This is a genomic window from Myroides sp. A21, assembly GCF_000807225.1.
Lineage (GTDB): Bacteria > Bacteroidota > Bacteroidia > Flavobacteriales > Flavobacteriaceae > Flavobacterium > Flavobacterium odoratimimum.
Genome location: NZ_CP010327.1, coordinates 2,379,629 through 2,494,971 on the forward strand (window position 1 = coordinate 2,379,629; position 115,343 = coordinate 2,494,971).

Sequence of the window (115,343 nt, forward strand, 5' to 3'; positions counted from 1 at the left end):
TTACATCTACTCCTAAAAGCTCTACTCTCTCTTTGATTTCATCAGAAGCTCTATTAGTATATGTTATAGCTATTACAAATTGTTTTTTAGAGGTCAATCTACTTAATTCATAGGCTATTTTATACGTTAGGGTTCTAGTTTTACCACTACCAGGACATGCAATAAGCATTACACTATCCTTTTCAAGGATAGCGTTTTCTTGTTCTTTATTAATACTATTTTCTCTCCAAAAAAACATAATTATTTCAATTTATCAAGAATTGCTAATATTTGGTCTTCCTCTTTGGTAATTAACTCTAATTGAGATTTTAGTTCTATCAAAGTAGCTTTTTTTTCCTTGTATTTTTCAAGTATTTCTTTACAAGTTTTAAAATCATATTTTGGATATTCTTTTAGATATTCTTTCATCCTATACTGGACTATATCTAATATAGTATGAGAAGTAAACTTTTCTTTTGCAAAGAAAACTGCGTGAACTATATACTCAGGTAATATTGTTCTATAAAAAATATGGTCTCCTAACATTATAGCGAACCAACCTTTACCTTCTTGCTTAGCCATTGTTAGTATACGTTTTCCATAGCTTGATACCTCTTCACTTTCAAGTTCTTTTTTAGATATTTCTGCAGTATCTTTATCTTTATATACTTGCTCAAGAGTCTGTATTACTTCCCAACTATTTCCAGCTTTTATAAAATCAACTTCAAATGTATGATCTGAATAGAATACTTCAATCCATTGATTATCTTTTGTGAAATCAGTTAATTTTAGTTTTCTTTCAGCTCCTTTTTTTTCGGAATTTGCAACTTTATTTTTGTATTTTTTAATAGTAGAACTATCATCATCATGAATAGTAGTATCACATATCGCAGAATCTAAATCTGTAAGAATGGCGCATTTTCTTCTTATTCGCTCATCATGAAACAATTGCGCTACGTTTTCAAAACCTGTACTACGAATATTTATTAAACTAATACCTAATTCATCAAGACTAAGCCCTAAAGTTTTTTTAATCATTATAGGAATTAGAATTTCTTCAGCATCTCCCTCAACTAGAATTACACCTTTTGCAAAAAGGAGGTTAGTTCTTACAGCATCTAAATAACGTTGTATTTGATTTATATTTTCTTTTTCTAGCCCTTTTGAGGGCTGATATACTTCTGCAAAATTTTGTTTTTTCGCAAGTATATTTATTTTTTCAACATTACTTACTTCTGAAATTTGTGTTGAGTGAGTTGAATATATGATTTGTGTATCGCTATAGTTTAACTTATCAAAGAGAGTTTTTTGAATATGATTGTGGATATGTGCTTCTGGTTCTTCAATGATTAAAAAGTTTGCGAAAGAATCTTTAGATTTTCGATACTTAAACTCTAAGAGTTTTAAGGTTAAAAAAATTAGATTAGCACCTCCTAGACTTAATTCATTTATTCCTCCTTCATATTCCTCTTCAGGTTCTCCAATGAATAATTTTAAGGATTGTAACAATTTCTCTGCTTCACTCGGTACACTAGATTTTATAGATAAGGATGAAGGGGAGTAGGTAAGACCTACAGCATCTTGAATTGTTGATTTAATATCATTTCTAATGTTCTGTATATCTGGAAGCGTTTCAATGTTTTGGTTAAGACTGTTCACTAAATCAGAGATGGGCTGATAATCTCCTTCTTTTATTTCTCCACTTTTATTCTTTAAAAGCGTAAGTAAAGGATTTGTTCTATTATTATGGAAATCACTTACAACATCTCTTAAAGCTTGAATAAATGTGAATGAGATTTCTTTAGCAACAGACATTTGATGTGGAATTTTAGCTCCAAATCTTGAACTATCTATACTTGATGGAAAAATAACATTCTCAAAATCACCAACAAGTTCTTTGTATACTTCAGGATCACTAAAATCAACCGAACTTTTTCCTGAAAAGAAAGTTTCATAATGATCTTGAATTGTTATATGTTCAAGTAGAGATTGTAACCCATGAACATCTCCTGGGTGTAACTCAGACATCTTGTGTCTTATGTCAGCTTTTGGTCGAAAAAATAAATTGTATGTTGCTTTTTCTACAAAATTTTCTTCAGCAATACCAGCTTGATGAATAAATAAAGATTGAATGGTTTCATCATCATTAAGTTCATCAAATTCAATACTAATTATAATCCAATGACCTTTCCAGTTATTTTTTCCCAAGGATCTATTAAAGTCACCTTCACTTAGTTTATAAGCATATGGCAAAGAAGTATCTTCTAAAAGCAATCGGATTGCTTTAAATAAATTAGTCTTTCCAGAGCCATTTTCTCCAATAATAGTGTTTATTCCTTTTTTAAAATGAAAATTAGCATTAGCAAAATTTCTATAGTTGACTAGTGTTACTTTTGATATATACATCTATAAATATATTACGTTGTTTGTTTAAAGATAGTGAGAACTATCTTGTAAAAGAAGTAATAAACTGTAGTTAAAAAAAAGAATTGTTAAACAATTTTGGGCAAAGAATGAAGTCGTAAAAAGTGAGAATTAGAAGCGTAGAATTAAAATGAAACCTGAAGTTATAATTGATGATGTTGGCTATTATATTGTTAGAAATTGGGGCGTAAATGCAACAAAAGTTTTTATAGATAGATATTAAGTAAATTTCCAGATGTTAGGTTTAAAGAGGGGGTGATAAGTAAGATAAAAAGTTAAAAGCTAAGTAAAAGGAGTTAAAGTCATAGAGTTTAACTCCTTAAAACACTATTAGAACCTATGTAAATTATCCTATTAATGTATTGATAATGTAATTTATAGTATCGTTATTCTGTTTTATCTGTTCTAAAGTTCTATCTTTTTCTTTATAAGCTATCGCTGAAAAAGGGGTATCAATTATATCTGCGTTACACCATAGTGTATCGTTAGTATAATGAACATAATTACCAGCTCCAAAACCACTTCGTACAGCAAACCCACAAATTGAATTACTAAGAGAAAATTCTTCTGTGTTAACCAATCTATTACGATCTTTATCTATATAGGCAGAAACTCCTGTATCGTTTGCGTCATAAAAAGATAATATTGTGTTTTTTTCATTAGCATAAAATACTTTTAGAGTTAACCATGCCTTGATAAATTTATCAACTGTGAAAATTTCTAGGTTAAAAATATCATCCTCTTTGATTCTGTTTTTGATAAAAGTAATACAAGAAGTTAATAAATCAGTGTTTTTTAATAATTTTAAAAATTCAATTTTCGAAAAATGCTCCCTATTTAAGTTGGAAAATAGTACACCTTCAAACTCCCCTCTAGTAGTTTTATAGATATGTCCAACTTTGTTACACTCTATAAATAATCTAAAGAGCCTAAACATATTAGCTAAAGGAATATTTTGGACTGCATTTTCACAGTTACTAATTAATCCTATTATAGATTGATAGTTATTGAATTCTCTTTTTAAGTTTTCAAAATCAATTGGCATATCAGAGTTAATTATTGGAATAACTGTATTGTCCATATTTACAGCATGTACTTTGAATAAAAATGACAAATCTCCCATAAATGACTCATGATCTTCCCAATGTTCAATATTTACTCTATGTGTATATAGTTTAAGTTTAATTTTTTCTTCCTCGTTAAACCAGATATTTAGATTTATATTTTGGATTAAAGTGATAGGAGTAATAGTAATATCAAATTGTAAAAGCTGTTCAATATTATTTGAACCTTCAATCATTTGTAATATATAGCGCCAGTCAACATAATTATTATTTCGGTCATTCCATTTAAAATCAAAATAATTTTTACGCAATCTTCTTAAAAAAAGATAAGTCTCTTCTTTTGCATCTTGAAACTTTGAAATAAAGGATAACAAAGGGAGTAATATATTATGTTGTTTTTCACTACTAAGATTTCTTAGATTAATTATGTCTTTGACTTCTTCATTATCATTTATAAATTGAAATTGTGTTTGAAATTTTTTATCTGTAAGATATTTAATTAGTTGGTTTAAAGCATTGAATAAACTTTGTATTTCTAATAAATACTGTTCATTTTTTTTCTCTTTCAGTCTTTGTTTTGCTTGTTTTATAAGGTTGATCTCATCTTGCTGACCAATAATTTGAAAACACCAAGTTAAGAAATCATTTACACCATTATCAGCAATGTTCTCATTGATGTTTCTGTTTTTCCAAAAATAGTTTTCCCTGTTTTCCCATTGTTTAGAGAAATCTATATTTTGAATATTGGCTAGTAATATTGGTTTAATGTTTTCTGATACAGTTAGATTTTTACCTGTTGTATTTATTATAACAAAACGTTCTTCACCATGTTTTTTACTTTGAACATCATAGTATTGGATTTTAAGTTTATCTAATACAAAAGATGAGAAACCCTCAACTTGTAGAGCGTCTTTTTTCTTTTCAATTGCACTTAAAGTTAATAACATACTTATAACTGAAGGGTCTTGATCATATTCATTAAAATACCATAATTGATTTTTAATAGTATAAGCAATTAGAGTCTCTTCATTGTTAATTAATTCTTCTTGTTTTGCATTACTGTATTTATCGTTTAATAGGTTTTTTTTTTCTAAGCAAAAATCTAAAATTAAATCTTTTAAAAAGAACACGGTACTTTCTCTAACGGCATATTGTAAATGAGGCTCTTCATAGTCAGTGATTAAACAATGTTTAATTTTTTGTTTTTGTTCTTCGTTGTTTTCAATTCTATAAAGCATTCCAAGTAAAAGGTACAAAGAGGTTAATCTTTGTTGACCATCTGTCAAATAAATATGATTAAGAGGTTGTTGATAAACATCTATTTTTCCAAGTAATACATCTGAGTATCGATTGTTATTAAATTCATCAATTAACGTATCTAAAAAACCACTTATAATATCTGTTTTATTTTCTCCATGAGTTTTGTCACCCCAACAATAATCTCTTTGAAAGTCTGGAATAATAATTTTGCGGTAAGGATTTGAAAACAGTTGTGAAAGAGAGTATTCCTGAGTATTAATTAAGTTCATAATAGTTGTTTAGTTGTTTAATAATTGATTGTTTATTCTCAGTAATATTATTTTCAGTCCATTGAGAATTTGCAAAAACTGAAACTGTATGTAATAGATGCCTACTTTTAAACTTCTCAGAAGTATTAAAATAGGACATCTTTTTTTCAAGGAATGTTTTAGGGCCAAATGATGAATTGTCATCTCCATATAGTAAAACTAAATTTCCTATACAATGTATGCTAGCTTGGTTGTAAGCTTCTTGTTCAAAGTTAAGGTCACTTGCTTTTGACTTAGGATAAATATGTTCTAAGGAACGATTGTTCCAAATTGAAAAATCAAATTTCCTTTTTAGTTTAGTATCTTCAAGAATATTCATTAATAGTAAGAAACGAAAAGCTATTTCTTTTCTATTGTCATTAAATGCTTCATTATCTGGAGTACTATAAACATATTTCTCATCTATAAGATTTATGCTCTCTTGGGCTTTTATTTTTTTAATAGCAATCATTTCTTCTAATCTATTGCTGTTCTCTATTTTCTCAGTATTATTATTTATAATTTCTAAATGAGTTGCTCTTACCAATGACCATTTGGCGTAATCTTCTAAAGATAATTTTTTATCAATTGAAGGGTTTAAAAAGTAATGTAAAGCATCTTCCTTTGAGTTACTTGTTTTTAGTATAATGCCTAAAAAATTATGAGATTCAAAATTGTGGTAAAGATCTTCGAAAGTTTTTTGCAACTTTCTTAAACCATCAAAATGTTTTTTAGCATCCAATGAGTTAGATATAAATTGATGTTTGAAACTATCAAAAGTTAGGTCTTTGATAGTTTCTTTTGTATTGTAATTAATCTTTGCATATGTAATTAGCAAGTAATACATCGGATGACGATTTCCAGTATTAAAATAAGTTTTAACATCAGAACGATTCCACCAGTATAACCACTTATCCCAGTTTCGCGCTAATGTCCCTCTATCTTCATTGATTTTCCATTCTAATCCTAATTGTTCTTCTGTACTTAATTGAGTTTGAATTTCTATTCTTGATGATTTGATTAATAATTCTGATTTGATTAGCTCTTCGTCTCTCATTAAGGCTTTTAACCCATTTAAGGAAATAAAAGTATTGATTGCTTTTTCTTTTGGAATAGGGTTATATAGTAGAAAGACGTGTTGTTTAACAAATTTTAAAAACTCTTGTTTATCGGTATTATTCTCTTTTAGTTTTACTTTAATCAATTCTAAAGCTTTATTAAAGTAGAATATATCTTGTGTATCAATATTTTGAAATTCTTCATTATTATGGATAATAAGATTATTTAACCATTTATGAGAATCCTCTCGTATATCATATTTAAGTTTGTTTGTTATTAATTCAAACTCTTCAAGTACAGCAAACAATAAATATAAGGAGGTTGTTCTTTGTTGTCCATCTACTAAGATTATATTACCATTTTCTTCAACTACTGTCACAGCCTCTATAAAATATTCCTTCAAATTACTTGCATTGATTAAACTATCAATAAAAAATTCTAAGGAACTTGTATTATTAGTTTCTACTGACCACTTATAACCTCTTTGGTATTCAGGTATTACAAATAATCCTTTTTTGAAATAGGTTTCTATATTTATTTTTTCACTCATAATAAATCTCTTTTTTAATGTTTCAATAAGAATCTTTTACATCCTTATGAGTTGTACTTCAGTTTTAATTGATTGGCTAATGTTTGAATATTTTCTTTTCTTTTTAATGGCTCTATCCAATGTTTAGGAATACTCTCAAATCCATATAAAATACCTGCCAAGGCTCCTGTAATTGCTCCATTTGTATCAGTGTCTTTACCTAAAGACATAACTTTTAAAATAGCTTCTTCATAATTATTTGTAGTAAGTAAAGTTTGAAGAGCAATTTCTAAGCTTCCCACTACAAATCCTCTATTATTAAATTCACTTGGGTCAATTTCCTTAAAATTAGGAGAGAAGATACGCTTAAAGTATTCATTTTCCTGATAGATAGAAGCTAAGTCTTGTATAAGATTTTCATATGCCAGATGTGCATCTTTGGTTAAAACAAGATGTTTGGCATAGATAAGATAGATATAACAGCTATCTATAGCTATTTTATGTGCATGAGTTAAACTACTAAAGTTACTAATATAGCTGTAAGGATCTGTAATACTCTTATCATATAAGAGTGGAAAGAGCAGAGGAGATATACGCATTAAAGACCCATTTCCATTGTCGCGTTCTGTACTTAGTCCTGCTGTTCTCCAATTACAGTCATTTGCGTAATTTTCAATAGCAAATAAAGTGGTTCTTCCAATATCAAAAGTATCTCCATCGGCAGTCCAATAACCTTCTTTCATCCAGTCTTTGAAACGCTCTAAAAGATTATCTAAATTAGTCTCTTTATTAGCTAGGTATTCAGCTGTACAAAAAGTAAGAGAAGAATCATCACTAAAGGTTCCAATAGGTTTATGCCAAGAGCCGAATCCTGTTAATCTATTTGGCTCATTCTTATAATTAGTTCTAACAGATTCTATATCTATTTCATTTGGAAACTTAAATTCGATAGGAACTCCTAAAGCATCAGCTACTGCTACACCGAATAGGATATCTTGTGCTAAGTTGGACATTTTATACTTGTTTTTAAAAGATTGCTTCTCAAAATTAAATCATATAAATGGCAACCCAAACTCTTAAGATAAGATTCTTTGTTTTAATTGTAAAGCTTTCTTATTAAAGGTAATAATCAAAATACTTAGTAACAGAAACAATTTTAGCACTAAGAGATGCTATTGAATTACTAAGTGGGAAGTGGAAATTTTGCATTCTTCATAATATTCATACAAATGAAGTAATGCGGTTTAAGGATTTGCAAGAACACGCTAAGGGAATTTCTCCTAAGGTATTGTCTAAAGAACTGCAGGAATTGGAAGATAATTTATTAATTACTAGAACAGTTAATTCCACTAAACCAATTACCGTATCTTATCGCTTAACAGAACATGCTCTTGAGAGTTATCCTGTTTTAGAATCTTTAATTGAGTTTGGTATAAAGCATAGAAACTTAATTAAAGGTAAATAGAATCTTAACTACACTCCGGACAAATACCAGATACTGTAAAATTGACAGCTCTCATTTTATAGTTTTTTGGCAAGGTAAACAAAGGTTCTATATCAATCATACAAGTGGTAGTTTGACAGCGTTCACAAGTAAAGTGAATGTGATTATGATTGTGTTTTTCTAAGGAACAATTATGGCAAATAGCATATTTGATTGTACCTTCTACTGTGGCTATTTTATGTATAACTCCTTCTTCAATTAAGCGATCAAGTACTCTGTAGATCGTTACTCTATCACAGATTCCATTTAAAGTAGTAAGTATCTCTGCATGGGATAAGGCTACTTCTGAGTTTTCAATTAGTTTTACTATTTCAGTTTTAGCTTGTGTATTTCTAGTTTGTTTCATGATGTTAAATAATAATGCAACATTGTTGCAATTACAAATTTAATCATTATTATTGCAACTAAGTTGCATTAAATAAAAACTAGATTATGACTTATAAAAATCAATATGACGTAATTATTGTAGGGGGAAGTTATTCAGGACTTTCTGCTGCTATGGCATTAGGACGTTTATTAAAATCCGTTTTAATTATTGATAGTGGTTTACCTTGTAATAGACAAACACCACATTCCCATAACTTTCTTACCCAAGATGGACAAACGCCTCTTGCAATAGCTAATAAAGCAAAAGAACAGGTTTTAGCCTATCAAACTGTATCTTTCTACCAAGGATTAGCAGTATCAGGTAAAAAGACCTTAAACGGTTTTGAAATCACCACAGATTTAAATGATACTTTTAGCGGTAAGAAATTAATTTTTGCTACAGGTATAAAAGATATTATGCCAGATATTAAAGAAATAGAAGCTTGTTGGGGAATATCAGTGATTCACTGCCCTTTTTGTCATGGCTATGAATTTAAGGATAAGAAAACAGCTATTTTAGCAGATTCTGATAAGGCTGTTCATATGGCTTCTTTAGTTGGTAATTTAACAAAGGATATTACTGTATTAACTAACGCTTCAGCCGATTTTACTATAGAACAGCGAGAGAAGTTAGCGAAAAATCACATTGCAATTATTGAGACTCCAATTACAGCAATTAAGCACCAAAATGGTTACCTTGAATCAATAGTATTTAAAGATAATTCTAAATTAGAAGTTCAAGCGATGTATGCGGCTGTAGCATTTGAGCAACATTGTCCAATTCCAAAAGACTTAGGTTGCGAACTAACAGAAACTGGTTATATCAAGGTTGATGCTTTTCAAAAAACAAGTATTGATGGGGTATATGCCTGTGGCGATAATACCAGCATGTTTAGATCTGTATCAGCTGCTGTAGCTAGTGGCTCTATGGCAGGGGCAATGGTGGTTAAAGAGCTAACTGAAGAACTATTCTAAAACATAAAAACCGCAACAGTTACGTTGCGGTTTTATCTTCCTATAAATAAAAAAGCTTTTAAAAGAATCGTTTTTGCATAGTATCCATTACTTTTTCAATTCCTTCTTCTTGAAGCCATTGGTATTCTTGAGTGGATAAATCTCCTGCTGTATAATGAAGCTGATCTTTATCTTGTATAACTGTCTGATATATCACAGTAGCAATATCTTCTGGTAGATCACGCTTAGCACTTGAATCTTGCTTCATTGCTGTTAAGTACTGATTAAATATGATATCATAATCTGGGTGCGAAGCGATTTGAGCATTGCTTCCAAAACTAGTTTGCATATAGGCTGGAAGTATTGTTTTAATTTTAATTCCAAATTGACTTAACTCATAACGCATCCCTTCTGTCCAGTTTTGCAAAGCTGATTTTGTAGCTGCGTAGACAGAAACAAAAGGATAGGGGATATTGGCTGTTGAAGAGGTAACAGTTAAAATAGTTCCTTGTTTACGAGCTCTGAAATAGGGTAAAAAGGCTTTTGTTACCAGTAGAGTACCAAGGAAATTAGTATTAATCTGTTGAGACAACTGATCATCTGTTATTGCTTCAAAAGGACCGATTAATCCATAAGCAGCGTTGTTAAGTAGTACATCTATTGGGGCTATTTCCTCCGCTTTTTTAGCTGCTTCCAAAATTTGAGAAGGGTTGGTAAGGTCTAACTTTAAAAGATAAACATTGGATAGTTGATTTAGCTCTGTCTCTTTTTCAGGTTGACGCATAGAGGCAATAACTCTCCAACCTTTACTTGCAAATAGTTTTGCTGTTTGTTTTCCTAAACCAGAGGAAGCACCTGTTATAAAAATAGTTTGTGTCATTTTTTAAGTTGTTTTTAAATTACTCTACAAAGATTAAGAGATAAAAAAACAACAGATTTACCATATGGTAAAAAGAAGAAAAGCTATATGTTTTTTCGAATTCTACTTAAAGATTGCTGTGTAATACCAAGGTATGAAGCAATGTAAGATAGAGGTATTCGATTAACAAGAGTTGGATACTTCTGTAAAAACTCTAAATATCTAGTAGTAGCATCTTGAGCAATCAGTGGACTTACTCGCTGAAGTTTTACCAAAAGTGCTTGTCTATTTATTTCTTGAACTACTTGCTCAAGCGTTGGAATTTCTAAAAGAATTTCTTTCCAATCACAATTTGAAAATACAACAAGTTTACAAAAGGTCACTGCTTGTATATATTCAGTAGAGATGTTTTCTTTTAAGTTTGAAATTAAATGATTCTCTTCTAAGAAGATTTTAGTGATTTCTTTTTCTTGATCATTGTAATAGTAAATTCTAAAGATACCTTCTAAAACAAAACCAACTTGTTTTAAAACTTTATCAGATTCAATAAAATGATCCTCTTTCTCTAATTGAACTTCCAAAGCCTTACTAGAAATAAAGCTTAATTGAGATTCACTAAAATCTCCAAATTGACTTAAAAAGTTGATGAATTCTTCCATTAAAGTAAAGTTACTATTTCTTGCTAGATGATTTGTATGCTATATAAAAAATCACTCCAATAAACTATAAATAATGATTATTGGAGTGAAGGAGGGATCTACTGTTTGAACAGAGTAGTTGCTTTTATGGGGATTAAAGAATTTGATGCTTAACATCTATGGCAATCTTACCATAAAAATCTTTATCTGCGGATCTTGTTTCAAGTAGATCATGTGCTTTGTCCATATCTTCTAAAGAGAATACTTTAGTTACAATTGGTTTTAGTTTTCCTTGTTCTACAAGTTTAGTAAGTTCATCTAATTTATTTCTATTTTGTCTTGTAAAGACAAAGTGATAGGTCGCATTTTTACCCCAAGCTTCAATAAGGTTTTGAGGCTGGGTGATATCAACAAGTGTAACTACTTGGCCAAGTTGACTTAGAACTTTTCCACTATCAGTAAGTGTTGTTCCTCCAATGGTATCAATAATTACATCTACTCCTTGATTGTTCGTTAGTTCATTGATACGATCAATATAATTTTCCTTGGTATAGTCAATCACATAATCAGCTCCTAGTTTAATTAGAAAGTCATGATGTACATCTCTAGCTGTTGTAAAGACAGTTGCTCCCATAGCTTTAGCTATTTGAATAGTTGGTATTCCAACTCCACCAGCACCTCCATGAATTAAAATGGTCTGATTGATTTTAAGTTGGGCTCTTGTTACTAACATTTCCCAAGCTGTACCAGCGGCTAAAGGAAGGGTAGCAGCCTCTAAATGACTAATGTTTTTAGGTTTTAAGGCAATAATAGATTCAGATGCACAGTGATATTGTGCATAGCTTCCAGGTTCATTAAAAATCTCAGGTGAGTAATATACTTCATCTCCAACTTTAAAATTTTCAACTCCTTGTCCGAGTTCTACAATTACCCCTGAGACATCATGCCCTGTGATAACAGGTAGGGATAACTCATTTTTATAATCTCCACGACGGATCTGATAATCTAATGGATTAATTGATGTTGCAAGTACTTTTACGAGTACTTCTTTAAATTTAGGTTTTGCAATAGGTACTTCTTTTATTATAAAGTTAGTAACTGGTCCAAATTCTTCTAATATGGCTGCTTTCATTGTGTATTTTTTTTATGATTATAAATTAATTTGATAGTGTATTTAAAAACTCAAGTATTTCTGCTGCAATTTCATCTACATGAGTCTCTAAAGCAAAGTGACCTGTGTCATAGAATTTTAAAGTAGCATTTGGTAAGTCCTTTTTGTAAGCTTTAGCTCCTTCAGGTAAGAAATAAGGATCCTTATCTCCCCAAACAAGTAAAGTCTTTGGTTGATAGGTTCTAAAGTACTCTTGGAACTTAGGATAAAGGGCTACGTTTGTTTTATAGTCTTTAACAAGGTCTAATTGAATTTCTATATTCCCAAGTCTATCTAAGAACTTTTGATCCAAAGTGTAGGCTTCAGGGGCAATTAAAGAAGGATCTTTAACTCCTTGGTGGTACTGAAACCAAATAGCTTCTTTGGCAACAAAACCATGTAGTGCTTTTCGGTTTGCATCTGAAGAGTCTTGCCAATAACGTTGTATTGGATCCCATTCTGTACTTAGCCCTTCCTTGTAAGCATTTCCATTTTGAGAGATAAGTGCAGTTATTTTCTCTGGATTATTTACAGCTAATCTAAACCCAACAGGAGCTCCGTAGTCAAATACATATAGAGCAAATTGTTTTAGTTGTACTTGCTCAATAAAAGATTGCATGACTTGAGCTAAGTGATCAAAAGTGTAGTTAAACGTCTTGTGATCTGGAGCATCAGAAAATCCAAAACCAGGTAAGTCAGGTGCTATAATGTGATACTGTTTACTTAGAATAGGAATTAAATTTCTAAACATATGGGAAGATGTAGGATATCCATGTAAGAGTAGAAGGGTAGGTTTGTTTGGGTCTCCTGCTTCTCTATAAAAGATATTTAATCCATCAACTTTAATAAAGCGATAGTGAATTGAATGGTTTTTCATGATTTGATTCTTTGAAATTAAATTTGATTGTGCATAAGCATTTGAAATACTAGTCAGACTAAAGGTTAATAGCGTAGCAACTAGTAGTTTTGTTATTGATTTTTTCATCTTGTTATTTTGTTTGTCAAAAATATATCGGATATTTGATTGCTAAAAACGATTAATTATGATTTAATAAATCATAAAAAGTGATTTTAAAATGAATACAAACGATTTAAAAATATTTGAGGCAGTAGCCCAGAGTGGTAGCTTTACCAAAGCTGCTGATCTAATGTTTACTGTTCAATCTAATGTTACAGCTAGAATTAAAAGCTTAGAAGAGGAGTTTGACACCAAACTCTTTTTAAGAACATCTCGCAAGGTTGATCTAACAGAAGAAGGAAAGATATTAATGCATTATGCCAAGCAAATTCAGCATTTAGTTCAAGAGGCTAAAAATGAAATAAAAAGCAGTGATATTGTAACAGGACATTTAGCTATTGGGTGTATGGAAACCACAATGGCATTAAAAGCTCCTGAGATATTACTTTCTTTTGCACAGAAGTATCCCAATATTGAATTAGAGTTTAAATCAGAAGACAGAGATGTACTTATTTCTGATGTTTTAAACTATAAGCTCGACGCTGCTTTTGTTTCTGCTCCCCTTAATACAAATGGGTTAAAGCAAATAAAGATTAAAGAAGAACAGCTTGTTATTTTAGCTTCATCAAAACAACCAAGTTTAAACAAACTAGTTACACAAGAGCCATTAAAGAGCATTGTATTTGACAATGGTTGTATTTTCAGAGAGCGTTTAGAGTCGTGGTTTACTCACAAAGGAGTACATAATTATAAGAGCATTGAGCTTAACTCTATAGAGGGGATTATAAACTTTGTAGAAGCAGGACTTGGTATTAGTCTGCTACCTGAAGAGATTATATCACAGTACTATCAAAACAGAAAAATATGCACCTATCCTCTTAGTAAGCAATTAGGAACGATGACCACTTTACTTGTCTATAGAAAAGACAAAGCTCCTTCAAAAGCGCTTCAAAGTTTTATTGATATGTATTTGTAAAGTTTGATATAACTAAGATAATAGTATAAAAACAAGGATGTGATAATCACATTTTTAAAAGGTGTTTAAAACAAATCTTAAACACCTTTTAAATTATTCATTATCTAGTTGTATATCCTCCATTGGCAAAAATGGTTTGCCCTGTGATCCACCAACCATCAGTAACTAAAAATTCAACAAGAGGAGCAATGTCTTCTATTTTGGTTAATCCACCTAAAGCAGATGCCGATTTGTGATAAGCAACAGCATCTTCTGTTTCTTGACCATAAAAAAATGGAGTGTCCATAGGACCAGGAGCTACACCTGTTACAGAAATTCCTCTTGATCCAAATTCTTTTGAAGCCATTCTAGTAAAATGCTCAACAGGTGCTTTGGCTCCAGCATAAGTAGAGTACAAGCCTGTATAAGCGGCTAGTAGAGAGGTAACTATTGAACAGATTTTACCATTGTCATTTAAATGCTTTCCAGCTTCTTGTATGAAAAAGTAGGCTACTTTGGAATTGATATCAAACATGCTATCGTATTCTTTTTCCGTTGTTTCTAAAAATGATTTTTTAAGTACCATCCCAACTGTATTTATTGCAATATCAATACCTCCGAAACGATTTTTAGTTTCTTGAAAAAAAGTAGCTATGTTTTCTACTTTAGTTAAATCAGCTTGGAATAAAAAAGCTTCACCTCCAAGCTTATGAATATCCGAAAGTGTCTTTTCGGCTTCTATTTTACTGCTATCACTATTGTAATGAATCGCTATTTTAGCACCTTTTGATGCGAAATTTCTACTTAGTAAACCACCAAGATTTTTAGCTCCACCTGTAATTAATACTACTTTTCCTTTTAGATTATTATTTGTCATTGTTGTTTGATTTTAAATGTTTTACAATTGATTCTGTAAATATGATATGAATTAAAAACAATAACATGGTGAACTTTTCGGGAATTGTATTTTTATGTATTTTCTTTTCTATAGTTTCCTGGTGTTAATCCTGTAAAATTTTTGAAAAATTTTGAAAAATTAGAAGGGTCATAGGTTAGAATTCGAGCAATTTCTGCGATGGAATAGTCTGTATTTACAATCATCTCTTTGGCTTTATCAATAATCTTTAAATCATAAAAATGACAAGGATGATTGCCTGTTTCTTTTTGTATGGTATCGGTTAAATGTGTATGTGATATAGCTAAATCATCTGCAATTTGATTGATTTCTTTAAAACTGAAAGCAATACCTGCAACAACTTCATTAATATGTTTATCTAAATAATCAAAATAGATCTGTTTGATTTCATCTCCTCGTTTAGAAATTTCGGTATTAATTTTAGTCATGTGTTATTAAACTTATAAAATATAAAGTTACTATGTTTTTTAATTGGTCATGATAAAATAAACATCTTTATTGATATGTATCAACTAGATTTAACACTATAAAAAAACAGATGCTATAAAGTCATAGCATCTGTTTATAAAACCTATTTTACAACTGTAGCCTCGAGTTCTACAGTTAGACTTTCAAAGAGTCCTTTTACCTCAAGTACTGTTGTTGCTTGCTGAATTTTGTGTTTAACAAGCCACTCTTGTAAAATGGGAAAATGCTGCATTAGTTCAGAGGTAGAAGTTGTATAGATATTTAATCTAACAATACCCTCAAGGGAGTAATTAGCTGTTTTAATTACCTTTTCTAAGTTTTCAATACAAAGTAAAAGCTGCGTTTTCATATCAGCGTTACTTGAGATTCCATTTTGATCAATAGCTACCTGACCAGAACAGTAAAGTGTACTTTGAGCATTTTTTACTTCTATTGCTTGAGCGTAATTACGCTCGAATTGCCATTGCCAAGGATTAATAGTTGTTTTTATCATCTTGTATTCTTATTTAGTTACAGAGCAAATTTGCTATTAAACCTTAGAAGAAGATGTTGATGTATATCACAAATTTAAAGTGAGCTAAATCACTTTAGATCCAATCGACTTAGTGTTTCTCTTGAAACTCCAAGATAGGCTGCTAAAAGAGATTTTGGAACACGTTGCATAATACCAGGAAAGCGTTCTTGAAGTTCAAAGAACCGCTTTGTAGTATTGTTTTTCATCATGGATAAAATACGCTGTTGCGCAGCAATAAAACCTTTGTGCGTTTTATCTAAAAAGAATTCATTTATCACAGGAAGTTCTTTTCTTAGTTTATTATAACCTTCTAAATCCAAAGCATAGACTTGCGTATCTTCAATACATTCTAAACTCATGCTTGCTAGAGATTGGCTGTAGAATGCTTTTAGATCTGTTTCCCACCAACCTTCCATTGCAAAGTCAATGATATGCTCTTTGGCATTATCATCAGTATAAACAAGCTTTAATAGACCTTTATCTATAAAGAATAAATAGGGCACAGGCTCTCCTTCTTGAATTAAAAACTGATGTTTCTTATATTTTTTAAAAATAAAACAAGACAAGATAAAGTCAAAATCACCGTCTGTTACTAGTACTACTTGTTCTATTTGTGTTTTAAGAAGGTTGGTCATATAATTTGCTTCAGTTTGAGAGTGATTTTTTTAAAGTTACAAAGTAAAGATACATAAGTATATCACTATAGTTATTCTAAATGTTTACTAATTAAATCAGCAGTTTGTTTGGGATGAGAAATAGGTCCTCCATGACCTGCACCTTGAATAGTCTGTAGCTCTATTGAATTAACTTTCTGTTTTATTGTTTTTGCAACAGCTGGATACACTAAAATGGAATCACTTCCTGTAATTAAAGTGATTTTACCTTTAAATTGATTAAGGTTCCCGGGTTTAATATTTAAACGCTCAGGGTCATTTGCTTGATCAAGCCAAGTAGCATAACTAGCTGTCATGGTATTTCTGGCTCTTTGATCAAAAACAGAATACCAACTACCTTTTCCAAAGGCTACTTTTTCAATAAAATTAAAGGTTCCCTGTTCAATGTGTCCTTGTTCAAGTAAATTTTTACTTTTTTGCATTTCGGTCTGTATTTCTGAAAGCATGTCTTTATACTCAGACCTTCCTTTTAATATTCCAAAAATTGGTGGTTCATATAGGACAATACTCTCAACTCTATCAGGATGATTGTTGGCTAATTCAATAGTTATATTTGCTCCATAAGAGTGTCCAATAAAGTGAGCTTTTTTAATCTCTAGAGCATCAAGTAAGGATAAAGCATCTTGAACATCTATTGATATTGTACCTTGCTCTTTATCAGCAGAAGAAGCACTATGTCCTCTTCTATCATATAAAATTATAGGGTTAGAAGCTGTTTTGTTTATCTCTTCGGCCACAGGTAACCAAGAATTATGATCATCCCATGATCCGTGTATAAAAACTATAGGGATACCTTGGCCTTTTTTATAGCGTATCGCTAAGTTGACATCACTAGTTTTAATTTGGTATAGTGGAGTATTTTCAATTGCAAAATATTCTGTACTTGTTTGAGCGAATAATTCAAATGAAAATAGTTGAATTAGAAAAAAGAGTAGAACTCCAATGTTTTTATAAGAAGAATATCTCATGACTTTATATTATGATTTATTAAGACTAAATTTAAATAAAATAAATAAAGATAAAAAAAACGAATTATAACTTATTATAATCCGTTTTTTTACCTAACTAATTTATATAGTTTTTATGTATAATTCCTGTAATTCATCAGGTGTAAAATCTTTAGAATCTAATTGTTGTATCAGTTTTCCTTGCTTCATGATACCTATTTTTGTAGAGACTTTAGTAGCATTGAAAATATCATGGGTGGCCATAAAAATGGTTTTTCCTTCACGGCCAAGTTTACAGATAAGTTCATTAAATTCATTTGTAGCAATTGGATCAAGTCCGCTTGTTGGTTCATCTAAAAACAGCACTTTAGCGTTTTTAGCAACTGCAATGGCAATTCCTACTTTCTGTCTCATTCCTTTTGAGTATCCTTTAAGTTTTCTATGATGTGCAGATTCTTGTAGTCCCGTTAGTATTAAAAAATCGATGAGTTCTTTCTGAGAGTAAGAAAAACCAGCAATTTTACTAAAGAAATCTAAATTCTCAATTCCAGTTAGTTCGGGGTATAACATAACTGTTTCGGGTATATAAGCAATGTCTTTTTTTATTAATTGTGGATTCTCTATAACAGATATCCCATTTATAAAAGCTTCTCCAGATGTTGGTTTTATAAAACCTAAAAATATATTAATAGTTGTGCTTTTTCCTGCTCCATTTTGACCAAGTAAAGCATAGACTTCACCTTTTTTGAGTTCTATATTCAAGCTATGTAATGCTATGTTATTGTCATATTTTTTATGTAGGTTGGTTGCTTTTAACATAATTTTTTTAGTTTTTTATGTGAGATAATCAGTAAAATAGTAATGATAAGAAGTAGGGGCAATACTAGCTGGATAATTGAAACGTTTGATTGTGCTTTGAATTTTTCTAGTTTGTGATTGTTCCAATTCTCTACAGTACTGTTTTGATTAGAGAAAATTAAGGGATAAAAATGCAAACGTTTCTGGCGATGGAAATCCTTTAGTTTGTTTTCATAAGCAAGTATATTGTTTTGATCAGATAAGGCTAGTTCACTTGAAAGTGTTAGGGCGTGTATACTTGGAATAAAATAACCTATTAGTTTAGCAGCATTATTTCTTGCCTTTATTTTGCTCTGATAAGCAATAGAAGATTTCATTGATTCTACATCCGCTAGATGTTGCATTGCATAATACCATTTCCAATTGAAATCATTATTAAAAATGGTATCATTAGTTTTAAATTGAGGATATATATTATGAAATTTATCTATTGTTTTTTTTTGAGGTTCGTCCCATTTATTGTGATAACCATCTCTTTGTTCTATAACAGTTTGTAATGCTTCTTTGATAGGATACATTTTTTGAATTAGAACAAAGCTCACCATCGGAACAATAAAGTTCATTGCTATCCAAATAAGAATTAGAGCAAGCGCATTGTACGAAGTACTCTTATTGTTAGCTACTATAAAACGGCATAATGCAAACCAAAATATAATGTATAAAAAGCCAAGTAAAATAAGTAAGTTAAAAGCTTTGTCAAATGGAATTTGAATCCAAAATTTAGCAATTAGTAGCAATAGAAAATAGAGAGAACTAATAGATAGGAATCTTATTATTAGCTTAGTATCTATTATTCTTTTTATATTTCCACTTTGTAAAGACAATAGTTTCAATGTACCACTTTCCTTTTCTTGTGATAGAATATTGAAATTAATAGCAATTATAATAAGTGGAAAAAGGAAGATAAGTACAAAGCTAAAATCGAAATTTCCAGCTAGTGCGCTTGTAGGGTTATAGAAATCGGTATTGTATTTCTGCTCTTCTAAATTTCGGATAGTTACTCCTTTTACACTTGGTGTAAAATCTCTCATACCAATATTAAGTGCTGTTAATTTACTAGGTTCGTTAAATAAATGGAATTTTATATAGTAAAGAGTAGATCCAATATGTGTTTCGTGCGCTGTGTTTTTTTGAATGCTTTGCTCTTGATATTCAGTAGCATCTTGTATTAATTGATTGTTTTTTTCAAGGAATGTAACTCCAGTATGTATGGATAATATTCCAAGAAAAAATAGTAGTATTAGTGAAAAAACATACACTTTATTTTGAAAAAATTGTTTATATAAGTACTTATTCATCTTAATTGAATTTGAGTTTTTTGATACTTAGGAGTATGATTAAAAGACTTATTGCAAACCAAAAGACTAGGGAAAAACAAGTGGTTAATTGAGTTTGTAAACTAGTTAATAGTCCTGTATATTGATATTTAAAGTCAGGAAGGTTCTTCCAGTTTTCTTGACTAATAATTTCGTTTTTAGATTTGTCATTACTGATGTGTTCTATTTGTAAGTCATTCATATATTGAGCTAGTTTGTAGCGGTATTCTTCTGCTTGGTTTTGAAACATCTTATAAGCATAATAATCTGTTGCACAAACTGTGGTTGAAAAGCTTTTAATGGCTGTCATTGGATTAAAATAACTAGAGTATTGGGTGATTTGGTATTGCTTTTCAAAAGTATCTTCTAGTTCTTTCATTTTTGCATTGTAAATACCCGTACTGATTTTTTCGCCTTGTTTCATTATAAAACCTCCATAGTTAAAGGGAAGTTTATTTACATTGTCAACATTGTAATGATTTAATAAAGAGTCTTTGATGTGAGAAAAGTAAGGGTCATTGGGATTGTGACTATCACCAACTTTTAGAATCTCTTTTTCAAGTTTGGATTCAAAGGCAATCCTTGATTCAATTGGATAACTAATTTGAGCGGTATATTGTACTGCTTTAGGTAGAATAATTGACATCAAAAGCCAGATGGTAATTAGGTTAATCAATGCTATGGATGAGTTTTTACTTAGTGTCGAGATTCCTACAACAATTGAACTTAGCAAAAAGTAAAATAAAGCATAAGAAAATAGAATCAGTAAACTTCGAAACAGAATATCAGAAAAAGTACTTAAATAACTGTAGCTTATCAGTCCAATTAGTATTGGAAATATAGGTATAGAAAGTAGAAGAGCGTAATGCCACAATCCCTTTACTTTACCGAAAATAATAGCCTTTTTTGAGGCTCCTTGAATACTTAACAATTTTAACGTATTGTCCTCTTTTTCTTTGGTAATTAGATTAAAACCAACAAAGAAAATAATAAGAGGGAGCAAGACTTGTAAGATAAAAGCAGGGGTAAATACGCCAAACCGTACAAGAACCCCTGAGCTATTAGCTTCTGAAATGTTTGCCGTATTTTGCTTATGAGCTTCTAAGAATATTATATTTCCTAGATAGTCGTCTAACCCTTTGTCCAATATACTCATTGGATGAGCAAGCCTAAAAACAAGGTAGCCGTAATGTGCCATTCTATGGGGGTGTTTATCAGGTCTATTTTCCCATTTTTCCCTTACTTCAACACGATGAGCTTCAACAGAGGTAGCATGGGTAGTAAATTGAGTGTAATTGATAAAACAACTTAGGATAGATATTAGCCAAACTCCTAAGAGAATAAAGAGATTTTGTTTTTTGCGTATAATATCTCTAAAGGTTTTTTTAGTGATTAGTTCAGTCATTAAAAAAGTAGTTTATGAATTTTCATTTTTGTTGATAAGCTCTTTACGATTGTTTTTATAAAGCTTATACACACAAAACTAATTGATAGAATTAGAATTATAATCACCATAATCGCAAGTATTACTCGTCTCGTCTTTATTATTTCGCATCTCGTCAGTGTAGATTTTTTATTCAGATATAGTTTTGTCCCGATCTAAAATCAATCGTGCAAATGAAATTAATTAGCTATATAAACAAAATGAAATTTAAGCAGTTTAGTTTTTTAATAATACTGATAGGTATTTCATATACAAATTCTATTTATGCTCAAAATACTAAGACCTATAAACTCAAGGCCAGAGTATTGCAAGAAGGTAAAAATCAAAAAGAAGCTTTAGCTCAAGCTTATGTATATACGTTACCTAGTCGTGTTGAAACTTTTTCAAATAACAAGGGAGAATTTTCTTTAGAATTACCTAAGGGAAAACATCAAGTTATGATCTCTTATGTTGGAAAGGTAAGTTTAGATACATTGATTGATGTTACTAGTGATATTGAATTTGAGTGGGTACTAAAAGATGATAATTTTCGCTTAGAGGAAATTCATGTTGTTTCAAATATTCAAAAGCAAGATCACTCTACTAAGATAAACAGAGCAAGTTTAGATCATCTGCAATCATTAAGCTTAAATGATGCGATGAGTTTACTTCCAGGAGGGATCACTTCAAATCCAAACTTAAAAAGCAATAGAAGTATATCGATAAGAAATATCGGTAGTACAACGCATTCTATGAATTCTTTTGGGACTAGTATTATCCAAGATGGAATGCCTATTTCTAATAATGCTAATATGCAAATGATGAATCCTGCTGTAGATGGTAATCTCTCCTCTTTAGGTGGAGGAGCTAGTATTTTAGGAGGTATAGATACTAGAAATGTTCCTACAGATGCAATAGAATCTATTGAGATAATTAAAGGTGTAGCTTCAGCTCAGTATGGAGATCTTACCTCAGGTGCTGTTCTTTTCTCTACAAAGAAAGGAATTACACCTTGGATGTTTTCAGCTAAGACAAACCCTAATGTTTATCAGTTTTCTGTGTTAAAAGGTGAAAAACTATCAGATAAATTAGGAGTTCTAACTACAAATTTTGACTATGCCAAGAGCATAAAGAGTCCAATACAATCTTATTTAACTTATGAAAGATTTCAGTTTAGAACTCAATATGAACAGTCCTTTTTAGATGATCGATTAAAGACTAATTGGATGGTACAACTTACCTCATCAAAGGATCATCAATATAGAAATTATGATGAGTTAATAACCCAAAGACAAAGTAAAGGGAGTAGTCTTGCTTGGGTTTTTAATATAAGCGGTACTTATTACTTTAATTCAGATATTTTTAAAAACATCAAATATGTCTTGGGATATAGTCAAACGGTAAAAAAGAGCTTTTATGGGCAACAATATACTTCAGCCACAGCTCCTTATTCTATGACTATGTATGACGGTAGTATTATGTCTAATAGGAATAAAGATATTTATGATATTGATGGTAATTTAATAGTTGGTTCTAATAAGTATCAAACCGAGGAAGATTATTATGCCATGATGTTACCGAGTACTTATAATGCATTTTATAATATAGATGGTAAAGAGATTAATCTTTTTGGTAAGTTAACAAGTTCACTTCAGAAAACCACAGGCATATTTACTCATAATGTGCTGTTAGGGATTGATTATAAGAAAGATGGTAATAAAGGAAAAGGAAAAACTTTTTTACCAACTGCGCCACCTTATAGAGATTTATCTGCTTTTAATGCTAGTTTTCGACCAAGATCTTATGATGATATTCCGTTTTTAAATCAGTTTTCTTTTTTTGCTGAAGATCAAATAGAGTTTGAAGTGTTTAATCGCAATGTTCTTATAAACGCAGGGCTTCGCTATGATAAGTATTCTACATTAAAAGAGCAGTGGTCTCCAAGATTTAATTTAGCATTTGATTTGATTCCTAATAACTTGTTGATTCGTTTTAGTCATGGAGTAGGTGTTAAATCTCCAGGATTACAGTTTTTGTATCCTGAAAGAGCATATTTTGAATATATAAATATAAATGAACTAGGAATAAATAATGTTCCTGAAGATCAACAACTTTTTATAACGACAACAAGAGTATTTAATACTACCAATAAAGATTTAAAAGTAGCTCGAAATACAAAATCGGAGTTTACATTTGATTTTCAACTTAATAAGAAAAGGTTAGTTGTTACTTTATTTAAAGAACATTTGAAAAATGGATACTCAATGGGGTACTTACCTTCGTCTTTTAAACCAGTTGATTTTTTACAGTATAAAAGAAATGATCAAGGGATTTATTTAGATTCAAGCAATCCTGTACTGGCTTCATTTTATCAGCCTACAAATAATCTAGAATATAAGTCAAAAGGAGTAGAGTTTGATTTTGATCTTGGAAAATGGAACCAGATAAGAACTTCATTTTATTTAAATGGAAGTTTTTTAGAATCCCAAACTTATAGTAATAATTATTCTTTTTTTGATGGATATAGTTCTACAGGACCTAAGGAAAGAACCCATGTTGGAGTTTATCAAAAAGGTTCCAGGGTTGTAAATAACCAACGTTTTTCTACTAGTTTAAGGCTAGTACATCATATTCCTCAAATTGGCTTTGTTATGACCTTTACAACAGAGGCTATTTGGAAAGAGTCTGATTGGTATAGTTTTAAAGATTATGACAAGCCTATAAAATACATTTCTAAGATAGATGGACAGATGTATGATTTAGCATCTAACCCATTACCTGAAGAAGAGTATAAACTTCTTGTAAGACCACTAGATGAAAAGATGCATTTAAAGGAAAGTTATAATCCCATGTTCATGTTCAATTTGAACCTAACTAAAGAAGTGGGGAAAACTACAAGGGTTTCGTTTTATGTAAATAATATGTTTAGATCATATCCATTACATGATGCTGTAAGAACTCCCGGAGTGAAAGTGGTTAGAGGAAATCAATTTTTCTTTGGTCTGGAGTTAACAAAACTATTTTAAAAATAAGTAAAGATGAAAAGAATAATATCACTATGTATAATTGCCTTTTTGAGTAGTTGTACATCATTTGACGATGCATTAAAAACAGATACTGTATCGTCATTGGAATTTAAAATTGAGGCGAGTTCTTTAGTCACTGAAATAGAAGATATCACAGGATTAGAAGTCAACTTAGAAAACTATAAAGAAAACAAAATATACAAAGGAAAGTTACAAGGTAGTCAAATCGTATTTAATCAAATAATTCCTGGACTTTATAATTTAAATATTTCTGGAAGATTATTAAGTAATAGTGGAGAGCAATTTTTAATGAGAGGTGCTAAAAATAATTTTCCAATTGTAAAATCTGATTATTTAAAAATGGATGTTGATGGAATTCGAATAAGTCCACTAGTTTTTAAAGAAATATTTTATGCAGGTACAGCTCCCTTTTATTTTAGAAATCAATTTTATGAAATTTACAATAACTCTGATCAGGTAATTTATTTAGATCATGTTTATTTTGCTACAATAGCTCCTACAAAAGCAACTACTCAAAAGCCCATTTGGCCAGCAGAGGATCAAGACAAGTTTGTTTATACTGATAGAATTTGGAAATTTCCTGGATCAGGTGCAGACTATCCATTACTTCCTGGGGAAAGTTGTGTTATTTCTCAATTTGCAGCTAACCATAAGTTAGAAAGATATAATCCAAATTCTCCTTTAGATGCTACTATTTCTGAGTTTGAATTTAATATGGATAATCCAAATTTTCCAGATCAACCAGCTATTGATATGGAACATTTCTATTATAATGGAAAAGCTGTTAAAGGTAGTGCCCCTCAATATTTGACATCTGTTTTTGGTGGAGCTTTTGTTTTGTTTTCTGTACCTACAGATAAAACATATGATCCTATAAATAATCTACAATTGCAGGCAAAAGATGTTTCGTCTTCTTTGAATACCATTTATGCAAAAATTCCAACTAGCTATGTGCTAGATGCTGTAGAGGCAGGAGATAATGAAAATATGATTGTAGGTAAGAGAATGCCTTCGGTATTAGATGCAGGAATGACTTATGTGGGAGCAACCTATAACTCTAAAAGTGTTGTACGTAAGAAAATTAGTGAGAATGCAGATGGTACACCTATACTTCAAGATTTAAATAATAGCTCAGAAGATTTTATTCATGGAGAGATTCCAGTTTTTCGTCGTTATGGAGCTAAAATGCCAAAATGGAATCACACATTAAAATAATATGAAGAATATAGTAAAACAGTTAGTATATAGTTGTATTATGATACTGCCAAGCGTTTTATTAGCGCAGGATAGACAAGAAATACAACCTTCTTTAAATCAGATTAAAATATTCGAGTCTTTGTTTGTTAGTCAAATGCATTCTTCTCTTTTGGATAAACAAGAGTTTAAAGTGTATAACGATTTGAATTTTTTATTTGATTCTCAAAAGGGAGATTTCTCTAGAAAACAACAAGGTAGTCAAACAACTCTTTATGGAGTTAGCTCTCAAGGAACTAAAAAATGGGATAAAATTTACTTAAAAGGTAATTTTAATTACAATAGGATTAAACAAGAAAATGTAAAGTTTAATGCCTCAATTTTGGATCCATTTAGAGGGATGCCATTTATTGTTGCAGACACCAACTCTAGTAGATGGAATAAGCAACAAATAGATTTTAATGCCCAAGGTATATTGAAAGTTTCAAATAAAATGAGTTTAGGTCTTTTTACAGGATTTGAGGTTTATAGTGGGGCAAAACAAAGAGATATAAGATCTGAGAATTATCGATATAAATTACAGATTAATCCTTCTTTGTCATATCATCTAACTAATAATAGTTCTATTAGTGCAGAGTTGAACTATGTTTCTTTTAAAGAGGAGTCTTCCAATTCTAATACTAATACTTATGTCGATCAGCCATATTATGAATTATATGGATTGGGACATCATATAAAAGCAATAGGTTCAGGTAGAACGACTAATTATTTTGGTAACACTTTAGGTACAGGAATAAACTATCTATATAAACAAAAAGGGTATTGGTTATTATTTTATGGTAAAACTGATCTGCAAGTTGAAGATGTTGAAATCAGCTTTTCTATCCCTAAAAAGGATGGAACGGTTAAATCAAGAGAAAATAAATTAGGGGTTTTTTGGGGAAATACTATGGATAGATATCAATCTAAGGTTCAATTAGAGTATAGTAATACTAACAGGAAAGCAATTGAATATATTAGTTTATATGATTCTAATATAGATAATTTGGGATGGGATGTAAAAGGACAATTTGTTTTCTCAAGTTATAAAATGGATAGGATTGATTTAGGAGTAGATTATTTAACCAAAGAAAGTACAACAGGAGATTTTATCAATTGGTTTACAATTAAACTGTCCTATTTGAATCAAAAAGATAAGTATTTAGCAACTGGTTCAAAATTCTATAACAGTTCTGGGGTGGGAGAATTTAAATATCAAAGAAACTTAAGTGTCTTAAGGAAAAAGGGAGAATTAATAGCAAGTATGGGGCTTAAATATAAACATAGTTTTAGCTCTGATTATAAGTATAATGGAGGATATCCAAGTAGTTTAGTTGTTACAGAACTAATGCAAAATGAATTACAATATATAGATAGTAGCTATTGGAGAATCGCTCCAGAGATTATTTATTCTTTAAAACTGGATAAGAATACTAGTTCTATTTTTTATCTAAAAGCTTCATATAATTATTTAAAAACAAATAATAAGAAACTTAATACATATTCAGGTTTACAATTCAATGTCGGGTTTACTTTTTAAAATAGAAGATTATGAAAAAAAATATATTATTATTTATAGGATGCTTTTTTGCTTTTTATAGTTGCAAATCTACTAGTAATCTACAAAGTAGTCATTTAAATATATTTAATAAGCAAGAGAAAGAGATTTTAGAGTATATCATTGAAAAAGGACTTCAAAGAGAGGCAATTTACACTATCTATTCTCCAATTAAACCGATGAGTACAATAGGTGATTATAGAGTTGACTATAAGTTAGAGTATTCTGACTCAAAATTTAAGGCACAAATAGATACCATTAATTTACTGGAATCCATTGTTGAAAATTCAAAATTTAAAACTATAGAGTTTCAGATTTATCCTTTTAATAGTACATGGGATAGTATACGAACTTACCATTTTTGTGTATTAAGAAAGGACTTGGTTTCCAAATTATTGGAAGATAAGAAAGATTTTTTCTCCAGTCTTTCAATTAATCAGGATACTGACTATAAAACTATGTTAATCAAAATTGAAAATGCTAATATGCCTGATCGATATAGGGCTTTAGGTTATTTATTTGGTTATCCAGATTATGCGGTAGATTTTTTTGTAGAAGCTTCTGTTAAAGGAAAGGAAAGTGGAGAACTTGTACCTAGGCAGTTTTTTCAAATACCGACACTGAAATCAAAAACAGGACATTTTGTTTATGCTCTACCATTGGATTATAAGATTGGACAAGCTGATAGTCTACTTTACAAAAAGGCTGAGGAAACCTTAGAAAAATTTAAAAGAGAAAGAGCTAAACAAAGTTTTAAGAAGGGCATAGAATTAATAAAAGAGCTGGATGGTGAATGAAAAAAACAGAATAAGTCTTTTTACTGGGGTTCTGATTGTTATAGCTAATATGATTGGCATTAGTGCGTTTTCAAATCTTGGTATCCAATTAATGTATCAAACAAGTTATATAGAAGTTATATTGGTTTGGATTTTAGGAGCATTAATTGCCTTATGTGGAGCACTTAGTTATGCAGAAGTAGCTTGTATTTACCCTGAAAATGGTGGAGAGTATAGCTTTCTATCGAAAATGTATAATCCAACAATAGGTTTTTTAGCAGGCTGGATATCTATTACGGTAGGATTTCCTGTATCTATTGCTTTAAGTGCAAAAGTTTATGCTTCTTATTTTTTTGCTGATGCAGATCAAATGTTTATAGCTAGTGGTATTGTTATCGCGACTACTATTTTACACTTTCTAGGATACAATAGTAGTATGGCTTTTCAGAAGATTGTTACTTTAACTATTGTAATTGTTTTTATAGTACTTATCACTTTCGGACTAATTAGTCCGAGTAAGAGTGCTTTGTACGATAATTATTCAACCATTAATTATGCACAAGACAATTTAAAAGTTATTAAAAATTTTGTAATAGCTTTAATTTTTATATCGTATTCATATACTGGATGGAACTCTGTTACATATATGGTGGCAGATTTTAAAAAACCAAGCAGGACAATACCTAGAATTTTATTTATAGGGACCTTATTTGTAGGGATATGTTATGTATTGCTTCAAGTTGTATTATTAAAACATTTAAAATATGATGAATTAAAAGGGAGTCTAAATGTTGTAATGACTTTTGTAAACAAATTAAGTGATGGCCAGTATACAGTTGTGATAAAAGGCTTTATAACTCTACTTTTTATATCTAGTATAAGTATAATGACTTGGGTAGGGAGTAAAGTTTTATATCAGATGACAATTAAAAGTAATACTTTTTCATTTTTACGAAGTTCTTTTTATGCTTATCAGAATATAAAGATATTGTGTTTCCAAGGATGTATAGTTTTACTTATACTTATAAGTGGAAGTTTTGAACAAATTTTAGTGTATTGTGGTTTCTTATTAAGTATGTGTAGTTTATTAGTTGTGCTTGGACTTGTAAGGATTAAGAACAAAACAAAGGATTCGATTATTTTAAAAAGACCATTATCTTTGTTAGCACAATATGTATTTATAGTTTTTACTTTTATACTTATTATACAGTCGCTGTGGTCTTATCCTTTGGAGAGTTTAATAGGTTGTTTAAACGTATTATTTGGTTTTATTGTCTTTAAAATGAAAGAAGAAAAATCTTTATATCATAGTTAGGATCTATTTCCTAATTGCGTCATTTACTATTCCGTTTTGCGTCTTAGATTAATAAATTCTAATGCATATATTTGTAATTGAAGAATTATTACTTATTCTTTATCAAGTATAACAATGCAGAAGTATAAAAAGTATTTTGTCATTTTTTTTGTGACTATTTTCAGTCTACTGAAATTAGTTAATCTGCATTGTTATACCCATAAGGTAGATCATATTGATGGTAAACCTTGTCATGTATGTGAACTGGTTTTACTAGACAATAATACTCCATTACTATTAAGTGAAGAAGTTTTATTTGTTGTATTACTGATATCTATCATTAATTACAGAAAACCTATTTATTACTCTTTAACTATAGTACATAAAAATATAGTTAAATATTTCTTTTCCCGTCCACCTCCTATATTAAATAACTGATTGTTAGTTGTTATAAACAACTTTAGTAATATTAATTATTTAATTGATTTAAGACATTAGTATGTCTTATTTTACATTTATTATGGTAGAAATAAAAGTTGATAGGAGTGAACTATTGTTTGCTTCTGGTGCTGATATTGTACCTGAATCTGTACTAAATGAGAATATAATTTCCAAGAAAAATTTTACATTGGATTCTTTTTCAACGGAATCAATAACTATTGTAAGAGGTGAGATAGATGAAAATTATCTTCTTTTTCTCAATGAAAAACTCACAGAATCAGGTACTGTTGTTTTACATTTTCAGATTGAAGGGGAATTGTTTAATAATAAAGAAGTTTTTGAATATAATTGTGGTAAGGTTGAGCAACTAATTATTAGGTATCCTAGTTCTCCTGTTATCCATAGTTTTAGAGTAAAGGGAGCATTTTTTCGTATTTATATAAAAAGTAGTTTAGTAGATAAGTACTTACAACAATTTGAAACCTCTAACTTTGAAGAGAATCAGTCTTACACCTTTACAAATATTCATCCAATGCCTATAACAATATGCATGGATTTATTGTTGCAAAAATTGATTAATAATAAAAAAGAAGGTGTCTTAAGAGCTATTTATTTTGATAGTATGATTCTCGAACTAATGCTTTTACAATTAGAACAAATACAACAGCACCACTGCTCTTTACAATGTACTCAAAAGAAGCTCCAACTCGATAAGATGTACAAGGCGAAGGAGATACTTCTTCAAAATTATAAAAAACCACCAACATTAAAACAGTTAGCCATTGCACTTGGTACTAATGATTGTACTTTGAAAATTGAATTTAAAAAAGCTTTTGGAGTATCAGCTTATGCTTTTTTATCTGATTATAAAATGGGAATTGCTAAAGACTACCTCTTAGAGGATAGGTTATCTATTGCAGAGATTAGTGAAAATCTAGGGTATAAGAATGCAACACATTTTACAGCAGCATTTAAAAAATATCACGAGATAACTCCTAGTGGATTTAAAGCCCAATATGGAAAGTAATCTTAATTAATAAACGAGAAACTAATATAAGTTTTACTTATTTCGTCTTTCTTATTTCGTATATAGTCACCATTATTTTTAGAAAGGATACTACTTTTATCACCAATAATTGTTAATGCTAAGATTAAATATATGATAGTCATAGTTTGATTTTTTTCATAAATAACATCTTCCTGTTGTCATATTTCTAGTAAAAGTATTAAGGGCTATTTCATATGTGTTTATACAGCACGTGGTAGTTAATATTAAGCTTATTAATTGGTTTGTAAATGGCTGAAAGTTATATCTGGCTTTCAGTCATTTATTTAATGTGTAAAAGTAGATCAATTGAATATGATATAAATAGAAATTTATAACTGTGCTTTAATCTTTCATGGGTCTGTTTTGGGCTAATTCATGCGAAGCTATATATTTTAGTAATTTTTAATTGTATTTATCAGGTATAACAATGCAGAAATATAATAATTCAAGTTTTAGTTTTATGAAACTAATTAATCTGCATTGATATACTGATAATTTCTAATTACTTACACTGTAAGTGGTTAATTAAGTGGTTTAGTTTGAAAATTTAAATAAGAAAAAAATGAGAAAAAAGTTACCAGTAACTGTGTTAAGCGGTTTTCTTGGAGCAGGTAAAACAACATTACTCAATCATATTTTACACAACAAACAGGGATTAAAAGTTGCTGTTATTGTCAATGATATGAGTGAAGTTAATATTGATGCTCGCTTGGTTGATAATCAAAATATTTTATCAAGGACAGATGAAAAGCTTGTTGAGCTAAGCAATGGTTGTATATGCTGCACACTTAGAGAGGATTTAATTGAAGAGGTTGAAAAGCTAGCCAAAGAAAATAGATTTGATTATTTACTTATTGAAAGTACAGGTATTAGTGAACCAATTCCCGTGGCTCAAACTTTTTCTTTTGTAGATCAAGAATCAGGTATTGACCTTTCTGAGTTTAGTTATATAGATACAATGGTTACTGTGGTTGATTCTTATAATTTCTTTAAAGATTTTAGTACAATTGATCTTTTAAAAGATAGAGAACTTACAGATATAAAAGAAGATTATAGAACAGTTGTAAATCTTCTAACAGACCAAATAGAGTTCGCGGATGTAATTGTCTTAAATAAAACAGATTTAGTAGAAGAGAATAGTTTAAATTTTCTTCAAACTGTTCTGCATACTTTGAATCCAGAAGCGAAGATTATAAAGTCAGAATTCGGAAAAGTAAATCCAGATGAGGTGTTAAACACGAAATTATTTGATTTTGAGCAAGCTCAATTATCTAAAGGTTGGCAATTAGAATTAGAAAAAGATACTCATACTCCAGAAACAGAAGAGTATGGGATTAGTTCCTTTGTGTTTAAAGATCCAAGACCTTTTCATCCTGAGCGATTATGGGGATATTTAAATGAGAACTATCCGACTAATCTAATACGTGCTAAGGGGCTTTTTTGGATTGCAAGTAGGCCTAATCAAGCACTTAATTTTTCACAAGCAGGAGGTTCTTCTAGGTTAGAAATGGCTGGAGTTTGGTGGTGTAGTATTCCCTTTAATCAAAGAATAGAAAACCCTGATTTTGTATATAACCAAGATTTAATAGAATCTCATTGGCACCCAGTATGGGCGGATCGATTAAATGAATTGGTTTTTATAGGACACCATATAAATAAGCAAGAAATTATTACAGAGCTTCAAAGGTGTTTATTGCAAGAGGATGAGCAAGTTTTATTTAAAGAAAACATTGCCTTTAGTGATCCATTTCCTCAATATATATAATGATAAAAGTAAGTATGATTTAACCTAATAATTAGACATTATGAAAAAAGAAAAAATTAGTAAGATTATTTGTCTTGTTTGCATAATATTAGCTGTTTTATTTTTTAGTTGTAGTAATGATGATAATTATCAAGAATTAAAAAAGCCAACAATTGAAAATCTTGAAATAGGATATGCCAATAATAAAAAGGCCATAAGGGGTAGAGATTTCCATTTTAATGTAGATGTTGTGGCAGCAAGTAAAATAGGTTTAATCAAAGTAGCTATTCTTCCTAAAAAGGAGCAAACCTATTCAAGTAAATGGCAGTTAGAACTTGTTTGGGATGAGTTTAAAGATCATCGAAATACTAATATACATAAGCATTTTACAATTCCAGAGAATGCTCCTGAAGGTCTTTATGATTTTGTATTTACTGTGCATGATCAAAATGGTTCAGTTTTCGAATTAAAAGAGGATTTTACGATTATAGATGCAAATAGTACAGCTGTGGATCCTATTGTGGATAGAGATATGATATTTAGAAATGATACCATGATTTATTATATGGGTACTTATAATGAAAATCCATTAAAATTTAAAAAAGGTGATGTGTTTATAGGACGTACTCAAATTAAACAAATTCAAGGAGATGGTATATTGTATACAGCACTTGTTAAAGAAAAACTAAACCATTTTCCTGAGACAGTAGCACAATTAGATTTTAGCAAAGCCATTATTATCTCAAAGGTAGAACACAAAGGTTTAGGACCAGCTTCCAAGATTTCAACCCTTCAAAATATAAATGGATCTTGGTCGGGAGATAATATTGTCATAGGAGCTGAAAAAGATAATCAGGGCAATAGTATACATAATGCTAAATCTTGGGAGTCGGGTAAATATAATCTAGTTATTTTATATTATAACTCTACCTATAAAACGAGTGTTTTCAAATCTATACCAGTTTCATTGGAGCTTTAGAACCTTATTTTAAAAAATAAAAACTTGTATATAATATCATTGTTAAAAGAATTTAGAAAGGTTCTTCACAGATGAATCATGTTTTAAGTCATAATAAGTAATCTAAACATATAAATAAGAGGGGGACCTTGTTGTCCCCCTTATGATTGAAGTATTAGTAATTTTTATCCATATGATCTTCTAACACTTCTTTTAATTTATCTAAATAACAAGTTTTGGATTTAGCTCTTGTTTTCATACGGTGAAAAGCATGATGTATATCTAAGAGTTTTATACCAAATAACTCTTGAAATAACATTGCTATTTTTCGTATTTCTCCTTTACCATTATTAATAGACCCTGATAGATAAAGTGCGTAGATAAGTTCTATAAGCGCATTTTGAGATTCTGACCACACTAAGTTAGATGATATTATCTTATTAGTACTAATATCATATTCTTGTATTTTTTGATGAAGGTAGTTTTGAAGTAAATCATGAGCTATTATACGAGCTATTTTATAGTCATAATAGGTGGAGAAAAGAGCATCTATTTCAAAGATAAAGCTATTTATCCCTATGAGTAAATCTGTTTTACCCAAAGTAAAATATTCTATGTCTTTGTCTGAACGATTCGCATTATAGTATTTATAAAATTCATTGTGAGCAAAATACTTCTTATACTCCAGGTTTAATTCTTGTAGATGTTTATGATAGTATTTATTCTTAATAACAATATCTATTGGGCAGCTTATTTCTATTGAATAGATCTTATTATAAAAGATTAGTTTGCCTAGGACTTGAGGCTTAATTACTTTAAAAAAATCAATCTCGTCTTTTTGATTTTTGAATCCCACTTGAAGTATTTCTTGCTTTAGGTTTATAAGTAAGAGCCTTAAAAATTGAATCATTTCATAAGTCTTTGAAATAGAAGCTGAATCAATTAAGTTTAGTTCAATTTCCTTTGATTCGATTTGTTTTAATACGCTTTTGTGCTGTGTGTTTAGTGTCATAATTAATGAGTATTGGTTAATTATGCACCGAGTTAAAAACCTATAGTATTAGCCCTTTTAAAATAAAATAAATCAAAACTAGAAGTCAATACGTGAAAACACTGTAAAAAATGCGGAAAACACGTATTGTAAATTGTTTGAAAATTATAAATATTTATGTATTAATTTTTAAATTACTAATTGTAAATCGTCAGCAAAAAGTGGACAATTAATGTACTGAAAATAAGATAGTGTTTTCTAAAAAATGATAACTTTATAATTATGGGAAGAGTCAGTAAGAAAACACCAGAAAGTATGGTAAAGGATATCCGTAAAAATACGCGTAGACTATTTACCTCAGAACAAAAAGTATTGATCGTAATGGAAGGATTACGAGCAGAGCTTTCTGTATCAGAACTATGTAGAAAGTATTCTATCACTCAAGCTCAGTTCTATAAATGGAATAAAGAGTTTTTAGAAGCAGGTAAAAAGCGATTATCTGGTGATATTACAAGAGAGGCTACCAGTGATGAAGTAGCAGAGTTACGCAAAGAAAATGCAAAACTAAAAGAGGTAGTTGCAGATTTGGTATTGCGTTACGATATTGTAAAAAAAACCTTAGACATGCTGGAATAAATGAATTATATCGCAAGTATATGAGACTAACAGCAGCAGAGAAATATGAGCTAATCCAAACCGTAACCACAAGTGAATTGGGAGTTAAAAAGACTCTTGAAGAGTTTGGCATTCCTAAAAGTAGCTTTTATAAATGGTATAAACGTTACTTAGAAAAAGGGTATGATGGATTAGAAAAGAGTAAAAGAATAAGTAACCAACAATGGAATAGTATTCCTGAGAGTCAACAAAACTTAGTTGTTGAGATAGCTTTAGAATATCCTGAATTATCTTCACGAGAATTAGCATATAAAATTACAGATGAACAAGGTATCTATATCTCAGAGTCCAGTGTTTATAGAATATTAAAGAAGAGAGATTTAATACCCGCTCCAAATCATATTCTAATAGAAGCATCTAATGAATTTAAAGATAAAACACAGTTTGTACATCAAATGTGGCAAACAGATTTCACATACTTTAAAATTATTGGATGGGGTTGGTATTATTTAAGCACGATTTTAGACGATTACAGTCGCTATATTATTCATTGGGAACTATGTGATTCTATGGAGGCTAATGATGTAAAAAGAACCGTAGAAACAGCTATAAACAAGGCAAAACTCAAATCAAAAGCAAAACCTAAGTTATTATCTGATAATGGACCTTGCTACATCGCAAAAGATTTAAAAATCTTTTTAGAGAATGATATGAAAATGAAACAGGTACATGGTAGACCTCTACATCCTCAAACACAAGGAAAAATTGAGAGATATCATAGAACAATGAAAAATGTTGTAAAACTTAATAATTACTATCATCCTGAAGAGCTAATAGAGGCTATTGAGATTTTTGTAGAAAACTACAATAATAACAGGTATCACGAGGCTATTAGTAACCTAACTCCTAAGGATGTCTATTATGGTAATTCAGATAAAATATTAGAAAAAAGAGCTGTATTAAAACAAGAAACTTTAACTAAAAGAAGACAGTTGTATAATCAACAAAAAGTAATAAATTTATAACTAATACACTATCTTATATTTACGTGCTAAAAGTCTACATTAGTTTGAAGACATACATCCTAATGGGAAAATTGCTTGGTATACAGAGCTAGTAGCTGGTAGCTATATGATAACTCAAATAAGTGATTCTTATAATAATAGAGTGTATTACGATTATTTAGTTGAATCAAATAAGATTTATTTAACTAAGATTTCTTATGGAGGCACAAATAAGACAGATGCTCCTTTCTTTGTGTCTGTAAATTATAAAAATACCAAAGTTCAGTTAAGTAAGTATTATCGTGGGCAAAAAGTAACTAGTTCTAAAGTTGTTGATAATATTAAAATTGAGTACAAGAATGGTTCATCTTTACAACTGTATAGGCTTTATAAATTGAGTTATGATTATATACATCAAGATACAAAAGAAAGACTTATTCAGGTTGATATAGAAAATGATAAAAAAGAGAAATTAAATCCACTAAAATTTAAATATAATTCTTCTGAGAATACTATAGTTACTCATATAGAATCCAAAAATATTGGCACTCCCAAAACAACATTCAAAATAGGTTCTGTGTCTATTGGTGATTTCTCAGGAAATGGACAACTTTATCCAATATATGAATCTATTGAAAATGAAGCAACAGAAGATAAAGAAAAAGTAACATTATGGGCTTCTAATGATAAAGGTAGCTCTTCATCTTATACAAAAAGTAGACTTCTTTTTAAGGGAAAGGCTTTAGTAAATAGAACACTAAATGGTAAAACGCAAAGTGTAGTGTCTAAAGGAGATCTTCTTATCCAAATGGGAATTGATTATGCTGATACTAATTATGGTAAAGATAGATTTACTCTGTACTTTAAAGATTTAAGTAATCAAAGCGGTGTTGATAGTGATCAAAAGACAATAAAATTTGAATTAACAACTTTAGCTAAAAAGGCTAAAGAAGGAGTGATTTATGTAGATGATAGACCTAAGATTAGAGATGATGAATATATGGATAGAGATGAGATACCCATATATCCACATAATCAAGATTTAGTTCCAGATAAAGAAAATCGACGTTATCTTTTTGGTGATTTTAATAATGATGGACTAGTTGATCTTTTAATATTTCAACCAAATAATTACTATGCTTCTTTTGGAGTCTATTTTTGTGAAATTGGAAAACAGCAGAGAAATAATCAAACAATTCAATTAACAAATTTAAAAGTATCAGGAGACTTAGTTAAAGACTTAGGAACTAAGGTTTTTACTATAGAGTTTGATGGAGATGGACTTCCTGAATTTTTATTTGTGAATAACAGTGGGAAGTTTAGTATTGCTAAATTAGATATTGAAAATAAATCTCTAAATGTATTAAATACCCCTATAAAGGAGTTTAAAGGATATACAGAAAAAACACCTTTAGTTTTTGGTGATTTTAATGGTGATGGATTAACCGATATTATCTATCCGAAAAGGGTTTATGACGTTGAGAGTGATGGCGTTAATAAGGTTTTTAATGGTATTAGAGACCATCAGCATTTATGGTATTCTTATACTTCAACGGGAAATAACTTTATTGTTAAAGATAAAGATTTTACAAAGCAAAGATTAGTTTATATAAACCCGTCTCAAAAAAATGTACTTCGTAGGTATAATACTTGGGATAAAGTTTGGTCAGGGAAAATGGACAAATATTCTTATACTGAATATGGGGCGTCTAATATTATGGCTATGGATGTTGATGGTGATGGAATTACTGATATTGTTTCGTTCCAGAAAATGGGAGCTATCGAATATGATTTAAAAAGTAAGAATTTATTAAATGCTAAATTAAAAGATTCTGAAGGGACATCTCTTTTTGACGGAATTCGTGTTTTTCAGGTAAAAAACGATTCAAATCAAGATTTTTCAGTAAAAGCTCAACCTTTAAAAGGAGATGTGAATTTATGGGGAGAGACAACAGTTTCGTTATATAATACCAAAATTTCTCTGTTCTCTTTTGTATATAGTCGCTCAGATTATAATGATTTGAATAAGTATAAAACAGGTTTGGTAATAAATGATCCTGTTACCAAATTAGAAACAAAATATATTTTTAGCCAAGATAATTTTTTAGAAACTCAAATATCAGAGATTGATAATAATAGTGGAGCTAAACAAGTTATTGAATATAGACCACTTTCAGAAGATTACAATACAGTTCAAGAAAAGATTTACACTTATAGTGATTTAAACTTGCCTTTTCCTTATTATGTACATAAGGCAAACGGAATGTATTATTTGGTTCATAAGGTAAATACCAAATTTGATGGTAAGACATTAACTAAAGAATATAGATATCATAATGCCATTCAGCACTTACAAGGGAAAGGATTTATGGGATTTCAAAAAACAATTACAAGTGATATCTATGAGAGTGTTCAAACAGATAAAGGGACACATTTACTAAAAGATATGTATAGAGGAGTCTTTTGGACTGTTGAGATGAAAGATCCTTTAATGGATAATGCTTTAGTCTCGTCAACATATGGAAGTTTAGATGAAAGTAACTTTTTACAAAAGACTTTATATACTAATAAACGTTTTGATAAAACAAAGAATAGATACTTCATTGAGACAACAAAAGAAGAATTTGTAGATTATCTTAATGGATTTAAAAGTATTAAAAACTTTACATTTGATACATCAGTAGATATTCTTCTAACAAAATCTGATACAGAATATTACTCACCTAATGATAATGGGCAAGGATATAAATTAACAGGTAAAATAACAGAAGAGTACACTTATACACCAGAATTTAAATTTGGTAATGAAGGGGGGTTCTTCTATGGTAAGTTTAAATCAATTAAAAAGACTTCAACAAGAGGTAGTGATGTTTTTACTAGTAGAGAAGAAAATACTTATTCTGCTCAAGGAGGAGTATTAGTTAGTAAAAAGTTTGGTAATGATGCAATATCAGCTTTAACAACAGAATATACTTATATGCCTTTTGGCGGGATTGCTTCAGAGAAGACTTATTCGGATAATATCTCTCCATTAGTTACAAGTTTTACTTACGATGGGACTAAAAGATTTGTTATCTCTACAGTTGCTCCTAATGCATTAAAAACAAGTGCTACTTATGATATTATAGGTAGAGTATTAACTCAGAAAGATGCTCTTGGTAGGGAGACTAAGTATATTTATGATAGCTGGGGAAATGCTAATACGGTTATTGATTATTTAAAAAATAAAATAATAACTTCAAAATCTACTAAAGATTTAGTTCAAGGAAGTAAATATAGTATTGAAGTAAGTAGTAACACAGGAAGTCAAACATTTACATATTATGATGTTTTAGATAGGGTTTTAGGCACTAAAACTAAATCATTAAATGGGAAGTGGGTATTTACAAGTACTGAGTACGATGTTTATGGTAATGTAGTTAGAGAAAGCCAACCTTATTATCAAGGAGAAACTGTAAAATGGAATTATACGTTGTATGATAGATTAAATAGGCCAATAGAAGTTGTTGATTATAGAGGAAAGTCCATTAAAACTGAGTATGAAAAGAACAAAGTAACTGTTCAAGATGGACATAAAAAAATAGCTAAGTGGGTAGATGCACAAGGTCTTGTTTTAAAAACTCAAGACCAAGGAGGTGTTATTGAAAATTTGTATTATGCAAATGGAAGTTTAAAGCAATCAAATTACGAAGGGATTTTTACTAAGATTGAAATTGATGGATGGGGAAACAAGACAAAATTAATTGACCCTTCAGCAGGGACTTATACATATAAGTATGATAATTTAAGTAGACTAGTTCAAACAACTACACCAAGAGGTGGTAAAACTATATATGAGTATGATGAAGTAGGTAATCTTAAAAAAGAAAAAACAGATGGTGGTAGTGATGAAAAAACAAATATTGATATAGAATATGTTTATGATAAAGCAACTCAATTACCTACAGAGATAAAGGGAAATTATAATGGTGCAAAATTTAGTTATAAAACTAATTATAATCAAAATCAGTTCTATAACATAGAAAGTATAGTTGAGACAACTCCTAAGTTTACTTACACAAAATCGTTTGTATATGACAAAGAAGGTAGGGTTTCTCAAACCAAAATAGCAACTAATGTATTAGGTGTAAGTGGGATTGCAAGTTCTACTATTAAAAATATCTATGATAAGAACAGTGGAGGATTGTTAGTAGAGCAAAGGGATATTACTAATGATAAAGCTATTTGGAGATTAAACGAACAAACTGCATTTGGAGCAAGTAAAAAATTGACTTTAGGTAATGGGTTTGTTATTGATAATCAGTATGATGTTAATGATTATTTAACTAGTATAAAGCAGAAATATCAAAGTAAGATTATTGTTGATATAGATTATAATTACGACGCTAAAAGAGGAACTTTAAGTCAAAGAAATTCAAAATTATTTGGAAAGAATGAACAATTTACTTATGATGATTTAGACCGTTTATTAAAAGAAACAACAAATGGATCTGTAATCAATGAATATACATATGATTTTAGAGGCAGAGTTACTTCAAATACTGAGGTAGGGAAGTATAATTATAATGATACAGATTACCGTCTTGAAAACATAAACTTCAACGAAAAAGGAAGTAAAATGTTACAGGAAAGAGGGTTTGTTAATGTGAAGTACAATGCCTTTAAATCTCCATATGAATTAGTTTTAGATAAGAAAACAAAGATTGAATATGAATTTTCTATTTTGAAAAGTAGGTTTGCTAGTTATTATGGTAGTTTGGAATCTAAAGATAAACAACCTATTCAGAAGTATTATTCATCTGATAAAGCGATAGAGATTGTAATTTCAAAGGATAAAACACAAATTATTTCTTATATAACAGGGGATGCTTATAGTGCAAATTATATTCAGATTAATGAAGTAAAATCTGGAGCTATAGAGACAAGTCCTAAAAATTATTATCTTCATAGAGACAATTTACAATCTATCATAGGTATTAGTGATATTAATGGTAATATTGTTGAACAAAGGTTTTTTGATGCTTGGGGTAATTTAAAAGGTGCAAAGATAGGCGGAACAGATGTAAAGATAAATCAATTTGGTTGGGCTTCTGGTTTATTGTTAGATAGAGGATATACTGGACATGAGCATTTATATACAGTGGGATTGATTCATATGAATGGAAGAATATATGATCCCCAATTAAGAAGGTTTATGTCACCTGATAATTTTGTGCAAGACAATACTAACACTCAAAGTTATAATAGATATGGATATGTATTAAATAATCCGTTACTTTATACAGATCCAAGTGGAGAGATTATTCCAATTTTAATTGGTATTGGTGTCGGAATCGTGATGAATGGAATTATGAATTCTGTTAATAAAGTACCTTTTTTTTATGGAGCAGGAAAAGCTGGTGTAATGGGAGGTATTAGTGGAGCTATAGCGTTTGGAATAGGAAGTTTAGTTACTAATTCAATTGTACAAGCTGGGCTTCATGGAGTAACTAGTGGTGCGATGAGTGAGATACAAGGAGGGAAGTTTATTACAGGTTTAGCAAGTGGAATTGTTAGTTCATTAATATCAAGTGGAGTAGAAAAACTTGGAAAGCCTACTAGTAATATTAAATTAAATAAACAACAGTTAAAAGCTACTATGTTGGTTGCAGGTGGGGTATCAGGAGGAATATCTTCTTCTATAGCAGGAGGGGATTTTTGGAAAGGAATGCAACAGGGATTAATTACTAGTGGGTTGAATCATGTAGCTCATTTAATAACAGAACAAATAGAAATTTCTAAAATAGACAGTAGATTAAAAGAGAAAGGGTATAACCCAGATGATCCAGCTTATGATTTATTTAGAGATAAAAGCTCTAAATTAGTTAATGAATTTGCGAAAAAAGTGTTACCTGAATACTATGAAGCAGCTAATGGGCCAGAATTAGTTATTACTGAAAACTTAGTAACAAAGGGTGGACAGGCTTTAGATGGACAAGTACAAGGTAGTTTGATAAGTGAAAATGGAGTGTATACTTATAATGGGACAATTAAAATAAATACAACGATTTTTAATACATATAGACAGACCGCTTTAACTATATTACATGAATTTAGTCATGTAATAGATATTGTATCAGGAGCCAGACAAAAGTGGTTTAATGCTTATGGAAAAGAGGCTTCATTAGTTATTACTGAAGTAAAAGCTTATGAATTGGAGCAAATATGGGGAGGTATTATAAATTATAATACCACTTATTTAAATTTTAAAAAACAGTTTGATGATAATAATTGGAGTTTTTAAAATGAATAAAATGTTTATTTTAGTAATCACTGTGTTTACTATTTTTACGGGATACTCACAAAAAAAAAATGAAGGAGCTATAGAGTTAAGTATATTAAAAGATACTATTACTAATAATAGCTTAATCACAGTTGAGTTTTATAATAATAGTGATACAGCGTATTACTTTCCAATAGATACATCTATAGATCGATTTATTTGGAACAATAGTTTTCTTAAACACGGAGAGAAAACACTTACGATGGGGAAATTTTCAATTAAAGAAAATTTTTTAGATAAGAATTTGCAATCATGTGAGATGGTTACTATGGAGTTGATTCACTGTTTTACAAAACAGACAAATATTAGCAATGCAATATTAAAGGATGAAATAAATTCAGTCAATATTGACTTTGTTTTTTTAGCACCCAAAGCTTATGCTAGATTGACCGTTCCTGTTCAGTTTGTGAAAAATTATTTTCATATATGTGATATTCATACTTTAAATAATATTTCTTCTCTAGAATATTTACAATATACTTATAAGGTAATTGAGGATGATGTTAATAATTTAAAAATGATGGTAAAAGGAAAACAATTAGAGAGTTATTATAATGATTTAAATTGGGAAGGGCTTACATATAAACTTTATATAGGGGAAATTAAAAGTAATATAGTACCTATTAAATGGGAAAGAAGTAAGGAATTATTAGATGGTGATTATGATGCAGTTCTTAAGGAAAAATACAAATAATTTTAGATACAGAGTCTAATTTTAAAAACTAATTTAATTGAAGATAGTATTTAGAAAACCTAAATTTATATTTTAAGAATTTTAAACAATATGAATGTTGTACAATTCGAGTAGAATTATTTGTAAGAAAAAATTCTTCAATAAATAGAATAAGAGGAGTTATAAAAGACTTAAAAACAAGACTTATTTTACGCTCGCGCTCGGCCTCAGACTATGAATATGAGATTAAGGTAATAACTGATTAGAATAAAAAAAGCGCTTATTTAGTTTGGACTAAGTAAGTGCTTTTTTAATTATTATTCTTTGAGGGTGTCCCGTAAACTGTGTCATTAAAAAAATTGTATAATAAAATATGTACATTAGTAAAATGAGCAGAGAACAAAAAAAAGAAGTATTTGATTTCGAGAGTTTTAAAGAACAAGCAATGGCTGATATTTATCAAGGAAAGAAAATGGGAGGTCCAGATGGTGTTTTTGGTCCCCTTTTAAAACATTTCCTTGAGACTATGTTAGAAAGTGAACTAGAGAATCATTTGGAAGAAGAAAAGGCTAAAGGGATTCCAAATCGTCGCAACGGCGAGACCACCAAAACTGTTCGAAGTATGCAGTCAGGTTCTATTGAATTAGAGTCTAATCGCGATCGCAATGGAACCTTTGAACCTAAGGTGTTACCCAAACGTATGCACCCGAGCAAGTACATCTTGTGAGATCTAATTATTCTTCTACATTATCCAGGATAAGTTTCTTGTAATTATGAGGATATAAGTCAGCGATATTTTTGTGGTTGATGGATTGAATATTTTCAAGAACATACTTTAGCCATTTATATGGATTAATGTCATGCTTTTTGCAGTTAGCAAAAAACGTATAGGCCATAGCTGCTCTTTATGCTGCATCATGAGAACCGGCAAAGAGATAGTTTTTACGACCAATTGCTACAGGTCTGATTACATTTTCAACAAGATTATTGTCTATCTGCAAGTTTCCATTGTGTAAGTAATCACTTAGATTACTCCATCTTTTTTGAGAGTACGCAAAAGCTTTACCTATTCTACTTTGAGGTAAGGTGAGATTCATCTGAGCAATCATATATTTACCAAGCTTGTTGATGATTGGTAAACTTTCATCTAGACGAAGTTCTTTGATTTGGTCAGGAGCTAAGTTTTGTTCTTTAGCTTTTCTCTCTATAGCATATAACCTCTGTATTTCTACTAGTACATGCTGCGCCCTTTTTCTATCGTTATCTAAAGCTTTTTCAAATTCACGTCGAGCATGTGCCCAACAAGCAAGATGTGTAACATCTGACTTATTTCCATAGGCTTGGTAGCCGCTAAATCCATCAGTTTGCAGATATCCTTTGAAGTTTTTTAATATAGGCAGTGCAGCACTACCGCTACGAGTAGGACTGTAATTAAACATTACAAGCTTGGATATAGGTGCGTGATACACCCAATAGTAGCCAAGATGAGTTTTGTCTTTCTTTTTCTCATCTAAGACTTTGATGGTGGTTTCATCAACTTGGAGATAACCTTCGTTTTTGATGTCCATCACCAGCTTTTGGTATAGTGGCTTTAAAGCATCCATGCTTTGAGCCGCCCAACCATCTATTGTAGAAGAAGCTATATCGATGTTTTCTCTGGAAAAGCGTTGCTTTTGTCTATAAAGAGGAAGGTGGTCAACATATTTATCTACAAGTATTGTGGATAATAACCCCTCTGAAGGGATTCCTTTATCTATAATTCGCTCTGGAAGCTCACCAATACTAATTTGAGTGTTGTCTTTACCTTTAGTAGCGTATTTATATCGGATGTAACGCTTGATTTTAAAGTAACCTGGAACATAATCTAACACATCTGTAGTTTCTTTACCAATGCAAATCATATCAGATAAATCTCCCTCAGGATGTATTTCTATTTCTTCTACGGGTAAATGATCTGGTAGTTTAGCTCGTCCTGGATGTTTCTTTTTCTCACGAGAGTAGGTAATCTCTTGTTTGATTACTTCTTATTGTTCCTCTAAGACTGCTTGTTCAACATCTAAAGGTAATTTATAAAACATACGGAGTAGGGTATATCCCTCTTTAATATACTTGAAAACCGATAGCCTAAGCTACCGGTTTTTTTATGTCTACACTATTCTACTATTTACAATTCTACGCTAACATTTTTTTTAAATGTAAATTTCAGGAATACTACATTCTTTGTAACCCTTGACCACCAAAGCTCTTTAACTTTCTGCCTCACTATGCCTACATTTAATGTAGAAGTTGTTGTTCCCACTCGTACTATAATTGAGAAAGTATTGTTATTGCACGAAGAATTCTCAAAGCCTATTGAAAATATTAGAACTGATCGATTGACTAGGCATTTTTATGACATAGACAAAATTATGGATTCGGAATTTGGTGAACAAGCAATAGTTGATGATGATTTGTTTACTAATATTGTTGAGCAACGACAAAAAGTAAAGCCTTTAAGAGGGATAGATTACTCAAATCATAAGAAAGGTAAATTGAGTATTTTACCTCCAGAGGTAGTATTTGAAAGATGGGCAGAAGACTATAAAACGATGCAAGAGCATATGATCATTGGAAATAGTTTAAGCTGGAATGATTTACTTAATCGTTTAAAGGAGATCGAAAATAAATTTAATAAAATTTAAAAGCTCAACTTTTTTATGTTGTCTCACAATAATACAAAGGACTTAAAATCGTTATTTATAAGATATATGGAAATCGATAAATCCCTTTCTATCTTATAAAACACCCCAACTACCACACGATAGTTGGGGGGCTTTTATTTTATTCACTCTCCATCATCTTTAAAATATCTTCGTACCTATAAAACATCAATCCACCTATCTTCTTAAATGGTATGGTACCATTTATTCTCATATTTTGTAAGGTACCAGGAGAAATACCAAGAAGTTTTCTTACTTCATAGCTTTTAATCCATTGTTTTATCTCTTGGTCTTTCTTTCTATTAAAAGGGCTATACCTTCTTATCTCAGTAATAATCTCTTGTTTAAAAATCTCAAGGTCTTCTTTTGTAATAAAATCTACTTTCATAATTAATAGTATTTAGGGTTAGTTTTGATTTGTTTTAAGCCGTTATAAGCTTAGTTCTAACCCTAAATAACAATTTGTATGTACTGGTTTAGTTCTGTTGTCTTTGGGAGGTTTAATTTGACTCTTCAAAGTTGTACTTGTGATTTTCCTGAATACGTCTTCTTTCTCTTAGATTGTCCATATCTTCACCCAGTTTATGTTCTAATACCTTCGCATAAATTTGAGTTGTTTTAATAGCCGTATGCCCAAGCATCTTACTTACAGATTCAATAGGTACGCCATTGTTTAGTGTAATGGTTGTGGCAAAAGTATGTCTGGCTAAGTGAAAAGATAAGTTCTTATCTATATCACAGATAATAGCAATCTCTTTTAAGTAACCATTCATTCGTTGGTTACTAATAACTGGGAACAGTTTGCCTTTGGCAAAAGCCACAGGATGGTCTTTGTATTTTTCAATTAGTTCTAAAGCTTCAGGTAATAGAGGAACCCTTACAGGTATTTTAGTTTTCTCTCTACTTGATATAATCCAATCTTTTCCATCGCTTCCTTTAGCTATATTTTGTGGTGCTAAGTGAAAGATGTCTATATAAGCTAAACCAGTATAACAACTAAACAAAAACATATCAAGAACAGCTTGTAATCTTTCAATAGCAAAATTCTTGTTTACAAGGATTTCAAGTTCAGATTTGGTTAGATGCCCTCTTTCTGTCTTCTCAAATTGAAGTTTATATTTGGTAAAAGGATCTTTCTCCATCCATTCCATGGTGATAGCTAAGTTGATTAACTTTTTAAACCTTTCAATGTGTTTCATAATACCATTGTTATTTAATGGTTGATGCTTGTGAATAGGTTTGCAGTTTCTTAGGAAGTTTTCAAAGTCAAAAATAAATTTGTAGTTAATCTCGCTTAAATAGATGTCAGTTCGATTGTGTACTTTACGCAAATAGCTTTTAAGGTACTTTTCCGTAGAGAAGTAGTTCTTTAGTGTACCATAAGCTAATTTGCTTGTAGCAATCTCTCTGTGATAGTCTATAAGCTTTAAAAGTGATGATTCAGTATCATCATGTCCAAGAAAGATGTTTTTAACAGCTCCAATTGAGACAACTCTTTTTTGTTGGACTAATTGATGATAGGCATCTGTAATGAGAGAACGTACTCGCTCGATATGTGCATTGATTCGAACTGTATCCTCACTTTTTCCTTTTGCTTTTCCTTTAATGTTATCCCAAGAAGTAGGGGATATTTTTAGTTTTAAAGAAATTTCTGTACGTTGTCCATTTACCGTTATCCTTGCATATATAAGGGATGGAACTGTTTTGTTTGAATTAGAAACACGTATAATGAAGTGTATTCCAAATGTGTTTTTTGTTTTCATATCAATCTATTTTAATGTTAACCGAACTGTTTTGATATGGTTTTAAAAAACTACTCACCCGAATAGTACTCAAACAAGACCAAAAAGCACTGAATTAAACTAAAATAAATTGTATTTAATTTATTGAAATGCAATTAGTTAAATTCAATTCGGTGAGCTAATTTACCTTTTAAAAATAGCTCACCTAATAGCTCACATTTAGATTGATTTACAATGGATTATTATGATATATTTAAAAATAAAAAAATCCGTAAGTAATTGATACTTACGGATTTAGGCACATTCTGATGCCGAAAAAGTCGGGGTGGCAGGATTCGAACCTGCGACCTCCTGCTCCCAAAGCAGGCGCGATGACCGGGCTACGCTACACCCCGCTAGACTTATTTTGTCATTGCGAGTGCAAATATAGAACATTATTTTGTATCTGCAAGGTTTAGGTGTGAAAAATAAATGTTTTTTTGGGTTGTTTTGTGTAAGTGGTTGTTTTAATGTGTGATAAGTATTTTTAAAATGTATTAAAATCACTATATGTTTTGTAAGATTAAGAATTATGTAATGTGTAAAGGAAGAAAAAGATACTTTAGGTGATATAATATGTTTTGATAGGTATAATATTTTGAAGAGAATAGATTATCTGTATTTAAGTATTAATATTTTAAATCATTTTTTATGTAGAGATATGGTTTAAAAAAGTATTTTTGTTTAGAAACAAATAAAAGGAAGAAATATGCCAACTATAGAAAGAGTAAAGTGCTTAATTATCGGATCAGGACCTGCTGGTTATACAGCTGCTATTTATGCTGCACGTGCGAATATGGCACCTGTGCTTTATCAAGGTCTACAACCAGGAGGACAATTAACAACAACAAATGAAGTAGAGAACTTCCCTGGATATCCAGAAGGAGTTACAGGACCTGAAATGATGATGCAATTACAGGCACAAGCACAACGCTTCGGTGCTGATATCCGTGATGGATGGGTAACGAAGGCTGAACTAAAAGGAGATGTAAAGAAAGTATGGGTAAATGAAACGACTGAGATTCATGCTGATACTGTTATTATCTCTACTGGTGCGACAGCAATGTATTTAGGATTACCATCAGAGCAACATTACTTATCATTAGGAGGAGGAGTATCTGCATGTGCAGTTTGTGATGGGTTCTTTTATAGAAACCAAGAAGTAGTAATCGTAGGAGCTGGAGATTCAGCTTGTGAGGAAGCTCATTACTTATCTAAATTATGTAAAAAAGTTACTATGCTAGTGCGTAGTGATAAGTTCCGTTCATCTCGTATTATGGAGGAACGTGTACGTAATACTGAAAACATCGAAATCCTAATGAATACGTCTACAGTAGATGTATTAGGAGATGGTAATGTAGTAACAGGTGTTCGTGTGAAAAATAATATCACTGGTGAAGAGAAAGATATTGAAGCTACAGGTTTCTTCGTGGCTATTGGTCATAAGCCTAATACAGATATCTTTAAAGAAGAACTAGAGATGGATGAGACAGGATATTTAATCACTCAAGGAAAGACTAGTAAAACGAATGTTGAAGGAGTTTTTGCTTGTGGAGATGTACAAGATAAAGATTACAGACAAGCTATTACAGCTGCAGGTTCTGGATGTATTGCAGCATTAGATGCTGAGCGTTATTTAGCTGCTAAGTAATTTGTATTGATTACAGTATATAAGGGAACCCAATAGTGGTTCCCTTTTTTATTATTAAAAGTTAATATTATATAGTGCTTAAAGGGATATTATTATATTTGTTTTTCATAAAAAATAGAAATGCTTTTACTTAAAAATATATCATTTAGTTACTTAGAAGAAAAAACAGTTATTAATAACCTTAGCTTGGTTGTCGAAAAAGGACAGCATGTTGCTCTGTTGGGAGAAAGTGGATGTGGCAAGAGTACTTTATTAAAATTGATTTATGGTTTACAAGATCTAGATCAAGGAGAGATTCACTGGAATAACAAGCAAGTCTTAGGGCCTGCATATCATTTGGTTCCTGGAATAGATGAAATGAGATATCTAGCTCAAGATTTCGATTTAATGCCTTTTACTTCTGTAAAAGAAAATATAGGGAAGTATCTTTCTAACTTTTATATGGAAGAGAAAGAGCATCGTATAAAAGAACTTTTGACATTAGTAGATTTAGATGACTATGCAGATGTAAAAGTAAAACACCTAAGTGGTGGACAACAACAACGTGTTGCTATAGCTCGTGTACTTGCTTTAGAGCCTGAGATTCTATTATTAGATGAACCATTTAGTCATATTGATTATTCGAGAAGAAGTCTGCTTAGACGTAATCTATTTGCTTATTTAAAAGAAAAAGGGATTACGTGTATAGTGGCTACTCATGATAGTATAGATGCATTGAGTTTTGCTGATGAGACAATTGTATTAAAAGATGGTGAGTTAGTGGATATGGGAGAAACGAAGGATGTATATGAGTTCCCCTTGAATAAGTATGTAGCATCTTTATTCGGAGAGGTAAATGAATTATATATCTCGGACTTTACAACTTCCTTTGAAGAAGATGAATTATTGCTAATATATCCTCACCAATTAATGCTCTCAAAACAAAAAGGACAGATAGAGGTAGAAGTACTTGAATCTTATTTTAAAGGAGATGGTTATATGATAAAAACTTTCTTTAATGAGGATAGGGTAGTATTCTTTGACCATCCTTTTAATATCGAAAAAGGGACTAAGATTAAACTAGCACTAAAGAAATTTCAATAATAAAAAAACGCCACTTTAATTAAGTGGCGTTTTTTTGTAGTGGATATAAGAAAAAAGCTCAGCAATTGCTGAGCTTTTAAAATATATTATTTTTTGTTTTTTACATTTTTCTCTAAGAATTGATCTTGTTCCCATAGTAAATGGAAGATATTTTCCTTAGCTGCGTAACCGTGACTTTCTTTAGGTAGAATAACCATTCTTACAGGTGCTCCTAGTCCTTTTAAAGCTTGGAAGTAACGCTCTGTTTGTAATGTAAATGTTCCAGGGTTATTATCTGCTTCACCGTGTACTAATAACATTGGAGTCTTCATTTTACTAGCATTCATGAATGGAGACATTGTATTGTATACTTCAGGAACTTCCCAATAGTTTCTTTGTTCTGTTTGGAAACCAAATGGAGTTAATGTTCTGTTGTAAGCTCCACTACGTGCAATACCTGCTGCAAATAAGTCTGAATGAGTAAGTAAGTTAGCTGTCATAAACGCTCCGTAAGAGTGTCCTCCTACAGCTACTCTCTTTCTATCTATATATCCTAATGCATCTACAGCATCAATAGCTGCTTTACCATTCGCTACTAATTGTTCTACATAAGTATCATTCGGCTCTTCTTTACCTTCTCCTACGATAGGGAATGCAGCATCATCTAATACAGCGTATCCTTTCGTCACCCAGTAGATAAATGATCCATAAGAAGGGAATGTAAACTCATTAGGGTTATGTGTTACTTGCGCAGCACTATTTTTGTCTTTGTACTCAGCAGGGTAAGCCCAGATTAATAGAGGTAATTTCTCCTTCTTAGCTTTAATATCATATCCTGCAGGTAAGTATAAAGTACCAGATAATTCTAAACCATCTTCTCTCTTATATTTAATCACCTCTTTGTGTACTCCGTTTAAAGAACTAAAAGGGTTTTTAAATGAAGTGATCGCTTTTAAGTCATTCTTCTTGTTGATATTTCTGAAGTAGTAGTTAGGATATTCAGTAGCTGATTGAATAGACACTAATACTAGTCCTTTCTTTACATCTTCTATAGATTGAATAGTCTCTTTTTTATCTGTGTAATTAGACTGGTACAATCTTTTTGTTTTTAATGTTTTTAAATCGAACTCATCAATGAAAGGGAATTGTCCTTTAGCAGTATAACCTTGTCCTATTAAGAAAAGTTTATTGTTTTCTTTTGCTAGTACATAACGATCAAACTCATTTCTTTTTAATTCGAATGTACCTGGATCACTGTATACGTCTTGTGAGTTTCTATCTTCTATTTTTACTGGCGCATCATTAAATTTAGAAGGATCGATAATGAACGTTCTAGTATTTCTAGTGTCATACCATTGGTCACCTATTAAAGCTAAGTTGTCGTCTCCCCAAGTGATACCACCATAACGTTGAGATAGCTTAACGATAGATTTAGGAGCATCAGTAAATGGAGCGTCCCAAGTGAATACTTCGTCTCTGAAAGGTACATCTTTAGCAGGATCACCACCATCTAGAGCTTCTACATAATAAATAGTAGCAGCTTTATCAGCTCTCCATCCCATACTTCTTTTTCCTTCACGTGTAGCCATAAAACCTTTAGGCATAATTTCATTTAAAGGAATGTCATTTACTTCTTTTACTAAGTTACCCGCTTTGTCATAAACTACAGTTTTCATAGGAAAACGGTTTAGTGATACTAAGTAAGAGAATGGTTTCTGTAATGTAGTAACCATTAAATATTCTCCATCAGGAGAGAAACTAGAACCAACAAATAAATCTCCTTTTTTGAAAAGTGTTTTATTTCCTTTTAGGTCTATTTTATATAACTCAGATGTAACTAAAGTTTCGAAGTTAGCCTCGTCAGTTTTATTCTTTAATAAATCTTGGTATGTTCTGTTTTGAGAAACAACACCTTCACTTACAGATACGATAGGGCCTGTTGGTAGGTTTTTAGAAGTATCGATTAATGCAGGTCTATTAGCAGGGATTTGGTTAATCAATAAAGATTGGCTATCCTTAAACCAAGTAATAGGGTTACCGATGTTTGCATTTAAATTTGCCTCAGTAAGTTTAGTTGCTTGAGCAGTTTTTACGTCTAAGATCCAAAGTTCCACACCGTTTTCAGCAGTGTTAGTGAATGCTAATTTTGATTGATCAGGAGACCAAGTAATATTAGTAATTCTAGGATTAGCTGGTAATCCTTTTACTTGTATTTCTTGAGTATCTTTTATTTTTCTAACTTTTAGGTTAGTAATATAAGTTACTGTGCTTGAAATATTCGTGTTTACATCGATACGTAAACCAGCAAGTCTCATTTCATTTACATTCAAATCCATTAATGTTTTATATGTACTCCTATAGCTTAGAAGCATATATTCCATTTTGTTGTCCATAGATATAGCAGGTGCTCTTTCGAAGTCAGCTAATTCTAGAATTTCTTGAGATGGCTTTTGATATGTAACATTTTCTTGTGCGTACATAGAACTAATCAAAAATAGGGATAATAAGGTTGTTTTGATGATTCTCATTATGGTTAGTTTTAACGTTAGGTTGGCTAATATAAATGAAATTATTGAGTGTTCTGTTAGTGTATAGCCTTTTTGTGGCAAAAATGTTTAAGTTTTTAGTTATTAGTGTATTTTTGTAGCTCGTAAACCAATTTTTTTAAAAATGTTTAGATCAAAAATAAGCGGATTAGGATATTACGTTCCTGAGAATGTAGTGACCAATGACGACCTGGCAAAGATAATGGACACTAACCATGAATGGATTGTAGAGAGAACAGGTATACATGAAAGAAGACACAAAGCATTAGAAGAAGATACAACTTCTGGAATGGGAGTAAAGGCTGCTCGTATAGCGATGGAAAGAGCAGGAGTAGAGGCAAAGGATATTGACTTTGTAGTATTTGCTACTTTAAGCCCTGATTATTATTTTCCAGGGCCAGGAGTAATGTTACAACGTGAATTAGGATTAAATACCGTTGCAGCATTAGATATTCGTGCGCAATGTTCAGGTTTTATTTATGCTTTGTCTATAGCAGATCAGTATATTAAAACAGGAATGTATAAAAACGTACTTGTGGTAGGGTCTGAAGTACACTCTACAGGATTAGATATGACTACTAGAGGTAGAGGTGTGTCTGTTATTTTTGGTGATGGAGCTGGAGCAGCAGTATTGACTTGCTCTGAGAATGATGAACAAGGTTTATTATCTACACATATCCACTCACAAGGAGAGCATGCAGAAGAATTAGCTTTGTTAGCACCAGGTATGGGAGGTAGATGGGTAACAGATATCTTAAAAGATAATGATCCAGACGATGTTAGTTACACTCCGCATATGAATGGACAGTTTGTGTTTAAAAATGCAGTAGTTCGTTTTAGTGAGGTGATTAATGAAGGATTAGAAGCAAATGGTCTACAAGTATCAGATATTAATATGCTAATCCCGCATCAAGCTAACTTAAGAATCTCTCAATTTATTCAACAGAAGTTTGGTTTATCAGATGACCAAGTATTTAATAATATCCAAAAATACGGAAACACAACCGCTGCTTCTGTGCCAATAGCTTTAACAGAAGCTTGGGAAGCGGGTAAGATTAAAGAAGGTGATTTAGTTGTATTAGCAGCTTTTGGAAGTGGATTTACTTGGGGAAGTGTTATTATTAAGTGGTAAAAAATAATTATATTAGCTTTAACTAAGTTAATGTAGTTATGAAATTTGATAAAATACACAATAAGGGTCAGGCTAGATTATTTAAGAATCCTTATTTAGAAATGCTTACTAAGGGGCATCCTGCAGTTATTTGGGGGATGTATATACCTGTATTATCATATATAGTATATCTAGGATATGCAGATTATAATTTATCAGTCCAGAATCTTATTCTTCTATTCTTTGGAGGAATGGTATTCTGGACTTTTTTTGAATATCTAGCACACCGCTATATTTTCCATTTAATAAGTGATAAACCGAATGCGCAAAGGTTTGCTTATATTATGCATGGCAATCATCACCATTATCCTCGAGATAGACAGCGATTATTTATGCCTCCTGTACCTAGTATTATATTAGCCTCTGTACTTTTTGGATTACATTATTTGATTATGGGTAGATATACATTTGGTTTTTATCCTGGTTTTATAATAGGGTATTTATTATATGCATCGATGCACTATGCTATTCATGCATTTGCACCACCCTTTAAGTTTATGAAGCCACTATGGCGTAACCATCATTTGCATCACTATAAAGATGAAGAAATGGGCTTCGGTGTAAGTAATACTTTTTGGGATCGAGTATTCGGAACAATGTTCGATTTAGATAAGGAGAAAGAAGATAAAGAGAAGGTAAAAGAACTTATGTTTGAAAAGAAAAATAAATAAAAAAACGACTATCAATCTGATAGTCGTTTTTTTTTGTAAAAAGTATTATTTTTTAGCCCATTTGTTTTCTGATAATTTAAGTTTACCATTATCATTTCCCCAGATTAGATTTGCTAAATAAGGGTTGTCAATAAAAGGATTTCTATTTCCTTGAGAATATTGATTATTTGGGTTACCGTGATAGTCATTACGTTTTATTTCTATTTCAGACACAGGATCTTCTTCATTCCATTTTAAGAATAAGTCAATCATGCCATCTCTTTCACCTTTATTAAAGAATAGGATAGATCCTTCTCCAATAGCTCCTGGATGACATTGCTGTTCATATCGTACGAACATATACATCATCATTCTAGCTACATCACCTTTCCACTCTTCACCAGGAAACCAGTAGTTTCCTCTTTTTCCAGAATTACCTTTACCATCTACAAATTTTAGATTACCTCTAGTATTATTCCACTCACCATTAATAGGACGAAGGTTGTGGACATCTGTTCCTGCGATTAAACCTATTTCTGTATATCCAGGATATTTATCTGTAACTAGTTTTGGATTAGCGAGTGACTTTGCATATACGTGTTCACGTTCCCATAGTTTATCTCTCAAATTAGGATTACTTGTTCCACTTGTATTTCTGCGTTCTTTATCTAAAGATCGTGAATGTACATCTTTATTACTTTCTCCATGAGGCCAACCATATATTAATAAAACATTGTTTGGGTTATCAGGATCTTCATCAGTTATTTTTGAAGCGTTCCATACATCAGGAGTGTACTTTAAGTGTCGATGAGTCTTAGTAACGAGTTTGTTTAAAGATTCTTTTAATTTTAACCCTCTTAAATTTAGATCAATATCTCTATAGTAAGCTATTTCTTCCTTTGTTACTGGAATATAGTTATTCGAATCATAGAGATTGTTGTCTGTGATAGGAGGATTTGGATCTTCAGGAATAGGTTTGTCTATTATAGCATTATCTTCTTTTGAACAAGAGAAAGATAATATGGCAAGACATAGTACTATACTAAATCTTTTAATCATTGGTAATTATGTTTTATTGTTTCTGTTAAAGCAAAATTACTTAATTAAAAAGTGATAATGACGGAAAGTGTCCAAAATAAACCAAATAAAAAAAGGACATCTTTATAAAGATGTCCTTTTACCTGTAGCGAAGACGGGAGTTGAACCCGTGACCTCAGGGTTATGAATCCTGCGCTCTAACCGACTGAGCTACCTCGCCATTTTTGGTCTGCATTACTTCCGTATTGCGAGTGCAAATATAGTAGTATTTATGGGTTCTCCAAACTGTTTTTACGAGTTATTTTTAAAATAAATGACACGATTAGTTTAACCTATTTAGAATGAAAAGTTTACTCAGTAAATATTTTTTTATTTTTTTTGAAATATTTTTATTCTAATCTGTTTTCTATTATAAAACACCTTTTTTAGACAGTAGAATAAGGATAGATGAAGTTTCTTGCACTATTTTTTGGATTTTAAATAAAGTATAGGACTATGTTTTTGTGTAGTTTCTCAAAAGGGTACACATTGTTATAATTTTGTGAAATTTCTTTTAGAAATTGTTTTGATATATATCTTTGAGGGTATGGAACTATTAGATTATCTTTTTCACATTGATAAGTATTTGCACATCTTTATAGAGCAATACGGAACGTGGTTATACGTTATTTTATTTTTAATCATTTTTGTTGAGACGGGCTTAGTGGTCATGCCGTTTTTACCAGGAGACTCGCTTCTCTTTGCGACAGGAATGTTAGTAGCTCAGTCAGATGAGCTGAATATAGTATTAACCATTGCGATTCTTCTAGTAGCAGCCATTACTGGAGATTCTTTAAACTATTATCTTGGACGAAAAGTAGGAATGCGTCTAACAGAATTTAAATTGTTCGGTAAACAAGTAGTGAAACAAGAACACTTAGATAAGACACAGTCTTTTTATGAGAAGTATGGAGAGCGCACCATCGTTATTGCTCGATTTGTCCCTATAGTTCGTACGTTAGCTCCTTTCGTAGCAGGGATTGGAAAGATGAGGTATGGAATATTTATGACTTACAATGTAGTAGGAGGAATAGTATGGGTAGTAGGACTTACTCTAGCAGGGTACTTCTTGGGTAATATACCTCTTGTAAAAGATAATTTCTCTAAAATTGTACTTCTGATTATCGTAGTGTCTGTATTACCTATTGTGTATGAGTTTATAAAGGCTAAAGTACAAAGCAAAAAAGCGATTGAATAGCATATTAATTTAAATAATAAACGATAGAACCAATGTGATAAGCATTGGTTTTTTTTATGTCTTTATCCAAAAAATATGTGAAGGTGATGTAAAAAAAACAATATGAGATAGTCTATATTAAGACTTAAGTACACTATAGTATAGTTTTAAAGCTAATGAAATAGAATTGCTTTGTAGTACTGAGTTAATGAGATAGAGCAGACGCTAGATATAATAAAAAAAGCTAGAAATCATGTGCTGACTTCTAGCTTTTACTTATAATAGGGTTTTGCTATTTACTCCAATTGTTTTTTGCCTTAGGACCACCCCAGATACGAGTAGCTAATTCAGGGTTGTCAATGAATGGGTTACGGTTACCTTGAGAATATTTATAGTTTGGATTATTCGGGTTACCATGGTATTCATTACGTCTTCTCTCTATTTCATCTACAGGATCTTCTGCATTCCATTTTAAGAATAAGTCAATCATTTCATCGCTTAATACACCAGCTTTAGCATCTATAGGCATTCCTACTTTAGTAGCTTTAGTATATCCTCCTCCATTTTCGTTTTCATAGCGGATATGCATATACATCATCATACGAGCTATATCACCTTTCCAGTCGTCACCAGGGAAATAGTATTCTTTACCTACTGTTTTTGAATTTCCTTTACCATCTACGAATTTTCTATTGCTTCTAGATGAGTTCGTAGATCTATTGATTGCACGTAAATGGTGTGCATCATGTCCTGCGATATCTTCTATTGCAGTTGGTTTATCATCAGAATATGTAGTTGTTAAGGCTTTTTGATTTTTGGCTTTATCTACAGCTAATGCTTTAGCGAATACATGTTCTCTTTCCCATTTAGAAGTAATTGGCATTGAAGGATTCGTACCATTATTCTTATGTTCTTTTGGGACAGATCTCATTTTAGTGATATCCCCCTTAGCATCTTTATCAGGCCAGCCATAAATCTGAAGAACATTATCTTTATTATCTGGATCTTGATCAGTAAATTCTGTAGCTTCCCATATACCCGGTGTATAGCTCTGTGGGATATGTGTATCTTTTACTAGTTTTGCTAACTGTTGTTTTAGTTGTGTTCCCTCTTTAGTGAAGTCTAGCTTACTGTAATACTGTTGGTATTGAGCAGGGATGATGTAATCTCCAGAATTAGGAGTGATATTTCCTCCTTCGTCAGGTTTTTCTTCGCCACCGTTACCTGGCTTTTCTGTAGACTCAGTAGGTTCGGTAATAATAGGGTCTTTCGTACAAGAAGTAGCGAAGACGGCTAATCCTGCTAATACAAGTAATGTTTTTTTCATGTTTGGTAAGTGATTTATTATTCTGTTTTTTTACAATAGAATGAATAATTATTGCGCTATTCTATTAGCTCGCAAGTTACTTATTCTATTCTCTAAGTTTAGTGGATATAGAGGGTTTGTGAATATTCTTGTATATACGCAAAAATAGGAAGTATGATATTGTTATTTATTGACAGTGTGAGAAGAACTTTAGTTTTTTAGGTCTTTTAGTATTAATTACTGAGGCGTTTTTAGAGGAATGAGGAAGAGATAAAACCAAAAAAAAGGACAATCCGTCAGATTGTCCTTTTTGTATATCTAAAATTGTACAGTTATTCTTTTGACCAGTTATTTTTTGCTTCTGGGCCGCCCCAGATTCGAGTAGCTAAATAAGGGTTATCTATAAAGGGATTTCTGTTTCCCTGAGCATATTTGTTCTTCGTGTTAGCATGATACTCATTTCTGTATCTCTCGATTTCAGAGACAGGATCTTCAGCATTCCATTCTAGCAATAGATTAATCATATTTGGATCTATCTTATTAGTAGTACCGACTACCACACCAGCGTTTCTTCCATTATTTCCTTTAGGAGTATACTTAGGGATACATCTATTCTCATAACGGATATACATATACATCATCATACGCGCCACATCTCCTTTCCACTCATCGCCAGGATACCAATAATCTCCTACTAGTTTAGAAGTACCACTACCTTGTACGAATGGTTTATTTCCCCTAATACTATTCCATTTGACATCTGCAGCTCTTAGATGATGTGCATCTGCCCCCGGACCAGTTTCATTTAGATTAGGGGTGCCTAGAGATTTAGCATAGGTGTGTTCTCTGTTCCATTGTCCTTGACCACCACCATTACTCTGTTTACCTCTAGTATATGCTGTGGTGCCTGTGCGTACTCCTTTATGACCATATAATAGATATACTTCATTACCTTCAGGCGTTAGGTCAGTTGCTTTGGTAGCTTCCCATATTTCTTTATAACTTAATTCTCTTACGTGTTTACGAGTACTTAGTTCTGTTAGCTCTTGTTTTAGCGCTAGACCTGTTTTAGTGAAATCTACTCCTTGGTAATAATCTTGTTCAGACGTAGGAATAGAGAAAACACCAGTGATAGTAGCCTTACTGTTTTCAGTGGCTTTTACATCAGTAGTAGGTACTTCTCCAGTAGAATATATAGGAGTAAAGTTTGTATTACTCTTTTTATTACATGCACCTAGCGTAAGTACTAAAAGAGATAGTGAGGCTATAAGGAAGTTGGTTTTCATACGTTAGAAATATCAAAAGGAGTATATAAGTAAAAAGCCTGTTTTAAGGTAAAACAGGCTTTTGTTATCGGTAGGTTTATTTTTTCTCTAATAAAGCCATGTAGAATCCGTCAAAACCAGATTCACTAGATAGAATTTTATGATCTTCGATCAGTTTAAAATCTTTACCAGCATCTGATTTTAAGAACTTTTCTATCTGTAGTTCATTTTCAGAAGGAAGGATAGAGCAGGTAGCATATACCATCTTACCACCAGCTTTAAGTATTTTAGAATAATCTTGTAATACTTGCTCTTGTACTTGCTTAATTTCTTCTACGAACTCAGGTCTAAGCTTCCACTTGCTATCAGGGTTTCTTTTTAATACTCCTAATCCACTACATGGTGCATCGATTAATAGACGATCAGCCTTGTCATGTAGTTTTTTAATGGTTTTAGTACCTTCTATGATTCTGTACTCGATATTAAAAGCTCCGTTTCGTTTCGCTCTGATTTTTAATTGCTTTTGTTTGCTCTCATAGATATCCATTGCTATGATTTGCCCTTTATTCTCCATAAGAGAAGCCAAATGAAGTGTCTTACCACCCGCACCTGCGCATGTATCTACTACACGCATTCCAGGTTTTACATCTAACAATCTAGCTACTAACTGTGAAGAAGCATCTTGTACTTCGAACAATCCTTCTTTAAAAGCATCTGTCATAAATACATTCGCTCTTTCTTTAAGGATTAATGCATCAGGATATTCTTCTGGTAGGATAGTCTCTATATCTAGATCCATCAGAATACCATATAATTTTTGTCTAGTTGTTTTTAAAGTATTCACACGTAAGATCACGCTAGCCTGTTTATTCTGAGCAGCAAGTTCTTTCGTCCATTTTTCTTCACCTAATTCTTTCACACCTAATTCATCCATCCAGTCAGGAATAGACTCTCTGAATTTACGTGTTTTGTTTAATTCGTCGAATCTACCTTTAATACGTCTTGCAGGTGTGTTTTCGAAGTATTTCCAGTCCGGTAATGTATAACCTCTAAGTACAGCCCAAACAGCGAATATTCTCCAAGCGTCATCTCTGTTTATAGGGTCTTTTACTTCTGCTATTTCAGCATATAGTCTTCTCCATCTTACGATTTCATAGATAGTCTCAGCTACGAATTTTCTATCAGCGCTTCCCCAGCGTTTATCTTTTTTCAAGGCTCTAGCTACCATTTTATCTGCATACTCACCATCGTTGAATATAGCTAAAATAGAGTCTATAACTGTAAATACAAGGTTTCTGTGTAATCTCATTATTATATTATATATAAAATAGCCCACAAATATACGTTGATTTGTGGGCTTTATAGGTATGGATTAATATTATTTTAAGTTAAACCCAAATTACGCACTAGCCAAATACTACAAAGCAATTCTACTTCATAATTCTTTCATTAGCTCTCAAACCATACTATAGTATGCTTTAATCACTAATTCAGACCTATTTTGTATAATTACTTTTCGTTTATATGTCTATTGCATAATTCGGGTTAAATAGAATTACTTCTTGTCTTTATACTTTTTGAGGAGTTGACGGTTAAAGTCGTCTTCTGCCTTTTTTAGAACAAGAATTTTCTTTTCACCTATGATCTTTTTAACATCTTCTACAAACTTGATTCGAGCAGAAGAATAAGATTCTTCGAAGTCTATTAGTTCCTGTACTTTTTTATTCGCTTCTTTATCACTTAGCTTGTTTAAGTCTTGTATATCTGCGTTTTTGATGTATTTAAATACATTAGTGTGTCGTAGTTCTGACATCTTCTTATCATAAGCGATGTAGATCGGTAAGAACTTTTCGGCTTGTTCGCTACTCAAGTTTAATTCGGCTGTAATATGAGCAACTTTTAATGATCTAATCTGATCATGTTTGTCTTGTGCATAAGTAGTTACACTAAACATAAGCACCATTAAAATACTTAATAATTGTTTCATTGTATTATTCATTTAAGTAATACTCGATATCAATATGTGATAACACATAATGATCTATTTGGGATTGTTTTATTTCTATATTATCTTTTAAATCGTTGAAGTCCTGTTCATCTAATGCATTGATAATGTCATTGTTTAAAGAGAAGCTTTGATTGTATTCTAAGTAACTCTCTATACTATCTTTATTTAAAGTATTAGAATCTGGAGTAAAGAAGAACGTAATACCAAACAGCAATGCAATAGCCGCTGCTGCAGCGGTCCAAATATAACGGTTTTTATACAGAGGTACTACCTTAGGAATAGGAGTGATAGAAGAGTCAATATTAGCTAATACTCTATGCTCTAGATTAGCAAAGTAGTCTTCAGGTACTTTAAAAGTGCCTTTAGGATCTTTCGTATTTAAATATTTATTGTCCATATTCTTCTCCTTTATTAGTTAGACGATTAAAAAGTACAAAGGTTTAATTTGACTCTATAAAAAGTTCTATTTTCTTTACTGCGTGGTGATAAGAAGCTTTTAGTGCTCCTACACTAGTCTCTAAAATTTCTGATATAGTCTGGTAGTCTAGATCTTCATAGTATTTCATCTTGAAGACGAGTTGTTGTTTTTGAGGTAATGACGCTATTGCCTTTTGTAATATGAGTTCTGCTTCATCCCCATCGAATAGACTGTCTGCTTCTAGTTGATTGACTAGATACTCATTTAGCTCATCATCTTCTAGTTGCATTTTTCTACTTTTTGACTTTAGAAAATCTAGTGCTTGATTAGTCGCTATTCTATACATCCATGAGAACAATTGACTATTCCCCTTGAAGGTGTCTATGTTTTGGTAGATTTTTATAAATACCTCTTGTAGTACATCATCTGTATCATCGTGATTCAGCACGATAGTACGGATATGCATATATAAGCGCTGCTGATAGAGGCTTAGTAATTCACGAAATGCTTCATGCTTTGTGTCGTTATTTTGTAATCGATGTAAGAGTGAAATTTCGTCAGACAAGAGTTTTGATATTTTATAGTTTGTTTTTGGATGAGAGAAGTAAATGTAGATAAATAAAGTCAGTATATTGATATAAAGGATTATTTTTGTCAGAAAAAAAATGATCAAGACGGTTATATTTGATATGGACGGGGTGATTGTAGATACTGAGCCGGTACACCGTTATGCATATCACAGTCACTTTAAAGAATTGGGAATAGAAGTTTCAGAGCACGTATATAATTCCTTTACAGGGCACTCTACTAAGAATACGTATGAGCGCATAAAAGAAATATATGGTGTAGAAGGTAATATTCCGGACATGGTATTGAGAAAAAGAGCGTTGTTCAACGAATCTTTTGATACCAAGCCTGATCTAGAACTAATAGATGGTGTACGTGACTTGATAGAAGGATTACATGCTAAAGGGATAGAGCTTATCGTAGGATCATCAGCATCTAAGAGTACGATAGACAGAGTGTTTACTCGTTTTGGGCTGTATCCGTTCTTTACACATATCGTAAGTGGAGAGGATCTTCCTAAGTCTAAGCCAGACCCAGCGATATTCTTAAAGGCAGCTTCACTAGCGAAGTATAGTGATAAAGAGGACTGCATCGTGATAGAAGATAGTACTAATGGTATCAAGGCAGCTAATGCAGCAGGTATTAAGGTGATAGGATATAAGAGCGCTAACTCTAAACAGCAAGACTATACAGGGGCTAACTATATCGTCCATGATTTTACGACGATAGATGCAGACTATGTCATCCAACTCTAAGGTAGAGTAGATAAAAAGTCGATAAGAGAAATATAATGATTTAGGAATGTAAAGGCGTTTAATTTGACTTTCTTTTATTTTTATAATGGATAGAAATTATTAACTTTGCGTTCTTTATAATAAAAGCTTATTAAGTAGATGTTTCATAGATATATTAAATTAGGTATCGCTGCGGTATTATTCGCAGTATCAGTTTGGCAATTTGTAGAAGGTAATATTGGTAACGGTATTTTCTTATTGTTCCTTATTTCATTAGTAATATTACTTTACTATAAAAATGAGTTTATCTTATTAGCTTTCTTAAAATTGAGAAAACAAGATTTTGACGGTGCCCAAAAATGGTTGAATAAAATCAAAAATCCAGAGACAGCATTAGTGCGTAAGCAGAATGGATATTATAACTACTTAATGGGAATCATGACATCTCAGACTAACTTAAATGCTTCAGAGAAGTATATGAAGAAGGCTGTAGAGCTTGGGTTAAACATGGATCAAGACTTAGCAATGGCTAAACTTCAGTTAGCAGGTATCGCGATGACGAAGAGACGTAAGCTAGAAGCTACTAAACTTTTAGGAGAGGCGCAGAAGCTTGATAAACAAGGGATGTTAAAAGACCAAATCAAAATGATGAAAGAACAAATGAAGAGATTCTAATCTTAGACTTTGTTAAAGATATAGAAAGCTACACTTCGGTGTAGCTTTTTTTGTATCTACTAGTTAGGTTCGTTTAGTTTTAGTTGCCTTGAGTCCGTAGTGAGTCCGTTATGAGTCCGTATTGACTCCGTTATTTTAGGTAAATAAACGGAGTGACTATAGACTTAGACTAGATTGAGTATGTATTTGTTTCGATAGAGAGTGATGTGAGTGTAATAGCAGGGTGCAGGGTAAGAGGATAACAATGTGTATGTATATCAATCTGAAGTTTTTAAAAGTTGAGGAGTTACTTGTATGAAGAATATGATGTAGTTGCCACTTGGTTGTGGTATTCTCTTACCTAAGAGAAGATTGAATCAAAAAAAAATCGCTTAAGATTATCTCTTAAGCGATTTTATATTTTATAGTATATTGACTATTTAATTTCTTCTGATGTGAATGCTAGTTTCACAGTAGGGAATTTACTTTGTGTCATTTGGATAGAGAATTCACTATCTGCTAAGAACACTAGTTGTCCTGATTTATCAAAAGCTAGGAACTTCTGTTTTATACGTTTGAATTCTTTGAACTCTTCGTTTTTAGGATCTTCTGGACGTACCCAACATGCTTTATAAGCAGGGAAGTTCTCATACGTACATTTAGCTCCGTATTCGTGCTCTAAACGGTATTGGATAACCTCGTACTGAAGTGCTCCTACAGTACCGATTACTTTACGACCATTCATCTCTAGGGTGAATAACTGTGCTACCCCTTCATCCATTAACTGATCGATACCTTTCTCTAATTGTTTAGATTTAAGTGGATCAGCGTTGTTGATATAACGGAAGTGCTCAGGTGAGAAACTAGGAATACCTGTGAACTGCATGATTTCTCCTTCAGTCAATGTGTCTCCGATCTTAAAGTTACCAGTATCGTGTAACCCTACGATATCTCCAGCATAAGATACATCTACGATTTCTTTTTTCTCAGCGAAGAAAGCATTCGGGCTAGAGAACTTAAGCTTCTTACCTTGTCTTACGTGTAAGTAAGGAGTATTTCTCTCAAATGTACCAGATACAATCTTGATGAATGCTAGACGGTCTCTGTGTTTAGGGTCCATATTAGCATGGATCTTAAATACAAATCCTGAGAATGTATTTTCTTTAGGCTCTACTACTCTTGTACTAGATTCTTTAGCACGAGGAGAAGGAGCGATTTGGATAAAACAATCTAATAGTTCACGTACCCCAAAGTTGTTTAACGCAGAACCAAAGAATACAGGTTGTAGGTTACCACTGATATACTCTTCTCTGTCAAATTCTGGGTAGATACCTTCTATGATTTCTAATTCATCACGTAGGTTATTAGCAGATTTCTCACCTACTAATTTGTCTAGTTCAGGAGATGCTAGGTCAGATACATTGATTGTTTCTTCAATGTTCTTACGGCTATCTTCACTGAATAAGTTGATATTCTTTTCCCAGATATTATAGATACCTTTAAAGTCGTACCCCATTCCGATAGGGAAACTTAAAGGAGTTACTTTTAGTTGAAGTTTTTGTTCTACTTCATCCATTAGTTCAAAAGCATCACGTCCTTCACGGTCAAGTTTGTTGATGAATACGATCATTGGTATGTTACGCATTCTACATACTTCTACAAGCTTCTCAGTCTGTTCCTCGACCCCTTTAGCAACGTCGATTACTACGATAACACTGTCTACTGCAGTCAGTGTTCTGAACGTATCTTCAGCGAAGTCTTTGTGACCAGGTGTATCTAGAATATTAATCTTTTTGTCTTTATAATTAAATGCAAGAACCGAAGTTGCAACAGAAATACCACGTTGGCGTTCAATCTCCATAAAATCGGAAGTAGCTCCTTTTTTAATCTTGTTGTTTTTTACTGCACCAGCTTCTTGAATAGCTCCACCAAAAAGTAGTAACTTTTCAGTTAATGTTGTCTTACCAGCATCAGGGTGAGCAATTACACCAAATGTACGTCTACGATCTATTTCCTTTAAAAAACTCATTATTAAAAAATTTAAGGTACAAAAGTACTTATATTTTGCGGAATTAAAAGTTGTTTTTTGGAGAATGATGTATACATTTAGTTGCTATTTCATACTCTCATAGACTGATGTAATGGGATAGCGATGGTTAGAGTAGGTAATAGAACTAACGTTGGTAGTATAAAGAAGCAATATTTAGAAAGGAAAGGAGTTATCCTTTATGTAAAATAATTACATAATTATTATCAATACTTCGTTAACTAGTGTAGGTACTTTAGTAAAGATTTGTATTATTGTGTGTTGGAATTTAAAAGGAGAGAGGGATAAATATAAAGTAACTTGTTTTTGGGTATAAAACTTTGTTTTAAAATAAGTATTTTTGGGAATTAGTTTCATAAATAGAAATAGTGTATGAATAAATATCGCTTAGTAGGAACCTTGTTTTTGAGTATGTTATGTGGTGCTATGGTGGTATCTTGTGATAAGCTTGGTAGCACTGGGTCTAAGGAGAATGCTGTAGCAAGGGTAAATGATACTTATCTAGACAGAGATGAGGTACATGGTATAGTTCCTTCTAGTGCTGATAAGCAGGATAGTCTAGCCATCGTGACTCGGTTTATAGATAAGTGGGCTACTAAAAAATTATTGATAGAAGCTGCAGAGTTTAATCTATCTAGTGATAAGAAAGAAGAAATAGATAAATTAGTCGATCAATTTAAAAGTGATTTACTAATAAAGGATTATCTAGAAAAACTAGTACAGAAGAGTATAGATACAATTATTCAAGAGAAAGACTTGAGAGTGTATTATGATAAGTATAAGAGTAATTTCCTTGTAGAGGATATGCTAGTGAGAATGTCTTATGCTAATGTCTTAAAGGATAATAGTAATTATAGTACAATCAGAAAGTACTTTAGTTCGTCTCGAAAAGAAGATCATGAGAAGTTAGATGGAATGTCTCTGCACATGAAATCGTATGCTCTAAATGACTCTATATGGGTGGATGTGAAGCAGATATATGAGAAGCTTCCTTTCTTAAATAATAACAATAAAGATAATTACTTAAAAAACAATGCCTTTTTTGAGGTAGAAGAAGAAAATAGTACTTATTTTGTAAAAGTGAATACAGTATTACCTAGAGGAAGTGTAATTCCTTTTAGTTATTTAAAGAAATCACTAAAGATGATGGTCATTAATGATCGTAAAATGGAATTACTAAAACAATACGAAGAAGATATATTAAAGGATGCTAAAAAAAATAAAAGGTATGAAGTTTTTTAATAAGAAGGTAATGGTAGCTTTAGGGCTAGCTCTTTCTTTTGTAGGATTTGCGCAAGGGCAGACTAAACAGGGTAGAAAAATAGATGGAGTAGTAGGAGTAGTAGGAGATTACATTATCTTAGAATCAGAGATTGATAAAACGTTGATAGAGCTTAAGGCACAACGTATCCCTACAGGTGATTTATCAAGATGTGATTTGTTTGAAAAACTATTGGAGGATAAATTATTTGCTCACCAGGCTGTACAAGACAGTTTAGAGGTAACAGATGCTGAGGTGACAAGTTTTATGAACGAACAAATCAACCGTATGGTGGAGGATGTAGGTTCTATAGATAAGATCATCCAGTTCTATAATAAAAAGAATGAAGAGGAACTACGTGAGGCATTATTCGAAATCGTAAAGCAAAATAAACTGACACAGAATATGCAACAGCATATCGTGGAGAAAGTAACTATCACTCCAGAAGAAGTACGTCAGTTCTTTAACGAGATTCCTAAAGATCAGTTGCCAACTGTAGGGGATGAGGTAGAGATAGCTGAGATTGTGATTAAACCAGAGATTTCTAAAGAGCAAAAGCAAAAAGTAATCGATCGTCTGAATGAGATGAAGAAAGACGTATTAGAGAATGGTGCTAGTTTCTTTAGTAAAGCGGTACTATTCACAGATGATAGAGGGTCTGCTAGTAATGGAGGATTCTATTCTATCACTAAAAAGTCTCCTTTCGTAAAAGAGTTTAAAGAGGTAGCATTCAACATGGCAGAGGGAGAGATCTCTGAACCATTCGAGTCAGAATACGGATATCATATCATATACTTAGAGAAGATACGTGGACAACACTTAGATCTAAGACATATCTTATTAAAACCAAAACCAACTGATGCTGCATTAGAAGAAGCTAAGAAAAGGGCAGAGAATATCCGTACGAAGATTGCTAATAAGGAGATTACATTCGCAGCTGCTGCAGCGAGTGAGTCAGATGATAAGGATACAAAACAAAATGGTGGTATTATGAAAGATCCTAGATCATTAGACCCACGTTTTGAATTGAATAATATGGAAGATAGAGAACTATATTTCTTAGTGTCTAATCTAAAAGAAGGCGAAGTATCTCAAGTGGCATTAAAGAACGATATGCAAAAACAAGAGAAATACTATCGTATAGTAACAATCAATAAGAAATATGCTGAGCATAAAATTGACTTTGCAGAGGATTATACGAAGGTTAGAAATATGGCTTTAAATAAAAAACAAGCTGAAGAAGTGAATAAATGGGTTTCTCGTAAGGTAAATGACGCTTATATTAACATTCAGGGGGAATTTCGTAATTGTACATTCCGTAATAATTGGCTTAAAAAATAAGAATATAATAATCTGAAGGAATGAAAACGACATTTTAGCAATAGGCTAGAATGTCGTTTTTTTTATGTTTAGGGGATAAATATCGTAATATGATATATTAAGCATTAAAAATTAATTAATTTCAGAAAAAGAGGTTCTGTTTATTAAAACTATTGAATTTAATTCAGTAAAGAAGAATGTTTGTAAATAATATTTTTTGTATTTGTAGGATTCATTAAAAACTTTTGAAAATAAATTAGTTTGCTTAAATTTGTGCTGACAAAAATTCAAAGTGATAAACTAAACATAATTATCTAAACTAAGAAGGATGAGTATGTGAGGATTAAGCTTAGAAAAAGAACTAATACAAAATAACATGTATAGGTTGATACAGGGTTCTATCCTCAACCTTTTATTAAATAGACATAACTATGAGTCTTTACAAGGATTACATCAACGAGATCGAAGAAAGAAAAACTCAAGGGCTTAACCCTAAGCCAATTGACGGTGCTGAACTATTAAGTGAAGTTATAGCACAAGTAAAAGATGCTGAGAACGAATACCATGAGGATTCTCTTAAGCTTTTTATTTATAATGTTTTACCGGGTACTACTAGTGCTGCTGGTGTTAAAGCGAAGTTTTTAAAAGAAATTATCTTAGGTGAGGTTGTAGTAAAAGAAATTACTCCAGCTTTTGCATTCGAATTATTATCTCATATGAAGGGTGGGCCTTCTATCGAGGTTCTTTTAGACTTAGCGTTAGGTAATAATGAAGCTATCGCTTTAGAAGCTGCTAAAGTACTTAAGACACAAGTGTTCTTATACGATGCAGATACATTACGTCTAAAAGAGGCTTTCTTAGCTGGTAATGCTATTGCTAAGGATATCTTAGAGAGCTATGCTAAAGCGGAGTTCTTTACAAAACTTCCTGAAGTAGCTGAGAAAATAGAAGTAGTAACTTTCATCGCTGGTGAAGGGGATATCTCTACTGACTTATTATCTCCAGGTAACCAAGCTCACTCTCGTTCTGACCGTGAGTTACACGGACAGTGTATGATCACTCCTGCTGCTCAACAAGAGATTAAAGCACTACAAGCTGCACATCCTGGTAAGAGTGTAATGTTAATCGCTGAGAAAGGTACTATGGGAGTAGGATCTTCTAGAATGTCTGGTGTGAATAACGTAGCATTGTGGACAGGTAAGCAAGCTAGTCCTTATGTACCATTCGTAAACATTGCTCCAATCGTAGGTGGTACTAACGGTATTTCTCCTATCTTCTTAACTACAGTTGACGTAACTGGAGGTATCGGACTTGACCTTAAAAACTGGGTAAAGAAAACAGATGCTAATGGAGAAGTAGTTCGCAATGAAAAAGGTGAGCCTGTATTAGAACAAGTTTACTCTGTTGAGACTGGAACTATATTGACTATTGATACAAAAGCTAAAAAATTATATAACGGAGAACAAGAGCTTATCGACATCGCTAAAGCACTTACTCCACAGAAAATGGAGTTTATCAAAGCTGGTGGTTCTTATGCTATTGTATTTGGTAAAAAGATCCAAACTTTCGCTGCGAAAGTATTAGGAATAGAAGCTCCTGTGGTTTTCGCTCCTTCAAAAGAGATTTCTATAGAAGGACAAGGACTTACTGCTGTTGAGAAAATATTCAATAGAAACGCAGTAGGAGTAACTCCTGGAAAAGTGTTACACGCAGGATCAGATGTACGTGTAGAAGTTAATATCGTTGGGTCTCAAGATACAACAGGATTAATGACTGCTCAAGAGTTAGAAGCGATGGCTGCTACAGTTATTTCTCCTATCGTAGATGGTGCATACCAATCTGGATGTCACACTGCTTCTGTATGGGATAAAAAAGCACAGACTAATATCCCTAAGTTAATGAAGTTTATGAATGACTTCGGGTTAATTACAGCACGTGACCCTAAAGGAGAATACCACTCAATGACTGACGTTATTCACAAAGTATTGAATGATATTACAATCGACGATTGGGCTATCATCATCGGTGGTGACTCTCACACTAGAATGTCTAAAGGGGTTGCTTTCGGAGCGGATTCTGGAACAGTAGCTTTAGCATTAGCAACAGGAGAGGCTTCTATGCCAATTCCTGAGTCAGTGAAAGTAACTTTCAAAGGAGATATGAAGCCACATATGGACTTCCGTGATGTAGTGCATGCTACTCAATCTCAAATGTTACAACAATTCGGAGGAGAGAACGTATTCCAAGGTAGAATTATCGAGGTTCATATCGGAACTCTTCTTGCTGACCAAGCATTTACATTTACTGACTGGACTGCAGAGATGAAAGCAAAAGCTTCTATCTGTATTTCTCAGGATGATACTTTAATCGAGTCTTTAGAGATCGCTAAGAGCCGTATCCAAATCATGATAGAGAAAGGTATGGATAACAGCAATAAAGTTCTTCAAGGATTAATAGATAAAGCAAATAAGAGAATCGAAGAGATTAGATCTGGTGAAAAACCAGCATTAACTCCAGATGCTAATGCTAAATACTATGCTGAAGTAGTGATTGACTTAGACATCATTGATGAGCCTATGATCGCTGATCCAGATGTAAATAATGATGATGTATCTAAACGTTATACTCACGATACTATTAGAGAGCTTTCTTTCTACGGAAGTGATAAGAAAGTTGATTTAGGTTTCGTAGGATCATGTATGGTTCACAAAGATGACTTAAAGATTGTTTCTCAAATGCTTAAAAACCTTGAAAAACAAAATGGTGAGGTTAAGTTTAATGCTCCATTAGTAGTGGCTGCTCCGACTTATAATATTATTGATGAGTTAAAAGCTGAAGGAGATTGGGAATATTTACAAAAATACTCTGGATTTGAGTTTAGTGATTTATTACCAAAAACAACTAACCGTACAGAATACGAAAACATTATGTACTTAGAACGTCCTGGTTGTAACTTATGTATGGGTAACCAAGAGAAAGCTGCTAAAGGTGATACAGTAATGGCTACATCTACTCGTCTGTTCCAAGGACGTGTGGTAGAAGATTCTGAACGTAAAAAAGGAGAGTCTTTATTAGCTTCTACTCCAGTAGTAGTACTTTCTGCTATCTTAGGAAGAATCCCTACTATCGAAGAGTACAAATCTTCTGTAGAAGGAATTAACTTAACGAAGTTCAAACCAATTCCTACTAAATAATATACGCTAAATAGAAATATTTAAATGTAGTTAATATAGAACGAGCCTATCTAATATTAGATAGGCTCGTTTTTTTATGGGATCACGTTAATCAATGCATTGTGCATGATGTTCTATTTCAAAATTGCAAGAATTAGCAATAAAGCAAAGTTTGTTGGCTTGAACATGTAGTTGTAGCGCTAGTTCTTTTTGTGATTCATCTCTGATGCGTACTATCGGATTTAAAACCACTTTGGTTATACGTCCACTACCATCATCATTTAGTACCAATGTAGCCTCCGAATTATCTTCATAAGCAAGTACTTCTATATCGTGTTGTTGGCATACGTATAAATACGACATCATATGACATGATGTAAGAGCGCTTAGCAATAAGTCTTCTGGATTTAGCAACGTAGGGTCTCCTTTAAAGGCTTTGGCTGCTGAAATAGGTAAAATATCTTTTCCTTTTATTTTGATGGTATGGCTTTTAGCATACACCTTTTTGTTCGACTCTTTTTGCTTGTCGATAGCAATCCAATTTAGCGCTGCTTTAAAAAGATGTTTGTACATAGTTATTTGTTTTAAATAAGATGATGAATGCATAAGTAGCATTTGCTTATCTATATATTATAGTTGGTGAGTTTAAGTAAGGGCAATAATTTCCTTATTAATATGATTCAAATTTAAACAAAATACTTAACTAATCATTTGTTGCAATATTATACTTAGACATAGTATTATAGTCTCTTTTGTAAAACTTACTTCAGTTAAATAGAATCATTTTAAATATATTGTTTTAACATTTATATAGAATTTATTAGAGGTAAAAAACTGTAAATTGTTTTAATAATTTAAATTGTAAAAAAAGAACTTTATTATGGCTTTTGATATTGAAATGATTAAAAAAGTGTATGATAAGATGCCTGACCGCGTAGCAAAAGCTCGTGAATTAGTAGGTCGTCCATTAACACTTTCAGAAAAGATTTTATATACTCACTTATGGGATGGAACACCATCACAATCATTTGAGAGAGGTAAAGACTATGTTGACTTTGCGCCAGACCGTGTAGCGTGTCAAGATGCAACAGCTCAGATGGCTTTATTACAATTTATGCATGCTGGTAAAGAAAAGGTAGCAGTACCGACTACTGTGCACTGTGACCACTTAATCCAAGCAAAAGTAGGTGCTGCTACAGATCTTCAAACAGCACAAAACCAATCGTCAGAGGTGTTTAACTTTTTATCTTCTGTATCTAATAAATATGGTATTGGTTTCTGGAAACCAGGAGCAGGTATTATTCACCAAATTGTATTAGAGAACTATGCTTTCCCAGGAGGATTAATGATAGGTACAGATTCACATACAGTTAATGCTGGTGGTTTAGGTATGTTAGCTATAGGTGTAGGTGGAGCTGATGCAGTAGATGTAATGTCTGGCATGGCTTGGGAATTAAAGTTTCCTAAATTAATAGGTGTGAAATTAACTGGTAAGTTAAACGGTTGGACTGCCCCTAAAGACGTTATTCTTAAAGTAGCAGATATTCTTACTGTAAAAGGAGGAACTGGAGCTATCGTAGAGTATTTCGGTGAAGGAGCTACTTCTATGTCATGTACAGGTAAAGGTACTATTTGTAATATGGGAGCAGAGATAGGTGCGACTACTTCTACATTTGGATACGATGATTCAATGAGAAGATATTTAGCAGCTACAGGTCGTCAAGATGTAGTGGATGCTGCTGATAAGGTAGCTGAACACTTAACAGCAGATGCTGAAGTGTACGCTAACCCAGAAAAATACTTTGACGAGTTAATAGAAATAAACTTATCAGAATTAGAACCACATATTAATGGGCCTTTTACACCAGATAGAGGAACTCCTGTGTCAAAAATGAGAGCAGAAGCAGAAGCTAACGGATGGCCATTAAAAGTAGAATGGGGATTAATAGGTTCTTGTACGAACTCTTCTTATGAAGATATGTCTAGAGCGGCTTCTATTGTAGAACAAGCAGTAGCTCAAGGAATCACTCCTAAGGCAGAATTTGGTATTAACCCAGGTTCTGAACAAATTCGTTATACAATTGAAAGAGATGGTATCATTGAGACTTTTGAGAAGATGGGAACAAAAGTATTTACCAATGCTTGTGGGCCATGTATCGGTCAATGGGATCGTGAAGGAGCTGATAAACAAGAGAAAAACACTATTGTTCACTCGTTTAACCGTAACTTCTCTAAGCGTGCGGATGGTAACCCAAATACCCATGCTTTTGTAACATCTCCTGAAATGGTAGCTGCTTTAGCTATTGCTGGTGACTTAGGTTTTAACCCTATCACAGATACACTAATTAACGATAATGGAGAAGAAGTAAAATTAGTACCTCCTACAGGTGATGAATTGCCGACTAAAGGTTTTGCAGTAGAGGATCCTGGATATCAAGCACCAGCTGCTGATGGTTCAAATGTAGTAGTAGATGTAAACCCTACTTCTAGTCGTTTACAATTGTTAGAGCCATTTACTCCATGGGATGGAAAGAACATTACTGGAGCTAAATTGTTGATTAAAGCTTTTGGTAAATGTACTACAGACCATATTTCTATGGCTGGTCCTTGGTTGCGTTTCCGTGGACACTTAGATAATATTTCTGACAATATGTTGATAGGAGCAGAGAATGCTTTTAATCACGAGACAAATAAAGTGAAGAACCAACTGACAGGTGCTTACGGAGCAGTACCTGCAGTTCAAAGAGCTTATAAAGCAGCAGGTGTACCAACTATTGTAGTAGGGGACCAAAACTATGGGGAAGGTTCTTCTCGTGAACATGCAGCTATGGAGCCTCGTCACTTAGGGGTAAAAGCTGTATTAGTGAAGTCTTTTGCACGTATTCATGAAACAAACCTAAAGAAACAAGGAATGTTAGCTTTAACGTTTGCTAATGAAGCTGATTATGATAAGATAAAAGAAGATGATACAATCAACTTCTTAGATTTAACTGAGTTTGCACCAGGTAAACAGTTATCATTAGAGTTCGTACATGCTGATGGATCTAAGGACATCATCATGGCTAACCATACGTATAACGCTAGTCAAATAGAATGGTTTAAAGCAGGTTCTGCATTAAACTTAATTGCAGCAGGTAAGTAATTAACTCTACAATTCTATATTATAAAGGGTATCTCAATTGAGGTACCCTTTTTTTATCTGTTTGAATAGAGGTGTTATTAACTTTGAATTAACTAATTTTGCACTCTAATTATAACTAGTAAACAAGACAACAAATGAGTGATATAGAGGATAAGAAAATAGTATTAGCAGTAGATGAGAAGCCTAAATTAGGGCAGTGGATTCTATTGAGTGTCCAACATTTATTTGCGATGTTTGGAGCGACAGTTTTAGTTCCTACCTTGACAGGAATGAATCCTGCTATAGCTTTAATATCGAGTGGTATTGGTACATTGGTCTTTATCTTTATAACTAGAGGGAAAGTTCCTTCATACTTAGGCTCTTCTTTTGCTTTTATAAACCCTATTATAGCAATGAAAGCTTTAGAGGCAGATCCTTCTTCAGGAATGCCCGTAGGTAGTTTTTTAGTAGGTAGTTTTCTTGTAGGAGTTGTTTATTCTTTAGTAGCATTACTAATTGCTAAGGCAGGTACTAATTGGTTAATGAGATTATTGCCACCTATTGTAGTTGGGCCTGTTATTATGGTTATAGGATTAGGACTAGCGAGTACAGCCATCGGTATGGTGACTAATAATCCTCAAGGGGAGTATGACCTAACTTACGTCATGATTGGTCTAGTAACGTTAGCCATAACGATTATTACAGCAATATTTACCCGAGGTTTTCTTAGTGTTATCCCTGTGCTAGTGGGTATTGTAGGAGGTTATTGTTTTTCTGCAATCATGGGAGTGGTTCACTTCGAAAGAGTAATTGAAGCTAATTGGTTTGAAGTGCCTAGTTTTATGGTTCCTTTCGTACATTACGAGCCTACTGTGTCATGGTATGTTATTTTATTGATGTTACCTGTAGCTATTGTACCTATTGCAGAGCATATAGGGCATCAGTTGGTATTGAGCAAAGTCATTGATAAAGATTTAATAAAAGATCCTGGATTGCATAAGAGTATGTTAGGAGATGGAGTAGCTACTATGTTAGCCTCATTGATAGGAGGACCACCTAATACTACTTATGGTGAGAATATTGGAGTATTAGCTATTACAAGAGCCTTTAGTATATATATATTTATGGGAGCAGCATGTTTTGCTATTCTGTTTGGTTTTTGTGGTAAGATATCAGCTTTGTTAAGTACGATACCTGCACCTGTAATGGGAGGTGTTTCTATTCTCTTATTTGGTATTATTGCTTCGAGTGGATTGAGAATGTTAGTTGAGAATGATGTAGACTTTAAGGTAAAGAGAAACCTGATTATTTCATCAGTTATATTGATTATCGGTATCGGAGGAGCAGCTATTCATATAGGAGAATTATTCTCATTAGAAGGAATGGCATTGGCATCTATTATAGGGATAGTATTAAATATCGTATTACCAGGAAGAGTAGATGTGGACTTTGACGATATGTTTAGAAAATCTTAGTGCAGTTTTAGATAAGTACATTTTTTGTTGTGACGACTTCTTTATATATTTAACTCAGAATACATTATAAAAAGATAAACGAAAAGTGATTGTACAATAATTATAACGTACGTGAATTCAAGTTATAAATGCAACAGTTGCTATTTTGTCTAATTTATCTGCAAAAACTTCATTAGGCGATTTAAAACCAAATCTCTTTCTTGGTCTATTGTTTAAAATATTTACAACTCTATCTATTTGTTGTTGTGTAATTAAATCGAAGTTACTCATTTTCGGGAAATATTGTCTGACTAAACCATTTAAATTTTCATTAGCGCCTCTTTCCCAACTGTGATAAGGTTTTGCAAAATAATAGGCAATCTGTAACGCATTAGCTATATTTTGATGGTTTGCAAACTCTTTTCCATTATCAGAAGTGATTGTATGTAGAAGAGGTTTGTAATCCTTTAATAGCTCTATTGTTTTAGCCTCTATCGCATGAGCTTGTTTAGATTCAACCTTCCCCATTAGTAAAATCCCTGTGGCTCTATCGTTAATAGTTAATAAGGCTCCATTATGATTTTTTCCTATTATCAAATCAATTTCTAAGTCTCCTATTCTTTCTTTTTTGTCAACAATACCAGGTCTTTCATCTATATCTAATCTGTTCGATATTACCCCTCTACTATCTTTATTGCTTCCTCTTTTACGATATTTTTTCCCTTTATTTCGTAGATGCTTATAAAGCTTTCCTCCTTGCTTTTTATCCTTCCAAATAAACTGATAAATACATTCTACTGAAACCATTTCTATCTTCTCTATTTTACATCTTCCTACTATTTGTTCAGGGCTATAATCTTTATTGAGCAGCGACAAAATGGTTGCTTTGACACTTTTATTTAAGCGTTTATGCTTAGGTTTTTCTTTATGACGAAGTGTTGTCTTTTTTTGAGCAAGATCGGCTTTATAAACACCGTTTCTACCATCTGAATTACGTTTAAGCTCTCTGCTAACAACTGATCTGTCTTTGCCTATATAATCACCTATTTCACTAAGTGATCTACCTAAATTTTTATATGCTTCTATTTTGTATCTTTGTTCTAACGTTAAATGTGACATCTTTTTGATTGTGTAGGAACTTCAAAAGTAGATGTTTTTTTTCGCCAACAGCGGGGAACATTTGCCCCATGGGGCAAATGTTCCCCGCTGTTCTTTTAAATGCTGTTGCATTTATTTGTTGAATCTAAGGTAGAATAGGTTTGTAGTATTTGTATAATGAGTATTCTAGATTTAAATATTGAATAAAGTAAGAGTATGAGTGAGAAGAATACCAAGAAGAAAGGATGGATATCTAATGCTATATTTATTTTAGTATTAGGAGTTTTTTTATTTACTCCTTTAGGAGATAGTGCGAAGGTGTGGTTGAATAGGCTTGTGGCTATGAGTCCTAGCTTAGAGAAAGTCGAAAATCAACAAACAGTGAATTACGAGTCATGGCATTTAATAGATGAGCACGGACAAACTTTTGATTTAGATAAGACTAGGGGAAAAGTGGTTATCATTAACTTTTGGGCTACGTGGTGCCCTCCATGTTTAGCTGAGAAACCTAGCTTTCAAGAGCTTTATAACGATTATAAAGATAAAGTAGTATTTCTTTTCGTTACCTCAGAGTCTCCTGATAAGGTAAAGGCTTTTAAAGAGAAGCATCAGTATACTTTACCTATTTATTTTGAGCAGAATGCAGCTCCTGCTGTTTTATTTTCTGAATCTATACCAGCATCTTATGTAATAGATAAAAAAGGAAATATAGTAGTGCGTAAGTTCAGGGCAGCTGACTGGAATAGCTCTAAGTTTAGAGTAACACTAGACGAATTATTGAAATAAAAATGTAATACATAGAAGTATAAAAAAAGTCCAGCTAATGCTGGACTTTTTTATATATTAAGCTTACTATCTACTAATAGTAAGTATAACGTCTAACTTGAGCGATGTACTTAGCTAAGCGGATAACTTGGTGGCTATAACCATACTCGTTATCATACCATACGTACATAACTACGTTTTTACCATCTGCAGAAACGATAGTAGCTTTACTATCGAAGATAGATGGAGCAGATGTTCCTACGATATCAGATGATACTAATTCGTTATTGATAGAATATTTAATTTGCTCTACTAAGTCTCCATTAAGAGCAGCTTTGCGCATTACTTCATTTAAATCTTCTACAGAAGTTTCTTTACCAACTTCTAAGTTTAATACTACAAGTGATCCATTAGGTACTGGTACACGGATAGCGTTAGAAGTAAGTTTACCAGCTAATGATGGTAACGCTTTAGCTACAGCACTTCCTGCACCTGTCTCAGTGATAACCATGTTTAATGCAGCAGCTCTACCACGACGGTATTTCTTGTGCATATTATCTACTAAGTTTTGGTCATTTGTATATGCGTGGATAGTCTCTAAGTGTCCTTTTACTACACCGAAGTTATCTTCCATTACTTTTAAGATAGGAGTAATAGCATTCGTAGTACAAGAAGCAGCAGACCAGATATCTACTTGGTTTGGATCATACTCAGTGTGGTTAACACCGTGAACGATGTTTGGTACACCTTTTCCAGGAGCTGTCAATAATACTTTAGAAGCACCTTTAGAAGTTAAGTGACGTTTTAAATCTTCATCAGTTTTAAAAGCACCTGTATTATCGATGATTAAAGCATTCTCAATGTCGTATTGAGTATAGTCGATTTCTTCTGGAGCATTAGCAGAAATCATGTGTACTGTAGTACCGTTGATGATTAAAGCATTGTTTTCAGGATCAGCGATTACTGAACCTTCGAAGTCTCCGTGTACTGAATCATATTTAAGTAAAGAAGCACGTTTTTCTAAAAGAACTGCATCGTTTTTATCACGAGTTACAATTGCTCTTAAACGCATTTGTTGTCCTTTACCGATTTTATTCATTAACTCTCTAGCTAATAAACGTCCGATACGTCCGAATCCGTAAAGTACTACGTCTTTAGGTACTAATTCTTCTGTTTCTTTAGCATCTTTTAATTTAGAAATAACAAAGTCTAAAGCATTGCTGTGCTTGTTGTCTTCTAAGTGATATTCATAAGTTAAACGACCGATATCGATTCTAGAAGGTGGTAAGTCAGCTCGTTGAATCGCTTCAGCTATTTCTACAGAATCAAAAATATTGATTGGTTTCCCAACAAATTTTGCAGCATACTCATGTAAGTTAATGATATCGCTAACGCTACGGTCGATAAGTTGGTTACGGAACATTAATAGTTCAATAGACTTGTCATACCATAGGTCACTAATAATCTTAATAAACTCTACGCATGCTTTTCTACGATCTGCTTGAAAAGCTAATTCTTTCTCGTAAAGACTAGTATTTTTCATATATTAAATTGTGTTGTGATAAATTACTGCAAAAGTCTGTTTTTTTAATGAATTAATCAAGTTGTAAAGTTTAAAATACTCTTTTTAGTGTATTTATTGGGTGAACCTTACGATTATATTAGTAAACGAAGGTATTCTCCGTTTTTATTCATTAAAGTGAGCTTTATTTTTTGATTTTGATTAATCTGAGAGTCGATATTTTTAATTTGATTGATGTTAGAAACTTTGAGATCATTGATAGAAAGGAGAATACTACCGATCAAATCGTCTTCATATTTCGCAAAATCCTTGTCTAATATCTTCGTTATTTTAAATCCGTAGTTGATGTTTAATTCTTCTTTTTCGGCTGTATCTAGTTCTTGTAATTCTAATCCTCTAAACTCTATTTTGCGAGGTTCATTCTTACCAAGTGTTATAGAGGTACTATGTGTATCGTTACCCCTTAGATATTCTATTGCTACTATATCTTTAGGGCGTTTAGTATTAATGATTGAGCGGAGGTCTACAAAGGTCTTAATCTCTTTATTATTAATCTTAGTGATAATATCTCCATTTTTTAATCCAGCCTGAGCCGCACCGGAGTTCGTTATTATATCTTGAATATAAAAACCAAAAGAAGTATTGCTAATGTTGAGCTCTTTGACGATTTGAGGAGTTAATTCATATCCAGATACCCCTAGAGTAGCATTCTGTACATTTCCATATTCTAATAAATCCTCAACTATCTTACGCGTTACATTAGAAGGCACAGCAAAGGCGTACCCTACATAAGCACCTGTGTTAGACGAGATCATGGTGTTAATACCGATTAATTCTCCTTTAGTATTGACTAAGGCACCACCACTATTACCAGGGTTGATAGCGGCATCTGTTTGTATAAAAGATTGAATACTTGTCTTAGATAGATTACGAGCTTTAGCAGATACGATACCTGCTGTCACTGTAGAGGTTAAGTTATAAGGATTACCTACAGCGATAACCCATTCTCCTAGTTGAATGTCGTCAGAATCTCCAAATACGATATAAGATAATTTCTCTTTTGGTTCTATTTTTAATAGTGCGATATCCATTTCTTTGTCCGTACCGATTAGTCTCGCTTTATACGTTTCATTATTCGAGAGTGTCACTTCTAGTTCAGAAGCATTAGCGATCACATGGTTATTCGTAACGATATAACCATCTTCAGTAATGATAACACCTGACCCTGTTCCTATCTGAGGTTTTGGCGAAGGCTTATACCCATAGAATAGTTCCATGATAGGGTTAGAACGAGAAGATACAAAGCTTAGATTTTTGACGTGAACTACTGTATTTACAGTATTTTCAGCAGCTTCAACGAAATCAATAGACGAATTTGGGATAATAGAAGATTTGGTAGTAGAAAGTGCAGAGGGTAGATCCTCTACTTTACTTAGTTCAGTATTGTTTTGATTTTCAAAAAAATACTTATAACCAGCTAGTGTCATACTACCACTTAATAAACAAATTAAAAAAACACCTAAGATCTTTTTCATATATAAATCTATTAATTAAATAAGACTAAAATTAATAAATAAAAATTTGAACAAAATGATGTTTAACCATCACTTAACACCGTGTTTTAACATACATTATTTGTATTTTTACCACTTTAAGTAAGATTAGCTATATGTTGAGATTTTATAAGTATCAGGGAACTGGTAACGATTTCGTAATGATAGATAACCGCACTAGTTTTTTTCCTAAAGAAGACAAGGAATTAGTAGCACATTTATGTCATAGACGCTTTGGAATAGGTGGAGACGGTTTGATTTTGTTAGAAGAAGCAGAAGGATATGATTTTAGAATGGTCTATTATAATGCAGATGGAAGTGAGAGTACCATGTGTGGTAATGGAGGTAGATGTCTAGTAGCCTTTGCGAAACAGTTAAAAATAATTAATGACAATTGCCGTTTTATAGCTATAGATGGAGAACATACTGCTACCATTAGTAGTGAGGGGATAGTATCGCTACAGATGATCAATGTGTCAGGGATAGAGATAGAGAAGTCATACAGCTTTTTAAATACGGGATCACCTCATCATGTACAGGTAGTGAGAGATTTAGGAAATTATGATGTATTCGGTATAGGACAAGAGATAAGAGAGAGTGAATTATACGCACCAGGAGGAACTAATGTAAACTTCGTAGAGCAGGAAGGACCTAATCATTTCAGAATACGCACATTCGAGAGAGGGGTAGAAGACGAGACCTTATCGTGTGGTACAGGAGCTACTGCAGTAGCTATCTCGATGTATGCTCAGGGGAAGTGTGATCACAATGAAGTGAAGATAGATGTAGAGGGAGGAAGTCTGACGATTAGTTTTGAGACAGAGGATCGTATTAGTTATAGAAATGTAGTATTAAGCGGACCAGCCAAACTAGCGTTTGAAGGGACAATAGAAATATAAAAAAGATGTTACATATTCGTGGGAATGCTATATTTTTACGTGCTTTAGAGCCAGAAGATTTAGAGTTCATCTATCAGGTAGAGAATGATGTTGATCTATGGGAAGTTAGTAATACGGTGACACCTTATAGTCGCTTCTTGATTCGACAGTATTTAGAGAATGCTCATCTCGATATCTATGAAGTAAAGCAGTTGCGATTAGTAATCTGTGATATAGATACAGAGCAGACATTAGGACTGATTGATCTATTTGAGTTTGACCCTAAGAACAATAGAGCAGGTGTAGGTATTGTAATCCAACACCCAGAGGATAGAGGGAAAGGAGCAGGAGCAGAAGCATTAGAATTAGTTATTAATTATGGCAAAGAAGTATTAGGTTTGCACCAGCTGTATGCTAATATTTCGGTAGATAATTATCCTAGTCAACAACTGTTTTTAAAATACGGTTTTAAACTAGTAGGTATAAAGAAAGATTGGGAAAGAGTTGGCGGAGTTTATAAAGACGAAGCGTTGTATCAATTATTATTTTAAATAAAATTATGAAGTTAAAAAACATCTTAGTTATTCTAGTTGTTCTAGGGGGATTTGGACTATTAGGATACTTGTATATATGGTATGGTAAGGCGTTTTCGCCTAATTTAAAAGGTTGGGATGAAGAACAGTTTATCTACATTAAGCAAGAAGATAACTTTCATTCTGTATTAAAGGTATTAGAACCTTATCTAAATGATAAAGAAGGTTTCGTAGAAATAGCCGAACAACGCAGTTATCCGTCTAATGTATTTAGTGGTCGTTTTAAACTTAGAAACGGAATGAATACTTATGACATCATCGAGGCACTTAGAAAGAATGTACCTGTGCGTCTAACGTATAACAACCTTGAGCGAATAGAAGATTTCGCAGGGAGATTAGGTTCTATGTTTGAGACGGATAGTATAGGTTTCTTAGAGACGTTCTATGAACCTAGTTTCTTAGAAGAAAATGGATTTACTAAAGAAAGTGTATTAGTCTCTTTCTTACCTGAGACATATGAATTCTATTGGAATGTAAGCCCTTTGAAAATCCGTAATAAGATGCATAAGGAGTACATCCGATTCTGGAACGCTGAGCGTCAAGAGAAAGCAAAAGCTCTAGGGCTAACACCTGTAGAGGTATCTATCTTAGCTTCTATTGTTCAGAAAGAAACGAGTAAAGCAGACGAGAAAGAAAAAGTAGCAGGAGTGTACCTAAATAGAATTAAGTTAGGAATGCCATTACAAGCAGACCCTACTGTAGTATATGCTAAGAAACTACATACTAACGATTTTAAACAAGTGATCAAAAGAGTATATCTAAAGGATACTCAGATACCATCACCTTATAATACGTATCAGAATACAGGACTACCTCCAGGACCTATCTTTATGTCAGATCAGTCTAGTATAGATGCAGTGTTAAATGCAGAGAAACACGATTATGTGTACTTCTGTGCAAGTGTAGATAGATTAGGATATCACGAGTTTGCGGTGACACTAGCTCAGCATAATGCTAACAGTAGAAAGTATAGTGCATGGCTAAACCAAGCAGGTATCAATTAAAAAAATAATAGAAGTAAGCTGTCTAATTTTGGACAGCTTTTTTTATATTTATACTTCTGAAGTGGAATATAAATATAGTTTATAGGGATTTAATGTTGTATGACTTTACTATAAGTACTCATGCTGTTTTGTTTCGAATGAGTCCGTAGTGAGTCCGTTATGAGTCCGTAGCAAGTCCGTTAATGTGTATAAAATAACGGAGTGAGTATGGACATACGATATAAGTACTAATGAGGTATTCGCAATCTAGGTACAATCTAGCTAAAATAAGAGTAATAGAAAAGGCTGTCCACGGACAGCCTTTTCTGGTATAGATTATAAGAGTATAAATGTGGAGTACTATTTCCATCCACCACCAAGAGCTTGGTATAGTTTTACTCTTGAAATTAGTTTGTTCTGTTTTAATTTGTTTAGGTTCAGCTCACTATCTAGCATATTCTTTTGTGCATTGATAATCTCTATATAGTTTGCATATCCACTGTTAAATAGTAAGTTAGATTGCTTTACCCCTAATCTAGAAGTCGCTACTTGCTCTTCAGCGATCTCTATCTGCTCTTTCACTGTCTCTAATGTGATTAAGGCATCAGATACCTCTGTGATAGCTGTATAGACAGACTTCTGAAGATCTATTTCTGCTTTTTCTCTTTCTATTTTAGCTACTTCATAATCTGTTTTTAGTTTTCGCTTATTAAATAGAGGAGCGGCTACATCACCTATTAACCCACCGAATAAAGAACCAGGTATATTAAACCAATTCTTACCTAACATACTATTTAATCCTCCCGTTACATCTATTGTAAGAGAAGGGTATCTGCTAGTCTGTGCTACACCTACTCTTGCATTACTCGCTTTTAGAGCTAGCTCTGCTTGTTGTACATCAGGACGCTGACTCACTAAGTATAGTGGTACTCCTGTTGTCAGTGTTTCTTGGTAGTTGACCTCTGCTAACTTAGTATCTCGCTCGATAGCATCTGGTAGCTGTCCTGTAAGCAGGGATAGCGCATTCTCCTGAACTGCTATTTGCTGTTTTAGAGAAGGGATTAACGCCTTTGCTACTAGCATTTGGTTACGCGTCTGTTGAATAGCAAGAGAGGTGGTCTGACCTGCATCTCGTTGTAGTTCAACTATCTTTAGGGTATTCTTCGTCAATTCATAGTTAGACTGAGCTACTTCCATCTGAGCATCTAGCAGTAGTAAGTTATAATATCCTTCTGCTATATTAGCGATTAGAGTAGTCTGTACCGCTTTGCGAGCTTCGTGAGTCTGTAGATAGTTCGCTAGAGCTTCAGCACTCATGCTCTTCATCTTTCCCCAGACGTCTAATTCCCAGCTTACACTTAGAGAAGAGACGTATTGAGCAGAGTTGACATACATATTCTTAGGAGCGTCTTTCCCTTTATTTTCGTAGTATTTACTTGCTGCTGATCCATAGTAATTAGAAGAGCGATACTGATAAGCTACATTGCCAAGTGTCATATCTACTGATGGCAGCCATTCTAGTTTAGCTTGTCTAGCCTTTTGGTCAGCTATTTCGATATTCTTTATAGCATTAGCCATATCGAAGTTGTGTTCTAATCCACTGTTGATTAATTCAATCAACTTCTCATCTTCAAAGAACGTCTTCCAATCAATATCAGCTATTCCTACCGAATCCCTAGTATTGTTGATAGAGTCTAGTTGACCTCTATACTGTTCTGGCAATTCGAATTCAGGTGCTTTATAGTTAGACTGTGGAGCACAAGAATGTAAGGCTAAAGCTGCGGAAACCACCGATACATATAAAGTGCTTGTTATAATTCTTTTTGTGTTCATGGTTTCTATCTTTTATTCATTAGTAAGTTTAGATTTAAGTTTTTCGTCCCAAGTCTGGAAGATATAGAATAATACTGGGATAATAAATATACCTGCAATTACTCCAAATATCATACCACCAGCAGCACTGAAGCTGATCGAGTGGTTTCCTTGAGCTGATGGTCCTACTGTAAACATCAACGGTATTAAACCTGCTACGAAAGCAAATGATGTCATTAGGATAGGTCTTAGACGCATTTTAGCTCCTTCTACGGCAGCATCGAATATCGACAATCCGTTTTTGCGCTGTTGTAGAGCGAACTCTACGATAAGGATGGCATTCTTCGCTAATAACCCGATCAACATAATCAATCCTACTTGTACATAGATATTGTTTTGTAATCCAGCTAGGTTAACGAATAGGGCTACCCCTAATAATCCTGTCGGTACTGTCAATAGAATCGCTACTGGTAACAAGTAACTCTCATACTGAGCACATAATAAGAAGTACACAAAGATGATACTTAGCCCAAAGATGATAATCGCTTGGTTACCCGAATCTTTTTCTTCTAATGACATACCTGTGTACTCATAAGAGTAGTTACCAGGTAGTTGTTCTGTTACTTCTTCTATCGCTTTCATCGCATCTCCTGTACTATATCCTGGTGCAGGATTAGCTTTGATAGAGATAGAGTTATATAAGTTATATCTAGTTACGGTCTCTGGACCTAATACTTTCTTCAGTTTAATTAAGGTATTAGCAGGTAGCATTTCTCCATCTTTGTTTTTTACATAGATAGAAGAGAAGGACTGTGGACTCTCTCTAAATGGGATGTCTGCCTGCATATATACACGGTACGTTCTACCGAATCTATTAAAGTCCCCTGCTTTTACACGACCATAGTAGTTCTTGATAGTAGTCATTAGGTCTTTTACACTTACACCTAACGATTTTGCTTTTACATAGTCGATCTCAAGTAAATACTGAGGGTAGTTTGCTTTAAATGAAGTAAAGGCATTAGATATTTCTTCTCTTTCATTTAATTGTTTAATTACCTCATCACTCACTTGGTTGAACTCTGTAAATCCACCTCCCATACGGTCTTGTAATACAAACTCAATTCCTCCAAAATCACCAAAACCAGAAATAGTAGGTCTAGGGAATACGTTAAAAGAAGCCTCGTGTATCTGTGATAAATCGCCTTGTATCTCTGCGATAATCTTGTCTATATTCTTTACTTTACCTCTTTCTTTATACGGTTTAAGGTTAATATACCCTACCGCAAATGATGGGCTGGCATTACCGTCTATCGTATTATATCCTGAGATAGCTGTCATCCCCTCGATATCCGTACGCTGTTTTAAGATACTATCTGCTTTCGCTAATACTACCTTAGTACGTGCTAATGAAGCTCCTGGAGGCATCGCTAGAGAGTAAGTGATGTAACTATCATCTTCTCTAGGGATAAATGAAGAAGGGGTCTTGTATAGATATAGAACTCCAACTCCTATGATTAGGGCTAATCCTGCGATAGCTACCTTCTTGTTCGTAATTAACTTTTTGATCGTTACGACATACTTCTCTGTAAAACTGTCAAATGCAGTATTAAATGCAAAGAAGAACTTATTGCGTATTCTCTTAAAGCCTGCTTGAGGTTTCTGAGCAGCATATTCTTCTCCTGATGGTTGCTTTAAGAATAATGCACATAGTGCAGGACTCAGCGTCAAGGCATTCACAGCAGAAATCAAAATAGCGAAGGCTAGGGTATAAGCGAACTGCTTATAGAATATCCCTGCAGGCCCTTGCATAAATCCTACTGGTAAGAATACTGCTGACATGACTAACGTAATAGAGATAATAGCTCTCGTAATTTCGTTCATCGTCGTGATTGTCGCTTCTTTTGCCTTCATTCCTGTATGATGCATCTTCTCGTGGATGGCTTCCACTACTACGATGGCATCATCCACCACAATACCAATGGCTAGTACTAAGGCAAACATGGTCAATATATTAATAGAGAATCCCATTAAATAAATAAAGAACAAAGTACCTACTAGCGAGATAGGAATAGCAATAACTGGAATAATCGTAGAACGGAAATCCTGTAAGAACAAGTAAACAATAATAAACACTAAGAAGAATGCCTCGAATAGTGTACTTCTTACTTGACTAATAGATTCGTCTATCTGCGCTTTTACAGAGTAGCTAATTTCATAATGCACTCCTTGTGGGAATGATTTAGACAGTCTTTCTAATGTTTTGCGCACTGCGATATCGATATCACGTGCGTTAGAACCGTTGGTCTGTGTAATATTCATCGTTAGACCAGGGTACCCGTTCACACTGTTATCACTACCTACGTTAGAGGCTCCGAACTCTACTCTAGCTACATCTTTTAGCAGTAGAACAGAACCGTCTTTATTCGTTTTAATAACGATGTTCTCGTATTGTTCAGGTAAGTTAAATCTCCCTTTGTGCTTTAAAGCAGTCTCAAAGGCTTCATCAGATGTCTCCCCAAAGCTACCTGGTGCAATCTCAAAGTTTTGATCTTTGATCGCACTGATGACATCTTGTGGAGTTAAACTATATAAGGCAAGCTTATCAGGGTTTAACCATGTTCTCATAGAGTAGTCACGAGCACCAATACGGCTCACAGAAGCTACTCCTGGTACACGAAGTAATTCACGGTTAATATTAATCTGTGTATAAGCTTGTAAGAAAGTTTCGTCATATACTTCTTCTGGGTGATCACTGTAGAAGTTGATCGTCATAATGTTACCACTAAGACGAGGAGTCACAGATATACCGTTCTCATTCACTTCTGATGGTAGATCACCAGCAGCTTTACTTACTCTGTTCTGTACGTTTACCGCAGCTTGATCAGGGTCAGTACCTGCTTTAAAGAATACGTTGATTGTTCCTGATCCACTGTTACTCGCTTTAGAGCTAATGTAGGTCATATTGTCTACCCCGTTAATAGATTCTTCTATCGGAAGTAAAACACTCTGAGCAACAGTCTCTGCATTGGCACCAGGGTAAGAAGTTGATACACTTACACTAGGAGGTGCAATCTCTGGGAACCTTGTAATTGGCAGTAAGGTAAGCCCTACTAGTCCTAGTAACACAAACATAATTGAGATTACAGTGGCTAATATGGGGCGTTCTATAATGGCTTTTAACATATTAAATTGTTTTGTAAGGCGAGTACAAATACTCTAAATTCTGTTTTTGTCTTTTGAATAGTACTTTGTCTAGTTTAAAGGTTTTACATACATCCCTTCAGTAAGTTTATCAAAACCTGTTTTGATAATTCTATCTCCGATTTGTAATCCTTCAGATACGATAAAGTTATTTCCTGACACTCCATTTAATTCGATAGACTGTAATTTTACTTTGTCTTCTTTATCTAAGATATAAACAAAAGTCTTGTCTTGTATAGAAGTAGTTACTTCTTGTGGAATAAGAATAACACGAGGATTTGTTTCTTTTAGTTTGATCGTTCCTGTATTACCTGATCTCATCACGTCTTTAGAGTTTGGGAATGATGCTCTTAAAGAAATAGAACCTGTTGTTCTGTTTACTTGTCCATTGATCATATCTACTTTACCTTTCTCAGGGTATTCGTGTCCATCTGCTAAGATTAGAGAAACGTCTGGTAAGTAATGACCGTTGCTGATACTAGCTGTATCTGTTTTCTTATTGTCTTTGCTGAAGTATAAGAAGTCAGACTCACTCATCCCGAAGTACACATATACCTCACTCACGTCTGATAGTACAGTTAGAGGTTCTTTATCTCCTTTAGATACTAAGTTACCAATACGCTTAGGCATACGTCCGATGTATCCACTTACAGGTGCTTTTATAATAGTGTAGTCAAGACTAATCTTAGCACTATTAACAGCAGCAGTAGCTTTAGCCAAAGAAGCTTTCGCGATATCGTAGTTAGACTTTGCTGTTTCTAATTGTACCTGAGCGATAACCTCATTATCGATAAGAGGCTTTAGGCGGTCTATTTCTAGTTTTGCGTTTTTAAGTTTTGCTTTCTCTACATTTTCAGTAGCGATCATATTGTTTAAAACTTCTTGGTAAGGTAGTGGGTCTATTTGGAATAAAGGTTGCCCTTCTTTTACGAAAGCACCTTCATCTACGAAAATCTTTTCAAGTATACCTTCTACTTGAGGTCTGATTTCTACGTTTACTTTTCCCTCTATATTTCCTATATAATCTTTGATTGTAATTGCAGTTGTTGTATCTACTTTTATGATAGGTAAGGCTAAAGCATTTTCTTTAGGATCTAGTGTTTTAGATGAACCTATATTGCAGCTGTTAATTCCTATCAATGTACCAAACATAATCAACGCTGAAAATGCTACTAAAACTGTTTTTCTACTTGTAATCATAATTCTTTAAATACTATTTGTTGTTGTAGGTGAGAGTCTATCTCCACAGTAACCTTACTCAATACTAATGCCAAAACGACTTTATTTGTAATCAAAAACTAATTTAATAAATATAAATGTTTGATTTGTAGGTTTTTGTATTTGTTTTGTGTTATTGAGTAATAGTCATTATTGTTTAAATTTAACTAATCTTATTTATAAAAGTTGTTGCTTTTTGTGGTATCGCTCCACATATTGGCAAAGATAATGTTTTTAGAATAGTAAGAAATGATTGAATTTATTAGGTAAATATTAATTAATACTCATAAATTATGTTAACAAAGGTGTTTGGGAGCGCTGTATTTGGGATTGAAGCTACAACTATCACAGTAGAGGTACACATAGATGGAGGAGTAGGATATCACTTAGTAGGGCTACCTGATAATGCGATAAAAGAGAGCAGCTATAGGATAGCCGCAGCATTGAAGAATAACAGTTATAAGTTTCCAGGGAGGAAGATAACAATCAACTTAGCACCTGCTAATTTGCGCAAGGAAGGTTCTGCTTATGACCTAGTGATTGCTATCGGTATTTTGGCAGCTTCTAACCAGATGTCATTACAAGAAGAGTTGTCGGATTATATTATTATGGGAGAGCTATCCTTAGATGGTACTGTACAGTGTATTAATGGAGCACTCCCTATCGCTATAAAGGCAAAAGAAGAAGGGTATAAAGGAATTATAATTCCAAAAGAGAATGAGAAGGAAGCCGCTATAGTAGAAGGATTAGAGGTATATGGTGTCAGTAATATAAAAGAAGTGATAGACTTCTTAGAGGGAAAGGGGGAGTTAGTACCAGTGGAGTTAGACTTCACTAAGATGTTTAGTGAAGAGTCTGAGCATCACCTAGAGATAGACTTTAAGGATGTGAAGGGACAAGAGAGTATCAAGAGAGCGATGGAGATAGCTGCAGCTGGTGGGCATAATATCATCTTAATAGGTCCTCCAGGTTCTGGAAAGACAATGCTCGCCAAAAGACTACCAAGTATACTGCCTCCGATGACACTAGAAGAAGCATTAGAGACAACTAAAATTCACAGTGTAGTAGGAAAGGCAAAAGACTGTGGGCTGATGAGGTCTAGGCCCTTTAGAAGTCCTCACCACACTGCGTCATCTGTTTCTCTAGTAGGAGGGGGAAGTTATCCACAACCTGGTGAGATATCTCTGGCGCATAATGGGGTACTGTTTTTAGATGAGTTGCCTGAGTTTAAAAGAGAGGTATTAGAAGTGATGAGACAACCACTAGAAGATAGGGAGGTGACTATCTCACGGGCAAAGTTTACAATAACGTATCCTTCCTCATTTATGCTAGTGGCAAGTATGAATCCGAGTCCGAGTGGCTATTTTAATGATCCTAGTGCACCTGTCAAGTCTACACCACTAGAGATGCAACGGTACTTAAGCAAGGTGTCTGGTCCTCTGCTAGACCGAATAGATATACATATAGAAGTAAATCCTGTACCTTTTGAAAAATTGTCAGATAAACAATTGTCAGAACCAAGCCAAGATATCAGAGAGCGAGTAGTAGTGGCAAGAGAAGTACAATCAGATAGATTTAAATCTCATAAAGGAGTTCATTATAATGCGCAGATGTCTACTGCTCTGCTAAGGAAGTACTGTGCCCTACAAGAAGATTCGCTAAACTTATTAAAAACCGCTATGGATAAGCTAAACTTATCAGCCAGAGCCTATGATAGGATATTAAAAGTATCTCGCACAATAGCTGATTTAGATGGTTCAGAAAATATAAAGCCCCAGCACATAGCTGAGGCAATACAATATCGTAGTCTAGACAGAGAGGGATGGCTAGGTTAGCGCTGTTTATTCTCTTCTAGATTATATCCTATAACTTGTTTATACAACACAAAGTATACTGCGAATAAATAAGGTAAGACAAATAAAATACCAATAACAAAGAATAGTAAACCACTAATCAAAAAGAAGTAGTTCAGTATTATCGTTAGGATGATAGGGATAGGTTGTTTATTCACAACCATGATACTATTCTTTATTGCTGCAATAGGCTTTAGGTGCCCAAATATAATTAAGGGAATAGTGAATATGGTCAAAGTACTAATGATCCAGTTAATAGCCATAGAAACCATTTCAAGGTTTTGTAACTTTAAAGGAATAGTAATCGCCATAAAGACAAGTGATATCAATAAATGAGATATAAAGATATAAAGCCCTTTTATATTAAAGAAGTACTTAAATGCATTAAAGAAAGAAGGAACTTCATTTAAGTGTACTTGTGCATTTAATTTATAAAAACCACCTATAAGTATGCTTCCTAGAGCGCTAAATATAGCAAATGATACAAGATAATAATAGAAAAAAGGAGGTTCTGTTAGCTGTCTAGTCATTTCCTGAATTTGTTCTTGTAGAACATCTTGATTAGGATCTAAGGTGACGAATTGACTTAATATCAGAGAACCTAGTAGTGTCGCAGCAAAAAAGGTAAGTAATAAAGTTGTAATTACTAGTAAGAAGGTCTTTCTGTAGTAATTAAACGCTTCACTCATTACCTGAAATGGAGCTAGTGCAAAACTATTCTGTTTAATATTGTCTAGTATATCTTTTAAGTTTGTCATAAGGTTAGGCTCTTAAGAAGAGTCTTTTTAATTGTCTATAAATATTAGTTTGTTTGTGGTAGGAAGATGTGAATCTATCGGATAAAGTCAAAAGTATTTCCTTGCTTGATATCCGCAGTCTCGAATCCTTTCATAAACCACTCTTTTCTTTGTTTCGAACTTCCATGCGTGAACGAGTCAGGATTTACTTGACCTGTTACTCTTTTTTGTATTGCGTCATCTCCTACAGCTTGTGCAGCACTTAAGGCAATATCAATATCTTTAGCGTCTAAGTACTTTTGATTATACTTAGCCCACACACCAGCATAGAAGTCTGCTTGAAGTTCTAAACCTACGGATAGTTTATTCGCTTCTTTCTTACTCATACTTTGTTGAGCTTGGTGTACTTTACTATTAGTACCTAATAGAGTCTGTACGTGGTGACCTACTTCATGGGCGATAACATAAGCGATAGCAAAGTTACCTCTCTCTGCTCCAAAACGAGTGTGTAGTTCTTCAAAGAATCTTAAGTCCATATACACTGTTTCGTCAGCAGGACAATAAAAAGGACCTACCTCAGCAGTAGCATTACCACATTGTGTATTCACTTTATCATCGAATAGCTCCATTTTAGGCTCGCGGTATTGCATTCCGTTTTCTTTGAATATCTTGTGCCATACATCTTCAGTGTCAGCAAACATCACAGCTACCATCTTACCCATTTCTACTTCTTCTTGAGAAAGGTTTCTAGTTTCTACTTGTTCTGTTTGTTGACCTTCACCCATTTGTTCTAATACAGGAGCTATTTGTTTACCTGTTTCTCCTCCAAATAGGTATAGCAACATCGCTATAATACCAATTAAACCACCTCCTATAGCTGTTTTCCCAGCTGAAGATTTACCTCTATTGTCAGTAACGTTTTTACTTTCTCGTCTACCTTCCCATTTCATAATGAAAAATTTTTATTGCAAAAATAGGAAAAATAGAGGAGTATAGGTCAATATGTGAGAATATTGCTAGTAGAACGAATGTTTTAAAATAAAACATCCCTTTCTAAAATAACTAGAAAGGGATGATCTTTATGAAGTATTCTTTACTTTTGTAAAATAAAGGTTATAGAAATTTGCGTCACTAAACAAAATTTATAATCTCACGTACCTAGTACTTTACAAAGTTAGAATAGAGTGAGACATAGGGTCATATTTATCATGGAACATAAAGCGGAGATTTTGTGAATGATGCTGTTTATCTATTCATTAAAAGTCACTCTTTGAATATCTGATGAAATACTTCTTTTTACATAGAAATATAATGTGCCTATACCTCCTTTTATCAAGTAAGTCAAAAGTAATAAAGTTAGATTTACACTTTACCAAGTTTAAAAAGAAACTTTAAACTAGTTAATAGGCATAGCAAATATAAAATTTTCTCCATTATTACCAACATCCGCAGGTATAGACTCACTTGTTTCATCAACTCCTGCAAACCATGTCCATAACGTAACCTCATCGGCAGTAACCTCTACTGGTATTACACCTGTTAACATAGAAAAACCTCCGTATGTAGCTATAGAAGGAGATAACCATCCCGAAATATAAATACTAGTACTTATAAATTTAAACCCTGTTTTCGTATTAGAAGTATTACTACTACTTAGAGTTATTCTCACCCATTTATTTTTAGTAGTTGATGCAGAAGTATTACTTCTTAACAGTTGCCCGATATTAATAATCCATTTTCCTCGTGTTAAATTAATAGAAGCACCTAATAACACATGTGAAGCAACTGATTTTGTTGTAGTATTAGGTTCTCCTAATATTGTAGGTCTTATAGATGCAGGAGATTGCCACGTTCCTACACCATTTTCATTACTCATTAAAACCTTTGATTCACCTTGTGTACCATCAGCTATTCTAATAGCACCTCTTGTGTCACTCAAAATATCCAATTTAAAATTTGGATTAATAGTTCCTACCCCTATTTTTCCTTCTTCATCTAAAACTACATCATTTTTTATTTGTTCAGCATTCGGTTTTTCAAATAAAGGGTTGTCTTTTTTTCCATCAATGTGTAATGGTTGTAATGGTAATGAAGTATTTACTCCTAGTTGGGAATAAGCGACTTTAAATACAAACATACATAGGATAAAACATATTTTCTTCATGATTTTTTTTAAAAATAAATATATAGCTAAAGATGTTAATTTTTATATACTTTGTATAAAAATTAACAAAAAACAATTACTGCTGAATATTTTTTTTCTTTATTAGCTACTTTAACTATACTAAATTGTTTTTAGTGAGTAGATTTAGTTTTAATCATCTTTAAAAAGGTGTTATGGAGAATAGTTTATTTAAATAATAGCGAATACCTGCCCTAATAAACGAAATGGGCAAGATAATGAAGATGATTATTTTGATAAAAAATCATAAAAAAAAGATATGTTATTGAAAGAACCAAGGCTTGGTTAGATAGCTTTCGCTGTTTACTAAATAGATTTGATACCACACTTTCTAGCTGGATGGCATGGAACTTTATAACTTTTATTGTTATAGAACTAAAAATACTTCAGCAAAATAAAAGTTGAGATGACTTCTAATTATCTTTTATCTTATTAGAATGTATAAGCTAAACTAAGTTTGAATGACAGTGGTGTAGTAGCTCTCCATCCATAGTGTGTGTATCCCCACGCACCAGGGAAGTGACCTACATAATTATATCTATCTGTGATATTATTTACAATTAGGTTGAATGCATAGTTGTTCTTTTTATACGATACTCCTCCATCAAGGGTGAAGTAGTCGTCTGGTAAGAACTTTTTAGCTTGTACAGGAGCTTGTGAGCGATCTTTTTGGTATTGGTATCCAAGAGAAAACCCTAAACCTTCGAATGTACCTGATTGAACTCTATAAGTAAGCCATGCATTAGTACTGTGCTTAGCAGTTCCTGGTAATAGTTGTCCTTTTTTAGCTGGATTATTATCTTCAGTTATCTTAGCATCAGTATACGCATAGTTCATTGTCAAGGTCAAACCATCTGTAATTTGTCCATTTAAGTCAAATTCTACTCCTTTAGACGTAGCCTTCCCACTCTGTACCATAATTTGGTTATTAGCAGAGGCATCACGTGGGGTAAGGATATTTGTTTTATCTACTTGGTAGAAAGCTAATGAAGTGAATAGCTTTTTCTCAAACCATGTCTTCTTTAATCCAAATTCTTTATTGGTTCCTTTAGAAGGATCAGCTGTCTTGTTGTTTTCTAATTGACCAACTTGTTCTTGGAAGCTCTGATCATATAAGGCATAAGCTGAGAATGATGGAGAAATATTATACGTGATACTAAAACGAGGGGTATACGCTTGATTCTTTACAACATCTCCTTTAGAAGCACTCGTTGTTTTCTCTGTTGAGGTGTAGCGTACTCCAAGCCCTAATCTAAGTTTTTCATCTAAAAGAAGAAACTCGTCTTGTACATATAGAGAGATATAGCTATATTCTTGTATATTACCTGCTGCTCGCTCTCTTAATGAACGCGAACGGTCATAAGTAGGGATGTCTTTTTTAGTAAGCTTACCATACACAGGGTTATAAATATTGAATAATGGACCTACTGGAATAATAACTCCTTTATCATCTGCAACTTCAGACCAATCTGCCATGTGCTCTTTTTGCCCCATATCTAGCCCAAATAACACATTGTTTTTAATCTGATCTGTGATCTTAAATTTACCATTCATATAGACTTGCCCTACCTTAGCTGAGTTATACGCATCATTTACAGAAAGTGCTCTTTGTACATTACCTTTATCGTCTATAGAATTATAGATAGAGTACAGACTTTCTCCTTCCATAGTAGCTTCTACATAACCCAGTTTAGCAGTAAGATTCCAATCAGCACTTAATCTGTGATTAAGGTTAATAAACACATTGTGTTCTTTAATCATGGTAGGATCTATGATAGGGTCAGTGAATGTAAATTTACGAGGTAGTTCTTTAAACTCCTTTTTAGAATAGGCATATTTAGAGAACCCACCTTCGAACTCATTAGAGTTGAATATATACTCAAAGGTAATATTCGTATCATCACTAATATTGTACTTTAAGGAAGGTGCTAATGATAAGTAATTGTTTTTGTTGTACAATTGGAAAGAACTAGCTTTTGTAGCCATCCCATTGATACGGAATAACAGTCTCTCATCCTTTGTTAGCTTAGTATCTACATCTACCTCTGCACGATATAGATTATAGCTACCTAGTATAGTCTTAACCGTAGTTTTGTTACTACCTGTTGGTTTTTTGGTTACGATATTATAGAAACCACCTGGTTGTGTGTTTCCCATCATAAAACCTGCTGGTCCTTTTACAAACTCTACACGTTCTATAAAGGTATTGTCTTCTCTGATAGGGCCAAAGCTTCCTGAGATATCCATACCATTTCTTAGATTACTAGCGCCATAACCACGTACATATATACCTGCACTAGCTTGCTCTTGATGTAATACAGATCTTACACCGCTCACATTCTGAGCAATAGCATCACTCATCGTCATACTAATCTGATCATCCATTAACCCTTTATCTATCACTTGGATGTTTTGTGGTACATCTAATAGGTTAGCTGCTGTTCGCAAAGAAGAAGAAGAACGAATGTTTTTATTTGTATTAATGACTACTGCATCTAAGGTTTCATTGTTGTCATCAAATAGCATGAAATCTTTTATGACAGTTTGATTTGCAGGTATAACGATACTGTCTTTTGTAATGCTATTTTTATACTGAAGAGTGATAAGGTATTTACCTGATTCGATATTTTCTAGTAAGTAGTATCCATTGTTATCTGAAACAGTTTTAAATAAGTTGTTATTTAAAGTAATTGTAGTTCCTGCCAACTTCTCTTGATTATGGCTCACAACAGTTCCTTTGATATTCCCTTTTTCTTGGGCATAGGTACTTATATTGATCAAAAGTAGACCAGTAAGTATGAATTTATGACTTGTGTTGATTAAAAAGAATCTTTTCATCTGATACTTAATTTAGATTGAATAAATTTGAATGCGGAAACAAAAGTATATTCTATATCATGGAATGACTTAGCCAAAAGGGAGTAAAAATTAGCAGTTTAGTAATCAATAGGTGGTTTTATGAGTAAAGGTGATCAGATTGTAGCATTTTTTGAGTTAGAGAATATGGTAACTAATGAGATGTATCAGAGTAAAAAAGAATTAGTAAATGATTCTGGAACTTTCGTGACTTATTATATCTTTGATTCAGCAGATATTATTATTAGACAGTATTATCTGAAGTATACACAAGATTATGCCCTGCACTATGTCTTTGAAGAAATAGAATACGTAGAGTTAAGCTTCTTTTTTGGGAAGCATATCGTCAGAGATGTCATTAATGGAACGCCTAATAAGTACTTGCCTTTTCACTGTTATTTGACTTATCTAAGTACAGGATCTGTAGCAGATGTCATATTCGAAAAAGATGCCGTATATGAGCATTTAGATATCTACTTACCTTTAGAGTTCTTTAATGAATGGGGACAACAAGATGAGGCTATAGCGAAGTTTACTACTGCGATAAAGAATGACCAGACCTCAAGGTTAATTAAGGATATAAAACTGACGCAAGAGCTTTTAGTACTGTTAAATGAAATCAAAACATGTAGTTATAAAGGAATAGCTAAAGATATGTATGTCAAAGGGAAGGTACTAGAGGTAATATCTGTGTTATTGCATGAGAAAGAGGTTGGGGTAGAGGAGTGCTCTAAGTTACAGCTTGGGGTAAAGCTGACACCAGAAGATGAACTAATACTATCTAATATAAAAGAATTTATAGACCTTAATTACCGAGAGTTTTATACTACAGAAGAACTGTCTAAGTTATTCTTTATTAATGAGTATAAATTAAAGAGAGGCTTTAAGTATCTGTATAATCTAGGACTATTCGAATATGCTCAACATAGACGTATGAATATCGCTATACAGAAGTTAGAAGAAGCTCATCATACCATTGCAGAGATAGCTTTTGACTTAGGATATTCTTCTTCTGTTGCCTTTTCTAAAGCGTTTAAGAAACACTTCGGATACCCTCCTAAACGATTTCACCTGACTTAATAAGATTATAATATAAAAAGACGGAATACTTTATCTAAAGTATTCCGTCTTTTTATATTATAAACGAAACTGTGGATTATGCCATAGTAGTGAAAACGTTTTGTACGTCGTCATCTTCTTCGATTTTTTCTAATAACTTTTCTACGTCAGCTATTTCTTCTTCAGAAAGCTCTTTCGTTACTTGTGGTATTCTATCGAATCCAGAAGACAAGATCTCAATTCCTCTACCTTCTAATTCTTTTTGGATAGATCCGAAGCTTTCAAAAGGAGCATAAATCATTACGCCATCTTCATCTTCAAAGATTTCATCAATACCAAAATCAATTAATTCTAATTCGAACTCTTCTAGATCTCTACCTTCTTCAGCAGGGATTCTGAAGTTACATGTATGGTCGAACATAAACTCAACAGACCCTTGTGTACCTAAAGTACCGTTGCATTTATTGAAGTAACTTCTAATGTTGGCAACAGTTCTATTGTTATTATCTGTAGCACATTCGATTAAGAAAGCGATACCATGAGGTCCGTATCCTTCGAATATTACTTCTTTATAGTTTTCAGTATCTTTATCAGTAGCACGTTTAATGGCACGCTCTACGTTATCTTTAGGCATATTCGCTGCCTTAGCATTTTGTATTACGGCACGAAGGCGAGCATTAGCCTCGGGATTAGGTCCACCTTCTTTTACAGCCATTACGATATCCTTACCAATTCTTGTAAACGTTTTTGCCATAGCAGACCAACGTTTTAGCTTACGTCCTTTTCTAAATTCAAACGCTCTTCCCATAATAATTTGTTACTTAATTTTATAATCGCAAAAATAACTCATTATTCAAATATATCATAAAAAAAAAGGAAGCTTATTTTTAAGCTTCCTATTCTTTTGCCTTATTTTTTATAAAAAGGTGTTTTTACCACTTTTGCTTCAACATCATTCTTACGAATACGGATGAATATTTGGCTTCCTTCAGCAGCTAGTGCTACAGGTACATATCCCATACCGATTCCTTTACCTAATGAAGGAGATTGAGTACCAGAAGTCACTTTTCCGATTACGTTACCTTCAGCATCTACGATTTCGTAGTCATGTCTAGGAATACCTTTACCTACTAGTTCGAAACCAATCAATCTATTTTTGATACCTGCTTCTTTTTCAGCTTTTAAATTATCAGAGTTGATGAAGTCTTTTGTGAACTTCGTTACCCATCCTAATCCTGCTTCTAATGGAGAGATCTCATCGTTTAGTTCATTACCGTATAAGCAGTATCCCATCTCTAGGCGTAATGTATCACGCGCAGCTAATCCGATAGGTTTGATCCCCCAGTTAGCACCAGCTTCGAATACTTTGTTCCAAAGTACTTCTACATCTTCATTTTTCACATATACTTCAAAACCACCTGAACCTGTGTATCCAGTAGCAGAGATTACAACGTCTTTTACTCCAGCGAAAGTATCAATCACAAAGTTGTAGAATTTGATATCCGCTAAGTTAACGTCAGTTAAGCTTTGCATAGACTCAATAGCCTTAGGTCCTTGTATCGCTAAGATAGAGTAGCCATCAGATAGATTCTCTAAGGTAGCGTTCATATCATTATGAGAACTTACCCAGTTCCAATCTTTTTCAATATTTGACGCATTTACTACCATCAAATATTCATTCTCATTCACTCTATAAGTAATAATATCGTCTATAACTCCTCCAGTAGTATTAGGGAAGTAGCAGTATTGAGCTTTACCATCTACTAATACAGAAGCATCATTAGAAGTAACTTTTTGGATTAATGCCAAAGCATTTGGTCCAGAAATTTTGAAGATTCCCATATGAGATACGTCAAAAACACCAACACCGTTTCTAACTGTTTCGTGTTCAATGTTTACTCCTTCATATTGTACAGGCATATTAAATCCTGCAAATGGAACCATCTTCGCTCCTAAAGCTTCATGGATATGGTTTAAAGTTACTTGTTTCATTGTGTTGTTAATGATTTAATTATAATTAGGTGCTAAAGTAAGTTTTTTTTACCTCAAATAAAAGTGCTTTTGTATGGAGATTGTTGTGTTAGTATGAATTAATTATATTATTGATATTAACTACTTTGTTTTATTATAGATAATTCTTTGTTATTGATTTTTAAATGATTATAGTTTTTATTATCTTAGAGTAATCTAATTTATAAAGAATTAAAGTATGGAAAGGGCAATTAAAATATTAATAGCACTTTTATTGATCTTAAGTGCATTTACTTCTTCATCAGATTTTGATCTTTTAGTGGGATTTATCGTTATGGTTGGTTTAGGAATATTAGCCTATAACTCTCATATCAATAAGAAAGTTATCGAAATGGCAATGTATATTCTTATTATTGGAATATTCCAGCCCTTTTATGCTATCCCTATAGAGCATATATGGTGGGTTATAATAGAATTAGTAGTAGCAGCATATTTAGTTCTATCTGCTATATTTGTTAAGTCTAAAGCAGTAGCGCAAGATTAGTCTTATCCCTTTTTTGAAGATGAGCTAAAACAAAAAGCTTATCACAACACCAGTTGTGATAAGCTTTTTGTTTTTAAGAGCCCTGTTTTGGCTGTAGAAATGAACGGCATGTACTAAAAGTAATGTCAATTTAAATTTTAATGAATAAAATTATGTTTTATTGAAAAAGATATATGTAGTTGATTATAAGAGTTTTTAAATGTTATTTTATTGATTGATTTTCTGTTTTTATATTAATTTATTACGTCTAGTTCTTTTAAATGTTAATATTTGCTTTTTTTTTGTATATTAGCACTGTTAAACTTTGAAGATATTTAAGAACATCTAATTACTTTAATAAAAAACAGAGTGGGGACTTGTTTTTTTTTATATAGATGATTCTGATTAGGCCATTCTTTGGGATGGCCTTTTTTTTAGGTTTAATAAGCTAAAAATTGGTATTTGTGTTTGCAATTTTAGTTTTTAAGGTGAGTAAAAAGCCTGGGTAGATCACCCTGGCTTTTTTGTTTCTATACCTGTTGTCTTAAATTAAAAACATAAAAAAAAACCAGAGCTATGGTGATCGCTCTGGTTAAAAAAATGAAAGGTATTATAAAAAAAATGATGATTAAAGTTTAAGATTCTTTAGTCGTAACGAGTTTGTAATAACTGATACAGAACTAAAGCTCATCGCTACAGCTGCAATCATAGGTGATAATACTATTCCGAAGATCGGATATAGCACACCTGCAGCGATAGGAATACCTACACTATTATAAACGAAGGCAAAGAATAGGTTCTGTTTAATATTCTTCATTACTCCATGACTTAGGCTAATAGCCTTCGGTATACCTGCCAAATCTCCTTGTAGTAAGGTTACTTCTGCACTTTCGATAGCGACATCAGTTCCAGTACCCATAGAGATACCTACATTAGCTTGGGCTAGAGCAGGAGCATCATTAATACCATCACCTGCCATGGCTACTATCTTTCCTTGTTCTTGTAGTTTCTTTATTTCGTTTAACTTATCTTCTGGCATAGCCTCAGCTAAGAAGTGTTTAATATTTAATTCTGTAGCCACAGCCTGTGCTGTCTTAGGGTTATCACCAGTGATCATAATCACTTCGATTCCTTTATTTTGAAGATCTTTTACAGCTTGTTTACTCGATTCTTTTATTTTATCGAATAATACAGCATATCCTATGACTGTATTGTTATCAGCTATATAAGATACAGTTTTTCCTTGGCTTTGTTCTTTTTCTACTTGTTGTACTAAGCTATCAGTTAGTGATGCTTGTACTACATCCATAAGTGCTTTATTCCCTAGAGAAATACGTTTTTTATCTACTAGACCTTGTATTCCTTTTCCTGTGATATTGTTAAACATCTTTACAGGGGTTAGGCTTAGACCGTCTTCTTTCGCTTTTTTAGTAAAAGAAGTCGCTAATGCGTGCTCACTATTTTGGTTAAGCGAGGCAGTTAGCACTAGTAAATCTTCTGCTGTGTAGTCTGGAGATATACGCACGATTTTCTCTACAGATGGCTTACCTTCTGTCAGTGTACCCGTCTTATCTGTGATTAATACATTTACTTTATTGGCTGTTTCTAGTGCTTCAGCATTTTTAATCAAGATACCATTCTGTGCCCCTTTACCTATTCCTACCATGATAGACATCGGAGTCGCTAGTCCTAAGGCACAAGGACACGCAATGATTAATACTGCTAATGCATTAACGAATGCATAAGCTAATCTTGGTTCAGGCCCTAATGTCTTCCATAGAATAAAAGTAGCTATGGCGATAATCACTACGATAGGTACGAAGTACTTCGCTACTTGATCTGCTAGTTTTTGGATAGGCGCTCTAGATCTACTGGCATTATTCACCATCTCAATGATTTGAGAAAGCAATGTTTCGTCACCAACCTTCTCTGCTATCATGATGAACGAACTATTTCCATTAATGGTACCTGATACTACTTTATCACCTTTTACTTTGTGTACTGGGATAGGTTCTCCAGTGATCATAGATTCATCTATACTAGATTCTCCTTCTATGATTTCGCCATCTACAGGTATCTTCTCTCCTGGTTTTACACGCAGGTGATTTCCTTTGACAATTTTGTCTATTTGTATTATTTCTTCTCCATTTTCAGTAACCAAAGTTGCTTCTGTAGGAGATAGTTTTAGTAATTCTTTTATAGCGGTATTGGTACGACTATGCGCTTTTGCTTCCATTACTTGTCCTACTAATACCAGTGTAAGAATCACGGCTACAGATTCAAAGTAAAGGTGAATACCATGCTCTCCTTTAAAATCATCAGGGAAAAGATCAGGGAAAAATAAGGCTACAACACTAAAGATTAACCCAGCAGCAGATCCTAAACCGATTAAACTAAACATATTCAGATTCCATGTCTTAAATGAAGTCCATGCTCTACTAAAGAACATCCAACATACATAGACTACAGGAATAGTGAATAATAACTGTATATAGTTATTCCATTCATGTGGTACAACTTTTCCGATAGGATCCCCAGGTATCATAGACCCCATGGCTAGTATAAATACTGGAATAGTGAAGGCTACCGAGATACGCAGTTTCTTCAGCATATCTGTATATGTAGTATCTTCTTGTTCTACTAGTATGGTCTTAGGCACTAAGTTCATCCCACATTTAGGACAATTCCCCGGTTTGTCATAGGTCTTGTCTCCCTCACATAACATCGGACAGTAGTAGACTGTCTTCTCTACTTTAGGTGCAGGGATTTGTTCTAAGTTCATCCCACATACAGGACAGCCTACATTGGTATCATATACTTTATCCCCCTCGCATAGCATCGGACAGAAGTATTTACCCGCTTTATCTTCCATTCCCTTAGGAAGTTCTTGTTGGTACATATCTTCTTCTGATACTTCTACAGCTGGTAGAATCTCTTGCGTACCATCTTCATGAGTTACTATTTCTTGTAGTATATAGTTTCCTTTTTTAAGTAATTCTTTCTGAAGTGTTAAGGTATCTATATCATGATGAGACTCTATATTGGCTTGCTCTTGTTCTAAAGAAACTTCGGCCGTTACACCGTGTATTTCATTTAGGGTATCTTCTATCTTGGTTCTACAGCCATTACAGCTCATACCACTTACTTTATATTCTTTTTTCATTTGTACAATAATTCTTTTTGTGCAGATACAAAGTACGAATAAAAAGACAGATATAGTGTTATACAATTTTGAAGAAGGGTTATACAGTTTTGTATTAATGTAGAGTGAATTTGTTTTTATTGATTAGTTTATGTGGGTTTGTTATCGTTTTTTTAGAGTAATTTCTGCTATATGTTGCAATGACCGAATCTTTATGGGGTTATGATAGCATAGTGGTCGCATAGTTTTAGCCCTTTTTTATGCGACCATTATGCCATCACTATGCGATCACTATGCGACCACTGCTGTAAAAACGGTTTCGTCCTAATATAGCTGTACAGTTATTGTTTATAATCCTGCTTTTAACTGTACACTTGTTTTTAGTGATTATCAGATTGTTTTGCGGGTTTAGTATTTATTATAACAAGAAGAAATAAGAGAACGTGGTTATTTTTTGTACTTTAGATTTTCAATATAAGATAGAATGATAAGACTTAGTTTAGGATTGTTTATAGTAGGGATAACCCTGATGGGATGTAAGGAGAATAGACAACAAGAAGTCAGTAATACAACTGTAGAGCCTCAAGAGAAAGTGGTTGTAAATAAGAAGAAGTTTATAGAAGGGGCTCTAGTGTATAAGATGTCATTAAGTGATTCTCTTCTCAATCAGTTTATCGTACACATTAGTCATGATCCATTGTACAGTAAAGAATTAGCTAATAAGTACCTAGCTGAGCTGTCTGTAGAAGATAGAGATAGAATTAAGCAGTTTCTGACAGATAATCCTCAGATATTAAAAGAATACAGTAGATTGCCTTTTATAAAAAATAATGTATATGTAGCAGGGTATGAAGTCGTGTATAAGGCAGAAGGAGCTACTTATCTTCTAGAGAATAAGTGGAATGATATACTAGATGAAGGATTTGTATATGCGACTTCGACGATAGTTCCTAATACAGCATTAAACTTCTCTTACCAAAAAGACTTTCTAGAAAAAGAACACTGGCATACTCATATTACCTTAGATGATTATACTCGATGATTATACTCGTGTGACGTCTGATGAGGTAAGTATGGTAGCAGGGTATGAAGTAGAGAAAATAATCTATACCCTAAAGAAAAATAGCAAAAAGAATAATTTGCCTAAATCTCTAATAGTTTATACCAGTACACTCTTTAATCCTGTTATCAATAAAGTACAGCCTTATTATCTAAATGAAGAAGGAGGAATCCTAAAATTAGAAGTAGAGCTGCCTAGTGTACCTCAAAGTATGAATATGGTGTATGAAGCTGAAATGATCGTAGGGCGAAAGCTGTTAGAACAAGAGACAGCCATAGTAGCTACTAAAGCATTCTATGGGACTAAAACAAATGATGATTTAGCTAAGTTAAAAGAAAGATTATCTAAGATTTTTGTGGTACCAAGTATATAGAATAAGAGATAAAACAAACAATAAGTATATATGAAACCAATTATCCAACCAGATGAACTATTGTCTTTAAGAGAACAAGGAAGTAGTTATATATTAATAGATGCTACGAATAGTAAGGTGGCTAGAGCTGAGTATGAGAAAGAGCACTTAGACGGAGCTTTATTTGTAGATGGAAATACACAGCTAGCACATATAGGAGAAGATGCGTCAAAAGGAGGGAGACATCCATTGCCTTCTGTAGCACAATTTGCTCACAGCTTGAAGTCTTTAGGTATTACTCCAGATAGTCATGTGATTATTTATGACACAGTATTCGGAGGTAATTCTGCTGCTCGATTTTGGTGGATGCTGACAGCTGTAGGTCATCAGAAAGTACAAGTGCTAAGTGGTGGAATGAGTGCTGCGCAGCAGGTAGGTTTTCCGAGCAATAATAATGTGGTAAAAGCAAGTGAAGTAGGAGTATATCCTGTAACGGAGTGGCAACTACCACTAGCTGATATTCATGAAATAGAGACGAATGTAGGGCGAGAGGATTATGTAGTGATCGATGTACGTGAGGCAAATCGATATAAAGGGATAACAGAACCTATTGACACAGTGGCAGGGCATATACCAGGAGCTATCAATGTTCCGTTTATGTCTAATCTAGATGAGCAAGGGATGTTCTTGACAGAAGAACAGTTAAGAGAGAAGTACACTGCTATTCTACAAGATTATCCGTTAGAGAATAGGGCGGTGCACTGTGGCTCTGGTATTACAGCATGTCATACTCTATTAGCTATTACAGCAGCTGGTATCCCGACGCCTAAGCTATATGTGGGCTCGTGGAGTGAATGGTCTAGAAGTAATAAACCTATCGCAACAGAAGCGTAAATAGTATAAATAATAAGAGCTAACGGTACACCGTTAGCTCTTATTGTTTTATTGTGCAGTATAGAATAGTTGTGCTCCTGGCCCTAGAGGTAACTCTAGAAGTAACCAAATCACAAATATAATAGACCAACCGATAAAGAATACAATAGTATAAGGAAGCATCGTAGAGACGATAGTTCCTATACCTGCTTTTTTGTCATAACGCTGCATAAAGGCAACAATTAAGGCAAAATAACTCATCATCGGAGAGATAATATTAGTAACACTATCTCCTATACGGTAAGCCACTTGGACTAGTTCTGGAGAATACCCTAATAACATGAACATAGGGATAAATACAGGTGCCATAATAGCCCATTTAGCAGAGGCACTTCCCATAATTAGGTTAATTAAGGCCGAGACTACAATAAACATCAGCATCAGTGGAATAGCTCCTAAACCTGATTTCTGTAGTGTTTCTGCACCTTCTATTGCGAAGATTAACCCTAGATTAGTCCAATTAAAATAAGCAACGAACTGAGCTGCAAAGAACACTAAAACAATGTAAGACCCCAAAGTTTCCATCGCTTTTGACATTCCTTTCATTACATCTGTATCGTTTTTGATAGTTTTAGCTCCGATACCATAAGCGATACCTGCTAGGGCAGCTCCAATAAATAATAAAGCAACAATACCTGACATAAAAGGAGACTTCAAAATCCCACCATCAGTACCTCTTAAATAACCGCTCTCTGGGATCAGACCTCCTAGTATAAATACAGTGAATAAAAAACCTGCTATAGAGGCATAGATTAGGCCTTTCTTTTCTTCTTTTGTTAAAGGATCTATAGAAATTGCTTTTTCATCTCCTGTGTATTCTCCTAATCTAGGTACGACTATGCGCTCTGTAACCCATGTACCAAGAATAGCAATAATGAAGGTAGATACAAATAAAAAGTAATAGTTCGCAGCGGGGTTAACTACATAAGCAGGGTCTATAATTCTAGCTGCTTCTTCTGATAATCCTGCTAATAGCGGATCTATAGTTCCCAATAATAAGTTAGCACTATATCCTCCTGATACTCCTGCGAAGGCAGCTGCTAGTCCTGCTATAGGATGTCTACCTGCTGCTAAGAATATGATAGCAGCTAAGGGTACTAATAAAACATAACCTACTTCACTAGCCGTATTAGAAAGTATGCCTGCAAATACGATAACGAATGTCAGTAGCTTCTTAGGAGAGGATAGTACAATCTTTTTTAAGATAGTTCCTATTAATCCAGAACCTTCTGCAATACCAATACCTAGTAAAGAGACTAGTACCGTACCTAAAGGAGCAAAGTTAGTAAAGTTAGTAACCATTTTAGAAAGAATCATGTGTAATCCTTCTGCACTTACTAGGTTGAATGACTTTATCTCTTCTTTAGTACCTGGATGGAGTACGGAGAGATCGAAAAAACTGGCTATCCATGAGGCTATAATAACTAATACAGCAAAACTAGCAAACAGAGTTGCTGGATGAGGTAACATATTACCAATCTTTTCAACACTAGATAAAAACTTATCTACTAAACTTTTTTTAGGCTTATCATTCATTTATCAAAAAATTATGTAAAAAGTGAAGATAATATTTTTTACTTATCTATGAAATGGGATTCGTTTTTTTACAATAATTTATATTGATGATATATGCTTAGCGTTTTTATAACTTTAGGTCATAGATGGATACGCCTTTTTCATTACATGATAAGAACTGCTGAGAGGTAGTGTTATATATATAAGTACGAATGGTATGATCCTGATGAAGTACTTCTCCATTCTTAGATACGATATATACCCCTTCATCTGAGTTAACTAATACGAAAGCATCGAGTATAGCGTCAAAGTACATAGCGTTGTATTGGATAGCTTTATCTTGTAGTTGTATTTTATCTAATAAGGTAGCTTTGTTTTCTTCTAATAGGTATAGGTGTATTTCATCTAAGGTGTCCTCTGTTGCTTCTTCCTCTTCTTCTGTATAAGGGCTGTGTTCTACGGCAAGGATATTATTGCTTACCCAACATATTTGTCTTGATTCATGTTCTCCTCCATGAACGATGATATCTTGTATTCTAGGGTTGGTGATAAAATTATCGACATCATAAGCATTGATACAATCAAAAGAACCCCATACCCATCCTACACTTGCGAAGTATTGATGATTAGGAGATAATAGTAACTTACCATAGAAATAATCATAGGTACTCGGCCAAGCTAGCTTATTGTGTTCTTTATGAGTTTTATAAAACTCGATATGCTTCTCTTCTGCAGCGTCTTCTATTAAAGATTTAGCAGCAGTTAGTACTTGACGAGTATCTAAATTCATGATTTGTACATGGTTCCAATCATCCGCATAGATGATATGAGGTATTTCATTGGCATCTTTATACAGTGCGATAGGGTACTTCGTAATATTAGCGTAATAATCCCCTCTCCATAGATGTAGTCGGTATTCTTGTTTAGGATTAATGATATAACCATGACGTTTAAAGTCGTTTACGATAACGATAATATCATCTAAAGTATAGATAGAAATAGGAGCAGTGAGGTCAAACCCGTCATCAGTATACCCCATACTATCTTGTAAAGTAGATACTAGGGTAGTTTTGTCTGTCTGAAAGTTATGTCTTGTTACATCTCCATTGCTCAGTACCATCACTATTTCGTCAGTATTAGATAGTGTAGAAGCGAGTATGGTGTCATCAGTCCGTTGTGTATAGCTATATTTCTTTTCTATTTGCATACTTTGTAATTTGTAGCGAAGATACGAAGTTGACCAATAGGAGATTATAGAAATATAAAAAGCTATTCAGAAATGAATAGCTTTTTGTATTATTTTGGTTCTATATTATTCCATATTACTTCATCAGGAGTAGGAGCTACTATGGTAAGTGTCTCTTTAGTCACTGGGTGAATAAAGGTAAGCTTACGAGCATGTAAGTGAATACCTCCATCAGGATTACTTCTGTCTGCTCCATATTTTAGATCTCCTTTAATAGGGCAACCTATAGCTGATAGCTGGCATCTTATCTGATGGTGACGTCCTGTGTATAGATCTATCTCTAGAGTAGAATAGGTCTTTAGTTGGTGAAACATTCTATAGGTTAGCTTTGCCTTTTTACTATTAGGGACTTCTTTATTATGTGCTTTAGAAGTATTGTTCTTAGGGTTTCTAACTAGGAAGTGCTCTAATGTGTCCTCTACTTTAGGGGGAGCATCTTTTACTACTGCCCAATACGTTTTTTGTGTTTCTCTGTTCTTGAATGATTCGTTTAAGCGACTCAGTGCTTTAGATGTTTTTGCAAATACTACTAATCCAGAAGTAGGACGGTCTAAGCGATGTACTACGCCTAGATAAACTTCTCCAGGTTTATTGTACTTCTTTTTTAAGTATAATTTTACTATTTCGCTTAGTGGCATATCACCTGTCTGGTCACCTTGTACGATATCGCCTACGCGTTTATTAATGACGATGATATGATTATCTTCATGTAATACTTGTAGGTTTTCGGGTGTAGAAACAATCTTCATTTGTAATAATTTGAAACAAAAATATCCTTTTTATATGTAAAAAGGATATTTTTTGTATTTTAAATAAGTAAGCTTTCTTAATACTGTTCGTTTTCATTCGGAAAATCAACAGACTTAACATCTTCAACATATTGAGATACTGCATTTTTCATATCTTCAAAAATGTTCATATAACGACGTAAGAATTTAGGGCTAAATTCGTGAGTAAGTCCTATCATATCATGTACTACTAATACTTGCCCATCTACACCATTACCAGCACCGATACCGATAACAGGGATAGAAATACTCTCAGCAACTTTCTTTGCTAAAGCAGCAGGAATCTTTTCTAGTACAAGAGCAAAACACCCTATCTCTTCTAACATTTTAGCGTCTTTGATCAGCTGATTAGCTTCTTCTTCTTCTTTAGCTCTTACGGTATAAGTACCAAATTTATAGATAGACTGAGGAGTAAGTCCTAAGTGGCCCATCACAGGGATACCTGCATCTAAGATACGTTTAATACCGTCCTTAATCTCTTCTCCACCTTCCATCTTTACTGCATGAGCGCCACTTTCTTTCATGATACGAATAGCTGAACGCAATGCTTCTTTAGGATCAGATTGGTAAGAACCAAAAGGTAAGTCCACAACAATTAGCGCTCTGTCAGCTCCACGTACTACAGACTGTGCGTGATAGATCATCTGATCTAATGTAATCGGTAGAGTAGTCTCATGACCAGCCATTACATTACTAGCAGAATCTCCTACAAGCATTACGTCAACTCCACCTGCTTCTAATACTTTAGCCATAGAGTAGTCATAACATGTTAACATTGATATTTTCTCTCCGTTGGCTTTCATATCTATTAGCGACTTAGTTGTCACTTTTTTATAGTCTTTTTTTGCTACAGACATTTTTCTTGTTTTTTTGGGTTATTGTAAAATTGTTATTTCAGAATAAAAAGAAGAGAATTAGCAGAAGTAAATCAATTCTACTTTACTCAGCTTACCTTCTGCAAATGAAAATTGGTATACCATATCTCCAGCTGCTATCTGATACGCTTTTTCTAAAGGAAGAATTGTATTAATAAGGCCTTTTCCTATTTCTAAAAATTCTTTTTCTGTTGTATTTTCATTCACGATGCTGTTGTTGATCTTGAATCCAGCATCATTTTTTATTTCTATTATTCTTAACTTATATGTTTTATTGACATCATGTCCAATACATTCAGCTGTATGGAATATTATATTGCTCTCATAGTCTCCTAGAGCACAATCATCTAAGTTAGAATAACTCTCTTTTATCTTCCCTAGACTTTTCTCTAATGTGGCTAAGCTAAAACCTTTTCTTGGTTCTAACACATTATTTAACGTAAAACCGAATAGTTGTTGGTTTAGCATATTTTCTATTTTGTCAGCTATTTCTTCATTATTAGGAGACACTTTTAGAACTTCTGCTTGTAGTCTAGCGATGGTTGCTTTTTCTGGACGGTTATTTTTGTCCGCATATTCAGCAAAAACTCCTAGTGCTAGTGCTGTTTCATCTTGGCTACTATTCCAACCAAGCTCTACGATACGTTGGATAAATCTCTTTTGATCTTTTGGATCAGTAGCTTTTTTATAATTTGTTATTAGATTGTTTAGGTTAGGTCTTTTACCTAAATATTTCACTGGTACATAGCCTGTATTTCCTAAGTGAGATACTTTTACCCAAGCTTCTTTATCATAAGGGTAGTAATCTATGGCTAATGGTGTACCTGTGTACAGTGTCTCTAATACTTCTGCTTGATGATTAGGAGCTTTTCTTACCTTCAGTCCACCTACTGTTGTGAATAAGTGAGGACTTCCATAATAATCATCAAAGTCTATAATCGGATTAGGAGAGGCTTCTGATGTATCTTCTGCTGAGAGCGTTTTTTTTAGATTATTAATATCTAAAATATAAGTCTCTTCTGCATAAGCATTAGTTACCTTGAATACATCTTTGTTTATTTTTTCTATATTTTCTAAATAAGCACCACGTGTATAGACTCCTATCTGAGTAGTACCATTAGCATCGTTGTAAGCTACAGTGGGTGTAGATACATAGAGTTGACTCTGTCCTAAAGCATAGGCCGAGACTAGGAAACACAATATTCCAATCGTTTGTTTCATCTGTTTAACAGTCTGATAAGTTTACAGCTACAGCAAGACCACCTTCTGAAGTCTCTTTGTATTTATTATTCATGTCTTTTGCAGTTTCCCACATTGTATTGACTACTTTGTCTAAAGGAACTTTTGCATTCTTAGGGTCAGTATCTAAAGCAAGCTCTGCTGCATTAATAGCTTTAATAGCGCCCATCGTGTTTCTTTCTATGCAAGGTACTTGAACTAGACCTCCGATAGGGTCACATGTCAGTCCTAAGTGATGTTCCATAGCTATCTCAGCTGCTACAGTTACTTGTTCTGGAGTACCTCCCATTAGCTCACATAAGGCACCAGCAGCCATTGCACTAGAAACCCCAATCTCTGCTTGGCATCCTCCCATAGCAGCAGATATCGTAGCTCCCTTTTTAAAGATACTACCTATTTCGCCAGCTACCATTAAGAACTGTTTGATTTCTTTATCGCCTGCTTTATGGTTCTCTATAACTAGATAATACATTAATACCGCTGGTATAACTCCTGCACTACCATTAGTAGGGGCAGTCACTACACGCCCAAGAGAAGCATTCACTTCATTAACAGCTAAGGCAAAACAACTTACCCATTTCAATATCTGTCTAAAGTAAACCTTTGTCTTACGAATAGTCTGTAACCATTCTTGAGGTGTGTTATAAGGGAGGTCTCCTTTCAGTTTAGAATGAGTGTCATAAGCACGTCTACGTACGTTAAGGCCTCCTGGTAATATACCTTCTGTATGACATCCGATATACATACACTCTAGCATGGTATTCCACACGCGTAATAACTCATTATGTATCTCTTCTTCTGAACGTATAGACTTTTCATTTTCATATACTAATTCAGAGATAGACATATTCTGCTCTTTACAGTAGGCTAATAATTCCGTAGCTTTTTCTATAGGGAAAGGGAAAGTAGCTTTGATCTCTTCTTTCTCTTGATTATCAGGGTTTTCTTCTTTTACTACAAATCCTCCACCGATAGAATAAAAGGTAGATTCATATAGTTCATGTTCACCATATTGTACAGTAAATGTCATTCCATTAGCATGGAAAGGGAGGAAGTTTCTATTAAATACAATGTTTTCCTTAGGGTTAAACACTACAGGCATTGTTCCTCCTAATAATAAAGACTGTGAAGCATTAATATGATCAATAATACCACTAATGTCTTCGACAGGGACATATTCTGGATCAGCTCCACTTAGTCCTAACATGACAGCTAAGTCAGTAGCGTGCCCTACTCCCGTAAGAGAAAGTGAACCAAATAAATCTATTTTCAGAGAAGAAACTTGGTCAAAGATATTGCGATCACGCAATTCTTTTAAAAAAAGCTCAGCGGCTCTCCAAGGACCTAAAGTATGCGAACTAGATGGTCCTACACCGATTTTGAGCATATCAAATACAGAAATACATTCCATAAAATAGTAGTGATTTAATAATACGAAGATAGCTAAATTCTAATCAGAGACAACTTTTAGAGATTTATTTAACGCAAGATGGGAAGGGAATTATGTGGATAGATAATTATATAGTTGTTTTATGTTTCTTGTATTGATTACTAAGTAGGAGTAGTAAGTGATGTGTTTTTTAAGGAGAGGGCTTCTTAAGGAGAGGTATCATTGTCAGTATATACTGACGTTATGTATGCTTATTTCTTATCTAAAAGAGAGGTAAATGACAATATGACATTATTTAAAAGATAAAATGACCTAAAAACAGACAAAATATTCAATTTTTTCTGTTGGCACAAAGATTGTTTAAGAGTAACCGAGCATGAAGCTCACGACAATGAATTAAGTATAAAAATAAACTATAGAAAATATTATGAGTAAAATAATTGGTATTGACTTAGGAACTACAAACTCTTGTGTTTCTGTAATGGAAGGAAACGAGCCAGTAGTAATTTCAAACGCTGAAGGAAAAAGAACTACACCATCTATCGTAGCTTTCGTAGAAGGTGGAGAGATTAAAGTAGGTGATCCTGCAAAACGTCAGGCTGTAACTAACCCAACAAAAACAGTTGCGTCTATCAAACGTTTTATGGGAGAGAAATATAGTGAGGCTGCGAAAGAAGCAACAGCAGTACCTTACCAAGTAGTAAAAGGAGATAATGATACTCCACGTGTAGATATCGATGGACGTTTATATACGCCACAAGAAATCTCTGCGATGACACTACAAAAAATGAAAAAGACAGCTGAAGATTTCTTAGGACAAGAAGTATCGGAAGCAGTTATTACTGTACCAGCTTACTTTAATGACGCACAACGTCAAGCGACAAAAGAAGCAGGAGAGATTGCAGGATTAAAAGTAAGACGTATCATTAACGAGCCTACAGCGGCTGCGTTAGCATACGGATTAGACAAAACAGGAAAAGATCAAAAAGTAGTAGTATATGACTTAGGTGGTGGTACATTCGATATCTCTATCCTTGAGTTAGGAGACGGTGTATTCGAAGTATTATCTACTAATGGAGATACTCACTTAGGAGGAGATGATTTCGATAACGTAATTATCAACTGGTTAGCAGATGAGTTTAATTCTGCTGAAGGAGTAGATTTACGTAAAGATGCTATGGCATTACAACGTTTAAAAGAAGCTGCTGAGAAAGCTAAAGTTGAGTTATCTTCTGCTACACAAACAGAGATTAACTTACCTTATGTAACAGCTACTGCTTCAGGACCAAAACACTTGGTACAAACATTGACAAGAGCTAAATTTGAGCAATTATCAGATGATTTAGTACGTCGTTCTATGATTCCTTGTGAGAAAGCTTTAAAAGATGCTGGTTTATCTAAATCAGATATCGATGAGGTAATCTTAGTAGGTGGATCTACACGTATCCCAAGAATCCAAGAAGAAGTAGAGAAATTCTTTGGTAAAAAACCACACAAAGGAGTTAACCCTGATGAGGTTGTAGCTATCGGTGCTGCTATCCAAGGAGGTGTATTAACTGGAGATGTAAAAGATGTATTATTATTAGATGTTACGCCACTTTCATTAGGTATTGAAACTATGGGAGGTGTATTCACTAAATTAATCGAATCTAATACAACTATTCCAACTAAGAAATCTCAAGTATTCTCTACTGCTGCAGATAACCAACCATCGGTTGAAATCCACGTATTACAAGGAGAGAGACCAATGGCTAATGATAACAAAACAATCGGTCGTTTTCACTTAGATGGTTTACCACCTGCACAAAGAGGAGTGCCTCAAATCGAAGTAACTTTCGATATCGATGCTAATGGTATTATCAAAGTATCTGCTACAGATAAAGGAACTGGTAAATCTCACGATATTCGTATCGAAGCTTCATCTGGATTAACTGAAGAAGAAATCCAAAGAATGAAAAAAGAAGCTGAAGCCAATGCTGATGCTGATAAAAAAGCAAAAGAAACTGTAGAGAAAATCAACGAAGCTGATGCTATGATTTTCCAAACAGAAA

Annotated in this window: 89 protein-coding genes, 2 tRNA genes and 2 pseudogenes (2 of these 93 running past the window's edge); 39 read left to right on the forward strand and 54 right to left on the reverse strand. The window is 33.0% G+C overall.

What is annotated here, in order from left to right; translation table 11 throughout:
- From MYRA21_RS10850 to MYRA21_RS10870, 5 genes are all read right to left on the reverse strand, one after another.
- A protein-coding gene (locus tag MYRA21_RS10850; protein WP_039328997.1) for a UvrD-helicase domain-containing protein crosses the window boundary here: on the reverse strand, positions 1 to 238 show its start. The gene continues 1,565 nt to the left of window position 1, outside the view; the window shows 238 of its 1,803 coding nt (coding positions 1-238); it begins with the start codon at positions 236 to 238; its stop codon lies beyond the left edge, outside the window.
- A 2-nt stretch (positions 239 to 240) separates the two neighbouring features.
- Positions 241 to 2,385, reverse strand: coding sequence for an ATP-dependent endonuclease (locus tag MYRA21_RS10855; protein ID WP_039328999.1), 2,145 nt, complete (start codon positions 2,383 to 2,385; stop codon positions 241 to 243).
- A gap of 364 nt (positions 2,386 to 2,749) precedes the next feature.
- Positions 2,750 to 4,996 (reverse strand): DUF262 domain-containing protein, encoded by a 2,247-nt coding sequence (locus MYRA21_RS10860; protein WP_039329001.1) that lies wholly within the window; start codon positions 4,994 to 4,996, stop codon positions 2,750 to 2,752.
- On the reverse strand, positions 4,983 to 6,623 hold the full coding sequence (locus tag MYRA21_RS10865; RefSeq protein WP_039329003.1) for a DUF262 domain-containing HNH endonuclease family protein: 1,641 nt from the start codon (positions 6,621 to 6,623) through the stop codon (positions 4,983 to 4,985). The genes MYRA21_RS10860 and MYRA21_RS10865 overlap by 14 nt, the downstream gene beginning before the upstream one ends.
- 44 nt (positions 6,624 to 6,667) lie before the next feature.
- Positions 6,668 to 7,615, reverse strand: coding sequence for an ADP-ribosylglycohydrolase family protein (locus tag MYRA21_RS10870; RefSeq protein ID WP_039329005.1), 948 nt, complete (start codon positions 7,613 to 7,615; stop codon positions 6,668 to 6,670).
- Positions 7,616 to 7,755: 140 nt separating this feature from the next.
- Here MYRA21_RS10870 and MYRA21_RS10875 point away from each other — a divergent pair, with 140 nt between their 5' ends.
- Complete coding sequence (locus MYRA21_RS10875; protein WP_052237535.1) at positions 7,756 to 8,067, forward strand: helix-turn-helix domain-containing protein; 312 nt, start codon at positions 7,756 to 7,758, stop codon at positions 8,065 to 8,067.
- 4 nt (positions 8,068 to 8,071) lie between these two features.
- On the opposite strand, the gene MYRA21_RS10880 is transcribed toward MYRA21_RS10875, so the two are convergent.
- Positions 8,072 to 8,452 (reverse strand): Fur family transcriptional regulator, encoded by a 381-nt coding sequence (locus tag MYRA21_RS10880; protein ID WP_039329007.1) that lies wholly within the window; start codon positions 8,450 to 8,452, stop codon positions 8,072 to 8,074.
- Positions 8,453 to 8,538: 86 nt separating this feature from the next.
- Here MYRA21_RS10880 and MYRA21_RS10885 point away from each other — a divergent pair, with 86 nt between their 5' ends.
- On the forward strand, positions 8,539 to 9,447 hold the full coding sequence (locus MYRA21_RS10885; RefSeq protein ID WP_039329009.1) for an NAD(P)/FAD-dependent oxidoreductase: 909 nt from the start codon (positions 8,539 to 8,541) through the stop codon (positions 9,445 to 9,447).
- A 58-nt stretch (positions 9,448 to 9,505) separates the two neighbouring features.
- Here the strand turns inward: MYRA21_RS10885 and MYRA21_RS10890 are convergent, their stop codons facing one another.
- The 4 genes from MYRA21_RS10890 to MYRA21_RS10905 all read right to left on the reverse strand — a co-directional run bounded on the left by MYRA21_RS10890 (position 9,506) and on the right by MYRA21_RS10905 (position 13,058).
- A complete protein-coding gene (locus MYRA21_RS10890) occupies positions 9,506 to 10,306 on the reverse strand; it encodes an SDR family oxidoreductase (RefSeq protein WP_039329010.1) in 801 nt (266 codons plus the stop codon).
- An 83-nt stretch (positions 10,307 to 10,389) separates the two neighbouring features.
- Positions 10,390 to 10,944: a Crp/Fnr family transcriptional regulator gene (locus MYRA21_RS10895; RefSeq protein WP_039329011.1), complete on the reverse strand. Its 555-nt coding sequence runs from the start codon at positions 10,942 to 10,944 to the stop codon at positions 10,390 to 10,392.
- A gap of 133 nt (positions 10,945 to 11,077) precedes the next feature.
- Positions 11,078 to 12,055 (reverse strand): zinc-dependent alcohol dehydrogenase family protein, encoded by a 978-nt coding sequence (locus tag MYRA21_RS10900; protein ID WP_039329012.1) that lies wholly within the window; start codon positions 12,053 to 12,055, stop codon positions 11,078 to 11,080.
- 25 nt (positions 12,056 to 12,080) lie between these two features.
- Complete coding sequence (locus MYRA21_RS10905) at positions 12,081 to 13,058, reverse strand: alpha/beta fold hydrolase (protein WP_198032301.1); 978 nt, start codon at positions 13,056 to 13,058, stop codon at positions 12,081 to 12,083.
- 91 nt (positions 13,059 to 13,149) lie between these two features.
- On the opposite strand from MYRA21_RS10905, the gene MYRA21_RS10910 reads away from it, so the two are divergent.
- Positions 13,150 to 14,007, forward strand: a complete 858-nt coding sequence (locus tag MYRA21_RS10910) for a LysR family transcriptional regulator (RefSeq protein ID WP_039329013.1) — start codon at positions 13,150 to 13,152, stop codon at positions 14,005 to 14,007.
- 100 nt (positions 14,008 to 14,107) lie between these two features.
- Here the strand turns inward: MYRA21_RS10910 and MYRA21_RS10915 are convergent, their stop codons facing one another.
- From MYRA21_RS10915 to MYRA21_RS10950, 8 genes are all read right to left on the reverse strand, one after another.
- A complete protein-coding gene (locus MYRA21_RS10915) occupies positions 14,108 to 14,863 on the reverse strand; it encodes an SDR family oxidoreductase (RefSeq protein WP_039329014.1) in 756 nt (251 codons plus the stop codon).
- A gap of 92 nt (positions 14,864 to 14,955) precedes the next feature.
- The gene (locus MYRA21_RS10920) at positions 14,956 to 15,330 is read right to left on the reverse strand and encodes an AraC family transcriptional regulator (RefSeq protein WP_039329015.1); all 375 of its coding nucleotides are present in this window, start codon (positions 15,328 to 15,330) and stop codon (positions 14,956 to 14,958) included.
- 143 nt (positions 15,331 to 15,473) lie between these two features.
- Entirely contained in the window at positions 15,474 to 15,863 is a 390-nt protein-coding gene (locus MYRA21_RS10925) for a RidA family protein (protein ID WP_039329016.1), read from the reverse strand.
- Positions 15,864 to 15,952: 89 nt separating this feature from the next.
- Positions 15,953 to 16,519 carry a Crp/Fnr family transcriptional regulator gene (locus tag MYRA21_RS10930; protein ID WP_039329017.1) on the reverse strand — a complete coding sequence of 189 codons (567 nt, stop codon included), beginning with the start codon at positions 16,517 to 16,519 and terminating at the stop codon, positions 15,953 to 15,955.
- Between the two features lie 71 nt (positions 16,520 to 16,590).
- A complete protein-coding gene (locus tag MYRA21_RS10935) occupies positions 16,591 to 17,526 on the reverse strand; it encodes an alpha/beta fold hydrolase (RefSeq protein ID WP_039329019.1) in 936 nt (311 codons plus the stop codon).
- A gap of 102 nt (positions 17,527 to 17,628) precedes the next feature.
- Positions 17,629 to 18,324: an ABC transporter ATP-binding protein gene (locus MYRA21_RS10940; RefSeq protein WP_039329021.1), complete on the reverse strand. Its 696-nt coding sequence runs from the start codon at positions 18,322 to 18,324 to the stop codon at positions 17,629 to 17,631.
- Positions 18,318 to 19,661: a DUF3526 domain-containing protein gene (locus MYRA21_RS10945; protein WP_039329023.1), complete on the reverse strand. Its 1,344-nt coding sequence runs from the start codon at positions 19,659 to 19,661 to the stop codon at positions 18,318 to 18,320. Before MYRA21_RS10945 ends, MYRA21_RS10940 begins: the two co-directional genes overlap by 7 nt.
- A 1-nt stretch (position 19,662) precedes the next feature.
- Entirely contained in the window at positions 19,663 to 21,084 is a 1,422-nt protein-coding gene (locus tag MYRA21_RS10950) for a DUF3526 domain-containing protein (RefSeq protein ID WP_039329025.1), read from the reverse strand.
- 212 nt (positions 21,085 to 21,296) lie between these two features.
- Here MYRA21_RS10950 and MYRA21_RS10955 point away from each other — a divergent pair, with 212 nt between their 5' ends.
- The 6 genes from MYRA21_RS10955 (at position 21,297) to MYRA21_RS18655 (ending at position 30,478) form a co-directional block, all read left to right on the forward strand.
- Positions 21,297 to 24,128: a TonB-dependent receptor gene (locus MYRA21_RS10955; RefSeq protein ID WP_052237536.1), complete on the forward strand. Its 2,832-nt coding sequence runs from the start codon at positions 21,297 to 21,299 to the stop codon at positions 24,126 to 24,128.
- Between the two features lie 12 nt (positions 24,129 to 24,140).
- Positions 24,141 to 25,364, forward strand: a complete 1,224-nt coding sequence (locus MYRA21_RS10960) for a DUF4876 domain-containing protein (RefSeq protein WP_006256873.1) — start codon at positions 24,141 to 24,143, stop codon at positions 25,362 to 25,364.
- A gap of 1 nt (position 25,365) precedes the next feature.
- On the forward strand, positions 25,366 to 26,922 hold the full coding sequence (locus MYRA21_RS10965) for a DUF6850 family outer membrane beta-barrel protein (protein ID WP_039329027.1): 1,557 nt from the start codon (positions 25,366 to 25,368) through the stop codon (positions 26,920 to 26,922).
- Between the two features lie 11 nt (positions 26,923 to 26,933).
- On the forward strand, positions 26,934 to 27,737 hold the full coding sequence (locus MYRA21_RS10970; RefSeq protein WP_006256871.1) for a hypothetical protein: 804 nt from the start codon (positions 26,934 to 26,936) through the stop codon (positions 27,735 to 27,737).
- Positions 27,727 to 29,031 (forward strand): APC family permease, encoded by a 1,305-nt coding sequence (locus MYRA21_RS10975; RefSeq protein WP_039329029.1) that lies wholly within the window; start codon positions 27,727 to 27,729, stop codon positions 29,029 to 29,031. The genes MYRA21_RS10970 and MYRA21_RS10975 overlap by 11 nt, the downstream gene beginning before the upstream one ends.
- A gap of 478 nt (positions 29,032 to 29,509) precedes the next feature.
- A complete protein-coding gene (locus MYRA21_RS18655; RefSeq protein ID WP_082013832.1) occupies positions 29,510 to 30,478 on the forward strand; it encodes an AraC family transcriptional regulator in 969 nt (322 codons plus the stop codon).
- A 2-nt stretch (positions 30,479 to 30,480) separates the two neighbouring features.
- Here the strand turns inward: MYRA21_RS18655 and MYRA21_RS19085 are convergent, their stop codons facing one another.
- On the reverse strand, positions 30,481 to 30,621 hold the full coding sequence (locus tag MYRA21_RS19085; protein WP_006256868.1) for a hypothetical protein: 141 nt from the start codon (positions 30,619 to 30,621) through the stop codon (positions 30,481 to 30,483).
- 440 nt (positions 30,622 to 31,061) lie between these two features.
- Between MYRA21_RS19085 and MYRA21_RS10990 the strand changes: the two genes are divergently transcribed.
- Positions 31,062 to 32,264, forward strand: coding sequence for a GTP-binding protein (locus tag MYRA21_RS10990; protein ID WP_006256867.1), 1,203 nt, complete (start codon positions 31,062 to 31,064; stop codon positions 32,262 to 32,264).
- 40 nt (positions 32,265 to 32,304) lie between these two features.
- Positions 32,305 to 33,222: a DUF4625 domain-containing protein gene (locus MYRA21_RS10995; RefSeq protein WP_039329034.1), complete on the forward strand. Its 918-nt coding sequence runs from the start codon at positions 32,305 to 32,307 to the stop codon at positions 33,220 to 33,222.
- Between the two features lie 154 nt (positions 33,223 to 33,376).
- On the opposite strand, the gene MYRA21_RS11000 is transcribed toward MYRA21_RS10995, so the two are convergent.
- Complete coding sequence (locus MYRA21_RS11000; protein ID WP_039329036.1) at positions 33,377 to 34,213, reverse strand: RteC domain-containing protein; 837 nt, start codon at positions 34,211 to 34,213, stop codon at positions 33,377 to 33,379.
- A gap of 261 nt (positions 34,214 to 34,474) precedes the next feature.
- On the opposite strand from MYRA21_RS11000, the pseudogene MYRA21_RS11010 reads away from it, so the two are divergent.
- From MYRA21_RS11010 to MYRA21_RS11025, 4 genes and pseudogenes are all read left to right on the forward strand, one after another.
- Positions 34,475 to 35,832 (forward strand): annotated as a pseudogene (locus MYRA21_RS11010) (IS3 family transposase).
- 106 nt (positions 35,833 to 35,938) lie between these two features.
- Positions 35,939 to 42,094, forward strand: a complete 6,156-nt coding sequence (locus tag MYRA21_RS11015) for an RHS repeat-associated core domain-containing protein (protein WP_039329041.1) — start codon at positions 35,939 to 35,941, stop codon at positions 42,092 to 42,094.
- Complete coding sequence (locus MYRA21_RS11020; protein ID WP_006260764.1) at positions 42,072 to 42,827, forward strand: hypothetical protein; 756 nt, start codon at positions 42,072 to 42,074, stop codon at positions 42,825 to 42,827. Before MYRA21_RS11015 ends, MYRA21_RS11020 begins: the two co-directional genes overlap by 23 nt.
- Positions 42,828 to 43,194: 367 nt before the next feature.
- Complete coding sequence (locus MYRA21_RS11025; RefSeq protein WP_006260765.1) at positions 43,195 to 43,533, forward strand: transposase; 339 nt, start codon at positions 43,195 to 43,197, stop codon at positions 43,531 to 43,533.
- Between the two features lie 7 nt (positions 43,534 to 43,540).
- Here the strand turns inward: MYRA21_RS11025 and MYRA21_RS11030 are convergent.
- A pseudogene (locus tag MYRA21_RS11030) lies at positions 43,541 to 44,872 on the reverse strand (IS66 family transposase); the annotation flags it as partial.
- 96 nt (positions 44,873 to 44,968) lie between these two features.
- Between MYRA21_RS11030 and MYRA21_RS11035 the strand changes: the two are divergent.
- Positions 44,969 to 45,487: a nucleotidyl transferase AbiEii/AbiGii toxin family protein gene (locus MYRA21_RS11035; protein WP_073145886.1), complete on the forward strand. Its 519-nt coding sequence runs from the start codon at positions 44,969 to 44,971 to the stop codon at positions 45,485 to 45,487.
- 139 nt (positions 45,488 to 45,626) lie between these two features.
- Here MYRA21_RS11035 and MYRA21_RS11040 read toward each other — a convergent pair whose 3' ends face one another.
- From MYRA21_RS11040 to MYRA21_RS11050, 3 genes are all read right to left on the reverse strand, one after another.
- Positions 45,627 to 45,893 carry a helix-turn-helix domain-containing protein gene (locus tag MYRA21_RS11040; RefSeq protein WP_039329044.1) on the reverse strand — a complete coding sequence of 89 codons (267 nt, stop codon included), beginning with the start codon at positions 45,891 to 45,893 and terminating at the stop codon, positions 45,627 to 45,629.
- A gap of 112 nt (positions 45,894 to 46,005) precedes the next feature.
- The gene (locus tag MYRA21_RS11045) at positions 46,006 to 47,268 is read right to left on the reverse strand and encodes a site-specific integrase (RefSeq protein WP_006263106.1); all 1,263 of its coding nucleotides are present in this window, start codon (positions 47,266 to 47,268) and stop codon (positions 46,006 to 46,008) included.
- A gap of 299 nt (positions 47,269 to 47,567) precedes the next feature.
- Positions 47,568 to 47,642, reverse strand: a tRNA-Pro gene (locus MYRA21_RS11050).
- Between the two features lie 353 nt (positions 47,643 to 47,995).
- On the opposite strand from MYRA21_RS11050, the gene trxB reads away from it, so the two are divergent.
- Both trxB and MYRA21_RS11060 read left to right on the forward strand, forming a co-directional pair.
- Entirely contained in the window at positions 47,996 to 48,937 is a 942-nt protein-coding gene (gene trxB, locus MYRA21_RS11055) for a thioredoxin-disulfide reductase (RefSeq protein WP_006260773.1), read from the forward strand.
- 120 nt (positions 48,938 to 49,057) lie between these two features.
- Positions 49,058 to 50,020 (forward strand): ABC transporter ATP-binding protein, encoded by a 963-nt coding sequence (locus MYRA21_RS11060; RefSeq protein ID WP_006260774.1) that lies wholly within the window; start codon positions 49,058 to 49,060, stop codon positions 50,018 to 50,020.
- An 86-nt stretch (positions 50,021 to 50,106) separates the two neighbouring features.
- Here the strand turns inward: MYRA21_RS11060 and MYRA21_RS11065 are convergent, their stop codons facing one another.
- A complete protein-coding gene (locus tag MYRA21_RS11065; RefSeq protein ID WP_006260775.1) occupies positions 50,107 to 52,608 on the reverse strand; it encodes a S9 family peptidase in 2,502 nt (833 codons plus the stop codon).
- A gap of 61 nt (positions 52,609 to 52,669) precedes the next feature.
- Here MYRA21_RS11065 and MYRA21_RS11070 point away from each other — a divergent pair, with 61 nt between their 5' ends.
- Both MYRA21_RS11070 and MYRA21_RS11075 read left to right on the forward strand, forming a co-directional pair.
- Entirely contained in the window at positions 52,670 to 53,677 is a 1,008-nt protein-coding gene (locus tag MYRA21_RS11070) for a 3-oxoacyl-ACP synthase III family protein (RefSeq protein ID WP_006260776.1), read from the forward strand.
- A gap of 38 nt (positions 53,678 to 53,715) precedes the next feature.
- Positions 53,716 to 54,387 (forward strand): sterol desaturase family protein, encoded by a 672-nt coding sequence (locus MYRA21_RS11075; RefSeq protein ID WP_006260777.1) that lies wholly within the window; start codon positions 53,716 to 53,718, stop codon positions 54,385 to 54,387.
- Positions 54,388 to 54,432: 45 nt separating this feature from the next.
- Here MYRA21_RS11075 and MYRA21_RS11080 read toward each other — a convergent pair whose 3' ends face one another.
- On the reverse strand, positions 54,433 to 55,425 hold the full coding sequence (locus MYRA21_RS11080; RefSeq protein WP_006260778.1) for an endonuclease I family protein: 993 nt from the start codon (positions 55,423 to 55,425) through the stop codon (positions 54,433 to 54,435).
- 125 nt (positions 55,426 to 55,550) lie between these two features.
- Positions 55,551 to 55,624 (reverse strand) — tRNA-Met (locus tag MYRA21_RS11085).
- Positions 55,625 to 55,990: 366 nt separating this feature from the next.
- Here MYRA21_RS11085 and MYRA21_RS11090 point away from each other — a divergent pair.
- A complete protein-coding gene (locus tag MYRA21_RS11090; RefSeq protein WP_029988604.1) occupies positions 55,991 to 56,641 on the forward strand; it encodes a DedA family protein in 651 nt (216 codons plus the stop codon).
- Positions 56,642 to 56,912: 271 nt separating this feature from the next.
- On the opposite strand, the gene MYRA21_RS11095 is transcribed toward MYRA21_RS11090, so the two are convergent.
- From MYRA21_RS11095 to MYRA21_RS11120, 6 genes are all read right to left on the reverse strand, one after another.
- Positions 56,913 to 57,947 carry an endonuclease I family protein gene (locus MYRA21_RS11095; protein ID WP_006263110.1) on the reverse strand — a complete coding sequence of 345 codons (1,035 nt, stop codon included), beginning with the start codon at positions 57,945 to 57,947 and terminating at the stop codon, positions 56,913 to 56,915.
- A 311-nt stretch (positions 57,948 to 58,258) separates the two neighbouring features.
- Positions 58,259 to 59,212 carry an endonuclease I family protein gene (locus MYRA21_RS11100; RefSeq protein WP_039329047.1) on the reverse strand — a complete coding sequence of 318 codons (954 nt, stop codon included), beginning with the start codon at positions 59,210 to 59,212 and terminating at the stop codon, positions 58,259 to 58,261.
- A gap of 76 nt (positions 59,213 to 59,288) precedes the next feature.
- The gene (locus tag MYRA21_RS11105; protein ID WP_006263112.1) at positions 59,289 to 60,500 is read right to left on the reverse strand and encodes an RsmB/NOP family class I SAM-dependent RNA methyltransferase; all 1,212 of its coding nucleotides are present in this window, start codon (positions 60,498 to 60,500) and stop codon (positions 59,289 to 59,291) included.
- A gap of 246 nt (positions 60,501 to 60,746) precedes the next feature.
- The gene (locus MYRA21_RS11110) at positions 60,747 to 61,178 is read right to left on the reverse strand and encodes a hypothetical protein (RefSeq protein WP_006263113.1); all 432 of its coding nucleotides are present in this window, start codon (positions 61,176 to 61,178) and stop codon (positions 60,747 to 60,749) included.
- A gap of 4 nt (positions 61,179 to 61,182) precedes the next feature.
- Complete coding sequence (locus tag MYRA21_RS11115; RefSeq protein WP_039329048.1) at positions 61,183 to 61,596, reverse strand: hypothetical protein; 414 nt, start codon at positions 61,594 to 61,596, stop codon at positions 61,183 to 61,185.
- Between the two features lie 43 nt (positions 61,597 to 61,639).
- Positions 61,640 to 62,182 carry an RNA polymerase sigma factor gene (locus MYRA21_RS11120; protein ID WP_006256801.1) on the reverse strand — a complete coding sequence of 181 codons (543 nt, stop codon included), beginning with the start codon at positions 62,180 to 62,182 and terminating at the stop codon, positions 61,640 to 61,642.
- Between the two features lie 100 nt (positions 62,183 to 62,282).
- On the opposite strand from MYRA21_RS11120, the gene MYRA21_RS11125 reads away from it, so the two are divergent.
- Both MYRA21_RS11125 and MYRA21_RS11130 read left to right on the forward strand, forming a co-directional pair.
- Positions 62,283 to 62,939, forward strand: coding sequence for an HAD family phosphatase (locus tag MYRA21_RS11125; protein WP_006256800.1), 657 nt, complete (start codon positions 62,283 to 62,285; stop codon positions 62,937 to 62,939).
- Positions 62,940 to 63,077: 138 nt separating this feature from the next.
- Entirely contained in the window at positions 63,078 to 63,593 is a 516-nt protein-coding gene (locus MYRA21_RS11130; protein WP_006256799.1) for a hypothetical protein, read from the forward strand.
- A gap of 415 nt (positions 63,594 to 64,008) precedes the next feature.
- Here the strand turns inward: MYRA21_RS11130 and MYRA21_RS11135 are convergent, their stop codons facing one another.
- Positions 64,009 to 65,601, reverse strand: coding sequence for a peptide chain release factor 3 (locus MYRA21_RS11135; RefSeq protein ID WP_006256798.1), 1,593 nt, complete (start codon positions 65,599 to 65,601; stop codon positions 64,009 to 64,011).
- Positions 65,602 to 65,991: 390 nt separating this feature from the next.
- Between MYRA21_RS11135 and MYRA21_RS11140 the strand changes: the two genes are divergently transcribed.
- The 3 genes from MYRA21_RS11140 (at position 65,992) to MYRA21_RS11150 (ending at position 71,394) form a co-directional block, all read left to right on the forward strand.
- The gene (locus MYRA21_RS11140; protein WP_006256797.1) at positions 65,992 to 66,861 is read left to right on the forward strand and encodes a hypothetical protein; all 870 of its coding nucleotides are present in this window, start codon (positions 65,992 to 65,994) and stop codon (positions 66,859 to 66,861) included.
- Entirely contained in the window at positions 66,848 to 68,221 is a 1,374-nt protein-coding gene (locus tag MYRA21_RS11145) for a peptidylprolyl isomerase (RefSeq protein ID WP_006256796.1), read from the forward strand. The genes MYRA21_RS11140 and MYRA21_RS11145 overlap by 14 nt, the downstream gene beginning before the upstream one ends.
- A gap of 410 nt (positions 68,222 to 68,631) precedes the next feature.
- Positions 68,632 to 71,394, forward strand: coding sequence for a bifunctional aconitate hydratase 2/2-methylisocitrate dehydratase (locus tag MYRA21_RS11150; RefSeq protein WP_006260790.1), 2,763 nt, complete (start codon positions 68,632 to 68,634; stop codon positions 71,392 to 71,394).
- Positions 71,395 to 71,481: 87 nt separating this feature from the next.
- Here MYRA21_RS11150 and MYRA21_RS11155 read toward each other — a convergent pair whose 3' ends face one another.
- Complete coding sequence (locus tag MYRA21_RS11155; RefSeq protein ID WP_006260791.1) at positions 71,482 to 71,946, reverse strand: OsmC family protein; 465 nt, start codon at positions 71,944 to 71,946, stop codon at positions 71,482 to 71,484.
- 307 nt (positions 71,947 to 72,253) lie between these two features.
- On the opposite strand from MYRA21_RS11155, the gene MYRA21_RS11160 reads away from it, so the two are divergent.
- Together MYRA21_RS11160 and MYRA21_RS11165 are read left to right on the forward strand one after the other, a co-directional pair.
- Entirely contained in the window at positions 72,254 to 74,515 is a 2,262-nt protein-coding gene (locus tag MYRA21_RS11160; protein WP_006256793.1) for an aconitate hydratase, read from the forward strand.
- A gap of 134 nt (positions 74,516 to 74,649) precedes the next feature.
- Positions 74,650 to 75,969: a solute carrier family 23 protein gene (locus MYRA21_RS11165; RefSeq protein WP_006260792.1), complete on the forward strand. Its 1,320-nt coding sequence runs from the start codon at positions 74,650 to 74,652 to the stop codon at positions 75,967 to 75,969.
- Between the two features lie 117 nt (positions 75,970 to 76,086).
- On the opposite strand, the gene MYRA21_RS11170 is transcribed toward MYRA21_RS11165, so the two are convergent.
- The gene (locus tag MYRA21_RS11170; protein WP_039328002.1) at positions 76,087 to 77,067 is read right to left on the reverse strand and encodes an IS30 family transposase; all 981 of its coding nucleotides are present in this window, start codon (positions 77,065 to 77,067) and stop codon (positions 76,087 to 76,089) included.
- Between the two features lie 195 nt (positions 77,068 to 77,262).
- On the opposite strand from MYRA21_RS11170, the gene MYRA21_RS11175 reads away from it, so the two are divergent.
- Entirely contained in the window at positions 77,263 to 77,832 is a 570-nt protein-coding gene (locus MYRA21_RS11175; protein WP_006256791.1) for a TlpA disulfide reductase family protein, read from the forward strand.
- 73 nt (positions 77,833 to 77,905) lie between these two features.
- On the opposite strand, the gene MYRA21_RS11180 is transcribed toward MYRA21_RS11175, so the two are convergent.
- Both MYRA21_RS11180 and MYRA21_RS11185 read right to left on the reverse strand, forming a co-directional pair.
- Positions 77,906 to 79,354, reverse strand: a complete 1,449-nt coding sequence (locus tag MYRA21_RS11180; protein WP_006256790.1) for a glyceraldehyde-3-phosphate dehydrogenase — start codon at positions 79,352 to 79,354, stop codon at positions 77,906 to 77,908.
- Between the two features lie 113 nt (positions 79,355 to 79,467).
- Positions 79,468 to 80,868 carry a trypsin-like peptidase domain-containing protein gene (locus tag MYRA21_RS11185; protein WP_006260793.1) on the reverse strand — a complete coding sequence of 467 codons (1,401 nt, stop codon included), beginning with the start codon at positions 80,866 to 80,868 and terminating at the stop codon, positions 79,468 to 79,470.
- A 134-nt stretch (positions 80,869 to 81,002) separates the two neighbouring features.
- Between MYRA21_RS11185 and dapF the strand changes: the two genes are divergently transcribed.
- The 3 genes from dapF to mltG are packed head-to-tail and all read left to right on the forward strand — an operon-like array spanning position 81,003 to position 83,361.
- Positions 81,003 to 81,785: a diaminopimelate epimerase gene (gene dapF / locus MYRA21_RS11190; protein ID WP_006260794.1), complete on the forward strand. Its 783-nt coding sequence runs from the start codon at positions 81,003 to 81,005 to the stop codon at positions 81,783 to 81,785.
- A 5-nt stretch (positions 81,786 to 81,790) separates the two neighbouring features.
- Entirely contained in the window at positions 81,791 to 82,315 is a 525-nt protein-coding gene (locus MYRA21_RS11195) for a GNAT family N-acetyltransferase (RefSeq protein ID WP_006260795.1), read from the forward strand.
- A gap of 8 nt (positions 82,316 to 82,323) precedes the next feature.
- The gene (gene mltG / locus MYRA21_RS11200; protein WP_006256786.1) at positions 82,324 to 83,361 is read left to right on the forward strand and encodes an endolytic transglycosylase MltG; all 1,038 of its coding nucleotides are present in this window, start codon (positions 82,324 to 82,326) and stop codon (positions 83,359 to 83,361) included.
- A gap of 339 nt (positions 83,362 to 83,700) precedes the next feature.
- Here mltG and MYRA21_RS11205 read toward each other — a convergent pair whose 3' ends face one another.
- From MYRA21_RS11205 to MYRA21_RS11215, 3 genes are all read right to left on the reverse strand, one after another.
- Positions 83,701 to 85,173 carry an efflux transporter outer membrane subunit gene (locus MYRA21_RS11205; RefSeq protein WP_006260798.1) on the reverse strand — a complete coding sequence of 491 codons (1,473 nt, stop codon included), beginning with the start codon at positions 85,171 to 85,173 and terminating at the stop codon, positions 83,701 to 83,703.
- Between the two features lie 12 nt (positions 85,174 to 85,185).
- Positions 85,186 to 88,335 carry an efflux RND transporter permease subunit gene (locus tag MYRA21_RS11210; RefSeq protein WP_006260799.1) on the reverse strand — a complete coding sequence of 1,050 codons (3,150 nt, stop codon included), beginning with the start codon at positions 88,333 to 88,335 and terminating at the stop codon, positions 85,186 to 85,188.
- 69 nt (positions 88,336 to 88,404) lie between these two features.
- The gene (locus MYRA21_RS11215) at positions 88,405 to 89,553 is read right to left on the reverse strand and encodes an efflux RND transporter periplasmic adaptor subunit (protein WP_006256783.1); all 1,149 of its coding nucleotides are present in this window, start codon (positions 89,551 to 89,553) and stop codon (positions 88,405 to 88,407) included.
- Between the two features lie 311 nt (positions 89,554 to 89,864).
- Between MYRA21_RS11215 and MYRA21_RS11220 the strand changes: the two genes are divergently transcribed.
- Positions 89,865 to 91,406, forward strand: coding sequence for a YifB family Mg chelatase-like AAA ATPase (locus MYRA21_RS11220; protein WP_006260801.1), 1,542 nt, complete (start codon positions 89,865 to 89,867; stop codon positions 91,404 to 91,406).
- Here MYRA21_RS11220 and MYRA21_RS11225 read toward each other — a convergent pair.
- The 4 genes from MYRA21_RS11225 to MYRA21_RS11240 form a co-directional block, all read right to left on the reverse strand.
- Complete coding sequence (locus MYRA21_RS11225; protein ID WP_006256780.1) at positions 91,403 to 92,182, reverse strand: hypothetical protein; 780 nt, start codon at positions 92,180 to 92,182, stop codon at positions 91,403 to 91,405. The two genes, MYRA21_RS11220 and MYRA21_RS11225, sit on opposite strands and share 4 nt — an antisense overlap.
- Before the next feature lie 74 nt (positions 92,183 to 92,256).
- Positions 92,257 to 93,111: a neutral zinc metallopeptidase gene (locus MYRA21_RS11230; protein WP_006256779.1), complete on the reverse strand. Its 855-nt coding sequence runs from the start codon at positions 93,109 to 93,111 to the stop codon at positions 92,257 to 92,259.
- A gap of 446 nt (positions 93,112 to 93,557) precedes the next feature.
- Positions 93,558 to 94,325 carry a hypothetical protein gene (locus MYRA21_RS11235; RefSeq protein ID WP_006256778.1) on the reverse strand — a complete coding sequence of 256 codons (768 nt, stop codon included), beginning with the start codon at positions 94,323 to 94,325 and terminating at the stop codon, positions 93,558 to 93,560.
- A gap of 450 nt (positions 94,326 to 94,775) precedes the next feature.
- Positions 94,776 to 97,181 carry a TonB-dependent receptor gene (locus tag MYRA21_RS11240; RefSeq protein ID WP_016649699.1) on the reverse strand — a complete coding sequence of 802 codons (2,406 nt, stop codon included), beginning with the start codon at positions 97,179 to 97,181 and terminating at the stop codon, positions 94,776 to 94,778.
- A 120-nt stretch (positions 97,182 to 97,301) separates the two neighbouring features.
- On the opposite strand from MYRA21_RS11240, the gene MYRA21_RS11245 reads away from it, so the two are divergent.
- Positions 97,302 to 98,279: an AraC family transcriptional regulator gene (locus MYRA21_RS11245; protein WP_016649698.1), complete on the forward strand. Its 978-nt coding sequence runs from the start codon at positions 97,302 to 97,304 to the stop codon at positions 98,277 to 98,279.
- Between the two features lie 76 nt (positions 98,280 to 98,355).
- Here the strand turns inward: MYRA21_RS11245 and MYRA21_RS11250 are convergent, their stop codons facing one another.
- Both MYRA21_RS11250 and gcvT read right to left on the reverse strand, forming a co-directional pair.
- Positions 98,356 to 99,066, reverse strand: coding sequence for a YebC/PmpR family DNA-binding transcriptional regulator (locus MYRA21_RS11250; RefSeq protein WP_006256775.1), 711 nt, complete (start codon positions 99,064 to 99,066; stop codon positions 98,356 to 98,358).
- Between the two features lie 101 nt (positions 99,067 to 99,167).
- Entirely contained in the window at positions 99,168 to 100,250 is a 1,083-nt protein-coding gene (gcvT, locus tag MYRA21_RS11255) for a glycine cleavage system aminomethyltransferase GcvT (protein ID WP_016649697.1), read from the reverse strand.
- Positions 100,251 to 100,467: 217 nt separating this feature from the next.
- Here gcvT and MYRA21_RS11260 point away from each other — a divergent pair, with 217 nt between their 5' ends.
- Positions 100,468 to 100,773: a DUF6804 family protein gene (locus MYRA21_RS11260; protein ID WP_006256773.1), complete on the forward strand. Its 306-nt coding sequence runs from the start codon at positions 100,468 to 100,470 to the stop codon at positions 100,771 to 100,773.
- A gap of 607 nt (positions 100,774 to 101,380) precedes the next feature.
- Here MYRA21_RS11260 and MYRA21_RS11265 read toward each other — a convergent pair.
- On the reverse strand, positions 101,381 to 103,915 hold the full coding sequence (locus MYRA21_RS11265; RefSeq protein WP_006256772.1) for a heavy metal translocating P-type ATPase: 2,535 nt from the start codon (positions 103,913 to 103,915) through the stop codon (positions 101,381 to 101,383).
- A gap of 463 nt (positions 103,916 to 104,378) precedes the next feature.
- Between MYRA21_RS11265 and MYRA21_RS19330 the strand changes: the two genes are divergently transcribed.
- The 3 genes from MYRA21_RS19330 to MYRA21_RS11275 are packed head-to-tail and all read left to right on the forward strand — an operon-like array spanning position 104,379 to position 106,200.
- Positions 104,379 to 104,936 carry a hypothetical protein gene (locus MYRA21_RS19330; RefSeq protein WP_235279898.1) on the forward strand — a complete coding sequence of 186 codons (558 nt, stop codon included), beginning with the start codon at positions 104,379 to 104,381 and terminating at the stop codon, positions 104,934 to 104,936.
- Entirely contained in the window at positions 104,920 to 105,327 is a 408-nt protein-coding gene (locus tag MYRA21_RS19335; RefSeq protein WP_235279900.1) for a hypothetical protein, read from the forward strand. The genes MYRA21_RS19330 and MYRA21_RS19335 overlap by 17 nt, the downstream gene beginning before the upstream one ends.
- 30 nt (positions 105,328 to 105,357) lie before the next feature.
- Complete coding sequence (locus MYRA21_RS11275) at positions 105,358 to 106,200, forward strand: sulfurtransferase (RefSeq protein WP_006256770.1); 843 nt, start codon at positions 105,358 to 105,360, stop codon at positions 106,198 to 106,200.
- A 48-nt stretch (positions 106,201 to 106,248) separates the two neighbouring features.
- On the opposite strand, the gene MYRA21_RS11280 is transcribed toward MYRA21_RS11275, so the two are convergent.
- The 6 genes from MYRA21_RS11280 to MYRA21_RS11305 form a co-directional block, all read right to left on the reverse strand.
- A complete protein-coding gene (locus tag MYRA21_RS11280) occupies positions 106,249 to 107,775 on the reverse strand; it encodes an AbgT family transporter (RefSeq protein ID WP_006256769.1) in 1,527 nt (508 codons plus the stop codon).
- A 106-nt stretch (positions 107,776 to 107,881) separates the two neighbouring features.
- Positions 107,882 to 108,961, reverse strand: coding sequence for a hypothetical protein (locus tag MYRA21_RS11285; RefSeq protein WP_006256768.1), 1,080 nt, complete (start codon positions 108,959 to 108,961; stop codon positions 107,882 to 107,884).
- Between the two features lie 89 nt (positions 108,962 to 109,050).
- The gene (locus tag MYRA21_RS11290) at positions 109,051 to 109,749 is read right to left on the reverse strand and encodes an RluA family pseudouridine synthase (RefSeq protein ID WP_006256767.1); all 699 of its coding nucleotides are present in this window, start codon (positions 109,747 to 109,749) and stop codon (positions 109,051 to 109,053) included.
- A 77-nt stretch (positions 109,750 to 109,826) separates the two neighbouring features.
- Positions 109,827 to 110,645: a 3-methyl-2-oxobutanoate hydroxymethyltransferase gene (gene panB / locus MYRA21_RS11295; protein WP_006256766.1), complete on the reverse strand. Its 819-nt coding sequence runs from the start codon at positions 110,643 to 110,645 to the stop codon at positions 109,827 to 109,829.
- A gap of 57 nt (positions 110,646 to 110,702) precedes the next feature.
- Positions 110,703 to 111,884: an SH3 domain-containing protein gene (locus tag MYRA21_RS11300; RefSeq protein WP_006260812.1), complete on the reverse strand. Its 1,182-nt coding sequence runs from the start codon at positions 111,882 to 111,884 to the stop codon at positions 110,703 to 110,705.
- Positions 111,885 to 111,888: 4 nt separating this feature from the next.
- Positions 111,889 to 113,313: an L-serine ammonia-lyase gene (locus MYRA21_RS11305; protein WP_006256764.1), complete on the reverse strand. Its 1,425-nt coding sequence runs from the start codon at positions 113,311 to 113,313 to the stop codon at positions 111,889 to 111,891.
- A 406-nt stretch (positions 113,314 to 113,719) separates the two neighbouring features.
- Between MYRA21_RS11305 and dnaK the strand changes: the two genes are divergently transcribed.
- Positions 113,720 to 115,343, forward strand: partial view of a molecular chaperone DnaK gene (dnaK, locus tag MYRA21_RS11310; RefSeq protein ID WP_006256763.1) — the 5' portion only. The gene runs 272 nt beyond the window's last position; 1,624 of the gene's 1,896 nt are visible here — the first part of the coding sequence; it begins with the start codon at positions 113,720 to 113,722; its stop codon lies beyond the right edge, outside the window.

What these genes read in the sequence shown, in the direction of transcription:
- MYRA21_RS10960 (WP_006256873.1), top strand. Translation starts at nt 24,141, where the DNA reads ATGAAAAGAATAATATCACTATGTATAATTGCCTTTTTGAGTAGTTGT.
- MYRA21_RS10945 (WP_039329023.1), bottom strand. Translation starts at nt 19,661, where the DNA reads ATGAATAAGTACTTATATAAACAATTTTTTCAAAATAAAGTGTATGTT.
- MYRA21_RS10955 (WP_052237536.1), top strand. Translation starts at nt 21,297, where the DNA reads ATGAAATTAATTAGCTATATAAACAAAATGAAATTTAAGCAGTTTAGT.
- MYRA21_RS11115 (WP_039329048.1), bottom strand. Translation starts at nt 61,596, where the DNA reads ATGGACAATAAATATTTAAATACGAAAGATCCTAAAGGCACTTTTAAA.
- MYRA21_RS10900 (WP_039329012.1), bottom strand. Translation starts at nt 12,055, where the DNA reads ATGAAAGCAGCCATATTAGAAGAATTTGGACCAGTTACTAACTTTATA.
- MYRA21_RS19335 (WP_235279900.1), top strand. Translation starts at nt 104,920, where the DNA reads ATGATTATACTCGATGATTATACTCGTGTGACGTCTGATGAGGTAAGT.
- MYRA21_RS11175 (WP_006256791.1), top strand. Translation starts at nt 77,263, where the DNA reads ATGAGTGAGAAGAATACCAAGAAGAAAGGATGGATATCTAATGCTATA.
- MYRA21_RS11100 (WP_039329047.1), bottom strand. Translation starts at nt 59,212, where the DNA reads ATGAAAACCAACTTCCTTATAGCCTCACTATCTCTTTTAGTACTTACG.
- MYRA21_RS10855 (WP_039328999.1), bottom strand. Translation starts at nt 2,385, where the DNA reads ATGTATATATCAAAAGTAACACTAGTCAACTATAGAAATTTTGCTAAT.
- MYRA21_RS11245 (WP_016649698.1), top strand. Translation starts at nt 97,302, where the DNA reads ATGAGTAAAGGTGATCAGATTGTAGCATTTTTTGAGTTAGAGAATATG.
- MYRA21_RS11150 (WP_006260790.1), top strand. Translation starts at nt 68,632, where the DNA reads ATGAGTCTTTACAAGGATTACATCAACGAGATCGAAGAAAGAAAAACT.
- MYRA21_RS10865 (WP_039329003.1), bottom strand. Translation starts at nt 6,623, where the DNA reads ATGAGTGAAAAAATAAATATAGAAACCTATTTCAAAAAAGGATTATTT.
- MYRA21_RS10975 (WP_039329029.1), top strand. Translation starts at nt 27,727, where the DNA reads ATGGTGAATGAAAAAAACAGAATAAGTCTTTTTACTGGGGTTCTGATT.
- MYRA21_RS11040 (WP_039329044.1), bottom strand. Translation starts at nt 45,893, where the DNA reads ATGAAAGTAGATTTTATTACAAAAGAAGACCTTGAGATTTTTAAACAA.
- gcvT (WP_016649697.1), bottom strand. Translation starts at nt 100,250, where the DNA reads ATGAAACAAGTAACTTTAAACCATATCCATGAAGCTTTAGGAGCGAAG.
- MYRA21_RS11300 (WP_006260812.1), bottom strand. Translation starts at nt 111,884, where the DNA reads ATGAAACAAACGATTGGAATATTGTGTTTCCTAGTCTCGGCCTATGCT.
- MYRA21_RS11070 (WP_006260776.1), top strand. Translation starts at nt 52,670, where the DNA reads ATGTTTAGATCAAAAATAAGCGGATTAGGATATTACGTTCCTGAGAAT.
- MYRA21_RS10910 (WP_039329013.1), top strand. Translation starts at nt 13,150, where the DNA reads ATGAATACAAACGATTTAAAAATATTTGAGGCAGTAGCCCAGAGTGGT.
- mltG (WP_006256786.1), top strand. Translation starts at nt 82,324, where the DNA reads ATGAAGTTAAAAAACATCTTAGTTATTCTAGTTGTTCTAGGGGGATTT.
- MYRA21_RS19330 (WP_235279898.1), top strand. Translation starts at nt 104,379, where the DNA reads ATGATAAGACTTAGTTTAGGATTGTTTATAGTAGGGATAACCCTGATG.
- dapF (WP_006260794.1), top strand. Translation starts at nt 81,003, where the DNA reads ATGTTGAGATTTTATAAGTATCAGGGAACTGGTAACGATTTCGTAATG.
- MYRA21_RS11180 (WP_006256790.1), bottom strand. Translation starts at nt 79,354, where the DNA reads ATGAAAAATACTAGTCTTTACGAGAAAGAATTAGCTTTTCAAGCAGAT.
- MYRA21_RS10970 (WP_006256871.1), top strand. Translation starts at nt 26,934, where the DNA reads ATGAAAAAAAATATATTATTATTTATAGGATGCTTTTTTGCTTTTTAT.
- MYRA21_RS11195 (WP_006260795.1), top strand. Translation starts at nt 81,791, where the DNA reads ATGTTACATATTCGTGGGAATGCTATATTTTTACGTGCTTTAGAGCCA.
- panB (WP_006256766.1), bottom strand. Translation starts at nt 110,645, where the DNA reads ATGTCTGTAGCAAAAAAAGACTATAAAAAAGTGACAACTAAGTCGCTA.
- MYRA21_RS10905 (WP_198032301.1), bottom strand. Translation starts at nt 13,058, where the DNA reads ATGAAAAAATCAATAACAAAACTACTAGTTGCTACGCTATTAACCTTT.
- MYRA21_RS11090 (WP_029988604.1), top strand. Translation starts at nt 55,991, where the DNA reads ATGGAACTATTAGATTATCTTTTTCACATTGATAAGTATTTGCACATC.
- MYRA21_RS11260 (WP_006256773.1), top strand. Translation starts at nt 100,468, where the DNA reads ATGGAAAGGGCAATTAAAATATTAATAGCACTTTTATTGATCTTAAGT.
- MYRA21_RS11165 (WP_006260792.1), top strand. Translation starts at nt 74,650, where the DNA reads ATGAGTGATATAGAGGATAAGAAAATAGTATTAGCAGTAGATGAGAAG.
- MYRA21_RS10920 (WP_039329015.1), bottom strand. Translation starts at nt 15,330, where the DNA reads ATGACTAAAATTAATACCGAAATTTCTAAACGAGGAGATGAAATCAAA.
- MYRA21_RS11220 (WP_006260801.1), top strand. Translation starts at nt 89,865, where the DNA reads ATGTTAACAAAGGTGTTTGGGAGCGCTGTATTTGGGATTGAAGCTACA.
- MYRA21_RS11230 (WP_006256779.1), bottom strand. Translation starts at nt 93,111, where the DNA reads ATGAAATGGGAAGGTAGACGAGAAAGTAAAAACGTTACTGACAATAGA.
- MYRA21_RS11135 (WP_006256798.1), bottom strand. Translation starts at nt 65,601, where the DNA reads ATGAGTTTTTTAAAGGAAATAGATCGTAGACGTACATTTGGTGTAATT.
- MYRA21_RS10990 (WP_006256867.1), top strand. Translation starts at nt 31,062, where the DNA reads ATGAGAAAAAAGTTACCAGTAACTGTGTTAAGCGGTTTTCTTGGAGCA.
- MYRA21_RS11215 (WP_006256783.1), bottom strand. Translation starts at nt 89,553, where the DNA reads ATGATTACAAGTAGAAAAACAGTTTTAGTAGCATTTTCAGCGTTGATT.
- MYRA21_RS11225 (WP_006256780.1), bottom strand. Translation starts at nt 92,182, where the DNA reads ATGACAAACTTAAAAGATATACTAGACAATATTAAACAGAATAGTTTT.
- MYRA21_RS19085 (WP_006256868.1), bottom strand. Translation starts at nt 30,621, where the DNA reads ATGACTATCATATATTTAATCTTAGCATTAACAATTATTGGTGATAAA.
- MYRA21_RS11045 (WP_006263106.1), bottom strand. Translation starts at nt 47,268, where the DNA reads ATGAAAACAAAAAACACATTTGGAATACACTTCATTATACGTGTTTCT.
- MYRA21_RS11105 (WP_006263112.1), bottom strand. Translation starts at nt 60,500, where the DNA reads ATGAGATTACACAGAAACCTTGTATTTACAGTTATAGACTCTATTTTA.
- MYRA21_RS11160 (WP_006256793.1), top strand. Translation starts at nt 72,254, where the DNA reads ATGGCTTTTGATATTGAAATGATTAAAAAAGTGTATGATAAGATGCCT.
- MYRA21_RS10965 (WP_039329027.1), top strand. Translation starts at nt 25,366, where the DNA reads ATGAAGAATATAGTAAAACAGTTAGTATATAGTTGTATTATGATACTG.
- MYRA21_RS11240 (WP_016649699.1), bottom strand. Translation starts at nt 97,181, where the DNA reads ATGAAAAGATTCTTTTTAATCAACACAAGTCATAAATTCATACTTACT.
- MYRA21_RS11140 (WP_006256797.1), top strand. Translation starts at nt 65,992, where the DNA reads ATGAATAAATATCGCTTAGTAGGAACCTTGTTTTTGAGTATGTTATGT.
- MYRA21_RS11145 (WP_006256796.1), top strand. Translation starts at nt 66,848, where the DNA reads ATGAAGTTTTTTAATAAGAAGGTAATGGTAGCTTTAGGGCTAGCTCTT.
- MYRA21_RS11015 (WP_039329041.1), top strand. Translation starts at nt 35,939, where the DNA reads ATGATAACTCAAATAAGTGATTCTTATAATAATAGAGTGTATTACGAT.
- MYRA21_RS11025 (WP_006260765.1), top strand. Translation starts at nt 43,195, where the DNA reads ATGAGCAGAGAACAAAAAAAAGAAGTATTTGATTTCGAGAGTTTTAAA.
- MYRA21_RS11210 (WP_006260799.1), bottom strand. Translation starts at nt 88,335, where the DNA reads ATGTTAAAAGCCATTATAGAACGCCCCATATTAGCCACTGTAATCTCA.
- MYRA21_RS10930 (WP_039329017.1), bottom strand. Translation starts at nt 16,519, where the DNA reads ATGACCAACCTTCTTAAAACACAAATAGAACAAGTAGTACTAGTAACA.
- MYRA21_RS11155 (WP_006260791.1), bottom strand. Translation starts at nt 71,946, where the DNA reads ATGTACAAACATCTTTTTAAAGCAGCGCTAAATTGGATTGCTATCGAC.
- trxB (WP_006260773.1), top strand. Translation starts at nt 47,996, where the DNA reads ATGCCAACTATAGAAAGAGTAAAGTGCTTAATTATCGGATCAGGACCT.
- MYRA21_RS11265 (WP_006256772.1), bottom strand. Translation starts at nt 103,915, where the DNA reads ATGAAAAAAGAATATAAAGTAAGTGGTATGAGCTGTAATGGCTGTAGA.
- MYRA21_RS10995 (WP_039329034.1), top strand. Translation starts at nt 32,305, where the DNA reads ATGAAAAAAGAAAAAATTAGTAAGATTATTTGTCTTGTTTGCATAATA.
- MYRA21_RS11250 (WP_006256775.1), bottom strand. Translation starts at nt 99,066, where the DNA reads ATGGGAAGAGCGTTTGAATTTAGAAAAGGACGTAAGCTAAAACGTTGG.
- MYRA21_RS11000 (WP_039329036.1), bottom strand. Translation starts at nt 34,213, where the DNA reads ATGACACTAAACACACAGCACAAAAGCGTATTAAAACAAATCGAATCA.
- MYRA21_RS10880 (WP_039329007.1), bottom strand. Translation starts at nt 8,452, where the DNA reads ATGAAACAAACTAGAAATACACAAGCTAAAACTGAAATAGTAAAACTA.
- MYRA21_RS11130 (WP_006256799.1), top strand. Translation starts at nt 63,078, where the DNA reads ATGTTTCATAGATATATTAAATTAGGTATCGCTGCGGTATTATTCGCA.
- MYRA21_RS10925 (WP_039329016.1), bottom strand. Translation starts at nt 15,863, where the DNA reads ATGATAAAAACAACTATTAATCCTTGGCAATGGCAATTCGAGCGTAAT.
- MYRA21_RS11285 (WP_006256768.1), bottom strand. Translation starts at nt 108,961, where the DNA reads ATGCAAATAGAAAAGAAATATAGCTATACACAACGGACTGATGACACC.
- MYRA21_RS11020 (WP_006260764.1), top strand. Translation starts at nt 42,072, where the DNA reads ATGATAATAATTGGAGTTTTTAAAATGAATAAAATGTTTATTTTAGTA.
- MYRA21_RS10860 (WP_039329001.1), bottom strand. Translation starts at nt 4,996, where the DNA reads ATGAACTTAATTAATACTCAGGAATACTCTCTTTCACAACTGTTTTCA.
- MYRA21_RS11290 (WP_006256767.1), bottom strand. Translation starts at nt 109,749, where the DNA reads ATGAAGATTGTTTCTACACCCGAAAACCTACAAGTATTACATGAAGAT.
- MYRA21_RS11205 (WP_006260798.1), bottom strand. Translation starts at nt 85,173, where the DNA reads ATGAACACAAAAAGAATTATAACAAGCACTTTATATGTATCGGTGGTT.
- MYRA21_RS10895 (WP_039329011.1), bottom strand. Translation starts at nt 10,944, where the DNA reads ATGGAAGAATTCATCAACTTTTTAAGTCAATTTGGAGATTTTAGTGAA.
- MYRA21_RS10935 (WP_039329019.1), bottom strand. Translation starts at nt 17,526, where the DNA reads ATGAGATATTCTTCTTATAAAAACATTGGAGTTCTACTCTTTTTTCTA.
- MYRA21_RS18655 (WP_082013832.1), top strand. Translation starts at nt 29,510, where the DNA reads ATGTCTTATTTTACATTTATTATGGTAGAAATAAAAGTTGATAGGAGT.
- MYRA21_RS10915 (WP_039329014.1), bottom strand. Translation starts at nt 14,863, where the DNA reads ATGACAAATAATAATCTAAAAGGAAAAGTAGTATTAATTACAGGTGGA.
- MYRA21_RS10950 (WP_039329025.1), bottom strand. Translation starts at nt 21,084, where the DNA reads ATGACTGAACTAATCACTAAAAAAACCTTTAGAGATATTATACGCAAA.
- MYRA21_RS11235 (WP_006256778.1), bottom strand. Translation starts at nt 94,325, where the DNA reads ATGAAGAAAATATGTTTTATCCTATGTATGTTTGTATTTAAAGTCGCT.
- MYRA21_RS11305 (WP_006256764.1), bottom strand. Translation starts at nt 113,313, where the DNA reads ATGGAATGTATTTCTGTATTTGATATGCTCAAAATCGGTGTAGGACCA.
- MYRA21_RS10940 (WP_039329021.1), bottom strand. Translation starts at nt 18,324, where the DNA reads ATGTTAAAAGCAACCAACCTACATAAAAAATATGACAATAACATAGCA.
- MYRA21_RS11110 (WP_006263113.1), bottom strand. Translation starts at nt 61,178, where the DNA reads ATGAAACAATTATTAAGTATTTTAATGGTGCTTATGTTTAGTGTAACT.
- MYRA21_RS10890 (WP_039329010.1), bottom strand. Translation starts at nt 10,306, where the DNA reads ATGACACAAACTATTTTTATAACAGGTGCTTCCTCTGGTTTAGGAAAA.
- MYRA21_RS11185 (WP_006260793.1), bottom strand. Translation starts at nt 80,868, where the DNA reads ATGAAAAAGATCTTAGGTGTTTTTTTAATTTGTTTATTAAGTGGTAGT.
- MYRA21_RS11170 (WP_039328002.1), bottom strand. Translation starts at nt 77,067, where the DNA reads ATGTCACATTTAACGTTAGAACAAAGATACAAAATAGAAGCATATAAA.
- MYRA21_RS11125 (WP_006256800.1), top strand. Translation starts at nt 62,283, where the DNA reads ATGATCAAGACGGTTATATTTGATATGGACGGGGTGATTGTAGATACT.
- MYRA21_RS11275 (WP_006256770.1), top strand. Translation starts at nt 105,358, where the DNA reads ATGAAACCAATTATCCAACCAGATGAACTATTGTCTTTAAGAGAACAA.
- MYRA21_RS10870 (WP_039329005.1), bottom strand. Translation starts at nt 7,615, where the DNA reads ATGTCCAACTTAGCACAAGATATCCTATTCGGTGTAGCAGTAGCTGAT.
- MYRA21_RS11280 (WP_006256769.1), bottom strand. Translation starts at nt 107,775, where the DNA reads ATGAATGATAAGCCTAAAAAAAGTTTAGTAGATAAGTTTTTATCTAGT.
- MYRA21_RS11080 (WP_006260778.1), bottom strand. Translation starts at nt 55,425, where the DNA reads ATGATTAAAAGATTTAGTATAGTACTATGTCTTGCCATATTATCTTTC.
- MYRA21_RS11075 (WP_006260777.1), top strand. Translation starts at nt 53,716, where the DNA reads ATGAAATTTGATAAAATACACAATAAGGGTCAGGCTAGATTATTTAAG.
- MYRA21_RS11060 (WP_006260774.1), top strand. Translation starts at nt 49,058, where the DNA reads ATGCTTTTACTTAAAAATATATCATTTAGTTACTTAGAAGAAAAAACA.
- MYRA21_RS10885 (WP_039329009.1), top strand. Translation starts at nt 8,539, where the DNA reads ATGACTTATAAAAATCAATATGACGTAATTATTGTAGGGGGAAGTTAT.
- MYRA21_RS11095 (WP_006263110.1), bottom strand. Translation starts at nt 57,947, where the DNA reads ATGAAAAAAACATTACTTGTATTAGCAGGATTAGCCGTCTTCGCTACT.